Annotated in this window: 98 protein-coding genes (1 of these 98 running past the window's edge); 37 read left to right on the forward strand and 61 right to left on the reverse strand. The window is 71.8% G+C overall.

Annotated elements, in window-relative coordinates; translation table 11 throughout:
• The first annotated feature begins 272 nt into the window (after positions 1–272).
• Complete coding sequence (locus F0L68_RS16395; protein ID WP_149850454.1) at positions 273–1,136, forward strand: NAD(P)H-binding protein; 864 nt, start codon at positions 273–275, stop codon at positions 1,134–1,136.
• Positions 1,137–1,188: 52 nt separating this feature from the next.
• Here the strand turns inward: F0L68_RS16395 and F0L68_RS16400 are convergent, their stop codons facing one another.
• On the reverse strand, positions 1,189–1,431 hold the full coding sequence (locus F0L68_RS16400; RefSeq protein ID WP_149850455.1) for an antitoxin: 243 nt from the start codon (positions 1,429–1,431) through the stop codon (positions 1,189–1,191).
• A gap of 128 nt (positions 1,432–1,559) precedes the next feature.
• On the opposite strand from F0L68_RS16400, the gene F0L68_RS16405 reads away from it, so the two are divergent.
• Entirely contained in the window at positions 1,560–2,519 is a 960-nt protein-coding gene (locus tag F0L68_RS16405) for a CE1 family esterase (RefSeq protein ID WP_149850456.1), read from the forward strand.
• 37 nt (positions 2,520–2,556) lie between these two features.
• On the opposite strand, the gene F0L68_RS16410 is transcribed toward F0L68_RS16405, so the two are convergent.
• Positions 2,557–3,552 carry a 3-oxoacyl-ACP synthase III family protein gene (locus F0L68_RS16410; RefSeq protein WP_188316609.1) on the reverse strand — a complete coding sequence of 332 codons (996 nt, stop codon included), beginning with the start codon at positions 3,550–3,552 and terminating at the stop codon, positions 2,557–2,559.
• A 115-nt stretch (positions 3,553–3,667) separates the two neighbouring features.
• Positions 3,668–5,362, reverse strand: a complete 1,695-nt coding sequence (locus F0L68_RS16415; protein WP_149850458.1) for an FAD-dependent oxidoreductase — start codon at positions 5,360–5,362, stop codon at positions 3,668–3,670.
• 141 nt (positions 5,363–5,503) lie between these two features.
• Between F0L68_RS16415 and F0L68_RS16420 the strand changes: the two genes are divergently transcribed.
• On the forward strand, positions 5,504–6,373 hold the full coding sequence (locus F0L68_RS16420) for a thioesterase family protein (protein ID WP_149850459.1): 870 nt from the start codon (positions 5,504–5,506) through the stop codon (positions 6,371–6,373).
• Between the two features lie 193 nt (positions 6,374–6,566).
• Positions 6,567–7,805: a cytochrome P450 gene (locus F0L68_RS16425; RefSeq protein WP_223198840.1), complete on the forward strand. Its 1,239-nt coding sequence runs from the start codon at positions 6,567–6,569 to the stop codon at positions 7,803–7,805.
• A gap of 1 nt (position 7,806) precedes the next feature.
• On the opposite strand, the gene F0L68_RS16430 is transcribed toward F0L68_RS16425, so the two are convergent.
• Together F0L68_RS16430 and F0L68_RS16435 are read right to left on the reverse strand one after the other, a co-directional pair.
• Positions 7,807–10,602 carry an AfsR/SARP family transcriptional regulator gene (locus tag F0L68_RS16430; protein WP_149850460.1) on the reverse strand — a complete coding sequence of 932 codons (2,796 nt, stop codon included), beginning with the start codon at positions 10,600–10,602 and terminating at the stop codon, positions 7,807–7,809.
• 241 nt (positions 10,603–10,843) lie between these two features.
• Positions 10,844–11,287: a DUF6292 family protein gene (locus F0L68_RS16435; protein ID WP_149850461.1), complete on the reverse strand. Its 444-nt coding sequence runs from the start codon at positions 11,285–11,287 to the stop codon at positions 10,844–10,846.
• A 543-nt stretch (positions 11,288–11,830) separates the two neighbouring features.
• On the opposite strand from F0L68_RS16435, the gene F0L68_RS16440 reads away from it, so the two are divergent.
• Positions 11,831–12,676: an NsdA family TPR-like regulatory protein gene (locus F0L68_RS16440; protein ID WP_149850462.1), complete on the forward strand. Its 846-nt coding sequence runs from the start codon at positions 11,831–11,833 to the stop codon at positions 12,674–12,676.
• A gap of 255 nt (positions 12,677–12,931) precedes the next feature.
• On the opposite strand, the gene F0L68_RS16445 is transcribed toward F0L68_RS16440, so the two are convergent.
• The 3 genes from F0L68_RS16445 to F0L68_RS16455 form a co-directional block, all read right to left on the reverse strand.
• Positions 12,932–13,678: a GAF and ANTAR domain-containing protein gene (locus F0L68_RS16445; protein ID WP_149850463.1), complete on the reverse strand. Its 747-nt coding sequence runs from the start codon at positions 13,676–13,678 to the stop codon at positions 12,932–12,934.
• A 54-nt stretch (positions 13,679–13,732) separates the two neighbouring features.
• The gene (locus tag F0L68_RS16450) at positions 13,733–14,467 is read right to left on the reverse strand and encodes an ANTAR domain-containing protein (RefSeq protein WP_149850464.1); all 735 of its coding nucleotides are present in this window, start codon (positions 14,465–14,467) and stop codon (positions 13,733–13,735) included.
• 310 nt (positions 14,468–14,777) lie between these two features.
• Positions 14,778–15,563 carry a hypothetical protein gene (locus F0L68_RS16455; protein ID WP_149850465.1) on the reverse strand — a complete coding sequence of 262 codons (786 nt, stop codon included), beginning with the start codon at positions 15,561–15,563 and terminating at the stop codon, positions 14,778–14,780.
• A gap of 132 nt (positions 15,564–15,695) precedes the next feature.
• On the opposite strand from F0L68_RS16455, the gene F0L68_RS16460 reads away from it, so the two are divergent.
• The 3 genes from F0L68_RS16460 to F0L68_RS16470 are packed head-to-tail and all read left to right on the forward strand — an operon-like array spanning position 15,696 to position 18,495.
• Positions 15,696–15,917, forward strand: coding sequence for a hypothetical protein (locus F0L68_RS16460; protein ID WP_149850466.1), 222 nt, complete (start codon positions 15,696–15,698; stop codon positions 15,915–15,917).
• Entirely contained in the window at positions 15,914–16,603 is a 690-nt protein-coding gene (locus tag F0L68_RS16465) for an RNA polymerase sigma factor (RefSeq protein WP_149850467.1), read from the forward strand. Before F0L68_RS16460 ends, F0L68_RS16465 begins: the two co-directional genes overlap by 4 nt.
• Positions 16,600–18,495, forward strand: coding sequence for a M48 family metalloprotease (locus F0L68_RS16470; RefSeq protein WP_188316610.1), 1,896 nt, complete (start codon positions 16,600–16,602; stop codon positions 18,493–18,495). The genes F0L68_RS16465 and F0L68_RS16470 overlap by 4 nt, the downstream gene beginning before the upstream one ends.
• Before the next feature lie 22 nt (positions 18,496–18,517).
• On the opposite strand, the gene F0L68_RS16475 is transcribed toward F0L68_RS16470, so the two are convergent.
• The 6 genes from F0L68_RS16475 to proB are packed head-to-tail and all read right to left on the reverse strand — an operon-like array spanning position 18,518 to position 24,441.
• A complete protein-coding gene (locus tag F0L68_RS16475; protein ID WP_149850469.1) occupies positions 18,518–19,495 on the reverse strand; it encodes a 5-oxoprolinase subunit C family protein in 978 nt (325 codons plus the stop codon).
• The gene (locus F0L68_RS16480) at positions 19,488–20,111 is read right to left on the reverse strand and encodes a 5-oxoprolinase subunit B family protein (protein ID WP_149850470.1); all 624 of its coding nucleotides are present in this window, start codon (positions 20,109–20,111) and stop codon (positions 19,488–19,490) included. Before F0L68_RS16480 ends, F0L68_RS16475 begins: the two co-directional genes overlap by 8 nt.
• Entirely contained in the window at positions 20,108–20,881 is a 774-nt protein-coding gene (locus F0L68_RS16485; protein ID WP_149850471.1) for a LamB/YcsF family protein, read from the reverse strand. The genes F0L68_RS16480 and F0L68_RS16485 overlap by 4 nt, the downstream gene beginning before the upstream one ends.
• Positions 20,878–22,077 carry a pyridoxal phosphate-dependent aminotransferase gene (locus F0L68_RS16490; protein WP_149850472.1) on the reverse strand — a complete coding sequence of 400 codons (1,200 nt, stop codon included), beginning with the start codon at positions 22,075–22,077 and terminating at the stop codon, positions 20,878–20,880. The genes F0L68_RS16485 and F0L68_RS16490 overlap by 4 nt, the downstream gene beginning before the upstream one ends.
• Before the next feature lie 10 nt (positions 22,078–22,087).
• Positions 22,088–23,338 carry a glutamate-5-semialdehyde dehydrogenase gene (locus F0L68_RS16495; protein WP_149850473.1) on the reverse strand — a complete coding sequence of 417 codons (1,251 nt, stop codon included), beginning with the start codon at positions 23,336–23,338 and terminating at the stop codon, positions 22,088–22,090.
• Entirely contained in the window at positions 23,329–24,441 is a 1,113-nt protein-coding gene (proB, locus tag F0L68_RS16500; protein WP_149850474.1) for a glutamate 5-kinase, read from the reverse strand. Before proB ends, F0L68_RS16495 begins: the two co-directional genes overlap by 10 nt.
• Before the next feature lie 313 nt (positions 24,442–24,754).
• Here proB and F0L68_RS16505 point away from each other — a divergent pair, with 313 nt between their 5' ends.
• The 8 genes from F0L68_RS16505 (at position 24,755) to F0L68_RS16540 (ending at position 36,750) form a co-directional block, all read left to right on the forward strand.
• The gene (locus tag F0L68_RS16505; protein WP_149850475.1) at positions 24,755–26,776 is read left to right on the forward strand and encodes an AfsR/SARP family transcriptional regulator; all 2,022 of its coding nucleotides are present in this window, start codon (positions 24,755–24,757) and stop codon (positions 26,774–26,776) included.
• Positions 26,777–26,911: 135 nt separating this feature from the next.
• A complete protein-coding gene (locus F0L68_RS16510; RefSeq protein WP_149850476.1) occupies positions 26,912–27,148 on the forward strand; it encodes a phosphopantetheine-binding protein in 237 nt (78 codons plus the stop codon).
• Positions 27,145–30,285: a non-ribosomal peptide synthetase gene (locus tag F0L68_RS16515; RefSeq protein ID WP_149850477.1), complete on the forward strand. Its 3,141-nt coding sequence runs from the start codon at positions 27,145–27,147 to the stop codon at positions 30,283–30,285. The genes F0L68_RS16510 and F0L68_RS16515 overlap by 4 nt, the downstream gene beginning before the upstream one ends.
• Positions 30,282–31,010, forward strand: coding sequence for an alpha/beta fold hydrolase (locus F0L68_RS16520; RefSeq protein ID WP_223198841.1), 729 nt, complete (start codon positions 30,282–30,284; stop codon positions 31,008–31,010). The genes F0L68_RS16515 and F0L68_RS16520 overlap by 4 nt, the downstream gene beginning before the upstream one ends.
• 106 nt (positions 31,011–31,116) lie before the next feature.
• Entirely contained in the window at positions 31,117–32,253 is a 1,137-nt protein-coding gene (locus F0L68_RS16525; protein WP_149850478.1) for an acyl carrier protein, read from the forward strand.
• A complete protein-coding gene (locus F0L68_RS16530; protein ID WP_188316611.1) occupies positions 32,250–32,798 on the forward strand; it encodes a 4'-phosphopantetheinyl transferase family protein in 549 nt (182 codons plus the stop codon). The genes F0L68_RS16525 and F0L68_RS16530 overlap by 4 nt, the downstream gene beginning before the upstream one ends.
• Positions 32,795–34,372 (forward strand): amino acid adenylation domain-containing protein, encoded by a 1,578-nt coding sequence (locus F0L68_RS16535; RefSeq protein ID WP_149850480.1) that lies wholly within the window; start codon positions 32,795–32,797, stop codon positions 34,370–34,372. The genes F0L68_RS16530 and F0L68_RS16535 overlap by 4 nt, the downstream gene beginning before the upstream one ends.
• On the forward strand, positions 34,369–36,750 hold the full coding sequence (locus tag F0L68_RS16540; RefSeq protein WP_149850481.1) for a condensation domain-containing protein: 2,382 nt from the start codon (positions 34,369–34,371) through the stop codon (positions 36,748–36,750). The genes F0L68_RS16535 and F0L68_RS16540 overlap by 4 nt, the downstream gene beginning before the upstream one ends.
• A 98-nt stretch (positions 36,751–36,848) precedes the next feature.
• Here F0L68_RS16540 and F0L68_RS16545 read toward each other — a convergent pair whose 3' ends face one another.
• On the reverse strand, positions 36,849–38,402 hold the full coding sequence (locus F0L68_RS16545; RefSeq protein ID WP_223198842.1) for an amino acid adenylation domain-containing protein: 1,554 nt from the start codon (positions 38,400–38,402) through the stop codon (positions 36,849–36,851).
• 17 nt (positions 38,403–38,419) lie between these two features.
• Complete coding sequence (locus F0L68_RS16550; RefSeq protein WP_223198843.1) at positions 38,420–39,763, reverse strand: MFS transporter; 1,344 nt, start codon at positions 39,761–39,763, stop codon at positions 38,420–38,422.
• Between the two features lie 426 nt (positions 39,764–40,189).
• Between F0L68_RS16550 and F0L68_RS16555 the strand changes: the two genes are divergently transcribed.
• The 6 genes from F0L68_RS16555 (at position 40,190) to F0L68_RS16580 (ending at position 48,586) form a co-directional block, all read left to right on the forward strand.
• Positions 40,190–41,536: an iron-containing redox enzyme family protein gene (locus tag F0L68_RS16555; protein WP_149850483.1), complete on the forward strand. Its 1,347-nt coding sequence runs from the start codon at positions 40,190–40,192 to the stop codon at positions 41,534–41,536.
• On the forward strand, positions 41,533–41,862 hold the full coding sequence (locus F0L68_RS16560) for a Rieske 2Fe-2S domain-containing protein (protein WP_149850484.1): 330 nt from the start codon (positions 41,533–41,535) through the stop codon (positions 41,860–41,862). Before F0L68_RS16555 ends, F0L68_RS16560 begins: the two co-directional genes overlap by 4 nt.
• Before the next feature lie 29 nt (positions 41,863–41,891).
• Positions 41,892–42,959, forward strand: a complete 1,068-nt coding sequence (locus F0L68_RS16565; protein WP_149850485.1) for a 50S ribosomal protein L11 methyltransferase — start codon at positions 41,892–41,894, stop codon at positions 42,957–42,959.
• Between the two features lie 251 nt (positions 42,960–43,210).
• Positions 43,211–45,295 carry a pectate lyase-like domain-containing protein gene (locus F0L68_RS16570; protein WP_223198844.1) on the forward strand — a complete coding sequence of 695 codons (2,085 nt, stop codon included), beginning with the start codon at positions 43,211–43,213 and terminating at the stop codon, positions 45,293–45,295.
• Positions 45,296–45,512: 217 nt separating this feature from the next.
• Entirely contained in the window at positions 45,513–46,730 is a 1,218-nt protein-coding gene (locus tag F0L68_RS16575) for a ricin-type beta-trefoil lectin domain protein (RefSeq protein ID WP_438672290.1), read from the forward strand.
• A complete protein-coding gene (locus tag F0L68_RS16580; protein WP_149850486.1) occupies positions 46,727–48,586 on the forward strand; it encodes a lectin in 1,860 nt (619 codons plus the stop codon). The genes F0L68_RS16575 and F0L68_RS16580 overlap by 4 nt, the downstream gene beginning before the upstream one ends.
• Before the next feature lie 286 nt (positions 48,587–48,872).
• On the opposite strand, the gene F0L68_RS16585 is transcribed toward F0L68_RS16580, so the two are convergent.
• The 3 genes from F0L68_RS16585 to F0L68_RS16595 form a co-directional block, all read right to left on the reverse strand.
• Positions 48,873–49,826: a ricin-type beta-trefoil lectin domain protein gene (locus tag F0L68_RS16585; protein WP_223198845.1), complete on the reverse strand. Its 954-nt coding sequence runs from the start codon at positions 49,824–49,826 to the stop codon at positions 48,873–48,875.
• Between the two features lie 200 nt (positions 49,827–50,026).
• On the reverse strand, positions 50,027–50,959 hold the full coding sequence (locus F0L68_RS16590) for a hypothetical protein (RefSeq protein WP_149850487.1): 933 nt from the start codon (positions 50,957–50,959) through the stop codon (positions 50,027–50,029).
• 432 nt (positions 50,960–51,391) lie between these two features.
• A complete protein-coding gene (locus tag F0L68_RS16595; protein ID WP_223198846.1) occupies positions 51,392–52,510 on the reverse strand; it encodes a M20 family metallopeptidase in 1,119 nt (372 codons plus the stop codon).
• 71 nt (positions 52,511–52,581) lie between these two features.
• On the opposite strand from F0L68_RS16595, the gene F0L68_RS16600 reads away from it, so the two are divergent.
• Positions 52,582–53,478 carry a LysR family transcriptional regulator gene (locus F0L68_RS16600; protein WP_223198847.1) on the forward strand — a complete coding sequence of 299 codons (897 nt, stop codon included), beginning with the start codon at positions 52,582–52,584 and terminating at the stop codon, positions 53,476–53,478.
• A 68-nt stretch (positions 53,479–53,546) separates the two neighbouring features.
• Here the strand turns inward: F0L68_RS16600 and F0L68_RS16605 are convergent, their stop codons facing one another.
• The 5 genes from F0L68_RS16605 to hppD all read right to left on the reverse strand — a co-directional run bounded on the left by F0L68_RS16605 (position 53,547) and on the right by hppD (position 58,168).
• Complete coding sequence (locus tag F0L68_RS16605) at positions 53,547–54,092, reverse strand: snapalysin family zinc-dependent metalloprotease (protein ID WP_149850488.1); 546 nt, start codon at positions 54,090–54,092, stop codon at positions 53,547–53,549.
• Positions 54,093–54,160: 68 nt separating this feature from the next.
• Positions 54,161–54,865, reverse strand: a complete 705-nt coding sequence (locus tag F0L68_RS16610) for a S1 family peptidase (RefSeq protein WP_149850489.1) — start codon at positions 54,863–54,865, stop codon at positions 54,161–54,163.
• A 519-nt stretch (positions 54,866–55,384) separates the two neighbouring features.
• Positions 55,385–55,807 (reverse strand): PPOX class F420-dependent oxidoreductase, encoded by a 423-nt coding sequence (locus F0L68_RS16615; protein WP_149850490.1) that lies wholly within the window; start codon positions 55,805–55,807, stop codon positions 55,385–55,387.
• A gap of 38 nt (positions 55,808–55,845) precedes the next feature.
• Complete coding sequence (locus F0L68_RS16620; RefSeq protein ID WP_149850491.1) at positions 55,846–56,820, reverse strand: zinc-binding dehydrogenase; 975 nt, start codon at positions 56,818–56,820, stop codon at positions 55,846–55,848.
• 145 nt (positions 56,821–56,965) lie between these two features.
• Positions 56,966–58,168 carry a 4-hydroxyphenylpyruvate dioxygenase gene (gene hppD / locus F0L68_RS16625; RefSeq protein ID WP_149850492.1) on the reverse strand — a complete coding sequence of 401 codons (1,203 nt, stop codon included), beginning with the start codon at positions 58,166–58,168 and terminating at the stop codon, positions 56,966–56,968.
• A gap of 147 nt (positions 58,169–58,315) precedes the next feature.
• On the opposite strand from hppD, the gene F0L68_RS16630 reads away from it, so the two are divergent.
• The 4 genes from F0L68_RS16630 to F0L68_RS16645 all read left to right on the forward strand — a co-directional run bounded on the left by F0L68_RS16630 (position 58,316) and on the right by F0L68_RS16645 (position 61,821).
• Positions 58,316–58,798, forward strand: coding sequence for an Lrp/AsnC family transcriptional regulator (locus F0L68_RS16630; protein WP_149850493.1), 483 nt, complete (start codon positions 58,316–58,318; stop codon positions 58,796–58,798).
• A 103-nt stretch (positions 58,799–58,901) separates the two neighbouring features.
• Positions 58,902–59,171: a hypothetical protein gene (locus F0L68_RS16635; protein WP_149850494.1), complete on the forward strand. Its 270-nt coding sequence runs from the start codon at positions 58,902–58,904 to the stop codon at positions 59,169–59,171.
• Positions 59,172–59,187: 16 nt separating this feature from the next.
• Complete coding sequence (gene glmS / locus F0L68_RS16640) at positions 59,188–61,005, forward strand: glutamine--fructose-6-phosphate transaminase (isomerizing) (RefSeq protein WP_149850495.1); 1,818 nt, start codon at positions 59,188–59,190, stop codon at positions 61,003–61,005.
• Between the two features lie 51 nt (positions 61,006–61,056).
• A complete protein-coding gene (locus tag F0L68_RS16645) occupies positions 61,057–61,821 on the forward strand; it encodes a phosphotransferase (RefSeq protein WP_149850496.1) in 765 nt (254 codons plus the stop codon).
• A gap of 72 nt (positions 61,822–61,893) precedes the next feature.
• On the opposite strand, the gene F0L68_RS16650 is transcribed toward F0L68_RS16645, so the two are convergent.
• Complete coding sequence (locus F0L68_RS16650) at positions 61,894–62,553, reverse strand: response regulator (RefSeq protein WP_149850497.1); 660 nt, start codon at positions 62,551–62,553, stop codon at positions 61,894–61,896.
• Positions 62,550–63,752 (reverse strand): sensor histidine kinase, encoded by a 1,203-nt coding sequence (locus F0L68_RS16655; protein ID WP_223198848.1) that lies wholly within the window; start codon positions 63,750–63,752, stop codon positions 62,550–62,552. Before F0L68_RS16655 ends, F0L68_RS16650 begins: the two co-directional genes overlap by 4 nt.
• A 170-nt stretch (positions 63,753–63,922) precedes the next feature.
• Here F0L68_RS16655 and F0L68_RS16660 point away from each other — a divergent pair, with 170 nt between their 5' ends.
• The 3 genes from F0L68_RS16660 (at position 63,923) to F0L68_RS16670 (ending at position 65,582) form a co-directional block, all read left to right on the forward strand.
• A complete protein-coding gene (locus tag F0L68_RS16660; protein WP_223198849.1) occupies positions 63,923–64,336 on the forward strand; it encodes a hypothetical protein in 414 nt (137 codons plus the stop codon).
• A 194-nt stretch (positions 64,337–64,530) separates the two neighbouring features.
• Positions 64,531–65,103 carry a chloramphenicol phosphotransferase CPT gene (gene cpt / locus F0L68_RS16665; RefSeq protein ID WP_149850499.1) on the forward strand — a complete coding sequence of 191 codons (573 nt, stop codon included), beginning with the start codon at positions 64,531–64,533 and terminating at the stop codon, positions 65,101–65,103.
• A gap of 74 nt (positions 65,104–65,177) precedes the next feature.
• Positions 65,178–65,582 (forward strand): TerB family tellurite resistance protein, encoded by a 405-nt coding sequence (locus tag F0L68_RS16670; protein WP_149850500.1) that lies wholly within the window; start codon positions 65,178–65,180, stop codon positions 65,580–65,582.
• A gap of 61 nt (positions 65,583–65,643) precedes the next feature.
• On the opposite strand, the gene F0L68_RS16675 is transcribed toward F0L68_RS16670, so the two are convergent.
• The 3 genes from F0L68_RS16675 to F0L68_RS16685 are packed head-to-tail and all read right to left on the reverse strand — an operon-like array spanning position 65,644 to position 68,232.
• Positions 65,644–66,666, reverse strand: a complete 1,023-nt coding sequence (locus tag F0L68_RS16675; protein ID WP_149850501.1) for an NAD(P)/FAD-dependent oxidoreductase — start codon at positions 66,664–66,666, stop codon at positions 65,644–65,646.
• Entirely contained in the window at positions 66,659–67,180 is a 522-nt protein-coding gene (locus F0L68_RS16680) for an isoprenylcysteine carboxyl methyltransferase family protein (protein ID WP_149850502.1), read from the reverse strand. The genes F0L68_RS16675 and F0L68_RS16680 overlap by 8 nt, the downstream gene beginning before the upstream one ends.
• Complete coding sequence (locus F0L68_RS16685) at positions 67,174–68,232, reverse strand: type III polyketide synthase (RefSeq protein WP_149850503.1); 1,059 nt, start codon at positions 68,230–68,232, stop codon at positions 67,174–67,176. Before F0L68_RS16685 ends, F0L68_RS16680 begins: the two co-directional genes overlap by 7 nt.
• Before the next feature lie 36 nt (positions 68,233–68,268).
• On the opposite strand from F0L68_RS16685, the gene F0L68_RS16690 reads away from it, so the two are divergent.
• From F0L68_RS16690 to F0L68_RS16715, 6 genes are all read left to right on the forward strand, one after another.
• Entirely contained in the window at positions 68,269–69,123 is an 855-nt protein-coding gene (locus F0L68_RS16690; protein WP_149850504.1) for a UbiA family prenyltransferase, read from the forward strand.
• A gap of 200 nt (positions 69,124–69,323) precedes the next feature.
• Complete coding sequence (locus tag F0L68_RS16695) at positions 69,324–70,451, forward strand: ABC transporter ATP-binding protein (protein ID WP_149850505.1); 1,128 nt, start codon at positions 69,324–69,326, stop codon at positions 70,449–70,451.
• 46 nt (positions 70,452–70,497) lie between these two features.
• Complete coding sequence (locus F0L68_RS16700; RefSeq protein ID WP_149850506.1) at positions 70,498–71,880, forward strand: ABC transporter substrate-binding protein; 1,383 nt, start codon at positions 70,498–70,500, stop codon at positions 71,878–71,880.
• Positions 71,877–72,728: a metallophosphoesterase gene (locus F0L68_RS16705; RefSeq protein WP_149850507.1), complete on the forward strand. Its 852-nt coding sequence runs from the start codon at positions 71,877–71,879 to the stop codon at positions 72,726–72,728. The genes F0L68_RS16700 and F0L68_RS16705 overlap by 4 nt, the downstream gene beginning before the upstream one ends.
• A gap of 6 nt (positions 72,729–72,734) precedes the next feature.
• Positions 72,735–73,676 carry a carbohydrate ABC transporter permease gene (locus tag F0L68_RS16710; RefSeq protein ID WP_149850508.1) on the forward strand — a complete coding sequence of 314 codons (942 nt, stop codon included), beginning with the start codon at positions 72,735–72,737 and terminating at the stop codon, positions 73,674–73,676.
• Positions 73,677–73,685: 9 nt separating this feature from the next.
• On the forward strand, positions 73,686–74,519 hold the full coding sequence (locus F0L68_RS16715) for a carbohydrate ABC transporter permease (RefSeq protein ID WP_149850509.1): 834 nt from the start codon (positions 73,686–73,688) through the stop codon (positions 74,517–74,519).
• On the opposite strand, the gene F0L68_RS16720 is transcribed toward F0L68_RS16715, so the two are convergent.
• The 27 genes from F0L68_RS16720 to F0L68_RS16850 form a co-directional block, all read right to left on the reverse strand.
• On the reverse strand, positions 74,488–75,429 hold the full coding sequence (locus tag F0L68_RS16720; protein WP_149850510.1) for a LysR family transcriptional regulator: 942 nt from the start codon (positions 75,427–75,429) through the stop codon (positions 74,488–74,490). The two genes, F0L68_RS16715 and F0L68_RS16720, sit on opposite strands and share 32 nt — an antisense overlap.
• Positions 75,411–76,055: an HAD family hydrolase gene (locus F0L68_RS16725; protein ID WP_223198850.1), complete on the reverse strand. Its 645-nt coding sequence runs from the start codon at positions 76,053–76,055 to the stop codon at positions 75,411–75,413. The genes F0L68_RS16720 and F0L68_RS16725 overlap by 19 nt, the downstream gene beginning before the upstream one ends.
• A gap of 102 nt (positions 76,056–76,157) precedes the next feature.
• On the reverse strand, positions 76,158–76,730 hold the full coding sequence (locus F0L68_RS16730) for a DUF6891 domain-containing protein (protein ID WP_149850511.1): 573 nt from the start codon (positions 76,728–76,730) through the stop codon (positions 76,158–76,160).
• Between the two features lie 58 nt (positions 76,731–76,788).
• On the reverse strand, positions 76,789–77,592 hold the full coding sequence (locus tag F0L68_RS16735; RefSeq protein WP_149850512.1) for a DUF6585 family protein: 804 nt from the start codon (positions 77,590–77,592) through the stop codon (positions 76,789–76,791).
• Positions 77,593–77,718: 126 nt separating this feature from the next.
• On the reverse strand, positions 77,719–78,282 hold the full coding sequence (locus tag F0L68_RS16740) for a hypothetical protein (RefSeq protein ID WP_149850513.1): 564 nt from the start codon (positions 78,280–78,282) through the stop codon (positions 77,719–77,721).
• Positions 78,283–78,284: 2 nt separating this feature from the next.
• A complete protein-coding gene (locus F0L68_RS16745) occupies positions 78,285–79,460 on the reverse strand; it encodes a hypothetical protein (protein WP_188316612.1) in 1,176 nt (391 codons plus the stop codon).
• A 96-nt stretch (positions 79,461–79,556) separates the two neighbouring features.
• Positions 79,557–79,997 carry a FixH family protein gene (locus tag F0L68_RS16750; protein ID WP_223198851.1) on the reverse strand — a complete coding sequence of 147 codons (441 nt, stop codon included), beginning with the start codon at positions 79,995–79,997 and terminating at the stop codon, positions 79,557–79,559.
• Complete coding sequence (locus F0L68_RS16755) at positions 79,994–81,478, reverse strand: DUF8832 domain-containing protein (RefSeq protein ID WP_306463154.1); 1,485 nt, start codon at positions 81,476–81,478, stop codon at positions 79,994–79,996. The genes F0L68_RS16750 and F0L68_RS16755 overlap by 4 nt, the downstream gene beginning before the upstream one ends.
• Before the next feature lie 87 nt (positions 81,479–81,565).
• A complete protein-coding gene (locus F0L68_RS16760; protein ID WP_223198852.1) occupies positions 81,566–82,660 on the reverse strand; it encodes a hypothetical protein in 1,095 nt (364 codons plus the stop codon).
• A gap of 104 nt (positions 82,661–82,764) precedes the next feature.
• Positions 82,765–83,427, reverse strand: coding sequence for a response regulator (locus F0L68_RS16765; RefSeq protein ID WP_149850514.1), 663 nt, complete (start codon positions 83,425–83,427; stop codon positions 82,765–82,767).
• Complete coding sequence (locus F0L68_RS16770) at positions 83,424–84,632, reverse strand: sensor histidine kinase (protein ID WP_149850515.1); 1,209 nt, start codon at positions 84,630–84,632, stop codon at positions 83,424–83,426. The genes F0L68_RS16765 and F0L68_RS16770 overlap by 4 nt, the downstream gene beginning before the upstream one ends.
• 64 nt (positions 84,633–84,696) lie before the next feature.
• Entirely contained in the window at positions 84,697–87,099 is a 2,403-nt protein-coding gene (locus F0L68_RS16775) for a beta-galactosidase (RefSeq protein WP_149850516.1), read from the reverse strand.
• Between the two features lie 56 nt (positions 87,100–87,155).
• Entirely contained in the window at positions 87,156–89,261 is a 2,106-nt protein-coding gene (locus F0L68_RS16780) for a glycoside hydrolase family 2 protein (protein ID WP_188316613.1), read from the reverse strand.
• Positions 89,262–89,441: 180 nt separating this feature from the next.
• The gene (locus tag F0L68_RS16785) at positions 89,442–92,774 is read right to left on the reverse strand and encodes a serine hydrolase (protein WP_149850517.1); all 3,333 of its coding nucleotides are present in this window, start codon (positions 92,772–92,774) and stop codon (positions 89,442–89,444) included.
• Entirely contained in the window at positions 92,771–93,760 is a 990-nt protein-coding gene (locus F0L68_RS16790; protein WP_149850518.1) for an ABC transporter ATP-binding protein, read from the reverse strand. Before F0L68_RS16790 ends, F0L68_RS16785 begins: the two co-directional genes overlap by 4 nt.
• Positions 93,757–95,685 (reverse strand): dipeptide/oligopeptide/nickel ABC transporter permease/ATP-binding protein, encoded by a 1,929-nt coding sequence (locus F0L68_RS16795; protein ID WP_188316614.1) that lies wholly within the window; start codon positions 95,683–95,685, stop codon positions 93,757–93,759. The genes F0L68_RS16790 and F0L68_RS16795 overlap by 4 nt, the downstream gene beginning before the upstream one ends.
• A 1-nt stretch (position 95,686) precedes the next feature.
• Positions 95,687–96,667, reverse strand: a complete 981-nt coding sequence (locus F0L68_RS16800) for an ABC transporter permease (RefSeq protein WP_149850519.1) — start codon at positions 96,665–96,667, stop codon at positions 95,687–95,689.
• Positions 96,667–98,262, reverse strand: a complete 1,596-nt coding sequence (locus F0L68_RS16805) for an ABC transporter substrate-binding protein (protein WP_149850520.1) — start codon at positions 98,260–98,262, stop codon at positions 96,667–96,669. Before F0L68_RS16805 ends, F0L68_RS16800 begins: the two co-directional genes overlap by 1 nt.
• 9 nt (positions 98,263–98,271) lie before the next feature.
• A complete protein-coding gene (locus tag F0L68_RS16810; protein WP_149850521.1) occupies positions 98,272–99,183 on the reverse strand; it encodes a serine hydrolase in 912 nt (303 codons plus the stop codon).
• Positions 99,180–100,568 (reverse strand): serine hydrolase domain-containing protein, encoded by a 1,389-nt coding sequence (locus F0L68_RS16815; protein WP_149850522.1) that lies wholly within the window; start codon positions 100,566–100,568, stop codon positions 99,180–99,182. Before F0L68_RS16815 ends, F0L68_RS16810 begins: the two co-directional genes overlap by 4 nt.
• Before the next feature lie 120 nt (positions 100,569–100,688).
• Entirely contained in the window at positions 100,689–101,600 is a 912-nt protein-coding gene (locus F0L68_RS16820; protein ID WP_149850523.1) for a serine hydrolase, read from the reverse strand.
• A gap of 22 nt (positions 101,601–101,622) precedes the next feature.
• Positions 101,623–102,882: an MFS transporter gene (locus tag F0L68_RS16825; protein WP_149850524.1), complete on the reverse strand. Its 1,260-nt coding sequence runs from the start codon at positions 102,880–102,882 to the stop codon at positions 101,623–101,625.
• 239 nt (positions 102,883–103,121) lie between these two features.
• A complete protein-coding gene (locus tag F0L68_RS16830; protein WP_223198853.1) occupies positions 103,122–104,798 on the reverse strand; it encodes a PucR family transcriptional regulator in 1,677 nt (558 codons plus the stop codon).
• Between the two features lie 87 nt (positions 104,799–104,885).
• Positions 104,886–105,992: an o-succinylbenzoate synthase gene (gene menC / locus F0L68_RS16835; RefSeq protein ID WP_149850526.1), complete on the reverse strand. Its 1,107-nt coding sequence runs from the start codon at positions 105,990–105,992 to the stop codon at positions 104,886–104,888.
• Positions 105,989–106,882 carry a GNAT family N-acetyltransferase gene (locus F0L68_RS16840; RefSeq protein ID WP_149850527.1) on the reverse strand — a complete coding sequence of 298 codons (894 nt, stop codon included), beginning with the start codon at positions 106,880–106,882 and terminating at the stop codon, positions 105,989–105,991. The genes menC and F0L68_RS16840 overlap by 4 nt, the downstream gene beginning before the upstream one ends.
• A 31-nt stretch (positions 106,883–106,913) precedes the next feature.
• Positions 106,914–108,146, reverse strand: a complete 1,233-nt coding sequence (locus F0L68_RS16845; protein ID WP_188316615.1) for a M20 family metallopeptidase — start codon at positions 108,144–108,146, stop codon at positions 106,914–106,916.
• Positions 108,143–109,933, reverse strand: coding sequence for an amidohydrolase family protein (locus tag F0L68_RS16850; protein ID WP_276313859.1), 1,791 nt, complete (start codon positions 109,931–109,933; stop codon positions 108,143–108,145). Before F0L68_RS16850 ends, F0L68_RS16845 begins: the two co-directional genes overlap by 4 nt.
• A 23-nt stretch (positions 109,934–109,956) precedes the next feature.
• Between F0L68_RS16850 and F0L68_RS16855 the strand changes: the two genes are divergently transcribed.
• Positions 109,957–110,856: a phosphatase PAP2 family protein gene (locus F0L68_RS16855; RefSeq protein WP_149850529.1), complete on the forward strand. Its 900-nt coding sequence runs from the start codon at positions 109,957–109,959 to the stop codon at positions 110,854–110,856.
• Here F0L68_RS16855 and F0L68_RS16860 read toward each other — a convergent pair.
• The 5 genes from F0L68_RS16860 to vanY-N all read right to left on the reverse strand — a co-directional run.
• Positions 110,819–111,847 (reverse strand): D-alanine--D-alanine ligase family protein, encoded by a 1,029-nt coding sequence (locus tag F0L68_RS16860; RefSeq protein WP_149850530.1) that lies wholly within the window; start codon positions 111,845–111,847, stop codon positions 110,819–110,821. The genes F0L68_RS16855 and F0L68_RS16860 overlap by 38 nt on opposite strands.
• The gene (gene alr / locus F0L68_RS16865) at positions 111,840–112,976 is read right to left on the reverse strand and encodes an alanine racemase (RefSeq protein ID WP_149850531.1); all 1,137 of its coding nucleotides are present in this window, start codon (positions 112,974–112,976) and stop codon (positions 111,840–111,842) included. The genes F0L68_RS16860 and alr overlap by 8 nt, the downstream gene beginning before the upstream one ends.
• A 156-nt stretch (positions 112,977–113,132) precedes the next feature.
• Positions 113,133–114,569 carry a sensor histidine kinase gene (locus F0L68_RS16870; RefSeq protein ID WP_149850532.1) on the reverse strand — a complete coding sequence of 479 codons (1,437 nt, stop codon included), beginning with the start codon at positions 114,567–114,569 and terminating at the stop codon, positions 113,133–113,135.
• Positions 114,566–115,255, reverse strand: a complete 690-nt coding sequence (locus tag F0L68_RS16875) for a response regulator (protein WP_149850533.1) — start codon at positions 115,253–115,255, stop codon at positions 114,566–114,568. The genes F0L68_RS16870 and F0L68_RS16875 overlap by 4 nt, the downstream gene beginning before the upstream one ends.
• 53 nt (positions 115,256–115,308) lie before the next feature.
• Positions 115,309–115,343, reverse strand: partial view of a D,D-peptidase/D,D-carboxypeptidase VanY-N gene (gene vanY-N, locus F0L68_RS16880; RefSeq protein WP_149850534.1) — the 3' portion only. It continues 529 nt past the right edge of the window; only the last 35 of its 564 coding nucleotides appear in the window; its start codon lies beyond the right edge, outside the window; it ends in the stop codon at positions 115,309–115,311.

A 115,343-nucleotide genomic window follows, 5' to 3' on the forward strand; every position in this document is an offset into this window, starting at 1 on the left:
GGCGAACTCGCCCGGCCGAGCGGAGCGAGGCCCAATAAACACAGGTAGCTCAGAAACCGGGCAGGGAGCGAAGCGAGTCGCCGGCCAGAGCGCCCCCACCTGGCACACGGCCCGAACCGTCCCACTTATCAAACGGCCAGAGCGCCCCGCCTATCAAAACGGCCAGAGCGTGTCACACATCACAAAACGGGCACTAATCATATGCGAGGACGAATCCCCCTTGGCTAGCTTCGGAATTGCTCAAGTCGTAGAGCAAACCGAAGGAGCAAGTCATGACGATCCTGGTAACCGGCGCGACTGGAACTGTCGGCCGGGGCGTGGTCGGTCAACTCGTGGCCGCCGGTCAGCACGTGCGGGCACTGACCCGCGATCCGGCGGCGGCCAGGCTGCCGGCCGAGGTCGAGGTGATCGCGGGCGACCTGACCCGACCTGACACCATGCTGAAGGCGTTCGACGGCGTGGATCGGGTGCACTACCTGCCGACGTTCGCCGTTCCCGAGCGAACGGCCGAACTCGCGAAGTCCTTTGTCCACCTCGCCGAGGACGCTGGCGTGCGGCGAATCGTGTGTCTGTCCGGCGCTGCGGTCACCATCCGCCGGGCCGGGAGTTACGAACTGCTGCACGAGGTGGAGCAGGTCATCGAGGCCTCCGGTCTGGAGTGGACACACCTGCGACCGGGTGAGTTCGCGGTGAACAAACTGGACACCTGGGGTCAGTCCATTCGCGCCACAAGCGTTGTGCGCAACGCCTTTCCGGACGCACTGGGAGTACCGATCCACGAGGCCGACATCGCCGAGGTGGCCGTTGCCGCGTTGCTGGAGGATGGCCATGCCGGGCGCGCCTACACCCTGACCGGCCCGGAGGCGCTCAGCCATCGGGAGCAGGCAGCCGCGATCGGCGCGGGGCTGGGCCGCCCGATTCGCTTCGAGGCACAGACCTACGGACAGAGCCGGACGGCGTACATCGAGGCCGGGCTGCCGATGGAGGTCGCCGAGTACGTGCTGGGTTACCAGGCCGAGTACGCCGAGGAACCGCCCGAGGTCTCGCCGGCGTTCGAGCGAGTCACCGGCAGGCCGGGACGCACGCTCGCGCAGTGGGCGGCCGATCACGCCGCCGAGCTGGCGCTGACCAAATGACTACAGTGAGGCCCGTTCACTCACGCTGACGCCGACCGCGAACAAACCCCGCTCAGGCACCCGCACCAGAGGCATGCCCAGCCGCGTCACCGTCCGACGGCCGACGACCAGTGGTCTTCCTGACCCCACGAACGGCCGCGTCGACCTGACTGCTGTACTTGCCGTTGGTGCGCCGGTTGATCACATCACTCACCTGGTCGGCGAGCTTGTTGACCTTCTCCGGATTCTTCTTGGCGTACCGGCGCGCGATGCCGGCCGCGCCGGCGAGCACCGCTGCCTTCGCGAACAGACCCATGGTGACACTCCCGTCCGTAGAACCCTTCGCCCGAATGGCTCTTGCACCCAAACCAACGCCCCCAACCAACCGAAGGTTCCCTCTCACCTCACCAGGCGAACCTCACGCGACTCTGGCACGCTGCCGACATGCGCCGGGGCCGATGGGCGAGGACAATGCTGGCCGGCGTGGTCGTGCTGCTCGCGGCCTCCACCCTGTCGGCGTCGACCGCCACGCCCACCGTCCTCGCCGGCGACGAGTCGAACCGGACCGATCCGTGCCGGCGCCCGGTCGTCCCGGCGGGACTGACGACTCGACGCATCGTCTCCGGCGGCGCGGAACGCCTCGCGCTGCTGTACCTGCCGCGCACGGTCACCCCGACCGCGCGAGTGCCCCTGGTGTTGGACCTGCACGGCAGCGGCAGCACCCCGCGCGAGGAACTCGACCGCACCACCATCACGGCCACCGCCGACCGGGCAGGCTTCGCGGTGCTCGCCCCGCAGGCCGGCCTGCCCGTGTCGGCCGGCCGACACCGGGCCGGCTTTCTCTGGCACGTGCCCGGCGTCGGACTGGTCACCGGCAAGGTCCCGCCGCCCAACGCCCCCGACGACCTCCGGTTCCTCCGGGACGCCATCACTGCGATGGGCCACACGGTGTGCCTGGACACCAATCGGGTCTATGTCACGGGATTCTCCGGCGGCGGCCGGATGGCCTCGCAGGTCGGCTGCGAGCTGTCCGACCGGGTCGCGGCCATCGCACCGGTGTCGGGGCTGCGGTTCCCGCAGCGCTGCCAACCGAGCCGACCGATGCCGGTCGTCTCCTTCCACGGCACCGCAGACACCGTCAACCCCTACCTCGGCGGCAAGAACTCCCGGTGGCAGCACAGCATTCCCGAGGTGACCGCACAGTGGGCGACGGCGGACCACTGTTCGCCGACACCGGTCGACGCGCGGATCACCCCGACCGTCGGCACGACGACCTACACCGGCTGCCGCGACGGCAGCGAGGTCCTCCTCTACACAATCGAGGGCGGCACGCACGCGTGGCCGACAAAAACCGTGGACGCCACAGACCTGATCTGGTCATTCTTCCAGCGCCATAACCACTGACCCAACAACCGCTCACCCACCAACCACCGAACCGCAGTCACAGCTCGATAGCCGCCGCCCCACAGGAGAAACCCAGCCCGAACGCGATAAGCAGCAACCTGGTGCCCGCCGGAGTCCGGCCGGCCGCACGCGCGAGGGACAGGTTCACGAACAGGCTAGCCGGACCCATGTTTCCCAACTCCCGCACCGGCATCGGCACGATGTTGGCGTTCAGGCCGAGCGCGCGGACACCCATCTCGAGCATCTTCGCGTTGGGCTGGTGGGCAATGACGAGATCGATGTCCCCGATCGCCCAGCCGGCCTCCTCAAGGACCTTGCCGACCATCGCCGGCATCGCCCTGATCGCGACGCGGGCGAGCCGCTGACCGTCCATCTGGTAGTAGCCGACGTCGAGCGAGACGTGCGCGTCGTGCGGGGTGGCCCGCAGGATGGGCAGCCGCCCTAGTTTCCAGTGCTCCGCATGGGTTTCCCAGCGCAGGCCGCGCACTGTCCCGGCCGGTTCGTCCGCCTGCGCCCGTTCGAGGACGACGGCGCTCGCACCCGCCCCGAAGAGCCCGACCGTCGCCGCGTCCTTCGGGTCGACGTAGGACACGAAGTCGGCCGAGGTGGAGAGCACGACCCGCGCGCACCGGCCGGCCTGCAACATCAGGACGGCGTACTCCAGGCCGGCGATCGGCTCGGCACACACGCCGTCCAGTCCGAGCACGCGCACACGATCCAATCCAAGTCGGCCGGCGAGGAGCACGCCGCCCGGCGGCGTGAACGCCACATGCCCGGACTGGATGTGCAGCAGCATGGTCTCGTCGCCGAGGTCCGACATGGACAGCGACGCGTCGGCGCAGGCCCGCGTCACGGCGTCGACGGCGAGCCCGAGCACGTCCTCGCCGTCGCCGCACACCCGCCGGCACCGGATGCCCGTTCGATCCGTCAGCCAGGTCGGCGGGAGGCCAAGAGCGGAGGCCACGTCCGTGTTGCTGACCGTCTCGGAGCCGACGACATGGCCGACGCCACGCAGCCGAACGCGTGCTATCACGACACCCCTTCCGGCACGCCACGGCGGCGTCGCCGAACAGTCCGATGTGGTTGTCTGCGCCAGCTGACGCGGCAGCATCAGACTCGCAGCCCCGCGACGGCGCCGCCATCGTCCATCAGGGTGCCGGCGGGCCCGCCCGGTCCGCGTCGGCGCGCCGCAGCAGGCGCAGCAAGACGCCCTCCAGGACGCGCTCCGGCGCGTCGACCAGCGTCGGGGCGCGCCAGGCGACGATCCCGTCCGGCCGAACCAGCACGACGCCGGAGGCGGCGATCCCGAAGGCGTGCGGCCACCGTCCGTCCACATCGTCGAGTTCCGTGCCCAGCCCGAGGCGGTGGCAGGCCAAGGGCAGCCCGAGGCGCATGCCGACGCGCCGGCCGGCGTGGTGCCACTCGTCCCCCTCCGCGCCGCTCAGCAGCGCGAACGTGGACCGGCAGAGGTCCACTGTGGAGACGCGGACCCCGTCGCGGATCAGCCAGAGGTGCGGCAGCCGGACCCCTGGCCGGCCGGTCGCCCGTCGAGGGTCCTCCAGCGGCGTGGCCGCGTCGTCGCCGGCGGACTCGGCGAGCACGGCTGTCGACCGATAGCGATGGCCAAAGGTCAACGCCAGATCGTCCGCAAGCGGACTGCCGCCCGCACCTGAGCCCGCGCCCGAACCAGCATCTGAACCAGCATCTGAACCAGCGTCAGGGCCAGCCGCGAACCAGGAGCGCCAGCGGGCCACGGTCTCGTGCACGGTGAGCTCCGCAACCGGCCGCCGCTCGTCCTCGTAGGTGTCGAGCAGCCGATCGTCGGCCTGCCCGGACAGCACGAGGGCGAGCTTCCACGCCAGGTTGTGTCCGTCCTGGATGCCGGTGTTCGCGCCGTACGCGCCGGCGGGCGGCATGGAGTGCGCCGAGTCGCCGACGAGGAACACCGGACCGTGTCGATATCGGCGCGCGACGCCCGCTGTCAGCTCCCATGGCGACACCGTCTCGACCCGCACGGCCAGGCCGGGCTCGCCGACGGCGGCCCGCACCAGCTCCACGCACCGCTCCTCGGTGAAGTCGTCGACCCGTTCGCCGAGGTCAGGCCGATAACTGACGGTCAGCGAGGCCTCGTCGCCCGTGGTGATCCGCATGAACCCCGACACCTGGGTGTTGCGCACCATGCACAGCACGAGCCCGCGCCCCCGCCTGGCCGCGCCGAGGTCGGCGCGGAACCAGATGCTGACCCGGTGGTCGAGCACGCCGAGCCCGTTGAGGCCGATGCCGAGCTGCCCCCTGATCTCGGCCTTCGTCCCCTCGGCGACCACCAGGTACCGCGCGCGCACGGTGCGGCGAGCCCCGGTGTCTCGGTCCTCGAGGAGCGCGGTGACCCCGCCGGCATCGCGCTCCTCCAAGGACACCATCCTGGTGCCGAACCGGAGGTCGCCGCCGAGTCGTTCGGCGTGTGCGCGAAGCACCGGCTCCAACCTGTCCTGCCGGCAGACCGCCCAGGTCGCCGGGCTCACCTGCGCCAACACGCGTTGGTCGGTGTTGAACTCCGGTGGTTCCAGCCAGCCGATCTCCCTGCCGGCCAACGTCTCCACCCACAGCATCCCGGTCCGGTCCACGGGCCAGTCGTCCGCGAGCCGGATGTCCTGCTCGACGCCGGCCGCCCGGAACAACTCCATGGTTCTGGCGTTGTAGCCGGGCGTTCTGGCGTGGATCGCGGTGCCGACGTGCCGTTCCACCAGCAGCGCCGGCACGCGGTGCTGACCGAGGAACAGGGCGGTCGACAGTCCGGCGAGTCCACCGCCGACGATCAGGACGGATGTTGTTTCGTCATGCATCGAGTCTCCAGAGACCGCGCATCCGACGCTTTCCTGACACCAGAAACGAGCACTCGAAGTGTCGCGGCGGTCTCTTTCGTGCCGCTGACATCGGCCGGTGCCCCGCTTGCCGGACCGAGACGACCCCGTTAGGAAGGAGCCATGGGAAACCTGGACGCGGACACCAGCATCGAGCCGGTCGGCGATGACCGGTACCGGGCCACGCTGTCGCAGGACTGGGCGATGTGGGGCCCCAACGGCGGCTACCTGGCCGCCATCGCGCTGCGCGCGGCGGGAGCCGCCACGGCGCTGTCTCGACCGGCGACGCTGACGTGCGGGTTCATCGGCAGCGCCACGTTCGACCCGGTCGAGTTGCAGGTCGCGAGGCTGCGCGCCGGCCGGCGCGCCGAGCTGCTGCGGGTCGAGATGTTCCAGGGCGCCAAGCAGATCCTGTCGGCCAGCGTGTGGACGGTGGCTGACGGACTGCCTGGCCCGGATCGCCAGTGGAGCGACGCGCCCTCGGCTCCTCCGCCACTGGAACTGTCCACAATGGAGGACCTGGTCGTCGCGGCCGGTGGCACACCGCTCACGCTGTGGCGGAACTACGAGGTCCGGCCGATCGGCGAGGTCCGCATCGACCCGGACCGGCCGGCCGCCGAGCCGAAAGGCCAGGCGTGGCTGCGGTTCCGCGAGCAGGCCACCTTCCCCGGCGACCCGTGGCTGGACGCCGGGCGCTGCGCCGTCGCGGCCGACATCACCGGATTCCCCACTGTGGCACGGGGTTTCGCCGCGCGGGAACTCGCCTTCATCGCGCCGACCGTCGACCTGCACCTGACCTTCCACGGCGCCACGCCAGCCGGCGAGTGGCTGCTGGTCGAGAGCGAGGGGCTGGCGGCGGGCGGCGGGCTGGTCGGCGCGCGGGCCAGGATCTGGTCACCCGGCGTCGGGCTGGTGGCCAGCGGCGGCCAGCAGCTGCTGGTCACCGTGCCGAGATCGACGCAGACCGTGCCGCACAGCTCGGCCAGGCCGTAACAGTCGACCTACCCGCGACAACCTACCCGCGACAACCCGGCCGCGACGGCCCGACCGCGACAGACCAGCGCCTCGACAGCAGGGCGGCCCGCGACAGGACGTCGCGTCCCGCCTCTACGACGCTCCTGATCGGACGGTCCGGCAACCCGTTCGGGCGTAGCCGGGCACGCCGGGGACGGTCGATGCTGGGCGCGTGGATTCCCCAGCCGTGCACGCCGACGAGATCGGCGTCCAGGAAGCGATCACCGCGCTGCTGAGCCCGGCGGGCCGGGGCGATCCCTACCGCTACTACGCCGTGCTCCGCGAGCAGACCCCGGTGCTGCCGATCGGCAACTACGTGGTCCTCACCAGGCACGCGGACTGCGACCGGGTGCTCCGCGACCCGGGCTTCGCGGTCGAGCACGCCGGCTACCTCGACGCGAGCGTGCCGAACTGGCGCGAGCACTCCTCGCTGCGCGTGCTCCGCGAGTCGATGTTGTTCGCCGGGGCCCCCGACCACGAGCGCATGCGGCGGCTGGCCGGCACCGCGTTCAGCGCCCGCCGCGTGGCCGCCCTGCGCGATCCGGTACGCGAGCTGGTCGGCGCGGCCGTCGACCGGCTCGCCGAGTTGGGCGCGGACGGCGCGCCGGTGGACTTCGTCGCCGAGTTCGCCGTTCGGCTGCCGGTCGCGGTCAGCGGCGAGCTGCTCGGCATCCCGGCGGCCGACCGAGGCTGGCTTCGTGCGCAGGTCGCCGACCTGTCCGTCGCGCTGGAGACGATGCCCGACCAGGCGCAGCTCGGCGCCGCCGACGCGGCCGCCGACGCGTTGCGCGAGTACATGGCCGGGCAGGTGGCCGAGCGGCGCCGGTCGCCGCGCGAGGACCTGATCGGCGCGCTGGTGCAGGCCTCCCCGCACCTGCGGTTGGCCGCCCACGAGCTGACGGCGAACCTGGTGCTGCTGCTCGCGGCCGGCTTCGAGACCACGAGCCACCTGCTCGGCAACGGCCTCGCGCTGCTGCTGGACCGGCCCGCCGAGTCGGCGCGGCTGCGCACCAATCCGGAACTCGCGCCGAGCTACGTCGAGGAGATGCTGCGGTACGACCCTCCGGTGCACGTCACCTCGCGGTGGGCGGACCGCGACACCGAGATCGCCGGAGTCCCGGTGCCGCAGGGCAGGGAAGCGATCCTGGCGATCGGGTCGGCGTGCCGCGATCCCGCGCGGTTCGAGCGTCCGGACGAGTTCGTGCCGGAGCGGCCGGACAACCAGCCGCTGAGCTTCGGCGCTGGCCCGCACTTCTGCCTCGGCGCCGCACTGGCCAGGATGCAGGCGCAGCTGGCGTTTCCGTTGCTGCTGAACCGATTCCCCGGGCTCGCACTGTCGGGCCCGCCGACCAGGCGGGACCGGTTGACGCTGCACGGGTACGCCACCCTGCCGGTGATGATCGGCGACTAGCTCAGGCCGCGCCGCTGTCGTCGAGGTCCTGCAACTGCGCCCCGACGGTGGCGGCGCGAGGATGCCTGCGCTCGGTGAAGATCGCGAGCGCCCTGCGCCAGCAGTCGCGAGCCTCGGCGACCCGGCCGCAGCGCAGCAGGGCCTGGCCGAGGTTGTCCAGCGTCTCGCCCTCGCCCCACTGGTCCCCGACCGTGTGGCGGATGGCCAGCGCCTGCCGGTAGGTATCGATGGCCTCGCGGAAACGCCCCATGGCCCGGTGGATCTCGCCGATGACGTTCAGGCCGGCGGCCTCGCCGAGGCGGACGCCCGCCTCGCGCCACAGCCGGACCGCCGACCTGGCGTGGTCGAGGGCGTGGTCGAAGCGGCCGAGCAGCCGGGACAGCTCGGCCAGCAGGGTGAGGTCGGCCGCCTCGCCCCACCGGTCGTCGACCTCCCGCCGGATGGACAGCGCCTGCCGGCAGCACTCGACGGCCTCGTCGAACCTGCCGGCCCGGTGGTGGGCCTCGCCAAGGTTGTGCAGGTTCGCGCTCTCGCCCCGTCGGTCGCCGATATCGCGGGAGATCGTCCTGGCCCGCCGGCAGCAGTCGACGGACTCGTCGTACTCGTGCAGCTCGCGGAGCGCGCCGCCGAGGCCGTTGAGCATCCACGCTTCTGCGTACCGGTCGCCTAGTCCGCGCGCGACGGCGAGGCCCGTCTCGTGGGTGTCGCGCCAGTCCCGCACATGCCTGCGGAACAGGAAGAACCACCACAGCGACGCCGCCAGCCGCCACGCGATGGCGCCCTGCCCTACCTCGGCGGCGCAGCGGACCGCGGCGACCAGGTTGGCCCGCTCGGTCTCGCACCAGGCCAACGCCTGTTCGTGCCCGGCGAACTCCAGCGGCGGGAAGGTCGTCGCCGGCGGGGCCAGCTCGAAGATCCTTCGCTGGTGCGGATTGAGCACCCCGGTGGCGCGGTAGGCGGTCTGGAGGTACCAGTCGAGCAGCCGCCCGACCGCGGCGTCGTGTTCGACGCTCGCGTCGGCGGCGACGCGTTCGCGCGCGTAGTGCCGGAGCAGGTCGTGGAACCGGTAGCGGCCCGGCGTCGACACCTCGATCAGGTGCGCGACGGCCAGCCGTTCGAGGCCGCGCACCGCGTCCTGGTGGGACAGCTCGGCCATCGCGGCGACCACCGCCGAGCTGAAGTCGGGTCCCGGCAGGCCGCCGAGCAGACCGAACAGGCGCTGGCTTGCCGGGTCGAGCCTGGTGTAGGAGTGACCGAACGCCGAGCGGACGGCCAGCTCGGGGTCGCCGGGAAGTTCCAGCTGCCGCAACGGGTTTCCGTCGGCCAGCTCGGTGGCGGCGTCGGCCAGCAGCAGGCCGGGGCGGTCGGCGAGGTTCGCCGCGGCGATGCGCAGCGCCAGCGGGAGCCGCCCGCAGAGCCTGGTGACGGCCCGCGCCGCGTCGGGCTCGGCGGCCACCCGGTCCTCGCCGACCATGTTGGCGAGCAGGTCGACGGCCTCGCCGGAGGTGAGCGCGTCGAGCGAGAGCCGCCGCGCGTCGTGCATCGCCGACAGCCCGCGAAGGTCGTTGCGGCTGGTGGTCATGACGACGCAGGTCGGCGTGCCCGGCAGCAGCGGCCGCACCTGGCCGACGTCGGCGACGTTGTCCAGCAGCACCAGCATGTGCTTGCCGGCCAACAGGGACCGGTACAGCGCGGACTGCTCGTCGAGGTCGACGGGCACCTGGGTTGGCGGCACCCCGAGCGCGCGCAGGAACCTGGCCAGCGCCTCGGTCGGCGCCATCGGCGGGTCCGAGGCGTAGCCGTGGAAGTCGACGTAGAGCTGTCCGTCGGGGAACCGTTCGCGGATCTGGTGCGCCCAGTGCACGGCGAGCGCGGTCTTGCCGACCCCGGCGGTGCCGGCGATCACCGTGATCACCATCGTGTGCGGGGTCGGCTGGGTGAGCAGGGCGGCCAGCTCGGCTATCTCGGTCTCGCGGCCGACGAACGTGGCGACGTCGGCCGGCAGCTGCTGCGGCAGCCTCGGCGCCGCCCTCGGTTCGCCGCGCGCGATGACCGGGTCGTTGCTGAGGATCCGCTGGTGCAGCAGTTGGAGCTCGGGGCCCGGCTCGATGCCGAGTTCCTCGATCAGGACCGCGCGGATGTCCCGGAAGGTTTCGAGGGCCTCGGCCTGGCGGCCGGTCCGGTACAGGGCCAGCATCAGCAGGCCGCTCAGGCGTTCCCGCAGCGGGTTGGAGTTGACCAGGTTGCGCGCGTCGGGGATCAGGTCGGCCGCCTGGCCGAGGGCGAGGCGCGCCTCGATCCACCATTCGAGCGCGTCCAGGCGTTCGCCCTCGAGCACGGCGGCGAGTGCGGCGGCAAAAGGGCGCTGCACGGTGGCCAGCGCAGGCCCGCGCCAGACCGCGACGGCGGCCGCGAAGGCGTCGGCCGCCGTTTCGAAGCGCCCCTCGGTCGCGGCGGCGCGCCCGCGCTGCACGTGCCGGCGGAACACCTCGAGGTCGAGTTCGCCTGGATCGATCCTGAGCTGGTAGCCCGTCGCGTGGGTGACCACCCGAAGCCGCTGCTCGGGGTCGCCCTCGGTCAACAGCTTCCGCAGCCGCGACACGCTGACGTGCAGGGCGTTCAGCCCGGTGCCGGTCGGGTCCTCGCCCCACACGGCGTCCATCAGGCGGTCGATGGACACCATTCGGTTCGGCTCGCTGAGAAACGCGCCGAGCAGGGCCGTCATCTTGTCGCCACGAATCCGCAGCCGTCCCCCGGGGCCTTCGACCTCGACCGGACCCAGGATTCGGAACTCCACCGGACCTCCACGCAACGGTCTCGTCCATTGGGTGACGTTGCAGGCGAACTGGCGTGGATTGTCGCACGGAGTGGTCAGCGCGGTTGCCGATTCGGCGCGGTCCTGCCCCGGCGAACCGGCGGCCGAACGCGACGAGGGTGGCGATACCGGACGCCCCGCACGATGCCGAGTCACGATGCCGAGGCACGCCGCCTCGCCGGCCGTCGGGTCGCGGGTGGGCGGCTCAGTCGTGGTGGGCGGCTCAGATGATCCTGGCCAACCTGGGGTGCGGCGGGCGGTGGTAACCGGCCAGCCGGTCGGCCAGCTCGGTGGCCGGGCCCCGCAGGGTTCCCGGCGCCTGGTCGACGTGCTGGCCCGCCAGCACCATGGCGACGAAGCGGGCCACCGTCGACGGGGTCGGCAGCACGTCGCCCGTCAGCCGCGCGAGCACGACGGGCGCCTGCCCCGGCCTGGCGGGCTCGGTGGCCAGCACCCAGCCCGCGGTGTCGGTCCAGGCCAGCATGAGGTCGCGGTCGGGCAGGGCCGAACTCCGTGCGGTCAGGGCGATATAGGCGGTGGCCGTGTCCGCGATCTCCGAACCGATTCCGGCCGGGGACAGGCCGATCGCGCCGGCGACCGCCTCCACGTAACAGCTCAGTCCCGGCGCGGACAGACCATCGAACTCGTTGTTCCGCATCGACGTCATGGCCACCGTCACCATCCTCAGCGCACAGCGACTACCACGGGCGCGGCGATCGCGTCCCGACCCAGCTTGGTGATCACCTCGGCGGAGCCCTCGGCGGTCGACCGTTCTGTGGGGGTGGTCGGACGGTGCGGACCTGCGACCTCGCCGGAAACCGGTGCGGTCACGGTCAACGCGCCCAGGACTCACTGTGTCACACCGGCACCCCGGTGGGAACAGCGCGCGAGCGGCGGCCCCGGGTCCAGCAGGCCGGACCGTTCCGCGCGCCGCCGCCCGACGACCGCAGCCGCGGTGACCCAGTTCGTCGAGCGTCGCAACTACTCGGCCACGCCGGGCAAGGCCAGGATTTGCCAGGAATTGTCGGGAAAACGTCCTCACCCGATCGACAGGAACTGGCCTATCGTATTGGTGCCGCCCGCAGGGTCCGTTGGGCACGACGAGTTCCCCGGCAGGGCGCGTTCGCTTGGCACCCAGGCATTCCGTCGCGCAGACCCCGGACCCGGGCCACGCATCAGCAGCGTCCGAGCAGTCGCCAGGGAGCATGCCATGGCCGCCTCCGATCCCACCCCGTTCGCGCCCACTCCAGGACGGGTCGGCAGGTCCGATCCCGCCCGCGTCGAATCCGTCACCGCGGCCTTGCGCGCCAAGGACTATCGCAACGGCGGCGGCAGTTGCCACGACGACGCGCTCGCCGAACTCAACTCGGTCCGCCCGCTGTTGGCGGCGCGGGCGACGGATCCGGTCGCCCGCAGGCTCACGGTGGCGGTTGCGGACCTGCACGGCCTCGTCGGGTGGGCGTGTTTCGACATCGGCAGGGTCCGTCCCGCCATGGCGCACTTCCGCCAGGCGCTGCGGCTGGCTCGGGACGGCGGCGACGACGCCCTGCTGGCAGGCATCCACTACCGGATCGGGCGGGTGCGCCTGCACCACAACGCGCTTGCCGAGGCCCTCGCCCAGTTCCAGCGCGGCGATGAGGTCGCGAGGCGATCCGGCAGCGACCGGGCGGTCGCCATCATGTGCGCGAACCAGGCATGGGCCTACGCGAAGATGGGTCTCGCGGCGGACTCGACCGCGTCGCTCAGGCGCGCTGGCACCGCGTTCGACGCGGCGGAGGGGACCGAGCCGCCCCGCTGGGCCGCTTTCTTCGACGCGACCGACTTCTCCGCGATCACCGGCGTCATCCACACGGAGCTGGCCGCGCTGGTGGATGTCAGCCACACCCGGCTCGCGCTGCCGGCGTTGACGGCCGCGGTCGACGGCTTCGGCGACGCGATGGCCCGCAGCCGCGCGTTCTGCCTGATCTCCCTTGCGGTGAGCCACCTTCTCGACGGCGACGTCGACCAGGCGGTCGCGGTCGCCGGGCGGGTGTTGGGCGCCGCCCAGGGCCTATAGTCGATTCGGCTCAAGGACTGCCTGCGGCGGGAGGCGGACCGGCACCGGGGCGACGCAGGGGCTGGGGAGCTGTCGCGAGCCATCACCGAGTTCACCGCGATGCCGCAGGGATGTTCGTGGGGCGCCGCACAATTCGTCCCGCTCCCGGGGCTGCCGCTGTGCACTCCCTCGCCCTGCCGGAGCGCGTGGTGCGTGCAGCGATCCGGCACGGCGGCGTGACACGCCAAGCTCCACTGTGGACGGTCGTCGAGGCGGCTACCAGCCGGGATTGCGGGCCGGCCCTGGCGTGCCGATCAGGTCGTTGGCGCTGGTCTGGCCGGTGACGACCGCGTGCGCGACGTCGCCGAGCTTGCGGTGGTGGTCGCGCGCGTAGCCGCGCAGCACGGCGAAGGCACCGGCCTGATCGACGCCGAGGCGCTCGGCGACCAGGCACTTGGCCTGCTCGATGACCACCCGGCTGTGCAGCGCCCTCCGCAGCTGCTCGGCCACGATCTCGTGGTAGCGGATCGAACGCTGTTGGAGCAGGCCGATGGTGGCGACGTCGGCCAGGGCCTGACCGGTCCGCAGGGCGTCGGCGCTCAGCTCGCCCGCCCGGCTGCGGAACAGCTTGAGCGTGCCGATCACCTCGGTGCGCAGCCGCATCGGCAGCGCGTCGACGGCGGCGAACCCCGCCACCAGCGCCGCCGAGGCGAACCGCGGCCACGGCACACCAGCGCCGGCCAGGTCGGCGTTGCTGACCCTCGCGCCGGTCCTGAAGGCCTCGAGGCCGGGCCCCTCGTCGTACTGCGACTGGCACAGCTCGACGAGTCGCGCCTGTTCGTTGGAGGTGGCGATCAGCTGGAGCTCGGCGTGCTGGTCGGCCAGCAGCAACGCGGCCGCGTCCACGTCGAGCAGCTCGACGCACCTGTCGGCCAGCAGGTGCAGGAACTCGATCAGGTCGAAGTCATCGGTCAGTGTGTCCGCCAACTCGACAAACGTCGCCATCAGGCGTTCATCGTCCATCGCCGTCACCTCAGCCACCAGGGTAGGGCCGCGCCACCGAATTCGTGTCACCCCTCACGGCGCATCGTTGGTCGACCCGAACCGCAGTCTGCGGGCGACCACGTCCGCCGCCACCTCGTTCAGCGGCAGCCGATCGGCGAACGCCCGCGCGCGCAGGCGGGCGAACGCGTCCGAGATGCCGATGTCCAGCTGCGCGGAGACCATGCCGGTCGCCTGGTGCACCTGCGCGCTGCGCAGTGGCAGGCCGTCGTCCGCCGGATCGCCGCCTGCCAACGGTATGCCGGCCTGCTGGTCGAGCAACAGCGTCAGGGCGAACCCGGCGAACGCCAGCGCGTCCGCCAGCGTCGCCCCGTCCAGCTGACCGGCCTCGATCCGGTGCAGCGTGAGCGTGCCAAGCCGGATCGCCCCGACGCACAGCGGCAACGTGAACAGGGCGGCGGCGCCCGCCTCGACGGCCAGCGGCGCGAACAGCGGCCACCGGCGCTGGCTGTGCCGCGTGTCGAGGTCGGCGACGAGCACCGGGCCGCCGTCGTGCCGCGCGTCCACCCCTGGGCCCTCCCCCACCGTCACCTGAAGTTCGGCGAGGCGCGCGCCGAGCGGGTCGGTCGCGTGCCTGGTCTCCGACCGGCCGGGCGCGTTGTCCACCGTCACGACGGCCCCGGTCACCCCGAGGCGCGCGACGGTGGTCTCGCAGAGCACCTGGACCGACATCGGCCGCGCGCTCGCGACCGCCGCCTCGACGACCCACAGCCGGACCTGGGCGAGCCGGCTGGCGCGGCGACTGACCACGGCGACCGCCTAGCCTCTCCGACCGCGCAACGCGCGTCGCTCGTGTCCTGTGTGGACCGGTTCGGCCGCTCGGCCCGACGGCGTTGGCACGTCGAACCCGCCCGCAGTGCCTCATGGCCTGACCGGAGGGGAACTCTGCGCCGCCGAGGTCCGAAGCGGCGCCTGACACAGCACGGTCGATCCGTCCGCGTCGACGCGGGGTGATCCCGTGGTGCCGCCTCAGCCTAGCGCCTGTCCGGGCCGCCAGACCGATCCGCGCGGAACATCGCGGCGCACATCACCCTGACGGTACGGGCGAAGCCCGGCGGCCTCAGTCCCTGCGCAGCGCCATGGTGACGCCGACGATCGCCAGCACACCGCCGGCCACCAGTCCCACCACGACGAGGACCGAGCCAACGCCGCTGACGCCGGGCACCGCGACCACCTCGGTGTAGGAGCCGTGGTCGATCGTGCGCTCGGTGTCCTGGTGTGCGCGCAGGTAGTAGATCAGGAAGGCCACCAGGCCGACACCTCCCAGGGCGAGCGCCAGCCACAGTTGGCGCTGCCGGGTGGTGACGAGCGGCGGCGCCGGCCCGCAGTTGGCCATGATCGCCTCGGCGAGTTCGGTGTGCCGGTGGACCAGGCCGTGCACCCGCACCGCCCGGCGCCGGCCCCTGATCGCGACCGACGCGACGTACTGGGTGCCGAAGTACCTGGCGATCGGATTCGCCGCCTGCGCCTTCCTGACGCGAACATGGGCGACCGTTTCCCACGGAAATATCCTCGTCCGCCTGGAATTCGTGTGAGCGAAGCCGTGCTCGCGAAGTTCGAAATACTCGCCGGTGCCGCCGCGCCACGCCTTCCACCAGTTCACGGCGCCGATCACGAACGAGGACGCGGTCAGCGCGATCAACGCGCCGGAGAGCTGGCCCTGGTTGGGCTGGTAGGACGTCGGGTGCTCCGGCTCGGACAGCACGGCCATGGTCGCGATGCCGACGAACACGGCCAGCACCAGCCCGCCGACCGCGATCGTGCGGCGGCGTTCGTTGTCGACCGCGTGCGTGCTGACCACAGCGCCGAGGTCAGCCGACCCATCCGACGTGGGCTGATCGGTCATCCTTGAGTTCCCGTCCGATCCAGGTCGCGGATTTTCCTGGGATTGCGGGGTAACGCCGGGTGCCGTCTCGGCTGTTCCTGGTACAAGTTCGGCACGGGCGTGCTGACTGGCACCAACGGAGGCATCGTGACAATGGGGCAACCTGTCGTCGTGTTCGCCCTCGCCATCGCGGCGAGGATCGCATATCTGGTGGCCGCCTGGCGAACGGTCGCGGTCAGGGAACGGGCTCGCACCAAGGGATTGGCCGCCGTGCTGCGCGCGGCCCGGCCGGGGTCCGTGGTGGTCAGCCGGCACGCCGACGGCGAGACGCTGATCGTCCTCCCACAGGCGGCGACCACGGAGGTGTCGCGATGACGGCGGGCACGGTCGCCCCCGCGGGCTTCCGCGAGTTCTTCGAGTCCTCGTCGCCTGGAATGCTCGCCAGAGCGCTGGCCCTGACCGGCAACCGGCACGACGCGGAGGACGCGGTGCAGGAGGCGTACGCCGAGGCGCTGCGTCGATGGGACACGGTCGGCGGCTACGACGCGCCGGACGCCTGGGTCTACCTCGTCGTCCGCCAGCGGTGCTGGAAGGCGGCGCGGCGCTGGCGGCGGTCGAGCTCGTTGGACTCGCTGGAGTTGGCCGCCTGGCGGACGAACAGCAGCACCGAACGGGCCGCCGAGGCGCTGATCGCCCTCGGCGCCCTGGCCGCGCTGCGCGGCCGGCAGCGCATGGTGATGGGCCTGCATCTCCTGCACGGGATGACCTCGCGCGAGATCGCCGACGAGCTCGGCATGACGGACAACGCGGTGCGCCAGAGCCTGCTGAAGGCACGCGTCAGGCTCAGCAAGGAGTTGGCGGCGACGCGCCTCGGCCATCTATCCCCGACGGAGCGGGCCGTCGAGGAACGCTCGACCGCGCTCGACCGCGCGACGCGAACCATGCAATGGCTGGCCGACACGCTGCACGCGACCGAGGACTGGCTGCGCGCCGGGATCGAGGAGAACGACCGGGGCAGGCGGCGCGTCCTCGGGGAAATCCTCGCCAGGTGGTCGCGATGACGCTCACGCTCAGGGCGTTGCTGGCGGTCGCGCTGCTCGTCGGCGCCTACCTGCTCCTGGCGGTGCTCGTGCTCGTCGGCGTGGCGCTCGTCGCCGGTTCCGTCTGGGTCATCGCCAACGGCGGCTTCCAGATCAACATCCTGCTGCTGCTGGCGGGCGGCGGGCTCGTGCTGATCTCGCTCGTGCGCGCGGTGTTCAGCGTCAGCGGCGGCGACGACACCCCGCCGAACTCGGTGCCGGTCACCCGGGAGCGCGCGCCCGAACTGTGGGACCTGGTGCGGGAACTGGCCGCGCGGGTCGGCACCTCGGTGCCGGCCGAGCTGCGGCTGACCGACGAGGCCAACGCCGCCGTCAGCGAGACCGCCCCGCTGCTCGGCCTGCTGGCCGGCCGGCGCAGGATGTACGTCGGGGCGCCGCTGCTGGTCGGCCTGACCACCGACGAGCTGCGCACCGTGCTGTGTCACGAACTCGGCCACTACACGCACGGGCACACCAGGCTCGGCGCGATCACCTATCGCGGCTCCGTCGCGCTCGGCGCGGCACGACGGAGCATCGCGCGGACCGCGCTGGCCAACCCCGTCGCCAGGTTGTACGCGGGCGTGCCGTTGCGGCTGCTGTCCGGCTACGCGCGGTGCTACGACTGGATCTCCCTCGCGGTCCGCCGGCGGCAGGAGTACGACGCCGACGCCGTCGCCGCGCGGGTCACCGGCAGCCGGGTCACCGAGGACGCGCTGCGGTCCGCGCACTCACTCTCCCTTGCCTGGCAGGACTTCCGCGCCAGGTTCCTCGATCCGCTGAGCCGCGTCGGCCTGGTGCCGGACGACCCGTTCAGGGCCTTCCTGGCGATGATCGAGGACCCGGACTACCGCGAGCGCCTGACGGAGTTCCGCGAGCGGCCACCGACTCCGGTCCGGCAGGGTCCCAACCGCGACTCGCATCCGAGCCTCGAACAGCGGCTGGCCAGGCTCGACGCCGCGGCGGGCGGGCCGCCCGATCTCGCCGCCACCGGGGACGCCGCGCCCGCGCTGCGCCTGCTGCCGGATCCGGCCGAGCTGTTCGGGCGGGTGCGCGGCCGCGCGCGCCCGATGCCGTGGCGGGACTGGGCGGACGCCATCGCCGACCGGCACTGCGCCGAACAGCTCGAGCCGCTGCGGGCGGCGGTCCGCGCGGTGCGGGACGCCCGGTCGGGTCCGCAGGCGACGGGGTTCACCTTCGGCTCGGTCCTCGACCTGCTCGGCACGGACCGACGGACCGACCTGATGACCGCGCTCGCGAACGCCGTGCCCGCGCGACCGTCTCCGTCGTCGTCTCCGTCGTCGTCTCCGTCGTCGTCGGAGCAGGCGCGCGAACTGTTGCGCACGGCGGTGTTCCGCGCGGTCGGGCTCGCGTTGACGCGGGCGGGCGCGGCCAGGTGGACGGTGCCGTGGACCGGGACCAGCCGGCTGATCACCCCGGACGACGGCACCGCGCTTCGCGCGCTCGTCGACGCGACCGTGGCCGATCCGGCGCACAACCTCCCCCGGCTGCGCCGCCGCCTGTCGGCACTCGGCGTGCGCACGGGCGACTCGCTTGACCCGCCCGACGACGACGCGGCCGACGCGCCCGCTCTCCAGGACGACCTTGCCTCGGTCGACGAGCAACGCACCGGCCTCGCGCTGGTCTCCGGGCTGGTCGCGGTCGTCGTCCTCATCGCCCTGCTTGAGTCCCTCTCGAACCAGCACTCCCCCACCCCGGCGTACCACCCGCCGACGTACCAGCGACCGGCCTACCCTTCGGTGTTTCCCACGGGCCTGCCCGCCTATCCGATCCCGTCCGAACTCCTGCCGCATCTCCCCGTGTTTCCGAGCGTGCCGACCGGCATCCTGATCCCGGTGTACACCAGCACAGGGTGACCGCGCGCGGGCCGATGCTGGCTCAGTGGCAGGGAATTCCGACGCACCCGAAGGCGGTGCGGACCCTGGCGGTCAGCGCGTCCATGGCGCGGCGGCGGGCGCGGTAGGCGGCCACGGCGTCGGGCAGCGCCTGTCGGCGGAAGCGAAGCACGTGGCCGGGGGCGGCCTGGCCGAGCGCCGACTGGGCCACACGGGTGGCGACGGCGACCACGGGATACCCCGCCGTGACGGGTCGGCCGCGCAGCAGCACCAGCAGTTCCCGCGACGGGGTGACCTCGACCGCTCCGACCGGCACGCCACGGGACAGCAGCTCGCGGGTGTCGAGGCGGGTCGGGGCGGGGCCGCTCAGGCGCAGGCCGATGTGGTTGCTGGTTGGCGTGATCCGGTACGGCTCGGACAGCAGGGTGCGGTCCAGGTCGACGAAGTCCGCGCCGGCCGGGCCGTCGGTGACGTCGATGGTCCACGGGCTGCCGAAGCGGGGCGTCGGCGCGGCGAGGCGGAACACGGGATGGCGGAACACCGGGTGGTCCACGGGGACGTAGTCGGTGTCGACGGCCAGCTCGGCACCGGCCCTCAGCCAGGTGCCGACCTCCAGCAGCGAGTCCGGCGCGCAACTGCCAAGCACGAAGGGAACCTGGAACTCGCCATGCACCGCAACATAAGTCCGGAGTCCATTGTGGACGTTGTGCACGGCGACCCGCGCGCCGGCCGGCACGCAGACGGGCTCCCACATCCGGTGCGGACGACCGCCACAGGTCAGCGTCGCCGGCGCTCCGGTGACCGAGATCAGCGCGGCGCGGGTCGTGGTGAAGGCGAACGCCGACGCGGTGACCTCGATGAGCGGGCTGTTCTCCCGGTTGCCGACCAGGATGTTCGCCACGGCCGCCGAGAACTGGTCGGCCGCGCCGTTGGGGGGGATGCCGTCGCGGGAGTGGCCCTGGCGGCCCAGATCGGTCACGGCGACCATGCCGGCCTGGTGCACGGCCAGCACGTCAGCCATGGGACTCGAACCGGAAGACGTCGCCCGGCCGGTAGCCGAGGTCCAGCAGCCGCAACGGTGTCCGCCCGATCAGACGCCAGCCGCCGGGCGACCGCACCGGATAGATCACCGCCTGCCGCCCGGACACGGCGACCGAGCCGGCCGGGACGTGCGTGCGGGGCCGGGGACAACGGCTGATCGGGGCGGGAAAGCGGGAGCCGTCCATCATCGGCGCGCCGGCCGGAGCGCCGCGAAACCGCACCACCCACGGGGTTTCGGTGTGCAGGCGCACGACGTCCCGCTCGGTCAGGCCGAGCTGCGCCGCGACGTCTGGCAGATCGGGGCCGTGCTCGCCGCCGTAGACGACCGGGATCCGGTACGTCGTCGGCGTCGGGACCGCCGCCGTGCCCCTGGCGTCCCTGAGCGCGCCGGCCACCTCGTCATGGGTGGTGCGCGCGCAGTCGAACTCCACCAACAGGGCGTCGTAGGTGGCGACCACGTCGAGGACGCCGGGGATGCCGTCGGCCTCGACGGCGTCGGCGAGGCGGCGCACGGCCAGCCAGCGGTCCTCGACGCTGCCGCCAGACACTGTGGCCAGCAGCGCCGAATCGCCGTACGGCGCCACGGTCAGCGTCATGCCCGCGCGGCCAGGACCGAGGCGAGGGGCTCGATGGCGACTCCAGCGGAGCGCAGCGCAGCCCGGACGGTCCTGGCCAGGTCGACGGCCCCCGGGGTGTCGCCGTGCAGCAGCACGGTGTCCGGACGCAGCTCGACGACCCTGCCCGTGATCGCCTCGACCGTGCCGTCGGTGACCATCCGCACCACCCGCTCGGCCACCTGCCCGTGGTCGGTGAGCACGGCCCCCGGCGAGGAGCGGCGGACCAGCGTGCCGTCCTCCTGATAGGCGCGGTCGGCAAGGCCGAGCACCGCGACGGGCAGGCCCGCGGACCGCGCCGCCGCCGTCAGCGCGCCGTCCAACGCCACCACGGCGAGCGTCTGGTCGAAGTCCGTGACGGCCTCGACCACGGCCGCGGCCCAGTCCGGCCGCACCGCCGCGACGTTGCCCAGCTGTCCGTGCGGGGTGACGTGCCGCAGCCGCGTGCCGTGCGCCGTCGCGAACGCGCTGAGCGCGCCCAGTTGGTACAGCACGTCGGTGCGGACCTCGTGCGGGGTCAGCTCCATGGTGCGGCGGCCGAAGCCCACCCGGTCGGGCAGACCGGGATGGGCGCCGACGCCGACACCACGGCGGACGCACTCGGCGACCGTCGCGTGCATGATGCGAGGGTCGCCGGCGTGGAAGCCGCAGGCGATGTTTGCCGACGTCACGATCTCCAACAGGGCCGCGTCGTCGCCCATCCGATAGTCGCCGAACCCCTCACCGAGGTCGGCGGCCAGGTCGACCCTCATCGGGGGCTCGTGGCGGCGATGAGATCCCGGATCGCCTCGATTCCCCTGGCGACCCGCTCCGGTGACTCGGTGCCGACCGAGATGCGGATGTGCCGGTCGCAGGACTCCCCGTAGGCGATGCCGGCGACCACGCTGACCGAGCTCTCCCGCAACAGCCGCGTGGTGAACTCGCTGGAGTTCAGCGTGGACTCGCCGAGCGAGGCGAACAGGTAGAACGACGCCGAACCCGGCAGCGTCTCGATGCCGGCGTCGGCCAGCCACCCGGCGACCTCGTTGCGCAGCGCCACGACGCGGCGGATCTGCGGGCGGGTCACCTCAAGGATGTCGTCGAAGTGCTCGGCCAGATAACAGGACAGGATGGTCGGGGCGCAGGTCACCAGATGCTGGTTGATCTTGAGGACCTGGTCGATCAGGTCGCGGTGCGCGATCACGTAGCCGACCCGCCAGCCGGAGATGCCGTAGTTCTTGGACATCGAGTTGACCGTGACGGTGTGCCGCTTCTCCTGGTCGAACGACCCGCACGCGCGGAACGGCGGCCCCGTCGGCGGCACGAACTCGTTGTACGCCTCGTCCGCGATGACCAGCAGGCCGTACGTTTCCGCGAGTTCGTGCACGAACTCCAGTTCCTCGTCGGTGTACACGCGGCCGGACGGGTTGTTCGGGTTGTTGATCACGAGGGCGCGGGTCCGCGGGGTCACGTACCTGGCCAGGTCGAACACGCTGACGTCGTGCGGGACCAGCACCGGCTCACCGCGACAGAGCCGGACCTGTTCCGGGTAGCTCAGCCAGAACGGCTCCGCGATGATCACTTCGTCGCCGGGGTCGAGCACGGCAAGCAGCACCATGTAGATCGCGGCCTTCGAGCCCGCCGTCACCAGGATCTCCTGGTCGGGGTCGACCGGCACGGCGAACTCGTCCTGGTAGTACTTGGCCAGCCGCGCGCGCAGCTCGGCCAGCCCGCGCGAGTGCGAGTAGTGGTGCAGGCCGGTGCCGGTCAGGCTGCCGAAGTTCAGCTCGGGCAGGTCGAAGAACGCCTCGCCGAGCGACAGCGTGATGATGTCGTGCCCGGCCGCGCGCAACTCGTAGACGAGGTTGTTGTACTTGATGGACAACGCCTGTTCGACCTCGCCCATCAACGCGGAGGTTCGGATGGGCGACGGCGGGATGACAACCGGCGCGGATTCGACAGTGCTCATGGTTGCTCCCTCAGAGGACGCGAGTCTGACCGGAACCCCAGACGACGTTCTTCACCGTCGTCAACGCGGCCAGCCCCATCGGCCCGCGCACGTGCAGTTTCTGCGTGGACACACCGATCTCCACGCCGTAGCCGAACTCGCCGCCGTCGGAGTAGCGGGTCGAGGTGTTGACGAACACGCTGCCGGAGTCCACTTCCCTGGTGAACCTGCGCGCCGCGTCGATGTCCTTCGTGACGATCGCCTCCGCGTTGGCGGTGCCCCAGCGGCCGATGTGCGCGATGCCCTCGGCAAGGTCCGGCACGACGCGCACGGCCAACACCAGGTCCAGGTACTCGGTGCCCCAGTCCTGCTCGGTCGCCTGCGTCGCCTTGGGCCAGACCTCGCACACCACCGGGCAGCCGCGGATCTCGACACCGGCCGCGGCCAGCTCGTCGAGCACGCCCGGCAGCCAGTCGTGCGCCAGATCTTCGTGCACCAGCAGGGTTTCCATCGCGTTGCACACGCTCGGCCGGGAGGTCTTGGCGTTGATCGCGACTGCGGTCGCGATGTCCCGGTCGGCCGCGCCGTCGATGTAGACGTGGCAGTTGCCGGCGCCGTCGATGACGGTCGGCACGGTCGCGTTCTGCTCGACCGAGGCGATCAGCTCAGGGCCGCCGCGCGGCACGAGCAGGTCGATGTATCCCTTGGCGCGCATCAGTTCCAGCGCGGCGTCTCGGGACGGGTCGGTGATCAGTTGGACCGCGGCTGCCGGGATGTTGTCGTGTTGGGCGATCGCCGCGTCCAGGGCGGCCATGATCGCGGAGTTGCTGGCCATGGCCATGGACGAGCCGCGCAGGACGGCGCAGTTGCCCGTCTTCAGGCACAGCGCGGCGACTTCGGCGGTGACGTTGGGCCGCGCCTCGTAGATCACCGCGACCACGCCGAGGGGCTCGCGCACGCGCTCCACCAGCAGGCCGTTGGGCCTGGTCCAGCCCTCCACCACCTGGCCGACCGGGTCCGGCAGGTCGACGATGGTCCGAATGGCCTTGACCAGACCGGCCATTCGGCGATCGGTGAGCGTGAGCCGGTCCACGAGCGTGCTGGAGATGCCGGCCGCCCGCGCCGCGTCGACGTCGGCGGCGTTGGCCTCGATGATCGCCGCGCGGTGGTCCTCGATCGACGCCGCCGCGTCCAGCAGCAGCGCGTTCTTCTCCGCCGTGGTGAGGGTCTTGACCCCCGCCCAGGCCTCGGCCGCGCTCCGGCAGACTTCGGTCACCGACATGGCTGGTCCTCCACGATCCGTACGTAGTCGCCGCTGGCGACGATGGGGTCAGTTGGGTCGATGGCGGCCTGGACCGTGCCTCGGGCGACCGGCCGGCCGTCGGTGTCGCAGATGTCGGCGGTGTCGCCGGGCTCGACCGCGCCCAGCTCTGCCGCGATGTGCTGGCGCCGTAGGGTTTCGCCACGCTCGACGGCGGCGAGCCCATCGGGGGTGCACCGCAGCGAGCCTGCCGGCGGCGTGCGGAAGGCGCGCCACAGCGTGCCGATCGTCGGGGTCGCGCCGGTGACGGCCCTCGGCCGGAACACCGTGCCGATCGGGCGGTTCCGGTGCGCGGCAACCAGCACCTCGGGGTCGGTGGTGTCCGCGATGACCGTGCGCACGCCGCAGAAGGTCGCGATCCAGCAGGCGCCGAGCTTCATCCGCATGCCGCCGGTGCCGCCGTCGCCGACCGACCCGCCGGCGAGCTCCTCCAGCTCGGGGGTCAGCGCGGCGACGTCGCCGATGTGCCGCGCGTCCTCGGCCAGCAACGGGTTGCTGTCGTACAAACCGGGCACATTGGTCAACAACAGCAACAGATCGGCCTGGAGGAACCCGCCGAGCAGCGCGGCGAGCACGTCGTTGTTGCGCACGCCGAGCGCGTCGTTCTCGTTGACCACCGGGATCATGCCCAGCGCGAGCATGGTCGCCAGGGTGTCCCGCACGCCGCCGCTGCGGGCCGCGTCGACCAGGTCGAACGGGGTGAGCAGCAGCTGTCCGGTCTGTAGGCCCCGGTCGGCGAACGCGGCCTGGATCGCGGCGTAGAGCCTGGACTGGCCGAGCGCGGCGGCGACCTGCTGCCCGACCGGCCCCGCCGAGGCGAGGGCGGGGTGGCGGGTGCGGCCGATGGCGATCGCCCCCGAGGTCACCAGCACGGGCGACAACCCGGCGGCGACGCCCCGGTGCACGGTGTCGCAGAGCCGGTCGAGCTTGGCCTGGTCCAGCCGGCCCTCGGTGACCAACGAGGACGTGCCGATCTTGAGCACGACGCGGTCGCCGCGCGCGGTCGGGTCCTCCGCACGCGTCTCGACATTGGGTGAGGTGCCTGGCGATGTGTTGGTCAGCATGGCTTCTCGTGCTCCGCAAGGCTTCGTCGGGTCGGCAGGCAGATGCTCGCCGCCGCCGATGTACCGCCGATGTGCTCGCGATACGCCGCCGGTGTGAGCCTGCTCTGTTTACGGCGCAACGATGTTGGCGAGCTGTCACCAGGCGCTGGGCCACACAGGTGAAGGGTGAGTCCATTCGCCGTAGCAGGTCAGCGGTTTGTCATCCCCAAAGGGAACAGATAGTGAGCCTTTAGGGCAACGTCTCCCACGGAGATCATCCGTCCGGCCGCCGAAGAGCAAGGCTTGCGTTCCACCGCCGCTCAAGCGAGGACCCATGCCGACGAATCCAATGCATCGCTCTGGCCCCAACCGCTTCCGGATCCTTGGCACGCTGGAGTTCTTCGATGGTCAGCACTGGTCTGCCATCGGCGCGCCGAAGCAACGCGCGCTGCTCGCCGCGCTGTTGCTCAGCGCCAACCAGATGGTTCCCGCCGACCGGCTGGTCGCCGAGCTGTGGCCCAACGACGTACCGGACAGCGCCCACGGGCTGCTCGCTGGATACGTTTGGCGATTACGCCGCGCACTACGCAACGGGGACGTTCTGGTCACCCGCGCGCCGGGCTACCGGCTGAACCTCCCGCAGGGCGCGCTGGACGTGCACGAGTACGAACGGCTGGTCGCCGCGGGCCGGGCGAGCCTGGCCGCGCGCGATCCCGCCGCGGCGACCGCGTCGTTCACCGCTGCGCTCGCGCTGTGGCGCGGCGCCCCGCTCGCCGACGTCGCCCGCACCGACGTGGTGATGGCCGAGGCTGCACGGCTGGACGAGTCGCGGCTCGCGGTGCTGGAGGCCCGCATCGGCGCGGAGATCGAACTCGGTCGGCACGAACCGCTGCTGCCGGAACTGAAACTGATGGTCTCCCAGTACCCGCTGCGGGAACGGCTGCACGCCCACCTCATGCTCACGCTGTACCGATGCGGACAGCAGGCCGAGGCGCTCGGCGCCTACCACGATCTGCGCCGCCTGCTGATCAACGAACTCGGCATCGAACCGAGCAAGCCGCTTCGTGAGCTACAGCAACAGATCCTCCGCGAGGATCCGCAGCTGCTCGACGCGACATCAGGGCCGAGACCGGATGAAAGACCCAGAGTCGTCATCTCGCCTCGGCTGCTGCCGCCCGATCCCGACGCCGGTTTCGTCGTCGGCGGCGAGGCCGAGCTGTCCGCGACGGCGGCCCGACTCGTCGGCGGCGGGGTGTGCGCCGTGTACGGCGCCGCCGGCACCGGCAAGAGCACGCTCGCGCGGCGCGCGGCACACGCGGTCGCCGAACGGTTCCCGGACGGCTGGCTGTGGCTGGACCTGCGCGCGTCGACCACGCAACCGCTGTCCGCCCGCGAGGTGAGCGCCGAGGTGTTGCGCGCCTTCGGTGTCTCCGGTGACCGCGCCATGGTCACCGCGGGCGGCACGGTGCGCTGGCCGGACCTGACCTCCGGCCGACGGGCGCTCGCCGTGCTCGACGACGTGGCTGACACGGACCAGGTGCGTCCGCTGCTGTCCCCGCCGCCGGGCTGCGCGGTCCTGCTGACCGGGCGCGGCGCCATCGGCGCGCTCGGCTCGCACCGGCACGTGCGGCTCGGCCGGCTGTCCGCGGCCGGATCGGTGCTGCTGCTGCGGCGGCTGCTCGGCGACGAGCAGGTCGACCGGGATCCCGCCGCGACGAGCGCGGTGGCGCGGTTGTGCGAATATCTGCCGCTGGCCCTCCAGGTCGCCGCGACGCGGCTGGTCATGCGTCCGGAGTGGACGGTGACCGAGTTCGCGACACGGCTGGCCGACCCGCGCCGCAGGCTCGACCTGCTTGCCTCCGGTGAGCAGAGCGTGCGCGAGAGCCTGCTGGCCAGCGTCCGGCTGATCGAGCGGGACCACGACACCCAGGCGCGCGTCGCCGTGCACCTGCTCGGGGCGCTCGACCTGCCGGTGGTGGACGTGCACACGGTGGCCGCCCTGCTCGGTCTGTCCGAACACACCGCGCAGCCGATCGCCGAACGCCTTGTCGACGTCGGGCTGATCGAGACGATCAGCATCGACCGCTACCGGGTGCCCGATCTGGTGCGACTGTTCGCGCGGGAGCGGCACGACGCCGAGGTCGACGCGGCCGCGGCCGTGCGCAGGGTGATCGACCACCACGTGAACCTCGTGCACCGCCAGCTCGCCGAGCCCGTCGCCGCGAGTCTCGGCTGGTACCGGCAGGAGCTGGGGACGCTGCGCGCGCTGGTCGACCGCGACGACACCGACGTGTTGCACAAGGCCGTCGACCAGCTGCGCTGGACGCTGTCCGGCACCCGCGCGCGCGTCGCATAGGCGACACACAGCCGTCACATAGGCGACGCATAGACCTAGCCACAGCCGAACTGCATCGCCGAAACATCGGCGGTACATCGGCGATGGGGATTCTCCCGTGCAGAGCACACCACAACAACAGGCGGAGAGCCGGCGATGACCGCACAACTAGACCTGGACTCGACGATCGCCAAGTACGCGACGGTCTCCTTCGACGACAGCACTGAGCTGCTGGACGCCGGGCTGGAGTCGTTGTCGCTGCTGCGACTCGCGGTTGAGGTCGCCGCGGACGACGACGCGGAGATCGACGCGACCAGGCTGGTCGAGCTGCACACCATCGGTGAGCTGAAGACCTGGCTGAGCGAGCTGGCCACGGCGGAGGTCGCCCGATGACCGCCGAGCTCGTCGCGCCGCCGGAGACGCTGCCGATCACCGAGTCCCAGAAGGGACTGCTGGTGGTCGACAGCCTGGTGCCGACCAGGCAGATCTACAACCAGATCATGCAGTTCGACCTCGACCCGGCGCGCTGCGACGCACCGCTGGTCGACGTCGTCCGGCGCGCGCTGGCCGTCCTGGTGACCGTGCAGCCCGCGCTGCGCCAGGTGTTCGGCCGCAACCCCGACCTGCACGCCACGCTGCTGGCGCCGCCGGACGCGGACGACCTGCCGCTGGAGACGATCGCCGTCGCGCCGGGCGAGTACGCGGCCACGTTGGCCGAGGTGGGCCGCACCATCGGCCGCACGCCGTTCGACCTCGGCGTCGGGCCGGTCTACCGGTTCGCCTTCGTGCACGCCACCGACGGCAGCGCCGCGTCGATCCTGTTGTGCGCGCACCACACCGTCGGCGACGGCGTGTCGATGGCGCCGATCGTCCGCGACCTCGACCGGATGCTCACCGGCACCATGACCGAGGACGTCGAGACGCTGCGGATCGCGCGGGAAACTGCGTTCCGCAAGGAACTCGCCGCGCAGAACCGGGTCGCGTCCTCGGAGAAGACCGCCGAGAAGGCCGCCGCCTGGGCGGAGCGGCTGCGCGCGGTGCCACCGCTGGTGCTCTACCCGCGCCCGAATCGTCCTACCCAGACCGATTTCGCCGGCACCCGCATCTCCTGGACCACCGACGAGGCCGAGGCCGAGCGCATGCAGGCGACCTGCAAGCGGCTTGGTGTCAGCCCGTTCGTGCTGCTCGCCGGCGTGTACGGCGCGGTGGTCGCGCGGCACGGCGGGGTGTCCAGCGTGCTGGTCGGCAGCCCGTTCGCCGCGCGCCGCACGATCGGCGCGTTCGACCTGTGCGGGTTCTTCGTCAACACGCTGCCGGTCACCGTGGACGTGGACTGGACGCGCACGGTCGACGAACACCTGAGCGGGCCCGTCCGCGCCGAGATCGACTTCTGCCGGTCCGCCGTGGACGTCCCGTTCAACCGGCTCGTCGCGCAGGTGCAGCCGGACCGACCGCGCGACCGCAACCCGTTGTTCTCCTGCATGCTGGCCATGCAGGACACCTTCGACGCGAGCACCGCGACCGGACCGGTCATCGGCATCCGCGAACCGAGCAACGGCACCGCGAAGTTCGACCTCTGGATCGGCGCGACCCCGGTCAACGGGCGCTGGCAGCTCGACCTGGACTACGACCGCGCGCTGATCACGCCCGCGGTGGCCGACGGCATCCTCGACTCGATGCGGACCGCGCTGCGCCGGGCAATCACCGACGGCAGCCGCACGCTGGCCGAGTTGTTCGACGACGCCTCGACCACGCAGAGCCGGCGCACCGACGGTTACGCCGCCGACGTGCCGGCGCCGACGCTGAGCGAGTGGTTCGACGAGACCGCGCGCAGCACGCCGGACGCGATCGCGATCGAGGAGTCCGAGCGACGGCTGACCTTCGCCGAGCTGGCCGGCCGGGCCAACCGCGTCGCCGCAGGCCTCGCCGGGCACGGCGTCGGGCCGGGTGACGTGGTCGGGCTGCGGCTGGACGCGTTGGGGGACAACGCGGTGGCGATCCTGGCGACGCTGCGCCGCGGTGCCGCCTACCTGCCGCTCGATGCGAGCCTGCCGGCCGATCGGTTGGCCTACATGGTCAACCAGGCCGGCTGCCGGGTCATCATCGGCTCGGGGCTCGACGTCGACGGCGCCAGCACGGTGGCCATCGCCGCGCTGGAGTCCGACGAGGACGTCCCGTCCGCCGCCGACCGACGTTCCGGCGTGTACGTGATGTTCACGTCCGGCTCAACCGGCCGCCCCAAGGGCGTGCTGATGGGCCACCCGCCGCTGCTGAACCTCGCGGCCTGGTCGGCCTCCGCGCTCAACGTCAACGCGGACACCAGGTTCCTCCAGTACGCGCCGGCCGGGTTCGACGTGTCGTTCCAGGAGATCGTGCCGACGCTGCTGCTCGGCGGGACCGTGGTCGCCAGGGAACCCGCTGACCGGCGGGACTTCCCCGCCATGGTCCGGCGCGTCGCCGAGACCGCGGTCACGCACCTCTACCTCCCGGTGGCCGCGCTGCGCCCGTTCGTGCTGTGCGCGCAGGCCCAGCGGACCAGGCTGCCCGCGCTGCGCACGTTCTGCGTGTCCGGCGAGCAGTTGCTGGTGGACGACGAGATCCGCGCGTTCTTCGACGACCACCCGCACTGCGCCCTGGTCAACCACTACGGGCCGACCGAGACGCAGGCGGTCACTACGCAGCGGCTCGCGGCAGGCGATCCGCCGTGGGCCCGGCACGTGCCGATCGGGCTGCCGATGCCGAACGTGACCGCGTACGTGGTCGACGGCACCGGCCACCTCGCGCCGGCCGGCGTCGCCGGCGAGCTGTTCCTCGGCGGCTGCTCGCCAGCGCACGGCTACATCAACGACCCAGAACGCACCGCAGACCGGTTCGCGCCGGGGCGGTTCGAGCCGGACGGCATCCTGTACCGCACCGGCGACCAGGTCGTCAGGGACGAGCACGACACGCTGATCTTCCTCGGCCGCGGCGACACCCAGGTGAAGATCCGCGGCCACCGGGTCGAGCTTGGCGAGCTGGAGACCGTCGCCACCGAGGTCCCCGGGATTCGGCAGGCCGTCGCGGCCGTGCGCGGTGACGGCGCGGACCGGGAGTTGTTGCTGTTCCTGGTCTCCGAGGCCGGTGTCGACCACGACACCGTGCGGGAGCACCTCGGCGCGCGGCTGCCGGCGCACATGATGCCGGCGCTGGTCGTGGACATCGAGTCCGTGCCGACCTCGGGCACCGGCAAGACCAACCGGGCCGCGCTGGTGGAGCTCGCCTCGAAGGTGCGCGCCGAGGAGCCGGTCACGGTCGCCGAGTACGCCGACGACCTCGAGCGGGACCTCGCCGAGATCTGGGCTGGTGTGCTCACCGTGCCGACCGTCGAGCGGGACGTGCCCGTGCTCCAGTACGGCGCGCACTCACTGAACATCTTCACCGCGCTCGGCCTTGTCCAGCAACGGTTCGGGGTGGCGGTGTCGGTGGTCGACTTCTTCCGCGCGCCGACCATCGCCACCCTGGCCAACCTGGTCCGCGAGGGCCTCAAGTGACTGGGGTCGCGCTGCCCGGTCGGCTGGTCACGTTGGTGCGGCGGAAGGACCGTCCGGTCTGCGTGATGCTGCCTGGGGCGGGCGGTGGCCTCAATCCCTATCTGCGGCTGGCCTCCTACCTCGGCAGGCACTACAGCGTGTACGCCGTGCGGGCGGCCGGTCTGCTGCCCGACGAGGAGCCGGAGGACAGCGTCGCGGCGATGGCGGACTCCGCCGTCGCCGCGCTCGGCGGGCTCGTGCCGGACCTGGTGTTCGGCTGGTCGCTCGGCGGCACCATCGGCTGGGAGGTGTGCGTGCGGCTGGCCGACCGGGGCGTCCGGCCGGACCTGGTTATCGTCGACAGCTCGCCGTTGGCGCGACCGTCCACTGTGGAGGCCGACGAGCACATCAGGAAGGTGATCCTCGGCGGGCTCGGGCCGAGGGCGGACGAGCAGACCGTCGGCAGGGTCGACCGGACCTTCCGCGCCCAGGTCGCCGCGCTCGCCGACTACGCGGCCGTGCGCGAGTACGCGGGCAGAGTGCTGTTGCTGATGTGCCCGGACAACGACAACGACTTCGACGGCAGGGCCGAGTCGGTTCGGCGGTGGCGGGAGCTCGCGCCGGACCTGCGCGACGGGACGCTCGACGCGGACCACTTCGCGGTGTTCGAGCCGGAGCACCTCGACCAGCTGACCGACGAGATCGGCGGCTTCCTCGGCCACGACAGGGCGGAGGTCGCCACGTGACCGAGCCGCCGGAGTGCCCGGTCGGCCGAGGCGGCTCGACCCGGCCGGCAGGCCATCGTGGCAGGCGGGCAGTTCACCTGGTGACCTACGACAACCGGATGCGATCATGCTGAGTGCCCCTACCGAAACCTACGACCGGCTGTGGTCGCCGGTGCTGGAGACGCTGCGCGCCGACGCGCTGGACTGCGTGCAGGCCAACCTCGCCGCCGTCGCCGACCGCCACAACGGCTCCGGCGCGCATCTCGCGCTCGGCTCCGCGCTGCGGTTCGAGACCGAACCGGGCCAGGACGGGGCGCCGCAGGTCGCGTCGTCGGTGCCGTACCGCCTCGCCGCCGCGCACGACCTGCTCGGGCTCCGGGTGGCCAAGCGCTTCGACGACGTGGACGGCGCCGCGCTGCGCGAGCTGGTCGGCGAACACGGCCCCCTGTATGTGATCGCCGACGCGCACACCCTCGCGTGGACGCCGTACGCCGGCCAGCAGCACACCGAGCACACCTTCCTGCTGTCCGCCTCGGACACCGTCGTGGACGCCTACCACGACGAGACGCCGTGGGGGTCCTGCCGTCCCAGCGTGTGGCGCCTGTCCCCCACCGACTTCGACGCGATGGTGCCGTCGGCCACCGTGCTGCTGTTGGCGACCGAGCCGGTGACCGCGCGGCCCGGCGCGCTGGCCGACAACGCGCGGGCGCTCGCCGACGCCGTGCCGGACATCGACGCGTACCTGGCGGCCAACCGGGGCAGCGACCAGTTGGTGCTGGACGTCTGGCTGCTCGGCCGGTCCCGGCTGCTGCACGCCGCGTGGCTCGGCGGCAACGCCGAGGCCGACGCGCACGCCGGGGCGTGGCTGGCCCTGGCGTCGCAGACGTACGTGGCCTGGCGCAGGGCGAAGCGCACCGGCGCGCTGCCGGCGACCGTGCTGGACGAGCTGGCCAGGCTGCTGCACGAGGATGTGGCCATGGCCGGCAGGCTCGCCGCGGCGGAACCCGTCGCGGCGGCCGACGACGACCTCGTGCGGGCCACCGTGCTGGCGGCGATCGAGGACGTGCTGCGCCTGGACGAGTCGATCGTGCTCGCCGCGCGGACGCTGCGCGACCTGCCCAACTTCAACTCCTTCCGGCTGGTCGACATCATCGAGCGGGTCGAGAGCCAGCTGAACGTGGAGCTGGACGCGGACGACCTGACCCCGCAGGCGCTGCGCGACACCGACTCGCTGTGCGCCGCGTTCGCCAGGAGGTCCGCGTGACCGCGTGCGGCAGGGTGCGCGTCGCCGTGCGCCGTCGGTCCGCCTCGCGCGCCGACGCCCGCGCCGTGCTGCGCGACCTGCTCGCCGACGCGACCGAGGTGGCCGGCGACGCGGAGATCGCGACAAGGCCGAGCGGGCAACCACACCTGCCGGCGCACCCGGAGATCTCGGTGAGCCTGTCCGACGACGGCGACTGGCTGGCCGCCGCAGTCGGCGTCGGCGGACGCGTCGGCGTGGACGTGCAGCGGCCGGAACCCGTCACGGCGGGCCGATTGCGGCGCTGCGGATCGCCGACCGCGCGCGTCGCGCTCGCCGCGTTGCCCGACCCCGAACGCGAGCGCGAGTACAGCCGGATCTGGACCGTGCAGGAGGCCTGCGTCAAGGCGACCGGCACGGGTCTCGCCGGACGGCCGTGGACGATCCCGGTCGAGGTCGGCCAGCACGACGGCACCTGGCACTCCCTCTGTTGGCACAGCGTCCCCTTGCCCGATATCGCGGTGAGCGTCGCCCACGAACTTCGTTACCCGGAAAGGGAAGCACGATGACGAACCAGACCCTCTACCAGTGGTTCCTCGCCTCGGCGGACGCGCACCCCGACCACATGGCGCTCGAGGTCACCACGACCTCGCTGACCTACGCCGAGCTGCGCGCGACCGTGGAGCGGATGTCCGCGCTGATGCACGACACGCTCGGCGGGCCGCCGCGACGGGTCGGGCTGCTCACCTCGCGCAGCCTGGTCGGCTACGTCTCCTACCTTGCCGCGCAACGGCTCGGCGCCACCTGCGTGCCGCTGAACCCGGCCGCCGCGGCGTCGCGCAACCTGGCCATCACCGAGGACGCTGGCCTCGACCTGACCGTCGTCGACGACACCAGCGGCGACGGCGCGGCCGAGTACCGGGTGGCCACGGACGTGCCGATCCTGGACATGACCGGCGGCCGCCCGCGCGACCTGCTCGACGCGGACCGGTCCGCGACCATCCCGCCGGGAGTCGACCGCACGACGGACGACATCGCCTACATCATCTACACCAGCGGCACCACCGGGAAGCCCAAGGGCGTGCCAACCACGCACGCCAACGTCTCCGCGTTCCTGGACGACGTGATCCCCCGCTACTTCCTGACGCCCGGCTCGCGGGTCTCGCAGACCTTCGAGATGTCCTTCGACGGGTCGATCGTGGAGATCTTCGGCAGCTGGGGCTCCGGCGCGACCCTGTGCGTCGCGCAGCACACCGACGTGTTCACGCCGGTGAAGTTCGTCAATGCCAAGCGGTTGACGCACTGGATGTCCGTGCCGTCGCTGATCTCCTTCGCCAAGCGCCTGCGCGCGCTGGCTCCTGGCAGCATGCCGAACCTGCTCGGCGGGTTCTTCGGCGGCGAGGCGCTGACCATGGAGCACGTGCAGGCCTGGTCGAGTGCCGCGCCCAAGGCCCGCATCTTCAACTGCTACGGCCCAACCGAGACCACCGTGACGGTGACCGGCTACCAGGTGCCGCTGGCGCAGGACGAGTGGGTGGAGACCTCCAACCGGTCCATCCCGATCGGCGAGCTGTACCCGCACATGGAGTACGTACTGCTCGACAGCGACCTGCTGCCCGGCGAGGACGGCGAGCTGTGCATCCGTGGGCCGCAACGGTTCCCCGGCTACCTCGACCCGAGCGAGAACGCGAACCGCTTCGTGTCCTTCGACGGTCGGACCGCACAGATCTACGACAGCACCGAGCCGCTGACCGAGGACCACTGGTACCGCACCGGCGACCGAGTCCGCAGGGAGCGCGGCGAACTGGTGCACCTCGGCCGAATCGACGACCAGATCAAGATCCGGGGCAACCGGGTCGAGCTCGGCGAGATCGAGTCGGCGCTGCGCAAGCACCCGGACATCGCCGAGGTCGTGGTGATCACCGTGACCGCGCAGGACGGCGAGATGGACCTGCACGCGCTGTACACCGGCGGCGAGGTGTCCGACGCGGAGTTCGCCGGCCTGGTCGACCAGCTGCCCCAGTACATGCACCCGCGCGGATTCCACCACCGCCAGGAGATCCCGCTGACCACGGTCGGCAAGGTGGACCGCAAGCGACTGTCGGAGGAGTTCGGCAGGATCCCGACGGTGAGCGCCCGATGACGACCGTCGACGCTCGGGTCGACACCTTCACCGTGCCGGCCACCCCGATGCAGGAAGCCCTGTGGTGGGTGCACCAGCGGGCCAGGAACCAGTCGGTCTACAACCTCACGCTGCGGCTGGCCTGCGATCGCGCCCCGGACACCGACGCGCTCGCGGCGGCGTGGCAGACCGTGATCGACCGGCACGAGGCGATGCGCACCTCGGTCGTCCAGCAGGACGGCACGATCACGCTGGTCGTGCTGCCGAAGGTGACCGCGACCATGCAACGGGTCGAGGTGGACGATCCCGGCACGGCGCCGGTGGACACGCTGTTGCGGCTGCTGGCCGAGGAGATCCACGAGCAGACGATCGACCTGAGCCGGGCGCCCCTCGCCCGGCTGACCACGGTCCGAGTCGGCACCGAGCACGAACTCGTGCTGACCGTGCACCACGTCGTGCTGGACGGCTGGGCGCTCCAACTGCTCCTCACGGACCTTTCGACCGCCTACCAGGCGATCGTGCGCGGCGACCGGCCAGAGTTCGAGGCCGAGGCGGTGCCGTTCTCCGTCTACGCGCGGGAGTCCGTCGCCGCGAGGGACGCCGGCGAGTGGCAGCCGAGCCTGGACCACTGGCGGTCCACATTGGACGGCGCGGTGTCGACCACGGTGGCGGCCGACCACGACAGGTTCGCCGGCACCGGGGCCGCCGGTGTGACGCTGCGCTACGCGTTCAGCCGCGAGGCCAACGAGGGTGTCGCGGCGCTCGGCAAGGTCACGTTCGGCACGCCGTTCGCGGTCATGCTGGCCGCGATGCAGGTCGTGCTCGCGCGCGGCGGCGCAGGCGAGGAGGTGTCGGTCGGGGCCGTGATTGCCAACCGGATGACGCCACGGGACCAGGCGCTGGTCGGCTACACGGCCAACCTGTGCATCGCCAGGGCGACGATCGGCGACGAGGACACTCTCGCGGACGTCGTCGGCCGGTCGCGCGACGCGATGTGGACGATGTTGGCGCACCAGAACGTGCCGTACTCGGCGGTGTTCGGCTCGCTGACCGAGTCGACCCAGGCGATGCTGAACGACTACGCGCCGCTGCTGCTGAACTACCTCGGCCCGATCGGCATCGGGGCGATGCTTGGCGACATCACCCTGACGCAGCACCTCACCCCCAACCGGGCGGCCAGGTCGGACATCGCGATCGCGTTCTGGGAGATCGACGGCGGCGGGTATCTCGCGGAGATCGAGTACAACACCGGCCGCTACGAGAGGCAGACGGTGCAGCGGCTGCTGCACGACCTGGACTCGGTCCTCGCGGCCGACCCGCAGGCCACGGTGTCCGGCCTCGAGGTCAGGTCCCGCGCGGTCGCCGGCTTCGTCGACCACCGGCCGGCCGAGGCGCCCCCGGCCGCGCGCCTGCCCAATTCGCCGCTGTGGCAGCAGGTTGGCCACATCTGGCGGGAGGTGCTCGGCGACGACCCGCACGACCAGGACGAGGACTTCTTCGCTATGGGCGGCCGGTCGCTGAAGGTGTTGCAGCTGGCCGCGGCGATCGAGTCGGAGACCGGGCACTCGCTCGACCTGATCCGGTGGCTGGCCGAGCCGACCCCGCGTCGGCTGGTCGACCAGCTCACCGAGGACCGGCCGACCACGGTCAGCACGCTGGTCGTGCTGCGCGAGGGCGACGGGCCGCACCTGCACCTGGTGCACGGGGCCGGTGGCGCGGCGCACGACTACCGCGCCCTGCTGGTCGCGCTGCCCTCGGGCTGGCGGGTCACGCTGTCGCAGGAGCGCGAGCCCCTGCCCGGCGTGCCGGAGATGGCGGCCAGCTACCGCGCCGACCTCGACGCGGCCGGGCTGCGGCCGGATCTGTTGTGCGGCTGGTCGATGGGCGGCCAGATCTGCTTCGAGCTGGCCGCGGGCTACCCGGAGCCGCCGCGCCTCGCCGTGCTCGACGCGGCCCCGCCGGTCGGCTACGAGAACGACGCGGACCGCGAGGCGGAACGTCTCGACTCGTTCGTCGCGACGGTCTGCGGCTCGCTCGACGTCGACCTGGCCGGTTCGCTTCCGGTGACCAGCGGCGACAATCCCGAGCTGGCGATGCGGGCGCTGGCCGCCTGTCTCGGCGCCGCCGGGGAGACCGTGCCGGCCGCCACGCTGATCGAGCGCTGGGGCACCTACCGCAGGCACACCCTCGCGGTGTCCGCCTACGTGACCGACCGGGTGCTGGCGGCGCCCGTCCTGCTCGTCGGCGCGCAGCTGCTGGACGTGCAGCTCGACCAGTGGGCGCAGCGCTTCGCCACGCCACCGCACCGGATCCGGATCGACACGACCCACTACGGCCTGCTCGGGCCTGAGTTCGCCGACCAGCTCGCGGCCGAGATCCAGTCCCTCATGGAACGCTGACCCGCCACAACCGATGGGGGGCACCGCACACGCGGTGCCCCCCATCGGGCGTTCTGCTGGCTGTTCGGCGCGGCGCGCGTCAGGCGTCCTGGTGCGCGTCAGGCGTCCTGGCGGTCGTCCAGCTCGGCGGCCAGCCTGCGGCGGTCGACCTTGCCGCTCGCGTTGACCGGGAACGTGTCCACGTGATGCACGGAGCTCGGCACCATGTACGCGGGCAGCCTGCCGCCCACCACGGCGGTCAGCTCGTCCTCGGCCACGGCCTCGCCGGTGTACAGCGCGTGCAGCAGGAGCTCGCCGCCCTGTTCTGGCGCGGCCAGCACGACGACGTCCAGCACGGCCGGATGCGACCGCAGCGCCGACTCGATCTCGCCGAGCTCGATGCGGTAGCCGTGGACCTTGACCTGATCGTCCAACCGTCCTATGTGGACGATCTCGCCGTGCTCGATCCTGACCCGGTCGCCCGTGCGGTACCAGTCGGACGGGAGCACCGGGCCTTCGACCACGGTGAACCGCTCCTCGCCGCGCAGGAACCGGCCGCGGTCGTGCGCGGGATCGAGGTATCCGTCGAACCGCTGGGCGCCGCGCATGCACAGCTCTCCGTCGGTGCCGACCGTGCCGTCCTCGGTCACCAACACCGCGTCGAGCCGGTCGTAGGCCGGCCCGATCGGCAGGGTGCCGTTCGAGGTCTCCGGCCAGTCGGCGGGGTCGGCCGGCAGCCGATACGCCGTGCAGGTGACGGTCAGTTCGGTTGGGCCGTAACCGTTGTCCAGCACGCTGGCCGGCGCGGCGGCCGCCCAGGCGCGCGCCTGCGCCACCGTCAGCGTCTCGCCGGCGAAGACGCTCCAACGCAGCCCTGGCATGCTGCCGGGGCGCAGCCCGCGCAGCCGCCTGGCCAGCGAGATCACCGAGGGCACGGAGAACCAGTGCGTGATCCCCCTGCCGGCGACGAACCGCGCCGGGGTCAGCACCTCGGCCTGCTGCGGCACCACGAGCGTGGCGCCGGTGCTCCAGGCCGCGAACAGGTCGAACACGGACGGGTCGAAGGTCAGCTCGAAGACCTGCGACAGCCGGCAGCCCGGCCGCACCTCGTACCGCTCGACGCAGAACGCGAGGTAGCTCGTCACGTTGCTGTGCCGGATCGGCACGCCCTTCGGGGTGCCCGTGGATCCCGACGTGAACAGGACGTAGGCGACGTCCTCTGGCTTGCCGTCGTAGGCGGCCTCCCACGCGGCGGGCAACCCCTCGCGCCACGCGCCGTGCAGCGGCAGCGCGACGATGTCACCGCCGTCGAGGACCTCCTCCGCCTGCGCCGCACCGGACTCGTCGACCACCACGACGTCCACGCCCACCGCCGCGCACATCCCGCGATTGCGGCCGGCGGGGAAGGCCGGGTTGAGCGGCACGACGATCGCGCCGAGCCGCAGCGCGGCCAGGTATCCCGCGTAGGCCGCGAGGCTGCGGGTCGCGAGCAGGCCGACCGCGTGCGGGCGTCGTCCCGCGGTGTCCACGAGCGCCGCGGCGAGCCGGTCGACCAGCTCGACGAACTCGCGGTAGGTCGGGGCGTCCTCGCCGACCTCGATCGCCGTGGCGTCCGGGGACCGCCGCGCGGCCTCGCGGAACAGGCCGTACAACGTTGCGTGCTGATCGATCACTGCGTGCCGCTCCCTGTTCATGCCTTCTTGTCGGTCGCTTCGACCGCTTCGACTGTCTCGGCCTCGCCGGCGTCGTCGGGCACGGGCGCGTCGACCTCCGCGACGGCCTCCCGCGTGATCACTCGCAGGAACGGGTAGATCAGCGCGACGCAGATGACCGCGAAGAACCCGAACGCCACGCGGAAGCCCAGCCACTGCGCGAGCCCGCCAGCGACGGCGGCGGCCACCGGGGTCATGCCCCAGGAGACCAGCCTGCTCGCCGCGTTGAACCGGCCGAGCAACTCATTGGGCACCAACGACTGCGAGATCACCCTGGAGTTGACCGTCCACATCGTGCCGCCGATCCCCGCGAAGAACGCGGCGACCCCGACCAGCCAGGCGCTGGACGGCGTGGCGGGCAGCAGCGCGGGCACGCCGACCATCAGCACCGTGCAGATGATGTTGACGAACATCACCCACCGCCTGCCGAGCAGCCGGTTCATCGGCCCGACCAGCGAGGTGCCGACCACGCCGCCCGCGCCGAGGCTGGTCAGCAGGAAGCCGAACTGCTTCGAGGTCAGGTCCAGCGGGCCGCCGACGGCGTACGCGGGAATGATGGCGTACCAGGCGGCCCAGCAGCCGGACATGAACGTGATGAGCACGGCCATCGTGCGCAACAGCTTGTGTCGCAGCAGGAACTGGAGACCCTCGCGGATCTCGACGCGCGCCGGCCGCCGCTCCTTCGTCTTCTGCACGGTGAAGTTGCCGACCAGCATGGTCAGCAGCAGCGCGCCGATCAGGTAGACCGCCCCGGTGACCCCGAAGGCGATGGCGAAGCCCGCGGCGACCAGGAACCCGCCGATGGGCGCGCCGACGAAGCTGAAGCTGACGTACTCCGTTGCGGTCATCCGCGTGTTGAGCGACTGCCAGCGGCTCTTGGGCGCTACGGACGGGATGATCGACATCGCGGCCAGCTGCGCGACCACCTCGGCGACCCCGAGCACGAGCGCCACGGCGTAGATCAACGGCAGGGTGGTCGCGTTCAGGGCCACCGCGATCAGCATGACCACGATGGACGCCATCCGCGCGAACTCCGCGCCGACCATCAGGGAGCGCCGGTTCATCCGATCGACGAACACGCCGATGTGCAGCGCGGTGACCAACCACGGCAGCGTCAGCATGATCGCCACCGCGGCGATCAGCGCCGGCGAGCTGGTCAGCCGCGTGGCGAGCAGCGGAAGGGCCACCCGCATCACGGCGTCCGCGGTGTTCGTCGTGCCGGTGAAGGCGACCAACAGCCATTCGTTACGCCGGGCGGGCACCGGGTCCGGTGTCGACCCGACCCCCGATGTGGCCGAGACGGTCGAGGAATTCCCGGACACGACACCTCCGCGTGTTCGCCGGATCTGGCTGAGGCAGCCGCCGTCATCCTCGACACCGCGCGACCCGGATGTCAAGAACCGTTACGGGACAACAACATTCGATTCGCATCAGGAAGGCCGGCGTACATCCACAGTCCACCCAGCGGCGCGCTGAGCACCTGAAATCGCCGAAAGGGTAGCCATTGGTGTCCGAACGGGCAATCGCCGACCGACCATCACGCCGGACCGTTCCATCGCCATTCCATCCGGGCGGTCCGGACATGCGAAGACGCGCTGAGCAGCGGCGATGTGCGGCAAACGGGCTACTGACAACGACTTCTGGGTCCACATCGCTCGATCACGTACGGTCGGCGACGGGGGATCAACCGGCCTCGGATCGGCCGCCGAATCGCGCCCCCGTTTCGCAGTCTTGGAGGACCACGAGGCATGGGCACGTCAGCTTTGCAGTCCAGTGAATCCATCGCGGGCGCCGTCGCGGAGTTCGCCGACTCCGAGCCGTACCGCGCCAACCAGGGGCCGTTCGTGCGGGCGAACCCGTACCACCGCCCGCTGGACACGCAGCGGCTCGCGGCGATCGACTGGTCGAGGCGACTCACCGAAGACCAGTTCGTCTCCGACGACAGCCTGATGGCCAACCGGCTGCTGATGAACGTCTACGAGAGCGACGCGCTGTTCCTGCCGCGCGACGGCCTGCACGGCAAGGAGCGCGCCTTCGACGCCTTCTACAGCAGCAGGAACCGCCTGCTGGCCGACCAGGTGCGCACCACGGCCGAGGACTTCGCGCTCGGCTTCCTTGAGGACAGCGTCAAGGTCACCGGGTCGTGGGAGGCCGACGCGACGCTGGCGCACCTCGAGCGCACCATCGACGAGGCGGTGAACGCCGACCGGCCCGTGCTGCGGTCCGTCGAGACGGCTCCGGAGAACAAGCGGGCCGCCGAGATGCTCATCGCGCAGATGGCGCTGGACGGGCTGACCGAGGCCACCGCGATGTCGCAGAACCTCGGCGGCGCGTTCGGGCCGGAGCAGAGCGAGCTGTTCAAGATCTTCATCGACGAGTTCGGCTACGGCGTCTACGCGGCCAAGCACAGCACGCTGTTCACCGACCTGTGCGCCAGCACCGACATGTCCGCCGACGCGCACCACTACTGGTTCTTCTACCTGCCGACGTCCATCGCGGTGAACAACTACTTCTACACGGTGACGCACAACCGCACCGGGTTCTTCCGCTACATCGGCGCGATGGCCCTGCTGGAGGCCACCTTCGCGCCGTGGTTCGGGGCGCTCGGCAAGACGCTGCGCGCGGTGTACGGCGACAGCGTCGACCTCAAGTACTGCGACGAGCACGCGCACATCGACCAGCACCACGGCCGGATGGCCGTGCACGACCTGCTGATGCCGCTGGCCCGCAAGCACGGCCCGATGGCCGCGCGCGGCCTGATCCGGGGTGTCGAGGAGATCCGGCTGCTCGGCGCGCTGGCCGACGAGGACCTGATGGCGCAGCTCAAGTGGCGGCCCACCGCGGAGAAGTCCGACCTTTCCACCGTGGATACCAAGGACGTCGTCGACCTCACCGCCGCGACGCCCTTCGAGACCAGGGTGGCGGAGCGGGACTGCGCGGTGAACGTGCTCAGCGGCCGAGTGGACCTGCACTGGCGGGCGACCGGCGAGCCGCTGACGCTGACCGAGGGCGAGGCCGTCCGGGTGCCGGGCGGTCGGCTGTACGGGGTGCGGTCCGAGGTGGACACGACCATCGCCGTGAGCGACATCCGATGACGCGGATGCTGCGCGTCGAGCTGTCGTGGCCGGAGCAGAACACCGTGCACGTCGGCGACGACCTGTACTTCGTGCTGGCCCGCGAGGGCACCGTGCACCTGATCGCCAGCACCTGCGCGCACCGGGGCGGCCCGCTGCACCTCGGCGAGGTGCAGGAGGGCCGGCTGCGGTGTCCGTGGCACGGCAACAGCTTCAAGGTGGATCGCCTGTGCGTGCGCGGCGCCTCGGTCGTGCAGCGCGGTAGTCAGGTGATCGCCTACGTGCCCGCCAAGGAGTCCGCGCAGGACGAACCGGTTGTCGCACATGCCTTGGTCCTTGCTCGCTGAGTGAACTCGTTGAGTGAATGAGGTAGTCCGTGACAGTGCAGGAGTCAGTCGAGGCCGTGCCGCAACCGGGCGCGGGGGTCGACCTGTCCAACTCGGTCGAGGTCCTACAGGATCGCGGTCTGGTCGCCATGGCCCGCAACGACTACGCGGCGGCGGCGGATTGTTTCGCGCTCGCCGACCAGCTGGCCCCCGAGGACAACGACGCCCCGCGCCGGCTGCTCAACCGGGCGATCCGGCAGTTGGTGCCTCGGTGGCACTTCGCCATGCTCAACGACGAGGAGCGCAACCAGGCGTACGAGAAGGCCATCTCCGCCGCGGTCCGGCCGGGCGACATCGTGCTGGACATCGGCACCGGCACCGGCCTGCTCGCGCTGCTCGCCGCAAGGGCGGGCGCGGCGCAGGTGATCAGCTGCGAGGCCGAGCCGCTGATCGCGGGGGCCGCGCGGCAGATCATCGCGGCCAACGGGTACGAGGACCGCATCACCGTGGTCAACTGCCTGTCCACCGACCTGCGCGTCGGCGTCGACCTGCCGGCGCGGGCGGACGTGCTGGTGACCGAGATCTTCGACTGCGCGCTGCTCGGCGAGCACGCGCTGCCCTCGCTGGACCACGCGCGCGCGGAGTTGTTGACCGACAACGCGAGGATCCTGCCGGCCAAGGGCAGGCTGTGGGGTCAGCTGGTCGCGTCCGACCGGCTGCGCGGGCACAACCACGTGTCCACCGCGTGCGGGTTCGACGTGAGCACGTTCAACCAGTTCCGCTCGCTGGAGTACTTCGACGTCTACCTGGAGAACTACTCGCACACCCCGCTGAGCGAGCCGTTCCCCCTGCTGGATCTCGACTTCACCGCGCCGTGCCCGCCCGGCCGCGACGTGATCAAGGTGCTGCCGACCGCGCAGGGCCGCAGCCACGCCATCGCGATCTGGTTCGAGCTGGACCTCGGATCCGGCGTGACCCTGTCCAACGGGCCCGCCCACCACGACACCCACTGGCGGCAGGCCGTGCAGACCTTCGACGAACCGTTGGTCTGCGAGGTCGGCCAGCCCATCGCGCTGGAGGTTCGGCACGACCGCGAGCGGGTTCTCATCGTGCCGTGAGCGGGTCGACCACACCGCGCCTGATGGACAGCTGACGCAGCGCAGAGCCGCGGTCGGCGAGGATTCCCCTCGCCGACCGCGGCTCTCTGCTTTGTCACCGCGGGGTTGCCAGCCGGTTACGTCCGAGTTGTCGGGTGCGGACGTTGTTTCTGCGCGCCATCCCTTCCGTCGCAGGTCGGATCGGTTTACCGTCTCGCGGGAGCGCTCTCACGCCTGCTCACCCGTGGAATCCCTGCCCCGGAGGTGGCCACGTGAACCGCAGCCCCCACCATCCCGCCCATCGCCGGTCGCGCTGGCGCGCCGGCCTGGCCGCGCTCGCCGCGGCCGCGACCCTGCTCGCCGTCGGCGTCAACGCCTCGGCCGCGACCGACTACACCCAGACCGCCACGCAGCTGACCGCGACGCAGGCTCAGCTCTCCTTCACGCCAACGACTCCCGCGCGCTACGTCGACGTGCACTACCTCGTCAACGGCGCGGGCCAGCAGAACTTCCGGATGACTGACAACGCCGGGACCTGGCAGCAGACCGTTAGCTCGCTGACCAGTGGCACCGTGCTCGAGTACTGGTTCACCTACGAGAAGAACGGCCCGCAGTACGACACGCCGCACTTCACCTACACCCAGGGCGGCAACGGCGGCAGCGGCGGCGGGACCTGCCCGACCCAGTCCGACACGCCGGACCTCGGCCCGAACACGCGGGTCTTCGACCCCGGCATGTCCGCCGCGACGATCCAGGCGCAGCTCGACACGGACTTCGCCGCGCAGAAGGACACCCTCACCGCGCAGTTCGCCGAGCGCAGGGTGGCGCACCTGTTCAAGCCGGGCACCTACGCCGTGCACGACAACGTCGGCTTCTACACCTCGGTCGCGGGCCTCGGCCAGAACCCGGACGACGTGACCATCAACGGCGACGTGACGGTCGACGCGTTCAACGCATCCGACCAGGGTCAGGCGCTCCAGAACTTCTGGCGGTCCGCGGAGAACCTGGCCATCAACCCGAGCAGCGGGTCCGATCGCTGGGCTGTGGCGCAGGCCGCGCCGTTCCGGCGGATCGACGTGCACGGCGGCCTCCAGCTCTACCCGGCCAGCTACGGCTACGCCAGCGGCGGCTACGTCGCCGACACGAAGGTGGCCGGCCAGGCGTCCTCGATCTCGCAACAACAGTGGTACACCAGGGACAGCGCGCTGGGCAGCTGGTCGGGCGGCGTGTGGAACATGGTGTTCTCCGGCACCACCGGCGCCCCAGCAAACACCTTCCCCAGCCCGCCGGAGACCACGCTGGCCACCACCCCGGTCTCCCGCGACGTGCCGTACCTGTACGTCGACGGCGCCGGCAGGTACCGGGTGTTCGAGCCCTCCCTGCGCACCAACGCATCCGGGCCGAGCTGGGCGGCCGGCAGCACACCGGGCACCTCGCTGCCGATGAGCCAGTTCCGCGTCGTGAAGCCCGGCGACACCGCCGGCACGATCAACGCGGCGCTGTCCTCGGGCTGCAACCTGTTGTTCACTCCCGGCGTCTACCACCTCGACCAGACGCTGAACGTCACCAGGGCGAACACGGTCGTGCTCGGCATCGGTTACCCGACCCTGGTGCCGGACAACGGGATCAACGCGATGCAGGTCGCCGACGTCGACGGCGTCCGGCTCAAGGGCCTGCTGTTCGACGCGGGCACTACCAACTCGGCAGCGCTGCTGACGGTCGGCCCGGCCGGCTCGTCCGCGAGCCACGCAGCCAACCCGACAACGGTCCAGGACGTGTTCTTCCGCGTGGGCGGCGAGATCGCCGGCAGGGCGACCGCCAGCCTGGTGGTCAACAGCAACGACGCGATCATCGACCACACCTGGGCCTGGCGCGCCGACCACGGCAACGCGGGCACGGTCGGCTGGACCGTCAACACCGCGGACAACGGCCTGATCGTCAACGGCGACAACGTGGAGGCGACCGGCCTGTTCGTCGAGCACTACCAGAAGTACGAGGTCACCTGGAACGGCCAGCACGGCAGGACGATCTTCTTCCAGAACGAGATGCCCTACGACGTGCCGAACCAGGCCGCCTGGCAGAGCCCGACCGGCGTGAACGGGTACGCCGCGTACAAGGTCGGCGACAACGTCGGCACGCACGAGGCGTGGGGGCTCGGCAGCTACTGCTACTTCAACGTCAACAACTCCGTGACGAGCTACCACGCGTTCGAGGTGCCCAACCCGGCAGGCGTGCGGCTGCACGACCTGCTGACGGTCTCGCTGAACTACCAGGGCACCATCACTCACGTCGTCGACGACGCGGGTGCGACAACGCCGTCCGGGACCGTGCCGAGCAATCTGGTGAGCTTCCCGTAACCCGCGATCCCTGACCGGCAGTCCGGCGCGCGCGACCCCGTGGCCAGTGTTCCGGCGTCGCGCGTGCCGGCCTGCCCTACTTAATTCGAGCCTAAAAATTAGGTCTTGCCTAGGTGGTATAGACCATGGATACTCGCTTTGTTGCTAGGCGCAACAAACGAGAGGTGACACAATGATGTCGAACCGACTCGCCAGACGCGCACGGCTCGGCCTGGTCATGGCCGCCGCGCTCCTCCTCCCCATCGCTCTGGGCGCCGCAGTCGCCAGCCAAGCGGCAGCCGGCCAGGCGACGGCCGGTGTCACGCCGGCGGCGGCCTCCTTCACCGACGACTTCGACGGCCCGGCCGGCGCCGGGATCGACGGTTCGAAGTGGCACTTCGAGACCGGCGACAACGTCAACAACCACGAACGCGAGTGGTACACCTCCGGCACCAACAACGCCGCGCTGGACGGTCAGGGGCACCTGGTCATCACCGCGAAGCGGGAGAACCCGGGCAACTACAACTGCTGGTACGGCCGCTGCGAGTACACCTCGGCGCGGCTCGCCACGGCCGGCCAGTTCACCCAGGCCTACGGCCACTTCGAAACGCGCATGAAGCTGCCGCGCGGCCAGGGCATGTGGCCGGCGTTCTGGATGCTTGGCAACGACATCGGCAGCGTCGGCTGGCCCAACAGCGGCGAGATCGACATCATGGAGAACGTCGGTTTCGAGCCGAACACCGTGCACGGCACCATCCACGGCCCCGGCTACTCCGGCTCCGGCGGCATCGGCGCGCCCTACAGCGGCCCCAACTTCTCCGACGACTTCCACACCTACGCCGTGGACTGGGCGCCGAACCGGATCACCTGGCTCGTGGACGGAAACGCCTACCAGACCAGGACTCCCGCCGATCTCAACGGCAACCGCTGGGTTTTCGACCACCCGTTCTACCTCCTGCTCAACCTGGCCGTCGGCGGCTACTGGCCCGGCGACCCCGACGGCAGCACCCAGTTCCCGCAGCAGCTCGTCGTCGACTACGTGCACGTCACCACCGACAGCGGCGGCCCACCGCCCACCGGCGGCCAGATCACCGGGTACGGCGGCAAGTGCGTCGACGTCGCGGCGGCCAACACCGCCAACGGCACCGCGGTGCAGCTCTACGACTGCAACGGCACGAACGCCCAGCAGTGGAGCAGGCCGGGCGACGGGAGCATCCGCGCGCTCGGCAAGTGCCTCGACGTGACCAGCGCCGGCACCGCCGACGGCACGAAGGTCCAGCTGTGGGACTGCAACGGCACTGGCGCGCAACAGTGGGTCGTCACCTCGGCGAACGACATCGTCAACACCAACTCCGGCAAGTGCCTCGACGCCACCGGCGTCTCCTCGGCCAACGGCACCCGCCTCCAGATCTGGACCTGCACCGGCGGAGCCAACCAGAAGTGGACGGTGACATGAGGAGCCGGGCCCTGCCGAGCCTCGTCGCCGTCCTCGGCGCGACGCTGCTCGCCTCGGCCGGGGTGGCCGGCCCGGCGCGGGCCGCCGGTGAGACCGTCAACGTCTGGCTGACCACGACCGACGACAGCCGCGGTGTGCATGTGACGCAGGGGTTGGCGCAGCAGGCCCCGGTGGCCTTCGCGGCGGGCACCGGCACTGGTGACCAGACCATCACCGTCGACGAGAACACCAGCTACCAACAGTTCGAGGGCGGCGGCGCGTCGTTCACCGACACCGCGGCCTGGCTGCTGAACTCCAGCGGCGCGCTCAGCCAGGCCACCCGCGACGACACCATGCGCAGGCTGTTCGACCCGAACTCGGGCATCGGGCTGAGCTTCCTGCGCAACCCGATGGGCGCGTCGGACCTGGCGCGCTACAGCTACTCCTACGACGACCTGCCAGCCGGGCAGACCGACCCGGGCCTTGACCAGTTCTCCATCGCGCACGACCTCGCCGACGTCGTGCCGTTGACCAGGCAGGCCAAGCAGCTCAACCCGGCGATCAAGGTGATGGCCACGCCGTGGAGCGCGCCGCCGTGGATGAAGGACAACGGCGACTACCGGCTCGGCTGGCTGCGGTCGGAGTTCTACCCCGCCTACGCGCAGTACTTCGTGCGCTACGTCCAAGCCTATGCGGCGCAGGGCATCCCGGTGGACTACGTGTCCGCGCAGAACGAGCCGACCTGTTGCGGCGGCTACCCGTCGATGAACTGGAACGGCGCGGGGCTGGCCTACTTCACCAAGAACGACCTGCTGCCGGCCCTGCACGGCGCCGGGCTGTCCAGCAAGGTCCTCGCGCTGGACTGGAACTGGGACCAGTACGCCGCCTTCGCCGCCCCGACCGTGGACGACGCGGCCATCCGCACCGATCCGAACTTCGGCGGAATGGCCTGGCACGGCTACGGCGGGGACGTCGGCGAGCAGACCGCGGTGCACGACCAGTACCCGTCGATGAACGCCTACGGCACCGAGCACTCCGGCGGCACCTGGGTCAGCGACCAACAGGGCGAGGACATGGCCAACATCGTCGACTACACGCGGAACTGGAGCCGCAGCGTCGTCAAGTGGAGCCTCGCCGTCGACCAGAACCTTGGGCCGCACAACGGGGGCTGCGGCACCTGCACCGGATTCGTCACCGTGCACAACGGGGACGGCCGCACCGGGCAGGTCGACTACACCGTCGAGTACTACACCATGGGCCACCTCACCAAGTTCGTGCGGCCCGGCGCGTATCGGATCGCCTCCAACGACAGCTCGGCCGTGCGCAACGTCGCCTGGCGGAATCCGGACGGCTCCAAGGCGCTGATCGCGTACAACGCGAGCGGCGGCACCCAGTCCGTGCGGGTGAACTGGGGCGACCAATCCTTCAGCTACTCGCTGCCGGCGCGGACCTCGGCGACGTTCACCTGGAACGGCAACCAAGGCGGCGGTTCGAGGACCGGGCCCGTCACCGGCTTCGGCGGCAAGTGCGTCGACGTGGCCGGGGCCAACAGCGCCAACGGCACGGCCGTCCAGCTCTACGACTGCAACGGAACCGCGGCCCAGCAGTGGACGGTCGGCCAGGACGGCACGGTCCGCGCGCTCGGCAAGTGCCTCGACGTCACCAATCAGTCCACTTCGGACGGTGCGCCGGTTCAGCTGTGGGACTGCGCCGGCACGGCGAACCAGCGCTGGACCGCAACGGGATCGGGACAGCTCGTCGGGGTCGGCTCCGGCAAGTGTCTCGACGCAACCGGCAACAGTTCGGCCAACGGCACCCGCCTCCAGATCTGGACCTGCACCGCCGGAGCCAACCAACGGTGGACCCTCCCGGCCTGAGCACTCAGGAGACAGCCATGCGTGACACGACAGCCCCGATGTCCGGCACTCTCAGCGCGCTGGCACTCGTCGCGCAACAGGACTGGGACTTCACCCGCGTGCGCGCTCAGCACGCGGGCTGATCTCCCACCGGCTGCCGGGCACGGGGCGCCGCCGCAGTCCCCCGTGCCCGGCAGACGGATTCCGGCCGCAGTGGCCGGGTGGTGCGGTTGTCCCGGGACGCCAGCCGGGTCGTTCCGGCGACATCCCAGGACACCGCACCTGAAACCCTGCCGAGTGGCGGGTTTCAGCTGGTGGGCACGGTCCACTTGGCCGCGGCGCCGGAGCAGCTGCCCGCCGTCACGCTCGTGCCCGATGCCCGGAAGCACTTCTTGCCGGTCTGGATGTCGGAGATGGTCAGGTTCGGGTTGGCCGACCACTGCTGGGTCGGGCCGCCGGTGCAGGTCTTGAACATGATCGGGCCGCTCTTGGCATCCGCGCAGATGGCGCCGGACTGGTTGGCCGCCGAGTGGACGCTCAGGAAGGTGCCGTCGAAGGTGAACCGCTGTTCGGCCGATCCGTTGCAGGCAGCCATCTTCGCGGTCCAACCCGGGGTGGTCCGGTCGCCGGGATCGTCGAGGCACTGACCGGTGGCGTTGTTCTTGTACGGACCGACGGTGATGGTCGGCTTGGCGCCGCCGTAGCACGCGCCCGTCTTGGTGTTGTAGATCGGCTCGGTCGTGACGGGCTCGTTGGCGGGCGGGTTGACGACGACCGACTCCAGGATCGGCGTGGTGTCGGGGTTGTAGTGGGTCAGGGCGTTCTCGCACTCGATGGCGGTGATGGGGTTGCCGCCCTTGCCGCCCTCCCACAGGTCGAAGTGCCACAGGTTCGGGCCGCCGTTGGGGCCCTTGCCGTTCCAGTCGGCGTCGCACTCCTCGCAGCCGTCTTCCATGATGAAGTACTTGCCGACGCGGGGAACGTAGATCCGGCCGCCCGACTTGACCTCGGCGGTGGCCGTCGCGAACGTGATCGGGTCGGCGTAGGTGCCGGTGCCGCCCGCGGACTGGTGCAGGCCGGGGTAGGAGATGGCGCCGCCGGGCGGCGTGTTGTCCCACCAGCCGTAGAGGGTGATGAAGGCCTGCTGGGTCGAGGATTTCGGCGCCGCCGCCGACGCCGTGCCGATGCCGGTCAGCATGGCCATGACCGACAGCAGGGCGATGCACGCCGTTGCCATGTACTTGACGATCACACGTCTCATGTCGCCTCCGTCGCAGCTGTCCTTGGCAGCGGGTACGGGTCCAGCGTATGAAAAGATCACGAAATTTGTAAGGAAAATTTATTAACAAACGTTCGAGGCCGCGGCCCTACCCTCCGGACCCTCCCGAGGAGGCCGCCGACCAGGAGCTGCTCCGCGCCCGATTCCGGCCGGCTCCGGCCACGTCCACGCCGGCCGAACGGCTAGCCGTTCGGCCGCAGGTGCTTGGGCCCGTACTGCCACAACGGGGAGTCCGCCGGCAGGTTGGCCCACGTGTTGCCCTGCTGGGTCTTCGTCGGCGGCCCACCGATCGAGTTCGGGTTCCCGTCAGGGGCGTGATGCCACTGGACGTCCTGCCAGGACGGGTACTGGTTGGGCAGGCGGTTCGGCACCATCCCGCCCGCCAGCTCCAGCCGGATGGGCACCCCGGCCTGCATCGCGGCCACATATCTGTGGTGACCGTCGCCGAAGAGCGCGACCCGTCCCGGCGGCAGGTTGGGGTTCGGCGGCTGCACGTCCGGCGGACGGTGCACCGTGATCGTCACCGGATTCTGTTCGGTCGGCGGATTCGTCTTCCACTTGTCCAGGTACGACTGCACCGGGTGTGGGCTCACCGAGTTCTGGCCGGGACGGACATCGTGATAGCCCGACCCCGGCAGGCTCTGCGGCGGCGGGGTGAACGTGTGCGTCCCGATGATCTTGACAGTGCGCCCGTCCACGATCTTCGACATCGGCGGGTCGAGCGGGGTGAAGTGCTCGGCCCGCAGAGGTCCCTGCTGACCGGGCGGCTGGTGCGGGGGCGGCGACTGGGCGGGAGCCGGCGGGCGAGAGGCCGGTGACGACGGAGGCTGGACGGGCGGGCGTTGCGACGACGATCCGGCTTGTTGGGTGGACGACGACGTCACCGGCGGACGCGTCGACCCGCCTGCCCCGGTCAGGTGCGGCGGCTTGGGCCGGATCTCGGGCGGACCCACAGGGGCCGGCGCTGTCGGGGTCGGAGCCGACGGCCGCGAGCTGCTCGTGCTGCCGTGGTGCGGAAAGGACTGACCGAGCTGGTTGGTCGCGCTGGTGGCGGAGCTGGCGTGGGTGCCGAGCGTCTGGCTGCTCTGCTCGAACATCTTGGCGATGTCCGACACCCTCGACCTGCCCGGCGCGCCCGAACCGCCCGGCCCGACGCTTCCCTGCCCCGCACCAGGTCCGGCGCTCGGCTGCGGCCGCCCGCCCATCGGCGGCCGGTGCGACGGCGGCCCACCAAACGGATGCGGTTGCGGTGGGCCGCCGAACGGGCGCTGTTGTGGTGGCGCACCGAGCGGATGGTGCTGCGGTGGAGGTCCACCGGCCGGGTGCTGCTGCGGCGACGGGCCGTGGCCCGGCGGCGGTGGCGGCGGGCGACGCCCAGGCGGCGGCCGATGTCCGGATGGGTGCATCCTCGGCTCCAGCTCCTCGTGACGACATACCGCACACCGACAGTCGAGCCCTCGAACCTAAAGGATCATCCGCGCCATCGACATAGGGAAATCCCTCGTCTTGCGCGGCCGCGACCGGCCGGGATCGCCCCGGTGGGCGCGTCAGCGCCGGGTCCGCTCGATCAACCGCGCGAGCAACTCACTGCGCGGGATCAGCTGCGCGACGAGCACGTGCTCGGAGTCGGCGTGCGCACCGCTGCCGACTCCGCCGATGCCGTCCAGGGTCGGGCAGCCGACGCCCGCGGTGTAGTTGCCGTCGGACGCCCCGCCGACGGCCAGCCCGCGCAGCGGCTCCTGGCCGAGCTCCTCGGCGATCGCGGCGGCGAGGGCGAACAGCGCGGCGGAGGACGCCGGCTCCATGGGCGGCCTTCGCTTGCCGCCCAACACTTCCAGCCGCGCGCCGACCGTCCGCACCGGCAGTTCCCTGATGAGATCATCGATGCGGTCCTGGGTCTGTTTGGTCGGCACGCGCACGTCCACCGACACCGTTGCCCGCGCCGGCACGGTGTTGAGCGTGCTGCCGGCCGAGAGCAGGGTCGGCGTGACCGTCGGGGCGCCCAGTGCGGAGTCGACGCCGGCCATCGACGCCGCCAGGCCCGCGATGGCCAGGACCTGGTGCGCCGCCTCGACCGCCGCGTTGACGCCCTTCTCCGGTTCCAGGCCGGCGTGGGCGGCCTTGCCGTGCACCACCACCTCGTACCGAGAGGTGCCCTTGCGGGCGACCTTGAGCGCGCCGGACTCGTTCGCGGACGCCTCCAGCACGAAGGCGGCCGCGCAGCCGCGCGCGGACTCCTCGATCAACTCCCGCGAGGTCGGCGAGCCGACCTCCTCGTCCCCGTTGACCAGCACGCACACGCCGTCCCTTGACGGCAGCGACGCCAGCGCGTGGAACAGCTGCACCAGGCCGGACTTCATGTCCAGCACCCCAGGGCCCCTGGCGATCCCGTCGACCACCGACCACGGGTGGGTCCGCAGCGAGCCCATCGGCCACACCGTGTCGTGGTGTCCCATCAGCAGCACCCTCGGCGAGCCGAAGACCCAGCGCAGGTGGGGCACGCCGTCGACGACGATCATTTCCGGTGCGGTGCCGAGGATCCGCTCGCCCATGGCACCGACGACCTCGGCGCTGCGGGCCAGCGCCTCGTGGTCGGCCGAGAATGACTCGCAGCGCACCAGTTCTTCCAGATCGGCCAGCATCGCGGCCAAGGAGAATGAAGTCATGCGGCGACGCTAAGGGCGGCGCACGGCATGCCACCAGCGACTAGATTGCATGCGAGCCATGCTCCGGACTCATGGCAGGACGGAGGACCGTGTTCGAGGTCTACGCGCTGCGCCTGCTGGTGACCGTGGCCGACACCGGGTCGTTCACCAGGGCGGCCGCCCAGCTCAACTACACGCAGTCCGCGGTGTCGCGGCGGATCGCCTGGCTGGAGCAGCAGGCAGGCGGGCCGCTGTTCGAGCGGCTCCCCCGTGGCGTGCGGCTGAACCCCGCAGGGCACGCGCTGCACCGGCACGCGGTGGACGTCCTCGACCGGCTGGCCAGGGCGGAACAGGAGTTGGCCGCGATCAGGGCCGGACGCGGCGGGGTGCTGCGCGTCGGCGCGTTCTCCACCGCGAACGTGTCGTTGCTGCCAACGGCTTTGCGGGCGTTGAAGCTGGCGCGGCCGGACGTCGACATCGTCCCGATCGAGGGCAGGAGCGGCGCGCTGATGCGGCAACTCGCCGACGGGGCGCTCGACCTCGCCGTGGTCAGTGACTACCCGTCCGGCCTGCCGCCGGTCGACGGGGTCACGACGACGGTTCTGTTGCGGGACGAGCTGTTCGTCGTCCTCCGGCGCGACCATCCGCTGGCGGGCGCCGGCACGATCGACCTGCGCGGGCTGCGGGACGAGGCGTGGATCCAGGACTCGCCGGCCGGAGGTCCCACGATGCTCACGGACGCCTGCGCCAAGGCCGGCTTCGCGCCGAGAAAACTGATCCGAATCGCGGAGTGGACGGGCAAGTTCGGCTATGTGGCCGCGGGCCTCGGCGTCGCGCTGGTTCCCTCGCTGGCCGCCTCGGCGGTGCCGGCCGAGTTAGTGCTGTGCGGGCTCGGCGACCTCGCCCCGCGACGGACCGTCCATCTCGCGGTGCCCACTACCCCACTGCCCGCCGCGCTGGCGCTGGCGGACCTGCTGCGCGAGGCCTGATCCGGCGACCGGGACGGCCCCGGGACGACGTGTCGACGTCCCGGAACCGTCCCGCACAACACCTCAGGTCAGCGGTAGACGCGCGCCAGGGCCGGAGCGTTCGCCGCGAACCCGTTGGCGAAGTTCTGGTCCACCTGCGCGGCCTCGTTGGCGTCGGGCATCGCGTTCTTGCAGGACGGGCCAGGGCCGTGGCCGGACATGATCTCCGAACAGGGACCGCTGTAGTGATCGGGCAGCCCGAGGTTGTGACCCATCTCGTGGGCCAGGATCCGCGTGGGGTCGTTGCCCTCGGCGACCTGCTGCACGTCGATGTAGATGTCGCCGCTGCCGTGCCCGTCGGTCTGCGTGTACGAACCGCCGCCGGACGTCTCGTGGATCAGGATCGTTGCACCACCACAGGAATCCAGGTGCACGTTCTGCACCACGCTGTTCCAGTTGGCCGCGGCCTGGGTCGACTCGGCCTGGTAGTCGGGCGCGTCGCTCGCGTCGTAGCACAGGTTCACCGCGTTCGGCGCGGCCTGGGCGCTGGTCGCCAGCGCGACCTGGGCGCCGCCGAGCGGCAGCAGGACCGCGGCGAGACCGGCGACGAGCCGGCCAACGTGTCGTCGTGTCATTTTCGGTTGCCTCCCATGGGGCGAAACTCAGCAAGGTTGTCGTCTCGAACAGGGGAAGGGCGCACTACCTAGCTGCGGATCTGCTGGTTGATCCAGGTCAGGTACTGGGCGATGCCGGTGTAGAGGGTGCTCGTGGCGCACTCGCCACCGTTGTCGCCGGGGCCGTGCGTCTCGCCGACCAGCGTCCAGTTGCCTGGCGAGCCGACGATGGCGGGACCGCCGGAGTCGCCGTGGCAGGCGGAGTGCGCGTAGTCGCCGGAGACGCAGACGTCACCCGAGCCACCGCCACCAGCGGCGCAGTCGCTGCTGGGCAGGATCGTCAGGTCGATCTCCTGGAGCGTCGAGCTGGTCTGGCAGTCGGGCCAGCTCTGGCAGCCCCAGCCGATGAGGCGGACGCCGGAGCCCGCGGCGGGGTTGCTCTGCGCCATCGGGACGGGCGTGGACTGGGCGGGCTGGCTCAGGTGCATCAGCGTGAGGTCGGTGCCCGGCTTGGTGATGACCTGGTCGATCTGGCCGACCTCGCCGCCGAAGCTGTTGTCCGTCGACCCGATCCGGCCCGAGTAGGCGTCCCCGCAGTGGTGCGCCGTGACGATCCACTGCGCCGCGACCAGGCTGCCACCGCAGCCGTTGTCGAGCGACACCATGAACGAGTACGTCTCGGTCGCATCGCCGCCGCCGATGATGTGCGGTTGCGCGACGTTGGCCGAGGCCGGCATCGCGAGCGCCAGGACCGCGGCGCACGCGGCGAGCGCGGCCAGCAGAACTCTTCTCATGCGAACTCTCTCAATCGGCGGCCGAAGCCGCCAGTGCAGGGATAGGCAGGGATAGGCAGGGATAGGCAGGGATAGGCAGGGATAGGCAGGGATAGGCAGGGATAGGCAGGGATAGGCAGGGATAGGCAGGGATAGGCAGGGATAGGCAGGGATAGGCAGGGAATGCAAGATTCCCAGCGATCGCACGGTTTGACCACATACGAAGGGAGGGAGATTTTCACCGTTAAGAGTAAAGCGATACACCGTGCAACCCGATCCCCCGCGAGCACCGTCCTTACCCATTACCCCTGCTCACGCAGCCATATCCTGACGCACTGACCCATTCTTATGCCGAAGATCGCTCACCGGTCGAGCGCGAACCACTATCCACTCTTATCATGGCGAACACGGGCGGCACGGCGAGTGGTGTCGAACGGTTATTCGGCGTGCCTTCCGAAAGAAAAGACGAACCCACCGCGCTCGCCGGGCCTGTCCCGGCTGGCGCGGTGGGCAGTCACATCGACGGTGGCGGGACGGCGGTCAGCGCCCGGCGACGTCGCGCTTGTTCGGCACGAGTTCGTGCGGCTCGGTGTCCGGATCGCCGATGCCGAAGCTGATGATGCGGCTGGGCCGGATTCGGATGATGGCCCCGCCGACCCTCGACGCGGAATCGGTCGGTGCCTCGATCGCCTCGGCGGTGCCACGGATGTCCACGCACCGCACCCGCCACGGCTGCACCGAGGCGATGTCGTCGACCACGAAGGCGACCTGGCCGTTGTCGACCACGTTCCGGAACTTCCTACTGGCCGCCATGTTGTGGCCGCCGATGTCGATGGTTCCGGTGTCGCTGTTGTAGCTGAACCCGACCGGACTCACCTGGAGCGTCCCGTTCGGCTGGCGGGTCGCCAATCGACCGAGTCGCTGTGTCGCCAGGTAACCGAGTTCGGCATCCGTGAATGACATTGGCTGGTCCTTTCCTCGTCGGGACGGGCAGTCGCGGGTCAGATGACGAGCAGTGTCTTGCCGAGCGCCGCGCGGGCCTCGATCGCGGCGTGCGCCTCGGCGGCCCGGTCCAGCGGGAAGGTCTGGCCGATGGTCGGCCTGACGCGGCCCTGCGCCGCCTCGGTCAGCATGCGCTCGGCCCGCGACCGCGCGCCGACGCCGAACGTGAAGAGTTGCTCGATCCCGAGGACGGTGACCCCGCGCCGGTCCGCCTCGCCCGGGTCGATCACCGTGGCGGTCCCGCTGGCCGCGCCGTGCACGGAGAACCGGCCGCCGGGCGCGGTCACCCCGAACGCGTCCCGGCCGATCTGCCCGCCGACGCCGTCGAACACCACGTCGGCGCCGCGACCGCCGGTCGCCTCGCGCACCCGCTCCGGCCAACCCGGCACGGTGTAGTCGACGACCGCCTCGGCGCCCAACTCGGTGACCAGCGCCAACTTCCGCTCGCCGCCCGCCGCGCCGACCACCCGCGCGCCGGCCGCGCGGGCCAACTGCACCAGCAGACTGCCGACGCCGCCCGCCGCCGCCTCGACCAGCACCCAGTCGCCTGGCTGGATCTTTGCTCCCTCGACGAGACCGAGCGCGGTGCCGCCGTCGTCCAGCAGCGCCGCGGCCTCCGCCAGGCCAAGCCCCTCGGGCACGGGGATCACCGAGTCGACCGCGGCGACGGCCCGCTCGGCGTTTCCGCCGTAGCCGCTCGCCGTGTGGGCGACCACGCGTCGGCCGATCCAACCGGGATCCACCCCGGGCCCGACGGAACCCACCCGGCCGGCGACCGACGCGCCGGGCACGTACGGCGGCTCCGGCAGCGGCGGCCCCGGCGTGAACCCGCGCCGGAGCTGCGTCTGGACGAAGTCGATCGCCGCGACCGACACCTCGACGACGACCTCGCCGTGCCGCGCCACCGGATCTGGCGCCCGGCCGAGCACCAGCACCTCGGGATCCCCGAACCTTGTCGCCCGCACGACCTGCATGTCCCACCGCTTTCCGCGTTCGCCTGACTCGGCTTCCGCGTCCAGCGTGCAGTCTCCAGTTAACTTGAGGTCAAGCGACGCTCGGCAAACGACGACGCCACGCCAGGATCGTCCTGGCGTGGCGTCGTCGGTGCTGCGGTCGGTGCTACAGGTTGCCCCTGCGGTGCTGCTCCGCCTCGATGGCCTCGAACAGCGCCTTGAAGTTGCCCTTGCCGAAACCGAGCGAACCGTGCCGCTCGATCAGCTCGTAGAACACCGTCGGCCGGTCGCCGAGCGGCTTGAAGAAAATCTGGAGCAGGTAACCGTCCTCGTCCCGGTCGACCAGCACGTGCCGCTTCTGAAGCTCCTCGATCGGCACGCGGACGTCACCGATCCTGGCGCGCAGCTCGGCGTCCTCGTAGTAGGAGGCCGGGGCGTCGAGGAACTCGACACCGGCGGTGCGCAGCGCGTCGACCGTCGCCAGGATGTCGTTGGTGGCCAACGCGATGTGCTGCACACCGGGGCCGTCGTAGAACTCGAGGTACTCGTCGATCTGCGACTTCTTCTTCGCCAGCGCGGGCTCGTTCAGCGGGAACTTCACCCGGTGGTTGCCGTTGGCGACCACCTTGCTCATCAGCGCCGAGTAGTCGGTGGCGATGTCGTCGCCGACGAACTCCGCCATGTTGACGAAGCCCATCACGCGGTTGTACCAGCTGACCCAGTCGTCCATCTTGCCGAGCTCGACGTTGCTGACGACGTGGTCGACGGCCTGGAAGATGCGCTTCGGGGCGCCCTCGGGCTTGCGGTACGAGCCCTTCTGCGGGAGGTAGCCCGGCAGGTAGGGGCCCTCGTAGCGGGACCGGTCCACGAGGCTGTGGATCGTCTCGCCGTAGGCCGCGATGGCTGCGGTGCGGATCGTGCCGAAGTCGTCGGACACGTCGTGCGGCTCGACCAGGACGGTCGCGCCCTGGCTGCGGGCGTGCTCGACGCACTTGTCGACGTCGGTCACCTCGAGCGAGATGTCGACGACGCCGTCACCGTGCCTGCGGTGGTGGTCGAGCAGCGGGCTGTCCTTGGTGACGCCACCCTTGATGACGAAGCGCGCCGAACCGGACTTCAGCACGAAGGCCTTGTGGTCCCTGGTGCCGTTCTCCGGGCCGGAGTACGCGATGACCTCCATGCCGAACGCCACCTGGTAGTGCAGGGCGGTCTGCGTCGCGTTGCCCACGACGAACGTGAGCGCGTCCAACGACTTGACCGGGAACGGGTCCTTCGACTCGTCGTACTCGACCAGGCCGCAGAGCCTCTTCATCTGGTCGAAGCTCACGTCGTCGAGCTGAGCCTCGAGCGGCGTTTCCGTCGCTGTCATTTGCGTCCTCCTGGGCAAATCTGCACGTTATGACCTAGGTTCGAGGACATGGACTAGTCGCGCAACAGCTTCGTTTTTCACTGGTCAATCTGTACAGTCGAAGCGGCAACACAGGCTCAGTGTTGTACAACTTGCCCAGGAGAACCCATGTCCGGCGACGACACCCGCGAAACACTGGACGCCCTCGACGCCCGCCTGCTCCTGCTGCTGGTGGACGAGGACCGGATCAGCGTCCTGGAGTGCGCCCGCCGCCTCGGCGTGGCGAGGGGAACCATCCAGGCGCGCCTGGACAAGCTGTTCGCCAGAGGGGTGATCGCCGGCTTCCCGCCCGCCGTGCACCTGGCCGCGATCGGCTACGAGCTGACGGCCTTCGCGTGGGTGGAGATCAGCCAGGGCAACCGGGGGCCGGTGATCGAGGCCCTTGAGGCGATCAACGAGGTCTGCGAGGCGCACGCGACCACCGGCACCGCCGACCTGTTCATCCGCGTCGCGGCCCGGTCGCACACCGACCTCCAGCGCGTCATCGACGAGGTGGTCGCGGTCCCCGGCGTCGAGCGGGTGTCCTCCTCGATCGCTCTGTCCACCCCCATTCCGCCCCGGTTCCGGCCGCTGCTCGAACGCCTGCTCTGACCTGCGCTGACTTCCTCGGACGTTGGAGGTCCTCCCCCGGTGCCGTGCCCGAAATCGGGCACGAGATTTGTGCGCGGGGCCGCCGGTCAGCAGACTCGCCGAGGTGGGGGACGAGGTTCCGGACGAGCTGGTCGGGCACGTGGTCAGGACCAGCGGACTTCCGCCGGCCATCGCCCGTCGCGTCGTCTCCGACGTCATGGGTTACTTCGTCGAGACGGCCGAGGAGTACGTCCGTCGCCGACACGCCGAGCTGCGCGACCAGCAGGTGCCCAACGCGCGCATCTGGTCGCTGCTGCACGAGGAGCTGGCGATGCGGCCGGTCGTCGCTCCCCCGCTGTCCGAGCGCCAACTGCGGCGCATCGTCTACGGCTGAACACCAGGAGTAGTCAATGTGCGGAATCGTGGGTTACGTCGGCGCGCGGGACTCGGTGCCGCTGCTCGTCGAAGGCCTGCACCGGCTGGAATACCGCGGCTACGACTCGGCCGGCATCGCGGTCCTCGACGACGCGGGCCTCCAGGTGGTCAAGACCGCCGGTCGGGTCGCGGACCTCAGGCGAATCATGCCGGCCGGGCTCGCGGCCACGTCCGGCATCGCGCACACCCGCTGGGCGACGCACGGGGAACCGAGCGACCGCAACGCGCACCCGCACCTCGACGAGAAGCGGCGGATCGCCGTCGTGCACAACGGGGTGCTGGAGAACTTCGACCAGCTGCGCGCCCAGCTCACCGACGACGGCGTGCGGCTGTCCTCGGACACCGACAGCGAGGTGCTCGCCCACCTGATCGCCCGCGCCGAGGCCCCGACGCTGGAGGACGCGGTGCGCGCCGCCCTCCGGCAGGTCGAGGGCACCTACGGGATCATCGTGCTCGACGCGGACCGGCCAGGCGAACTCGTGGCGGCCCGGCGCGGCAGCCCGATCGTGCTCGGCGTCGGCGACCGGGAGATGCTGGTCGCCTCCGACATCGCCGCGCTGGTGCGGTTCACGCAGCAGGTGATCTACCTCGACGACGACGAGTTGGCGACCGTGACGGCCGATGGCTACCGGACCAGCACGCTGGACGCCCAGACCACGACCAAGTCTCCAACCGCAATCGACGTTCCCTCTGCCGAGTACGAGCTCGGCGAGCACCCCGACTTCATGTACAAGGAGATGCTGGACCAGCGCGACGCCGTCGACCGCTGCCTGCGCGGACGCCTCGACCGGAGGTTCATGTCGGCCAGGCTCGACGGCATCGGCCTTTCCCCGCGCGAGTACCAGCAGATCCGCAGGGTGAAACTGCTCGGCTGCGGGTCCGCCTACTACGCGGCGCAGGTCGGTGCCGGCATGATCGAGGAGCTGGCCAGGATCCCCGCCGACGCGGAGCCCGCGTCGGAGTTCCGTTACCGCAACCCGGTCGTCGACCCCGACACGCTGTACGTGGCGATCAGCCAGTCCGGCGAGACGCTGGACACGCTCGGCGCGGTGCACGAGCTCAAGCGCAAGGGCGGCCGCGTCATCGGCCTGGTCAACGTCGTGAGCAGCTCCATCGCGCGGGAGTGCGGCAGCGGCATCTTCCTGCACGCCGGCTCCGAGGTGTCGGTCGCGGCGACCAAGTCGTTCACGAACATGGGCGTCACGCTCGCGCTGTTGGCCCTGGAACTGGGCCGGGTTCGGGATCTCTCCATCACCCAGGGCCGCAGGCTCGTCGAGGGGCTCGACGCGTTGCCGGCGCTCGTCGGCGAGATTCTCGGTGCGGAGCAACGGATCGCGGCCGTCGCGGCCCGCTATGCCAACGTGGCGAACATGTTCTTCATCGGCAGGGTGCGCGGCTGGCCGGTGGCGCGCGAGGGGGCGCAGAAGCTCAAGGAGATCTCGTACGTGCACGCCGAGGCGTACCAGGCCTCGGAGCTCAAGCACGGGCCGCTCGCGCTGATCAACCCGCAGATGCCGACCGTCGCGATCGTGCCGGACGACGAGTTGCTGGCCAAGAACATCTCCACCATCGAGGAGATCAAGGCGAGGGGCGGCCCGGTGATCGCGGTGACCGACGCGGACCTCCCGGCCGGCCTGGCGACGGACGTGATCCAGGTGCCAAGGGCCCATCCCGACCTCGCGCCGATCACGCTGTCCCTGCCGCTCCAGCTGTTCGCCTACCACCTGGCCAAGTCGCTCGGCCGGGACATCGACCGACCGCGCAACCTCGCGAAGAGCGTCACGGTCGAATAGGTCGGATAGACGGGCCAATGGGTTGCCGCCGCTGGGAGTTACGATCACCGGGTGACCGGTGAACGCCTGGACGGCGGCAATCTCGGTGGGGCGGTCCGCGTCGGCGACACGGTCCGGCGAGCCACCGGCCCCTGGACACCCGCAGTGCACGCGCTGCTGGAACACCTGGCGGCCAAGGGATTCGCGGGCGCGCCCCGCGTGCGCGGCATCGACGACGAGGGCCGGGAGATACTGACCTATCTCGACGGAGACACCGTCGGCAGCCGCAAACCCTGGCCGGCCTGGGTGCACGCCGACGACTCGCTGGATCGCGTCGCCCACTGGCTGCGCGCCTATCACGAGGCCGTCGCGGACTTCGTGCCGCCGCCGGGCTCCGTGTGGCGCGGCGGCGCGGCGTGGTCGCCGGGCCTGATCGTCGGGCACAACGACGCCGCCCCCTACAACGCGGCCTGGCGCGACGGGCGCCTGGTCGGCTTCTTCGACTGGGACTTCGCCGGCCCGGTCACTCCGGAGTGGGACCTGGCGCACAGCGCGTTCAGCTGGGTGGGCCTGCACGCGCGCCATGTCGTGCTGGAGGAGGGTTTCACCGACTTCGCCGGCCGGCCCCGCCGCCTCCGCCGGTTCCTCGACGCCTACGGCTGGTCCGGCGACCTCGGCGAGTTCGTCGACGTCATCCGGGCCCGCGTCCGGGCGCACGCCGACGTCATCCGCGACATCGCCGCCACGGGCGACCCGTTGTTCGGGCGGCTCCTCGAGCGGGGTGCCGCCGACGACCTGGACCAGGCCATCGTCGGACTTGGCCGACTGGAGCTCTGACCGAGGACAACCGTTGCCGGGTCGGGAAAGCCCGTCGCCAACTCGTACCTGCTGCGCCGCCCTGCGGCCGCCTCAGACGAGGCCGTGTCGGTACGCGTAGGCGACGGCCTGGGCGCGGTCGCGGGCGTCGATCTTGGCGAGCAGGCGGTTGATGTGGCTCTTCACCGTGCCCTCGCTGATCACGAGCCGTTCGGCGATCTCGGCGTTGGACAGGCCGGTGGCGATGAGGGACAGCACCTCAGCCTCCCGTGGGGTGAGCCCGTCGGGCGACCGAGCCGGCTGACTCTGCGGCGCCTGCGCCGGCGTGGTGGCGATGGCGTCGATGAGGTGATGCTGCACGGCTGGGTCGATCACGGCGTGGTCGTCAAGGACCCGTTGCAGGGCCTGGCGAATCTCCGCCCCGCCGGCGTCCTTCGTCAGGTAGCCGCGCGCGCCGGCGCGGAGCGCGTCGAGCACCGACCGGTCGTCCGAGTAGGTGGTGAGGACGACGACCTTGACGCCGGGCTCGCGCTCGCGCAGCAGGCGGGTCGCCTCGACGCCGTCGCACCGGGGCATCCGCAGGTCCATCAGCACGATGTCGGGGCGCAGCTCCTCGGCGAGGGCGACGGCCTCGGCGCCGTCCGAGGCCGCGCCGACGACGTCGACGTCCGGCAGCAGCCCGAGCACCATCGTCAGGCCCTCCCGGACGACTCGTTGGTCGTCGGCGATCAGCACGCGGATCGGTCGGCTCATGTCGGCACATCCAATTCCACGCGGAACCCGCCGTCCGTCGGCCCGGCGACGAGCGTGCCGCCGAGCAGCTCCGCCCGCTCGCGCATGCCGGTGAGGCCGTATCCCCCGCTGTCGCCGGGGGCGGGCCGCCGGGCGCCGCGGTTGTTCGCGAAGTCCTCGACGGTGAGGCGGGTGCGCGTCGGCTCGTAGGCGAGGCACAGTTCGACCCTGGCCGGGTCGGCGTGCTTGGCGATGTTGGTCAGGGCCTCCTGGGCGACCCGGTACAGCGCGAGGCGAGCCTCGGAGTCGAGCTGGTGCGCCGCGCCGGAGATGGTGAGCCGGCAGGGCACGCCCCTGTCCTGCTGGAACTGCGCGGCCAACCCGGCGAGGCTCTCCGGCCCGGGGAGTTCGTCGTCGCGGAGCATGCCGATCGCCCTGCGAGCCTCCTCGAGACCGGACTTGCCGAGGTGGTGGGCGCGGTCGACGACCTCGGGAAGCCTTGGGTCGTCAGGATTCTCGGCCAGCAGCATCCTAGCGCCCTCGAGTTGCAGCATGAGCCCGGACAGCGAGTGCGCGAGCACGTCGTGCATCTCCCTGGCGAGGCGCTGACGCTCGGCGAGCCCCGCCGCCCGGGCCTCGGCCGCCCTGCTCTGTTCCAGTTCGCTCACCAGCCGCTGGGCCAGCCGGTTGGCGTCGCCGAGTCGCATGGAGAGGAAGAACATCCCGTAGTAGGCGCTGAGCATCACGGCGTTGAGCAGCGCGGTGGTGAACGAGCCGCCGAGGCTGGCCGCGACCATCACGCAGAGGAACACGAGGACGACGACGGTCACGTGCGTGGAGGGCCGCCCGCGCAGCAGCGGCGCGAGCAGGGACACGCCGACGAAGACTCCCGCGACGCCGACCCCGTCCGGTTGCAGCCACATCAGCGCGGCGGAGGCGAGGAGCAGGACGACGATGAGGGCGACGTGCACCATCCCGGGACGCCCGTACATGGCCAGCACGCCGCCGATCCCGCCGAGCACGAACGCGCCGAGCGCGACCGAGACGGCCAGTTCACGACCGCTGAGCCCGGGGCCGGGATGGGCGTGCCACGCGGCCCAGACCACCACGATCATGACGAGCGGCGCCAGCGGGCGCAGCCAGCGCACCGCGGGCTCCCGCCGCACGGGCGCGGCACCCAGGGTGGCGGTTGTCGAGGTCGTGCCGGGGTCGGTGCGCACCCGCCGAACACTACGGCGACCGCGCGCGAGCCGACACGGTCCCGGGGTTGATCCGCGATCTCCACCCTGGGGTGCAGAGCCCTCGACCCGTGGTTGTAGGCCTCGGCCGCCCCGAAATTCCACCCCGGCGGCGATGCCGCCAACCACCCCGCAACCGCATGCTTTTCGCCATGACAACCGAGAGCGTGAACCTCCCCAACAGCCAGTCCGCGTTGCGCACCGTGAAGCTGCTCGTCGGCAGCTACCTCGGCCTCAGCGCGCTCACCCTGGTGGCGATAGTCCTGCTACGCAACAACACCGAGGCGGTGAACACGGCCGTCTGGATCCGAGGCACCATCGTCGTCCTCAGCGCCGCGTTGATGACGACCTTCGTCGCGGGCACGGCGCGCGGCGCGCGGCGCGCGTTCCTCCGGTTACGGATCGTCTCGGCCGTCATGGTGGTGGCCATCGTCGCCATCATCTCGATCCCTGGCACCTTCCCGGTGTGGATGAAGATCGAGCAGGCCGTCTGCGGCCTGCTCCTGATCGGCGTCGTGCTGATCGTCAACGGCAGGCACCTGCGGTCACAGTTCGCGGCCAGGTAAGCCATCGCTCGTGGAACCCCGTCGACCCGAACGGGCCGCTGCGCCGCCCCTGCCAGCCGTGGCTTCTGGAACGGCCCCGGCACAGGGCGGCGCACGGCCCGTTCGCGACGAGGTGACGGGGCACGGCGGAGCGCCGGGTAACAGCGGCGGGTAACTCCGTGTCGTGGCGTGGCACCGGGACCTACAGTGGCCCGGTGTCAATCGACGTGATCGTGCTCAACGGCGCCTCCAGCTCGGGGAAGACCGGCATCGCCCGCTGCCTCCAGTCGGTGTTGCCCGGCCGGTGGCTGACGTTCGGGGTCGACACGCTGGTGCGGGCCATGCCCGTCGAGCCGCACGCGGCGGGCGAGGGCATCTCCATCGGCTCGGACGGTCGGGTCGCGGTCGGCGACGACTTCTACGAGGTGGAGGCCGCGTGGGGCGCCGGGCTCGCCGCGATGGTGCGCGCGGGCGCGAACCTGATCATCGACGAGGTGTTCCTCGGCGGCGCGCGGTCGCAGGCGCGGTGGCGGGCCGCGTTGGCCGGGCTCGACGTGCTGTGGGTCGGTGTCCACTGCGCTCAGGACGCGGCCGCCGGCCGAGAGATCGCGCGCGGCGACCGGGTGCCCGGCATGGCGGCCTCGCAGGCCTCGGTCGTGCACGTCGGCGTCGACTACGACCTGGAGATCGACACCACGAGAACCGAGTCGATCGACTGCGCGCGCCACATCGCCGACCACGTCCTGGCGGCTCTACGCCAGGACACGTCCAGCGCACCGACGACCTGAGGCCACCCTGCGTTTTTCCGCGTCCGCCCCGCGCCGTGGCCAGCACCGCCTGGTGGGAGTTCTACAGTGATCACATGACTGCGTTCACCGACGAGGAGGGCCGCACGCTGCGGACCGCCGTGTTCGGCGCGATGGTGCTGGTGTCGACCGCCGATCCCGGCGCCGTCGACGAGGAGAGTCGCGCCGGGATCCGGGCCATGACCGCCCTGTCCCCCGCGCTGCGTGCCGTGCTCGCCGCCGCGCACCCCGAACTGCCCGACGGCTCCGTCGCCGACGTCGAGGCCGGGGTGCTCGACGCGCTGCGCGAGTCCGTGGCGATCCTCGCCGCGAAGGCCCCAGCCGAGGCGTCCGCGTTCGCCGACGCCGTCGTCGCCGTGTGCCGGGAGGTCGCCGCGGCCGACGGGCAGGTCGCGGAGGCGGAACAGGCCATGGTCGCCAAGGTGGCGGACGCGCTGGCCGCCGCGCACTCCGCCAGCTGACCTGGGCCGTGTCCTGCGGATCTCTTTTCTGCTGCGCGGGGCCTAGCCGCCGCGCCGGGTGTCAGCGCGCGAGCTGATCCACGGCGAGGGAGAACAGCCACGGGGCGCCGGCCGCCAACGGCACGACCCGCCGCGCCAGCGCGGGGCGGCCGCGCGCCCACAGCAGGCCCGAGGTCAGCCAGCGCGAGCGCCGGGACACCCTGGACCACGCCCGGTCGTAGTCCTGCGGTCGGCCGCTCCGGACGCACCGGACCAGTTCGCTCGCCGCCGCCAGCGTCACCGCGAGCCCCTCGCCGGTCAGCGCGTCGACGTAGCCCGCGGCGTCCCCGACGAGCAGCACGCGGCCCGCGACGCGGCCGGAGGTCCGCTGCCGCAACGGCCCCGCGCCCCGGACGTCAGAGACCGGCCGCGCGTCGGCCAGCCGCGCGGCCAGCTCGGGGAACTCGGCGAGCTGGTCGGCGAAACCGCCTCGCGCGCTGGACAGGATGGCGACGCCGATGGTGTCCTCGGCGACCGGCGTCACGTACGCCTCGGACCGCGCGGTCCAGGTCACCTCGACCGAGTCGCTGAATGGCGGCACCGCGTAGTGCCGCCGCAGGCCCCACCGCGCCGCCGTCGCGCCCGCGGGCGCGGACAGCCCGGCCATCGCGCGGATCGAGGAGTGCAGGCCGTCGGCGGCGACGAGGTACCGCGCGCGCAACCCGCCGGCCAGCACGTGGTCGGCGTGCTGCCGAACCTCGGTGATCCGGTGCGGCAGCACCGGCACGCCGAGCCCGTCGGCGGCGGCGCGCAGCGCGTCGTGCAGCGCGGTGCGGCGCACGCCGCGCCCGGGACCGTCGCGGAAGGCGGCATGCGCGACGGACGCGCCCTGCCGGTAGGTGATGCCGTCGAGATCGTGTCCCGGCGGGTCGACGCCGAGGGCGAGCAGGGCCCGCAGGGCGCCGGGCATCAGCCCCTCGCCGCAGGCCTTGTCGACGACGCCGCTCCGCTGCTCGCAGACCACCACGTCCAACCCCGCTCGCGCGCAGCCGATCGCGACCGCCAGCCCGGCCGGCCCGCCGCCGGCGACCAGCACGTCACGCACCGGCGGACCGCAGCGCGTCGTTCTCGGCCCTGATTCGGACGGTCAGGAGTCCGGCGTTGACGACGGTGAACAGCACCGCGGTGAGCCAGGCGGTGTGCACCAACGGCAGCGCGAAACCCTCGACGACGACCGCGACGTAGTTCGGGTGCGCGAACCACCGGTAGGGGCCGCCGGTGACGCGCGGCAGGCCGGGCACGACCACGATGCGCGTGTTCCACCGGTGCCCCAGCGTGCGGATGCACCACCACCGCAGCGCCTGCGAGGCCACCACGAGCGCGAGCATCGGCCAGCCGAGCGCCGGCAGGAAGGGCCGGTCGCCGAGCCACACCTCCAGCAGGCAGCCGGCCAGCAGCCCGGTGTGCAGGACGACCATGAACGGGTAGTGGGAGAACCCGCTCTCGCGTCCGCCGCGCGCCAGGCTCCAGGCGAGATTTCGCTTGGCCACCACCAGTTCCGCCAGCCGCTCGACCGCGACGAGCCCGACCAGCACCGAATACCACAGCGCGCTCACCATCGCAGCAGCACCAGCTCGCAACAGAATCCCGGCCCCATCGCCAGCAACACTCCCCACTCTCCTTCGGCGGCCGGCCGCTCGGCGAGCGTGTCGGCGAACACGTGCAGCACCGACGCCGAGGACAGGTTGCCGATCCGGTTCAGCGAGCGCCACGTCATCGCCAGGTCGTCGTCGTCGAGACCGAGCACCGACTGGATGGCCTCGATGACCTTGGGGCCGCCGGGATGGGAGATCCACCGCGCGATGTCGCCGACGGCGAGCCCGTGCCGGGACAGCAGTTGCTTGACGTCGTCGGCCAGGTACGTCCGCACCAGATCGGGCACCTCGGCGCCGAGCACGATCTTCAGGCCGGTGTCGCCGACGTCCCAACCCATTGCGCGCTCGGAGTTCTCATACAGGTGGCTCAGCGTGTCCACCACCATGGGGCCGCCGCCGGCGCGCGGGTGCTGCGCGCCGACCGCGACCACGGCGGCCGCGCCGTCGCCGAAAAGCCCTGAGGCGACCATGTTGGCGACGCTGGGATCCCCGCGCTGCACGGTGAGCGAGCACAGCTCGACCGACACGAGCACCGCGACCGCATTCGGCCAGCCGCGCAGGAAGTCGTGCAGCCGGGCCACTCCCGCGACGCCGGCCAGGCAGCCAAGGCCCCACAGCGGCACCCGCTTGACGTCCGGCCGCATCCCGATCCTGGCCGCGATCCTGGCTTCGAGCGAGGGTGCGGCGACGCCGGTCACGGTCGTGGACATCACCAGGTCCACATCGGCCGCGTCGAGCCCGGCGTCGGCGAGCGCGCCGAGCACCGCCGCGCAGCCCAGCTCCACCCCGACCGACAGGAACGCGTCGTTGGCCTCGGTGAAGCCGTCGAGGTCGGCGTACCGCTCGATGGGCAGCGCCAGGTGCCTGGTGGCGACGCGGGCGCTGGTGTGCAGCCTCGCCAGGACCGCACGAGACCCGTTGGCCGGCAGGCACAACTCGGCGAACAGTTCGGTCAGTCGTTGTTGGGGGTAACGATGCGGCGGAAGCACGCCGCGCACCGCGGCCACGGTCGTCACCCTGTTCACGGTACGGCTTCGACCTACACTCGGCATATGACGGGATCATCGGCCGCGGCCGCGAGACGGCCGCGTCGGCTGGTCCTCGGCCTCGCCGGGGCCTGCCATCCGGCGCCCGCCCTCGTCGTGACCACGGTGTCGGTGCTGCTCGCCGCCGGTGTCGGGCTGAGCACGGGACGCGTCGCGCTGCTCGGCCTCGCCGTCCTGACCGGACAGCTGTCGATCGGCTGGTCCAACGACCGGATCGACGCCGCGCGCGACCGGGCCACCGGGCAGGCCGACAAGCCCGCCGCGACGGGCCGGGTGCCGGTCGAGGCGGTCGCCGCCGCGGCCGGGCTGGCCCTGGTCTCGACCGTCGTGCTCTCGCTGCTGCTCGGCCCGCTGGCCGGGGCGGTCGCGTTGGCAGGAGTGGCGATGGGCTGGGCCTACAACCTCGGGCTGAAGGCCACGGTCTGGTCGGGCGCGACCTACCTGCTCGCGTTCGCGACCGTGCCGACCGTGCCGTACCTGGCGCTGCCGGGGCATCCCTGGCCGCCGTGGTGGGCCCCGGTGGCCGGCGCGCTGCTCGGCTTCGGCGCGCACTTCGCCAACGTGCTGCCCGACCTGCGCGACGACGCGGCGACCGGGGTTCGGGGGCTGCCGCAGCGGCTCGGCCCTCGGGCGGGTGTGGTGGTCATGGCCTGCGCGCTGGCCGCGGCCTCGGTGGTGCTCGGTTTCGGGCCGGCGGCCGCGTCGCTGGCGTTCGCGTTGACCGCGTCGGCCGTGGGAATCGCGGGGGCCGCCGCGGCGACCGTTGCGGCCGTGGTGGCTCCGGAGAGCCCCGTGGCGTTCCGGATCACGATGGCGATGGCCGTCGTGGACGTCGGCATGCTGATCGCCGCCATCGCCTGACCGTCGCGCGATAGGCGTTTCCCGGTGCCGTCGCATTCGATTCGCCAATCGTTCTCATCGCACTTCCTATCGCGCCTGCACACGGCCTGATCTGCGCGTTCCCGAACGCGATTCGTCTCCGCTCGTTCATCCCCGATACACGACGGGATGTTCGTATCTGCCCGACACGACGAGTCGGCGGCAGGCGGGAGGCACTTGCGGTGAGCCGGATCCAGATCGAGTCCGCGAGCAAGCGGTTCGGCGAGGTGACCGCGGTCGACCGAATCTGCCTCGACATCGAGCACGGCGAGTTCCTCGTGCTGCTCGGCCCGAGCGGGTGCGGCAAGTCGACGCTGCTGCGCGCCATCGCCGGGCTGACGCCGTTGACCGAGGGCCGCATCAGGCTCGCCGACCGGGACATCACCAACATCCCGCCGCGCGACCGCGATCTCGCGATGGTGTTCCAGAGCTACGCGCTCTATCCGCACCTGTCCGTCGAACGCAACATCGGTTTCCCGCTGCGCGCCCGTCGGCGGTCCCGCGCCGAGATCCAGCAGCAGGTTCGGGACGTGGCCGAGATCCTCGACCTCACCGAGCTGCTCGCCAGGCGGCCGCGCGAGCTCTCCGGCGGTCAGCGCCAGCGGGTCGCGCTCGGCCGCGCGCTGGTCCGCGACCCCGGCGCGTTCCTGATGGACGAGCCACTGTCCAATCTGGACGCCAGGCTGCGCACCGCGACCCGCTCGGAACTCACCGAACTGCACCGCAGGCTGCGGTCGACCTTCGTGTACGTGACGCACGACCAGGTCGAGGCGATGACGATGGCCACCCGCATCGCGCTGCTCGACCACGGTCGACTGGAGCAGGTCGGCAGCCCGACGGAGGTGTACGACCAACCCGCCTCCACGTTCGTCGCGGGCTTCCTCGGCGCGCCGCCGATGAACCTCCTCGACGCGCAACTGGTCAGCAGGGCAGGCCGGCTGCACGCCGTCGCACCCGGCGTGGACATGCCGCTGGACATCGCCGCCGACCTGCCGACGCGCGAGGTCGTGCTCGGCGTCCGGCCGGAACACCTGAGCCTGACCGGCGCGAATCCCGTGCTGCACGGCGTGGTGCGGCTGGTGGAGAACCTCGGCAGCGAGGAGGTGGCCCACCTGGTCGTCGGGGATACGAGGGTGTGCCTGCGCGGCCAACGCCCGCTGTCCCTCGCCGTCGGCGACGCGGTCGGCCTGCACAGCGCGCCGCGCCACGCGCACCTGTTCGACCGCGCCAGCGGGCGGCGCCTGGTCTGGCGGGACGACCACGCACAAGTCCCAACCGCACCGGCCGAACTCGATCTGCCCGCCAGCTAGTTCCAGACACCGCACCACGCCACCGTTTCCACTAGGAGCACTCGCCATGACCAGACCACGCACGAGAGCGGGGATCGCGCTCGCGCTCGGCCTCGCGCTCGCCACCAGCGGCTGCGGCCTCGGCAGCACCGAGGCCAGGCAAACGCCTGCGGCGGCCCGGGTTCCGGAGTTGGGGCCGGACCAGAAGGTGTCGATCGTCTTCGAGAGCTACAACTTCGGCCAGGCCGGCGCCTGGACCGACACCTTCAACGAGCTGATCGGCAAGTTCCGCCAGGCGCACCCCAACATCACGGTGACCGCGCAGAAACCGCAGGGCAACAGCGCGAACCCCGCGACGGACACGATCCCGAGCGTGCAGAGCCAGCTGGCCGCCGGCAACCCGCCGGACGTCGCGCAGCTCGGCTTCAGCGACCTGGACTTCACCGTGCACCAGCTCGGCGCCAAGCCGCTGGACGATCTCGTCGGCCGGGACGCGGTGCAGGCGAACTTCGCCGGCGCGAAGCACCCCTACGCGGCGAGCGCCAGGACGCTCGGCGACTGGGACGGCAGGACGTACGGCGTGCCGTTCGTGTTCTCCACACCGGTGCTGTACTTCAACGCAAGCCTGTTCCAGCAGTCCGGCCTCGACCCGGCCAACCCGCCGAAGACCTGGGCTGAGGTCGGGGCCGCCGCCGCGAAGATCAAGGCGGCCACCGGCAAGGACGGCGCGTACCTTGACTGCCTCACCAAGGAGGCCAAGGACTGGTGCTTCCAGAGCCTGGTCCGCTCCAACGGGGGCAGGGTGCTGTCGGCCGACCGGAAGTCGCTGACGTTCGCCGATGAGCCGGCCGTCGAGGTGGTGCGGCTGGCGCAGGACCTGGTGAAGTCCGGTGTCAGCCCGAAGCTCGCGCAGAAGCAGGGCTACGAGGCGTTCGCCAGGGGCGACATCGGCATGATCCTGGAGACCAGCGCCGTCCAGGCGACCTTCGTCAAGGGCGCGCAGGGCAAGTGGGACCTCCGTTCGACGACGATGCCGAGCTTCGCGGGAAAGCCCGTGGTGCCGACCAACTCCGGCGCCTCGCTGTTCGTGTTCGCCGGCGACCCGGCCAAGCAGCGGGCCGCCTGGGAGCTGATCAGGTTCCTCACCAGCGAGACCGCCTACGTCACGATCTCCAGCAAGATCGGCTACCTGCCGCTGCGCACCGGCCTGGTCGACGACCCCGACGGGCTGAAGGAGTGGGCCGCGAAGAATCCTTTGGTGCGACCGAATCTCGACCAGCTCGCGCACATGGAACCGTGGGTCTCCTTTCCAGGAGCCAACTACCTACAGATCCGCGACGGCATGATGGACGCCGTCGAGAACGCCGTGTACCAGGGCGCCGACCCGCAGGCGACGCTCAGCGCCGCGCGGGACCGTGCCGCGTCGCTGGTTCCCGGCGGTGTCAGGTGACCGCGCCCGACCTGACCCTGATCCAGCTCAGCGACTCGCACATCGTCGGCGACGACACGCTGATGCACGGCGCCGTCGACACGCTGGCGAACCTGACCGCCGCGCTCGACGCCGTGCACGCCTCCGGCGTCGCCGTGCACGGTCTGCTGCTCAGCGGCGACCTCACCGACAACGGCTCGCCAGCGGCCTACCGCCGGCTTCGCGCGGTCGTCGAGCCCGCGGCGGCGCGGCTGCGCTGCCCGGCGATCTACGCGATGGGCAACCACGATGAGCGGTCCGCCTTCCGGGCCGCGCTGCTGCCCGACGACCCCGGCGACGGCCCCTGCGACACCGTGCACCGGATCGCGGGGCTGCGGATCATCGTGCTGGACACCACCGTGCCGGGGCGGCACGACGGCCACCTCGACGCCGAGCAGCTGGACTGGTTGCGCGCGCAGCTCGCACAGTCGGCGCCGCTGGGCACGGTGCTCGTGCTGCACCATCCGCCGCTGCCCTCCCCGGTGCCGACCGTGCACCTGTTGCGGCTCAAGGACGCCGACCGGCTCGCCGCCGTCGTCGCCGGCAGCGACGTGCGCCTGGTGCTGAGCGGACACGCGCACCACACCGGCTGCGGCACGCTCGCCGGGATCCCCGTCTGGGTGTCCCCCGCGCTGGCCTACCGGGTGGACACGTTGCCGCCACGGGAACGGCTGCGCGGCGTGGTCGGCAGCGGGCTGACCAGGATCGACCTGATCGACGGCGCGTTCGTGGCCACCGCGGTCGATCTCGTCGGCGCGCCACCGGTCTACGACCGGGACCGGGACGACCTGGTCCGCTACGTCAGCGACCGCACGCGAGAGCTCGGGTGAGCGACGATGTTCGTCGAGGTTGTCGCGCCCGCGCCGGGATCGCCGCCGCCGCGCGCGGCGCGGCCCCCGCTCGGCCGCCGCGTCGTCGCGGGCGCGCAGCCCTACCTGTATCTCGCGCCCGCCCTCGCCCTGCTCGGCGTCTGGACCTACCGCCCGCTCGCGCAGACCGTGCAGCTGTCGTTCTACTCGTGGAACCTGTTGCCCAGCACGCCGATGACGCCCGTCGGCCTGCGCAACTACCAGCGGCTGATCGACCTGCCGGACCTCGGCCAGGCCGCGGTGCGCACGGTCGTGGTGATCGTCGGGCTGCTGCCGTTCTCGGTCGTGATCCCCGTGCTGGTCGGGCTGGTCACACGGCAGGTGCGGGACCGGGCGCGGGTCGTCTACCAGGCCATGGTGTTCGCGCCGACGCTGGTCGCGCCGGTGGCCAGCGCGGCGGTGTGGCAGTGGCTGCTCGATCCCGGCGCCGGGGTGGTGAACAAGGTCCTCGGCACGCGGCTGAACTGGCTGCACGAGACGGGTTCCGCGCAGTTCGCGATCATCGTCATCACTGGCTGGAGCGTGCTGGGCTTCGCGACGCTGGTGGTCTCCGCGGGCCTGGCCGGCATCAACGGCGACTACGGCGAGGCCGCCCAGCTCGACGGGGCCTCGCGGGGGCAGATCACCCGGTGGATCACGCTGCCGCTGCTGTCCCCGACGCTGGTCTTCCTGGTGCTGATGACGGTGCTGCTGTCCGCGCAGTGGACGTTCCCGCTCATCGACACGCTGACCCAGGGCGGTCCGGCGCGCGCCACCACCAACGTCTACTACCTGTTGTGGGACTACAGCTTCCACAGCTACGACGCCGGCCTCGGCGCGGCGGCCGGGGTCCTGCTCTTCGCCGCCTTCGGGCTCGTCGCGGCGGGCCTGGTCCGGCTGTCCGAACGACTCAGCTTCCACGACGACTAGGGGTGCGCGGTGACCGATAGCTGGCAGGACCCGCGTTCCCGACGCTGGCGGGCCGTGCGCGGGCACGCCGTGCTCGCCGTCCTCGGGCTGCTGTGCGTCTTCCCGATCTACTGGCTGTACGCGACCTCGCTGCGGCGGCCGGGCGACGTCTACTCGCTGTCGCCGCTGCCGTGGCCGCTGTCCTGGCAGAGCTACGCGGACGCCGCGAGCAAGGTGGACGTGCTCGGCCTGCTGGGCAACACCACGCTGGTCGCCGCGCTGACCTCGGTCGGCCAGCTGCTCACCGGGCTGCTCGCCGCCTACGCGTTCGCGGCGTGGGAGTTCCGGCTCAAACGGGTGCTGTACCTGGCTTTCGTCGGCACCTGGCTGGTGCCGTTCCAGGTCACCATGCTGCCGAACTACGTGCTGCTGTTCCAGCTCGGGTTGCTCAACACCCTTGCCGGCGTGGTGATCCCGACGCTGTGCTCGGCGCTTGGCGTGCTCCTGCTGCGCCAACACCTGGCCGGTTTCCCCAAGGAACTGTTGGAGGCGGCCAGGATGGACGGCCGCTCGTCTTGGACGACGCTGTGGACGGTCGTGGTGCCCAACCTGCGGCCGGCGCTCGCCGCCCTGGCGATCCTGCTGTTCGTCAACGCGTGGAACGAGTACTTCTGGCCAGCCATGGTGTTGCGGCGCAGCAACGCGATGCTCCAGCTCGGCCTGCGCAGCTTCATGGGCACCGAGGGCGACGACTGGGGTCCGCTGATGGCGCTGGCCGGCCTGGCCTGCCTGCCGGTCTTCCTGCTCTACCTCGTGCTCCAGCGGCACATCGTCAACGCGTTCGTCCGTTCCGGTCTGCGGTAGCGGCCGGTTCTCCCTCGGGGTCGACGGCTTCGAGGCAGCTGAGGAAGGCGTCGCCGAGCGGGCTGGCACCGGAGCCGCGCCACACCGCGTACAGGTCGACGGTGGGCACCGGGTTGTGCAGCGGGACGGCGACGGGTCGCACGCCGCCGGCCGCCGAGCCGCCGAGCATGCCCCGCGACGCGGACGCGAAGCCGACCAGTGGCTGGATCGACACGAGGATCGACGTCGCGCCGGGGTCGTCGAGCGTGTGGGCCACGTCGAGCCGGATGCCGGTGCGCTCGGCGGAGGACAGGATCGCGTCGTACATCGCCGGGGACTGCGCGCGGTCGAACAGGATGCACGGCTGCCCGGCGAGCTCGGCGAACGGGACGCTCGCCCGGCCGGCCCACTCGTGATCCTGCCCGACGACGGCGACGATCGGCAGTCGCAGCAGGTGTCGGTGCCGGAAGTCGGCGGTCCTCGGACGACCGTAGACCAGCGCGATGTCCAGCGTGCCGTCGGCGAGGGCGGCGAGCTGCGGCCCGGTCCGCTTCTCCTCGAGGGCGACGGTCACGCCGGGGAACTCGGCGTGCATCCTGGTCAGCGTCGCCGGCAGGACATGTTGCCCCGCAGGGAAGTTGTAGCCGACGGCGAGCGTCCCGGTGCGGCCGGCCGCGACCTCCCGCGCCAGGCTGGCCGCCCGCTCCAGCCTGGTCACGATGGCGCGGGCCTCGACCTCGAAGGCCCGCCCTGCCGAGGTGAGGCGGACCTCGTGCGAGGTCCTGGCCACGAGGGTGACGCCGAGCGTTCGTTCCAGGCGCTGCAACTGTTGGCTGAGCGAGGGTTGGGTCAGGTGCAGGCGGGCCGCGGCGCGCCCGAAGTGCAGCTCGTCCGCGATCGCGAGGAACGACACTAGCTGCCGGAACTCCATCCCGACCTCCATTCCTCGACTTCGGCCAGCGTCGTGGCGGTGTCCCGGTGCAGGATGGCCCGCCAGCCGCGTTCCTGCGCGGCCGCGCAGTTCGCCGCGAGGTCGTCGATGAGCAGGCACCGCGCCGGTTTGACGCCGAAGGACCGCTCCGCGAGCCGGTAGATCTCCGGATCCGGTTTGCGCAGCCCGACCTCGTGGGACCTGATCACGAGGTCGAACTCGCCGTGGTCGGAGATCATCGCGCGGCGGTGCGGTTCCCACTCCAGCACGCTGTTGGTCAGCAGGCCGAGGCCGAAGCCGGCCCGCTTCGCCGCGAGCAGCCCGTCGAACAGTGCGGTGTTGAACGGGCGGTCGGCGTACCAGTGGTCGCCGAAGCGGCCGAGGTCGATCCTGGGCACCCAGTCGGGCGCCAGCTCGCGGGTCAGCTCGCGGCCCCAGGCGGCCTGGCTGACCTGCCCAAGCTCCAGCTGTTCCAGGACGTCGTGCCCCGGCGGCGCGATCCGCAGCATGGCGCCGTACAGCTCGGCGGCCGGAATCCCCGCCGCGTCCGCGACCCGGTCGAGCGCGTCGTCGATAGGCGGCGTGAGCACTCCGCCGAAATCGGTCCAGATCACCGTGTCGACCACGTGGCCCCCTGTGGCGTCCGAACGCCAACCGTTCGATGGGGTCACTATCCGGCAAGAAGGTGAACTCGGCGCCAATGCCGGTCGACGAGCCGGCCCCAGTGTCTAGTCCTGTGGCAGGCGCAGCCGCCATTCGATGGGCGTGACGCAGATGCGCCTGTCCTCGGAACCGTTCCACTCCACCGGCAGGCCCGCGGCGGTGAGCGCGGCGGCCACCTCCTGCCCGACGGCACGCGTGTCCAGCGGCGACCCCGGCAGCGACCCGTAGGCCAGGCGCAGGCCGTGACCCGCGACCGCGCTGGCGGTGTCCTGCTGGTGGAAGAACACGAAGCCGCGCGCCCCCTCGCCGGCCTCGTCGCCGATCTCGGCCATCCCGCAGGTGTTGCAGCAGGCGAAGTCCGCCCTCGGCACGATCCCGTTGGCGTCCAGCGCTTCGAACGCCTCGAACAGGCGGTCCGGCTCGGTGGTCGCCGGCCAGCCGGCCTGCTCGGCGAGCCGTTCCTGCCACAGCCGGTCCACCATCGCCGCCGCCTGCTCCGCCGACAGGGACAGCTCGTCGGGATCGCAGTGCTCGACCACGTCCTCCGCGATCTCCTCGCGGGTGCTGAAGCCGCCGTGCACGAGTTCCCGCGCGAACTGTTCGACTTCCAGCAGGGCTTCGTTCACCGGTTCCGCCATGCCGCCCATCCTGCCAGCCGGCACCGACAGTCCCCGGCGGATCGCGGCGCGTGACCGGTCACTGACGCGGCGCGCCGCCCCACGACTCCCGCAGCCGCTCGGCGAGCGTGAGAAAGACGAAGAAGTTCGGGATCTGCCGCACCATGGTGGTGGTCAGCCCGCGCCACTTCCCGGCGATCTTGATCGTGACGTACCCGTTGTGCACCTTGACCTCCTGGATCTCGGGCCAGCGGACGGACTTGACGCCCGAGCCGACCTCCTCCCGCGACATCCAGAGGTCGCCGAAGGTGACCCGCTGCCCCGCGTTGAGCGCGGCCAGCGCCGTCGGCAGCTGCGCCCGCGTGACGCTCTCCTGGATCGCCGGGCCCCATTCGGTCGGCCTGGCGTACCCCTCCCGCAGCACGGTCGACTCGCCGGTGGTGTCGGTGAGCGTGTACGCGTAGGTGGTGTGGGTGTGCACGCCGTTGCGGGTGTGCCGGACGATGTGTTGCAGGACCGTCGTGCTGTCGTAGCGGAAGGCCCGCAGCCGCCCCTGGAACGCCGAGGTGAGGCCGTGCTCGAACAGGTCGAGCCTGGCCCCCTCGTTCTTCGCCGACACGCTGCGGCCCTTGAGGAAGCCGAACAGGACGATCAGCAGCGGCACGACCGCGATCAACGACACAGCGGGATACCCGCCCGCGGCGAAGCCGACCATCGCGACGCCAAGGGCCACCATCACGGCCACCATGCAGCCCGGCTTGGCCTGGTTCGACGCCGCCGGGTAGGCCGCCCGGTGGGCGCCGAGGCCAGCCTGGTTCGCCGCCTGGGAGATCCTGGCGAGGAGTTGCGGGTCATCGTGGGCATGCTGGGCTTGCTCGGACAACGCTCATCCTCCGGACGGATCCACACCACCAGGCAGTTGTTCGCCAGGAATCCTAGGCGACTGCCGGGCCCCCTCCCTCAGCGCGAGCGGTGGTTGACAGGTTCCGGCCAACTTCGCTGTACGCCGTCATTCGAGGTGGTGGCCGACCAACGCGCCCGGCCGGACCCGGCGCCACGCGATCACGACGAACAGCACGAGCAGCGCCACCGGGATGACGGTGATCGACCAGCTCAGCGCCAGCGGCGGCCCCGGCTGCGGCAGCACCGCGACGGGCGCGGCGAGCGCGCCCTCGCCATGGCCGAGCGGTCCGTCGATGGCGAAGCCGAAGTTCCAGTCCCCCTGGATCGGCAGCGCCCGCACGTCCAGTCCCCAGACGTCCCGCTTGCGCGGATGCCGGGCCAGGGGCTGCGCCTTCTCGTGGGGAGGCATGTCGGGGCCCTCGAGGAACAGGCCGCCGGACTTGTCGGCGATGCCGCCGTCCGGGACGAACGTGAAGTCGAGCGACTGCATGGCGTGCAGCGGCCACACGCTGAATCCGATCGTGACGACGTACGGGCCCGCCGTGACCCGCTCGGTGTGCACGATATTGACCGGCGCGTACGCCGAGGCAGGTGCGGCACCCGCGACGGCGAACACGAGCGCGGCGGCCAGGGCCAGCGCGAGGCCGGGCAGGCGGGTGACGGCACGCATCCTCACGCCACCCCCGCCTCGGTCGCCTGCCGCGTCCCGGCGGCCGGCCTGCCGACGGCGCGCGTCATGATGCCGAACCGCCAGCCGAGGAAACCGGCCAGCGCGCCGAACGCGCCGCCGGCCACCGTCGTCGCGACGAACACACGTAGGGCGGTGCCGGAGAAACCGACCATCAGCTGCGCCTGCACCGGGGTCAGGCCCGCCAACAGAACCCCGGCCGCACCGCCGGCCACCGGCAGCACCCAGCGCGGCGACCACCCCCTCCGCCGCGCCAGCCACAGCACCAGTTCCACCGCGACCGCCCCGACCAACAGGAACAGCGGGATCCGCGAAGGGAACGCCGGCAGCGACCGCACGTTGTCCCGCAGCGGGAGCCCGACCGCGACCGCGTAGGCGCTCGCCGCCCACGGCGAGAACAGCCACAGTATCCCTTGCAGCGCACCGAGAACGGCACCGATGACCAGCGTGGCGCCCGGCCGGCGCAGGCAGCTCGCAGCCAGCACGAGCAGCAGCACCTCGAGGAAGGCGCTGCCGACGGTCATCGGGTTCACCCCGATGCTCGGTAGCGCGCTGAGCCCCTCGACGGTCACCGTGCTGAACGCCATCAGCACCGGCATGCTCAGCAGGAAACCGATCCGTCCCCACCGCAGGTCCCGTGCGGCGGCGAAGGTCAGCACCGGGCCGATCATGGTGATCGAGATGCTCAGGAACAGGGCGACGTGCGGCGGCGAGTCGAGCACGGCGTCGAACCCGTAGAGCGTGTGCCACCACTGGTCCCACAGCCCGACGAGCAGGAACATCGCCGCGCCGCAGCCGGACACCAGGTAGCCGAGCGGCGCCGCGAACACGCCGCCGAACACCCGGACGGCCTGACCGCCGACGCGGGGGTCCACCGCGCGGCCGGCCCGTTGGGCCGCCGTGGTGCGCAGCACGACCACGAGGCTCGCGACGCCGGCGATGGCGCTGCCCGAGTAGAGGGCCAGGTGCGAGAGCGTGAAGAAGGTGTCGGGGCCGACCTCGACGTGCCACTGCACGTCCCAGCTCAGGCCGAACAACGACAGCAGCGTGCCGAGCAGGACGATCGCGGCGGGCGGCCAGCCCCGCGCGCCCGTCCGCGTCCCTGGCGCGGCGAGGGCGGTTCTCCCCCGGAACCGCCTGTGCGACAGCGGAATGTCCACGGTCCCCTCCTGTTTCTCACTGTGTGCCAATTCGCACGGTGTGCCAACTCTCATTGGGTACCAATTCTCATTGGGTGCCAACGAGTTCCTGCGGTGTCAGCCGCGCACGGTGAGCGGCAGGACGACCTGTTGCCGGCCGGCGGGCCCGGCCACCGCCACGGTCAGCTCCCACTGGCCGGCCATCAGCAGCGACACGTCCGCGCGGTGCCGGCCGGGCTCGGCCGGGGTCAACGCGACCGGGGTGAAGGCGTGGCCCATGGCCGGCATGACGGGTGCGACGGTGACCGTGGCCGGCGCCGCAGGCCGCCCGGCCCGGTCGGTCACGGTGACCTCGACCCTGGTCGTGCCCACCCTCGGCACCGCGACCGACACCTCGACCCGGTAGTCCGCGCTGGCCGCGCTCAGCACCTCGGGGCCGGCAGGTCCCGACGGCCAGGCCAGCCAGGCGACCAGGGCCGCGACCGCGGCGGCGGCACAGGAGATCAGCGCAACGGCCCTGCGGCGGGTCGGCGCGGCAGGCGGGTCGAGGCCGGTCACGGCCGGCCTCCGTCGGCGGGCGGCACGTCCAGCACGACCGGCACGGTGAGCGTCGAGTAGTCCCGCTCCGCCTGGATCCACACGCGGTAGGTCCCGGCGACGGGAAAGGTGTAGGTGAACGGCACGTCGGGCCCGAACGCGGCGACCGTCTCGTCCGGCTGGCCGCCGGGGGTGGCGGCGGCGGCCATCGTGGTCGCGGTCATCGAGTGCACGTGCGCCCACACCTGCGCGGTCTGCGCCGCCGCGCCGACCGCCGGATCGCCGTCGAGCGGGCCGACCGCGATCAGGTGGCCGACCATGCCAAGCCACGGTTGCAGGGTCGCGGTGTCGCCGATTCTCGCGGTGATCGTGACGGGTCGACCGGCCGCCAGGGCGGTCGCGTCGACCGTGACGGGGACGCCGTCGACCCGCCGGGCGCCGAGGCCGCCGACCGGGTCGGCCTGGCCGGTGGAACCGTTGCCAGGCAGCACGGTCAGCCCGGTCGGCGAGCGAAGCAGCTGGTTGCCGCCGCCGCGCCTGCCCAGCTCGGCGGACACCGCGTAGTGGCCGGCCGCCGGCAGCGTCAGGCGCGCCTGGAACTCGCCGGGCGCGACCTGGACGGGATGTTCGTGCCACAGCCGACCGGACGGGCCGATCACGAGCAGGTGCAGCAGGGCGCTGTCGTGCACGAGCAGGTCGTCGACCGGCTGGCCGGTGGCGCCGTCGGTCAGCGACAGGGTCACGTCGCTGGGCTGCCCGGCGGTGAGCGGCGCCGTCGGCAGCGCCAGCACGACAGGGGCGCGGGAGTAGTCGGACACCAGAGGTTGGCTGAGCGCATAGGGATCGGCGACGTTGCGGGCCGTCGGGTCCAGCTGCGGGCCGGGTTGCGGGGGCAGCGGCAGGCTCGCCGAGAGCACCGCGCCGGTGACCGCGACGGCGAGCGCGGCCAGCACGCCGCCTGCCGGGACCAGCGTCAACCAGCCTCGCCTCGCCCGCACGGCGGCGACCAGCGCGAGGAACAGCAGCGCGCCCGCCGAGGCGAACCCGGCGTAGGTGGCCCGTTCGGCCGGCGACAGCGCCGTTCCCGGCACCAGGAACGAGATCAGCGCCACGCGCGTCCCGTCGTCCAGCGCGACCTGCCACGGCCCGACCCGGTCCACCCGCAGCGTCGCCGAGTACCCGCCGGGGGCCGCGCCCAGCCGCAGCTCGGCCTGCCGGTCGGTCGGCGCGCCGGCCGCGTCGGTCGGCGCGACCCGCAGCCGCAGGGTGCCCGGCGCGGCGCCGGCGTGGGTGACCACGTCGACCCGCAGCGGGCCGGGCACGCTGGTCACGCGCCGCAGCACCACGGTCAGCTCCCGGTCGCCCAGCGTCTGCGCGACGTGCAGGTCGCCGACGGTGGACGCGCTGTCCGCCGCCGCCTGGCCGCCGCCCACCACGCCGAACACCAGGGCGAGGCACGCTGCGAACGACACAACGCGGGCGGCACGCCTCCTGATCGTCACGGCGACGAGCCTAGGAACGCGGCGTGGTCACGTCGTCACAGCGACGAGGGACCACGGGTCCCCCGAGCGAGTGACTCTCCCCCTACGTCAACCCTGGCCGGTGATCCGGCGGATCGCCTCAAGGGGATACGGCGCCTGCCTGCTCTCCCGCTGGAACTCGCGGTAGAAGTCCGTCATCACCTCGGCGAGCGGCGCGTGGCGGGTGAGGATCGCCGCGACCTCCTGCGGTATTCCCGTGGGAAGTTCTCCTCTGGCGCACGCGCGCACGAACGCGGCGCGGTCGTCTCCCCGGTACCCGTACAGGGCGGTGACGAGCCAGATCACCAGGTGCGTGACGGTGTAGCAGCGGTCATAGGTCTGGTGCTCGGCGACGAAGTCGGCCTCGTCCTTCGACAGGTCGAACCTGGAGGAGATCGAGAGGCCGTAGTCCGCGAAGAACAGGCGCTCGCCGTCGGTCAGGATGTTCTGGAAGTGGCCGTCGAAATGCAGGAGCCCTCTGGCGTTCATGAACGAGGTCCCTGCCTCGAGTTCCCTCGCCACCATGGCACACGCCTGCTCGGCCGCCTCGTCGCCCGCCTTGATCTGAACGTCCAGCCAGTCGTGCAGGTTCTGCGGGATGTACTCCAGGAACAGCGCGATGCTCGCCGAGGAGTCCCGCACGGCCTCGATCCGGCGGCGCGCCTCCGGTCTGCCTTCCCAGTAGGCGACGACCCGCTCCACGTCGGCCAGCTCCTCGGGCAGCGGCTGCCCGGGATGCGGCAGCACCCGCCAGTGGTACATCAGGGGAAAGCCCTCGTACTCCTGCGCGAGCACCCAGTTCGTCGTCATGGTGTGCACGGCCAACTCCCGCCAGGCCCCGAAGCCCGCGCCCCCGATGAGCCCGACGCCGTAGTGGCAGAAGTCGGGTAGCCCGAAGAGGTTCGCCGTGGACCGGACGTTCTCCGGCTGCCGTTCCAGGTCGGTCAGCGGCACCCGCTTGACGAAGACCGGGGTCCCGCCGACCTCCAGCAACGCCGAGGTCCCGCCGATCCCGGACCCCATCGGCACGGCCGTGTCGACGAGGTCGCGCAGTTCGCGATCGCTGTACAGGGCCAGCGAGGTGGAGACGGCGCTGTGCGCGGCCAGACGCGCACCGCGCGACAGGTCAGGGCTCTCGACGACCGACTCCACCGGGGCATCCACCTCTCCGAAACACCTGGGTGCTCGAACACCCCGTTGATCGCACTATAGGTGAGGATCGACGACAAGCGCGGCGACCGCGACGCCCCGGCGAAGGCGTCGCCGCCCTACGGGCCGCAGCCGGACACCAGGCCGTTCACGTGGGCGTAGGCCACCACCTGGACCCGGTCGCGCAGGCCAAGTTTGGCCAACACCCGCGACACGTGCGTCTTCACGGTCTCCTCGCCGACCCGCAGCGCGGCCGCGATCTCGGCGTTGCTGCGGGCCTTCGCCAGCAGCAGCAACACCTCCCGCTCGCGGAAGGTCAGCCGGTCGAGCTCGGGCGGGCGCACCGACGGCGCGATGCTGTCGGCGAAGCGCTCGGCCAGCCGCCGCGTCACCGCGGGGTCGATGATCGTGTCCCCGCGCGCGGCCACCCTGATCGCACCGATCATCTCCTCCGGCGGCAGGCTCTTGAGCAGGAATCCGCTGGCGCCCAACTGAAGAGCGCGGTGCACGTACTCGTCGCTGTCGTAGGTGGTGAGCAGCAGCACCCTGGTCACGTTGCCCGGCGTCGCGAGGATCGCCTCGGTTGCGGCCAGCCCGTCCAGCCTCGGCATCCGCACGTCGAGCACGGCGACCTCCGGCCGGACCCGCGCCGCCTCGACGACCGCGGCCGCGCCGTCGGCGACCTCGGCGGCGCAGCACAGGTCGGCCTGGGTGTCCAGCACGGCACGCAGCCCGGACCGGAACATCGCGTGATCGTCGGCGAGCAACACCCGGATGGTCACGGCGTTCCCTCGGTTCCGGTCGGCCGATCGTCGTTGCCCGGCAACGGGAACGCGGCCTCGACCACCCAGCGCGACCCGTCGGGGTCCGGTCCGTAGCTCAGGTCGCCGCCGAACAGCCCGACCCGCTTGCGCATCCCGGCCATGCCCCGGCGCGGCCCGCGCTCGCGCGCCACGCCGCGCGGCGCCGGCGTCGGCAGCGTGTTCGCCACGGTCAGCCGCAGGCGGTCCGGTTGGTAGGTCAGCGACACCTCGGCCGCTCCCCCGCCGTGCCGCAGCGCGTTGGTCAACGCCTCCTGCACGATCCGGTACAGCGCCACGTCGAGCGACGGCGGCAGTTCGCGCCTCGGTCCGGCGATGCTCATGGTCACGGCGAGTCCCGCGGCTCGCACGCCGTCCAGCAGGTCGTCGACGTTGTCGAGGCCGGGCTGCCGCCGCACGCCCTCCTCCGCGTCGCCGTGCAGCACGCCGAGCAGCCGCCGCAGGTCGGTCATCGCCGACCGGCTGCTCGTCTCGACGGCGGTCAGCGAGGCGTGCGGCGGCCCCGCCGGGACGGTGGCCAGGCTGAGCCGAGCCGCGCCGGCGTGCACGCCGATCGCGCTGACGTGGTGGGAGATCACGTCGTGCAGGTCGCGGGCGATGGCGCCGCGCTCCTCCGCGACCGCGCGCCGCACGGCCGCCTGCTCGTCCCTGCGCTGCCGCTCGGCCCGCTGCTCCAGCTCCGCGATGTGCGCGCCCCTGGCCGTGGTGTGCCGGCCGACCAGCCACGGCAGCAACCCGTTGACCAGCCCCGAAATGGCCAGCAGCCGCCAGTCGGACTCCCTGCCCTTGTCGTCGAGGAGGTCGTTGCCGAGCACGCCGACGAGCAGCGCGACCAGGGCCACCACCGCGGGCGCGGTCCGCAGCCACGCGCCCGCCCGGTACGCGGAGATCAGCAGGCCGGCCATCCCGATCTCCCCGACCGTGCAGACCGACGCGAGCAGCAGCGGGCCGGCAACCCGCAGGACGGCGTGCGCGACCGCGACCACCCCGGACAGGCTGGTCCGCGCGGCGAGGCCGACGTCGGTCAGCGCGAGGGCGGCCGCCACGACCCAGGTCTGCCAGTGCCACATCGGCACCCGCAGGAACAGCATCCCCAGGTCGGCCACCAGGCAGACCGCGGCGACCAACAGCGCCTGGCGTGCCAACGAACCCGAAATGTCCAGCACAACCGCCAGGATGCCCGAAACCGCGCCGGAGGTGGTGCGGGTCCCCGATCTCCACAGCGGTCGTTCAGGTCGCGGCTCTGGTGCCGGTCGCCGAGATCTCGGCCGCGCTGGTCCACGGTCCCCGGCCGCCGGCCTCGCTCAGCGCCCGCAGCCGCAGGTAGCGGCCGGTGGCGGAGCCGAGGTACACCGACTTGCGGGCGGCGGTGTCGGCGAACGTGCCGGTGGCGACCTCGGTCCCCCAGTTCGTGGTCGAGTCGGACACGAACACCTCGTACGCGCCGATGCGGCCGTTGGCGTTGCCGTCCTGACGCGGCAGGTAGCCGACGCCGTCCAGGTTGTACCGCGCGCCGAGGTCGAGCTGGAGCTCGTGCGGCAGCGAGGCTCCGGTCGGGGACCACCTGGTGTGCCAGATCGTCGCAGGGTCGCCGTCGATCGCGTTCGCCGCCGCGCCGTGCTCCGCGACCAGTTCCTCGCTGTCCGCGCGCACCACCCGCCAGCCCGAGGTCGGGATCGCCGCGCTGGTGAGCATGGCGTGCAGGGTGATCGGCTGCGGGGTCACCTGGTGCAGGTCGAACACGAGGATCTGGTTGTCGCCCTCGACGAGCCAGGACGACGGGCAGTACAGCCGCTGCTGTGGGCCGATCTCCCAGTAGCGGCCGAGGTTGTGGCCGTTGACCCAGACGACGCCCTTGGTCCAGTTCGACAGGTCGAGGTAGGTGTCGCCGACGGTGCTCAGCGAAACGGTGGCGCGGAAGAAGATTCCCGGCCGGCGCGGGTCGGTCACCGTCGGCGCGAGCGAGGCGACGTAGGCGTCGTCCATCGGCAGCGAGTAGACCTGCCAGTTGGTCAGGGTGCCGGTGAGCGGGCCTGCGTCTTGCAGGGCCACCGACTCCAGGATGCCCTTCCTGTCGACCAGCGCGTGCCCGAAGTTGGTGCGGCCCATGCCCTCCACGAGCACGTCGAGGCGGGGATCGGTGCCGACGGCGCTCGACGGCGGGAGCGTGAGCGGCGCGTTGGCGGTGGCGATGTTGAGCGCGCTCGCGACCGGCTGCGGGAGGTTCTGCCGGTACAGGCCGCCCGCGTAGACCTGGTCGAGGCACACCGTGGCGTAGTCGTGCACCCACCTGATCTCCAGCTGCCCACCGGAGTAGCCGTGGAGTTGCCTGCGGTACAGGATGAATCCCGAGTTCTGGTTGTAGGTCTCCATCGGCCTCGGGTCGACGGTCTGGCTGGCCGGCAGCGGGGCCGGCAGGTTGTCCCAGACGGAGGCATACGGCGTCGGGGTGTACTGCGCGCCGCCGGAGGCGATGGTCGGGACGGGGGCCGGCACGGCGGGCAGCGGGGTGGGCAGGTAGCCGGCGATCAGGTTGCGGTACGCGGTGTACCTGGGGGTCGGCGCGCCCTGTTCGGTGATCGGGGCCGAGTAGTCGTAGCTGGTGATGTCGGGCTGGTAGTTGCCGGACAGGTCGTCCGCGTTGGCTCCCGCGGAGAAGCCGAAGTTGGTGCCGCCGTGGATCACGTAGATGTTGAACGACAGCCCGCGATCCATGCAGCCCCTGATCGTCGACGAGATGTCGTTGCCCTGTCCCTGGAAGGTGCTGTCGCCCCAGTGCGTCAGCCAGCCCGGGTACACCTCGCCGGCCATCGCGGGCACCGTGGGGAACGCCCGCCTCGCGGCGGCGATCGCCGAGGCGTCGCCGCCGCTGAGCGCGATCGCGCCGCCGCTGACCACGGTGTGGTTGCCGGTCACCTGGGACAGCCCGTCCTCGGTGTAGAACGGGCCCGTGACGCCGTTGTCCAGCCACAGCTGCCGGAGCTCCGCCAGGTAGCCCGCGTCGCTGCCGTAGCTGCCGTACTCGTTCTCCACCTGGATCATCAGGATGGGGCCGCCGTTGCCGATCATCAGCGGCCGCACGCGCGCGGCCAGCTCGGTGACGTACCTGGTGACGGCCGCCATATAGTGCGGGTCGGCCGCGGAGTTGACCCGCAGTGCGATGCCCCGGTTCGCCAGCAGGTAGGGCGGGATCCCGCCGAGGTCCCATTCGCCGCAGACGTACGGGCCGGGACGCAGCAGCACCCACATGCCCTCCTGTTGGCACAGCTGGATGAAGCTGACCACGTCGCGCCGGTCGGTGGTGAAGTCGAAGACGCCTGGCGACTCCTCGACGTGGTTCCACATCACGTAGAGCGCCACGGTGTTCATCCCCATGGCCTTGGCCAGCTGGATGCGGTGCCGCCAGTGCTGGACCGGGATGCGCGCCGGGTGCATCTCGCCGCTGCGGATCTGGAACGGCTTGCCGTCCAACAGGAACGCGCTGCCGTCGGCCGCGAACGCGAACCGCTGCGTCGCGGCCGTCGGGTCCGGCGAGGCCGGCGCGGCCGTCGAGGCGAAGGCGGGATCGGCGGTGACGGCCATCGCGCCGACCGCGCTGAGCAGGCTGAGCGACAGGAAGCCGCGCCGGTCCATGGTCGTCTCCTCGTGGCGGGACTGGGTGGGGGTCAGCTCCTGAGGAACCGCTCCGGTCAACTGGGGGTGTAGGTCCACGTCGCGGTGTCGGTGTACGTCGCGCCGCCGCGCGTGCCGGTCACGGTGATCGTGTTGGGCCCCTTGGCCAGCGTGACGTTCGCCCAGCGGTAGCGGTGGTCGGTGGAGGTCACGGCGCCGCCGACGGCCGCGCCGTTGACGGTGAGCCGCGCGCTGTCGACGGTGCCGTACACCTTCACGGTCGTGGTCGCGTCGGCGCGGTCGGTGAACCGGCGGCTGGTGAGGTAGACGAACGGGGTCGCGGTCCAGTTCGCCTTGTACCAGTAGAAGGCGTCCTTGCGGGTAGCCCGGTCGTAGGTGACGAGCCCTTTGTCGTTGCGGCCAGGGGTGTCGCCCTCGTTGCGGCCGTCCGAGGCGAAGTCGAACATGTTCCACACGAAGGTGCCCCACAGGTACTGCCTCGACTGGATCTGCGTCCAGTAGGACTCGTGGAACAGCGCCTGGTACTCCTCGGGGTGCCAGCCCGAGTTCCACACCGGCGTCGGCGGGTTGTCCTGGTGCTGGTAGATGCTCGCGCCCGCGCCGTACTCGCTGACGGCGATGGCGCGCGAGGGCTGGTTCGCGTGCAGCGTGTCCGCCCAGGAACCGAAGTCCGGCAGGGCGCCGCCGTACCAGCCGTAGTACTTGTTGAATCCGGCGGTCGCGGTGTGCGTGATGAGGTTGCTGCCGTCGCCGCCCGCGTGCGCGTAGGTCGAGATCCGGTCGGGGTCCTCGGCGGTGACGGTGTCGGCCAGGGTCTTCAGCAGCGCGTTCGTCGCCGCGTTGTCCTGGCCCTGCTCGTTTCCGATGCCCCAGAACGCCACCGACGGGTGGTTGTAGTCCTGCCGGATCAGCTCGCGCAGCTGCTGCACGGCGTTCGCGGTGAAGGCGGCCGAGTCCGTGACGGAGTTGATCACCGGGATCTCGCTCCACACCAGGTAGCCGCGCCGGTCGGCGAGGCCGTAGACCTGTTGGCTCTGTTGGTAGTGGGCGGTGCGGATCGCGTTGACGCCCATCTCGTCCATCAGGTCGAAGTCCTGGGTGTGCTCGGCGGCGCTGACCGCCCAGCCCTGGTCGAGCCGGTCCTGGTGCAGGTTGACGCCGTGCAGCGCGAGGTGCGAGCCGTTGAGCGCGAACCCGGAGTCCGGGGCGAGGCCGAACGACCGCAGCCCGAGCGGCTCGGTGACCTCGTCGGTGACGGCGCCGCTGTCGACGTCCCGGAGCTCCACGTTCGCCTGGTACAGATAGGGATCCGCGCGCCCGTTCCACCGGTGCGGGTTGGTCAGCGACACCGTCTGGGTCACCTGGTCGCCGGTGTGCGCGGCGACGGCGCGGGTCGCGGTGCTGGTGTCGGCGACGACGGCGCCGGTCGCGTCGGTGACGACCGTGCGGACCCGCGTGTGCCGGGTGGTGCCGCTGTTGTTCCACACCTTGGTCGTCACGTCCACGGTGGCGCTTGCCGAGGACACCGACCGCTGCCGCAGGTACACGCCGGGGCCCGCGTAGTCGAGCATCCGGATGGAGAGCGGGTCGGTGACCTCGAGGCTGACATCGCGGTAGAGGCCGCCGAACATGGTGAAGTCACCGGACAGCGGCGCGATGCCGGCGTCCCGCGCGTTGGACACCCGCACGGCGATCACGGCGTCCCCGCCCGGCACGAGCGCGTCCGTCGCGTCGAAGCGGAAGCGCGCGAAGCCGCCCTGGTGCTGGCCGAGGTGCGTGCCGTTGACCCACACGTCGGTGACGGTGTCGGCGCCGTCGAACTGGAGCCACAGCTTCTGGCCCGCCACGGTCGGCGGCGGCGTGTAGTGCCTGCGGTACCAGCCGATCCCCCGGTAGTAGTTGTTGCCGCCGTCCTCGCCGTCCTTGGCGTTCCAGGTGTGCGGGACGGTGACGGCGGCCCACGCCGAGTCGTCGAACGTTGGCGACTCCGCGCCAGCGGCGTCGGCGCGGACGAAGCGCCAGCCGCCGTCGAGGTCGACGTGCTGGCGCGGCGACGGCGCCGTGTAACCGGCCGAGCCCTCGGCCTGCGACGAGGCCGACGCGACGAGGCCGGCGAGGCCGACGGCGACCGAGGTCAGACAGGTGAGCAGCCTGCGCCCCACGGGACCTCCCGCTGAGTGTTCGCGTGACTCGTGCCGGGAGCCTAGCGCGCAGAACTGCACACAAGAGAAAGATTTCACTCATAAGTACGCACGGAAATTCATGCTTGTGAACAACGACTGTGCGGCGGCGGCCGTGTCAACACCGTTCACCGCAAGGATGTCGGCACGGCCGCCGTCCCGTCAGGACACCTTCGGCGTCGCACGCGCCCCGAGGTGCACGTACGGCTCCCCGGTCGGCAACGTGTAGAAGGTGACCGGCGTCCAGGTTCGGATTCCCGCCGCCAGGAACACGAACTGCGTGTCGGTGATCGGCACCAGGTCGTACTCCTGCGTCGGTTCCGGGAAGAGCGCGGCGAGCGGCCCGGTGACGGTCTGCCGAAGCCGCAGTCCGTCGTCGGTGGCGAGCACCTCGAGGCGCGCGCCGGCCCGTTCGTAGACACCGAGATGACGCCGCGCGTCGACGGTGGGCGGGACGGCGGCCGGCTCAAGCGGGCGCGGCATCCGCACGCCGGCCAGTTCGGCGAAGATCTCGCCGAACAGCTCGATGTACAGATCGCGGGCGTTGCCGCCGTTGGTGAGCAGCGTGACCGCGAGCCCCTGCTCCGGCAGCACGCGCAGGTACGCCGACTGGCCGATCGTGTTGCCGTCGTGGCCGATGAGCCGCCTGCCGTTCCAGTCGAAGCGGATCCAGCCAAGGCCCCAGGAGTCGCCGAGGACGTGCTTGTCCGGCAGGTCGGCCTGCTTGTGGGTCATCGCCGCCGAGGACTCCTCGCTGAGCACCCGCGCACCGTTCGCGGCGAGGCCACCGGCCAGGTGCATCCGCGCGAAGGCGAGCACGTCCCCGGTCGTCGAGGTGACTAGGCCCGCCGGGCCGGCCGAGCGGGGCAGGCCCCAGGTCGACACGGGCGCTGGCTCGTCGTCGCCCTTCGCCACGTGGCCGACCGCGGCGCGGAACAGCAGCGCCTCCTCGGGGAGCGTGACGGTGTGCGCCAGGCCGAGCGGAGTGAACAGCCGCTCCCGGAGGGCGGCGTCCCAGGTCAGGCCGGTCAGCTTCTCGATCACCCTGCCAAGCAGGTTGAATCCCGAGTTGCAGTAGGAAAAAGTCGCGCCGAGCGGATGGTTCTGGCCCGCCTGGTCGAGCAGGTCGACGTACCGTTCGAGGCAGTCGTCGCCTCGGCCGGTGTCGGTGAACACGTCGCCGTCGATGCCGCTGGTGTGGGTCAGCAGGTGCCGCAGGGTCACCTGCTTGGCCACGTCCGGATCGGCCAGCCGCAGCTCCGGCAGCACGTCGACGATCGGCGCGTCCAGGTCGATCAGGCCCTCGTCGGCCAGCTGCATCGCCACGGTCGCCGTCCACACCTTGGTGATGGAGCCGATCTGGAACAGCGAGTCGTCGGTGACCTCGACGCCGGTGGCCTTGTTCAGCACGCCGCAGCTGACCCGCGTCTCCTCGGCCGAGTCGACGCGCGCAATGCCAAGCGCCGCACCGGGAACGCGGTGCTTGCTGGCCAGCTCGGTGAGGCGTCGCCGCCAGTGCGCCGCCTCGATCGGCACCCGCGCCGCGCCGCCGGGCGCACCCGCGTGGCGCTCCACCCAGTCGACGACGCGCCGGTTGAGGTCCACTCGGTGCGACGGCGGCCCGTCGAGGATGAACAGGTGCGAACTGCCGGGATAGAGCACCATCCTGGTCGGCACGCCCCGCTCGCGCAGCGCGGTGAACCACTGCTCGGCCTGGCCGACCGGGCAACGCACGTCCTCCCCACCCTGCACGATCAGCGTCGGCGTGCGCACCTGCTCGACTCGGGCCAGCGGCGACAGCGTCGCGTAGTTCGCCTCGGCCGCCCACGGCGTGCCGCCCAACTCGCCGACGCCGAGGTAGTGCCCCGCGTCGGAGGTCCCGGCCATGCTGGTCAGGTCGCTGACCACGCCGCCGGCGACCGCCGCGGCGAACCGGTCATCGCGGCTGGTCAGGTAGCAGGTCATGAACCCGCCGTAGCTGTAGCCGGCCACGGCAAGCCGACGCGCGTCCGCGACGCCCTCGGCGACGAGCTGGTCGAGCGGTTCGAGGAAGTCGCGCGCGTCGGCCAGCCCCCAGGCGCCCAGCGCCGCGGTGAAGAACTCCGTGCCGTAGCCGTCGCTGCCGCGCGGATTGAGCAGCAGCACCGCCCATCCGCGCGCGGCCAGCACCTGGTGGTATGGGTGGATTCGGTCGGCCGAGCCGTTCCACGCGTTGTGCGGGCCGCCGTGGATGTCCAGCAGCAGCGGCAGGGCGCCGGTGCGGGCGGGGTCGCGCAACAGCCAGCCTTGCACGACCGTGCCGTCGGCGATGGTGAACTCGCGCTCCTCGTGCGCGAACAACTCGACGTCGCCGGTGGCCGCGCCGTGCTTGGTGCGCACGTGCGTCGTCCCGTCGGCCAGGTCGACGGTCGCGATCTCGCCGAACGAGGTCGCGGTGGCGAGGACGACCGCCGCCGCGTCGCCCGCGACGGTCAGCCCGGACACGACGTTTCCCGCGCCGCCGACGACGAGCCTCGGCACGCCGCCCGCGACGTCGACCGCGTAGAGGTGGGTGCATCCCCTGTCGCGCACGCAGAACAGCACGCCGAGGCCGCCCTCGGTGAGCTGCGGCAGCCCGCCGGGGTAGCCGGACCCGCCCGGCATCACGTTGCGGTCCAAGGACACCGCGAGGTCGACCGGGTCGCCGCCGGCCAGCGGTACCCGCAGCAGACCGACGTGCCCGACCGCGGTGTCGCGCCTGCCGACGACCAGCAGCGCCCTGCCGTCCTCGGTCCAGGCCACCGGGCCCGCCATGCCGTCGCCGGAGCCCACCAGCCTCGGCTCGGCGGCGCGCGCGGCCGGGTCGAGCACGTAGGCCCCTGAGCGGAACGTGAGGTCGCTGTCGGCGTCCCTGGCCGCCGAGAACGCCAGCAGGGCGCCGTCCGGCGACCAGGCGGGATCGCCCGCGTGCCAGTCGCCCGAGGTGACCTGCCGGACCTCGCCAGTGCCGACGTCGAGGACGTGCAGGTGCCTGCGCACGGTCCGCAGCAGCCCGGCGCCGTCCGCCTTGAAGTCCAGCCGGTCCGCCACGATCGGCGCGTTCGGCCCCGGCGCGTCGTCGCCCGCGGCGAGATCGACCGGTGCCGCGAAGGCGATGCTGCCGCCGTCCGGGCTCCACACCGGCGCGCCCGCGCCGAGCGGGAGCGTGCCGGCCTGCTCGGCCTCGCCGCCGGCCGAGGGCAGCAGCCACAGTTGCGGCGGGCCGTCCTTGGCGCGCAGGAACGCGATCCTGGTGCCGTCCGGAGACCAGGTCGGCGCCAGGTCGGTGGGGCCGTTGGTCAGCCTGCGGGCGTCCCCGCCCTCGGCGGGGACCTGCCAGAGAGCGCGGGTGTCCCGGTCCGCTTCCCGGTCGGTCGTGCGCAGCACGTACACGATCCGGCTGCCGTCCGGTGACAGCGACGGCTGCTCGGGGATGGCGAAGTCGTACAGGTCGTCGATGCCAAGGCGTCGGGTCATGACGCGCTGCCTCCTCGTGGGATTGCGGTCGGTGCGAGGTCGCTCGCGGTGAAGTGGCAGGCCGCCCGATGGCGTCGGCGCGCCGCGCCCTCGGCCGGGTCCTCGCTGACGCAGACGGTGCGGTCGACGTGCACGAGCGGGCCGATCGGGCAGCGGGGGTGGTAGCGGCAGCCGCTCGGCGGGTGGTGCGGGTCGGCGGGTTCGGTGTCGGCGAGGTCGCCGAGGTCGCCGTCGAACAGGGACGAGTGCGCGGATGGCGCCGCGGCGAGCAGCTCCCGGGTGTAGCGGTGCTGCGGGTCGGTGAGCACCTGCTCGGCCGGCCCGACCTCGACGATGCGCCCGAGGTACATCACCGCGATCTGGTCGCTGAGGTAGCGCACCACGGCGAGGTTGTGCGAGATGAACAGCATCGACAGGTTCAGCCGTCGTTGCAGGGAGCGGACCAGGTTGAGCACGGCGCCCTGCACCGACACGTCGAGCGCCGAGGTGATCTCGTCGGCGATCAGCACGTCCGGCCGGCCGGCCAGCGCGCGGGCCAGCGCCACGCGCTGCCGCTGCCCGCCGGACAGGTGCCCCGGCAGCGTCGCGGCGCGGTCCGGGTCGAGGTTGACCAGTTCGAGCAGCCGGGCCACCTCGGCGCGGCGGCCGGCCGAGCCCCGGTGCGCGCCCCTCGGCATCGCCTCGGTGATCGACTCGCCGATGCTCATCCTCGGGTCGAGCGAGGAGTACGGGTCCTGGAACACCAGCTGCAACGGCCGCCGCCGGGGCAGGCCGCGCACGTCCGCGCCGCCGAGCAGCACCCGTCCCGCGCTGACCGGGGCCAGCCCGACGGCGGCCCGCGCCAGCGTCGACTTGCCCGATCCCGACTCCCCGACCAGCCCGACCACCTGTCCGGCCGGGACGGTGAGGCTGACCTGGTCGACCGCGGTCAGGCCGCGCCTGCCGCCGTAGCGGACGCTCACCGCGTCGAACATGAGCTCGCTCATTCGGCACCTCCTGCGGTCACGGCTTCCCTGGCACGCTCCGGGGCGGCGTCCTCCTGCGGATGCCAGCAGGCGACGCGGTGCGCGGCTGTCACGGACTCCAGCACCGGATCCTCGACCAGGCACTGGTCGGTGGCGGCCGGGCACCTGGCGGCGAACGCGCAGCCTGCCGGCACCCGGTCCGGCTCCGGCGGCCGCCCCGGGATCACCGTCAGCGGTTCCGCGCGGTCGGTGTCCAGCTCCAGCGTCGCGGCCAGCAGCGCCCTGGTGTACGGGTGCCGGGGGCCGGCCGCCAGGTCGCCGGTCAGCAGGTCCTCCACGACGCGGCCCGCGTACATGACCAGCATCCGGTCGCAGGTCTGGGACACGACGGCGATGTCGTGGCTGATCAACAGAATCGCCGTGTCCCCTTCGGTCCGCGTCCGCGCCAGCAGGCGCAGCAGCTGCCGCTGCACGGTGACGTCCAGCGCGGTCGTCGGTTCGTCGGCGATGATCAGCCTCGGTTCGCCCATCAGGCCCATGCCGATCATCGCGCGTTGCCGCATGCCGCCGGAGAACTCGTGCGGATACTGCCGCGCGCGCCGCTCCGCCGCCGGTATCCGCACCGAGCGCAGCCGGCCGACGGCCCGCTCGAACGCCTTGCGCCTCGGCAGGCCCTGGTGCTGCTCGGACACCTCCGCGAGCTGCCGCCCGATCCGCCTCGTCGGGTTGAAGGAGGTCATCGGGTCCTGGAAGACCATCGCCAGCGACGTGCCGAGCAGCCCGCGCAGCTCCCGCTCCGGGGTGGTCAGCAGCGGCGTTCCCGCGAACTCCAGCCGGTCGGCGGTCACCACGCCTGGCGTCTCGACCAGCCGGGACACCGCGAGCCCGGTCAGGCTCTTCCCCGACCCGGACTCGCCGACCACGCCGACCGCCTCGCCCGCACGCACGGTGAAGCTGACGCCCCGCACCGGCACGGTCCAGCCGGACGGGCGCGGGAAGGCCACCTGGAGGTTCTCCACCACCAACAGGGCGTCGTCGCCGTGTTCCTCGGCGGCGGCGGTGCCGGCCGCCGGCACGGACCGGCGACCGATCCTGGCCGACCTGGTGCGCACACCGACCACCCCGGCGACGGCCTCGCCGACCAGGTTGAAGGCCAGGCCCGCGAGCACCACCGCCACGCCCGGCGCCAGCGCGGCCGCCGGGTTCAGGTAGATCCCGTCAAGGCCCTCGTTGAGCAGCCTGCCCCAGTCGAAGTCGGGCGCCTGCACGCCGATGCCGAGGAACGACAGGCCGGCGAACGCGAGCAGGGCGGCGCCCGCTCCGATGGTCGCGTTCACCACCAACGGCTCGCCGATGTTGGGCAGCACATGCCGGACCAGCAACCGGATCCGGCCGACGCCAGCGACCTTCGCGGCCGACACGAAGTCGCGGCCGACCACCGACGCGGCCAGCGTCTGGGCCAGCCTGGCGAAGCTGGGCGCCATGGCGAACGCGATCGCCAGCACCGCGCCGTGCGTGCCGACCCCGAAGATCACCGCGAAGAACAACGCCAGCAACAGCCCGGGAAACGCGACCGCGATGGTCACCACCGAGATCACCAGCCGACCAGCCGCGCGCGGCAGCACCGAGGGCAGGGCGCCGAGGACGAGGCCGACCGTCACCCCGATCACCGTGGCCAGCACCGCGAGAGTGACCGAGAGCCTGGTCGCCACCAGCACGCGGAACAGGATGTCGCGGCCGAGGGAGTCGGTGCCGAGCAGGTGCGTGCCGGACGGACCCTGGCCGATCGCGTCCGTGTCGACCGCGAAAGCCCTGTCCTGCCACAGGATCGGCGCCAGCACCGCGAGCGCGACCACCAGCGTCAACAGGACGATCGAGCACGCGCCGAGCGGCGTGCGCGCCGCGGCGAGCCACTTCGAGCCGCGCCGTCCCACTCCTGTCGCCATCTCAGCTCTCCCGGATCGTCGAACGCGGATCGAGCAGCGCCAGCAGCACGTCGATCACCAGGTTCACCAGCAGCACCCCGACGCCGTAGACGAGCACGATGCCCTGCACCAGCGGGTAGTCCTTCTGCAGGATCGACTGCACGATCGTCGAGCCGAGGCCGGGCCAGGCGAAGACGTTCTCCACCAGCACCGTGCCGGCGACCATGCCGGTCAGCATCAGCCCGCCGAGCGTGAGCGTCGCGGTCAGCGCGTTGGGCAGCGCGTGCCGCACGTACACCAGCCGCGCCGGCAACCGTTTCGCGCGCGCCGTGCGGATGAAGTCGTTGCCCAGCACGGACAGCATCTCCACCCGCACGACCCGCGACAGCACCGCGGCCGGGCCGATCGCCAGCGCGGCGACGGGCAGCACGAACGCGCTCGCGTCACCGCGCCCGGCCACCGGGAACCAGCCGAGCGCGACGGCGAACAGCGCGACCAACCCCACCGCCACCAGGAACTCCGGGACGGCGGCCAGCAACACCGTCGTCGAGGTGAACCCCAGCTCGACGCCGCGCCGCCGGCCTCCCCTGGTCAGCACCGCGAAGACGACACCAACTGGGACGGCGACCACGACGACCACCGCGAACGCCAGCACCGCCAGCTTCAGCGTGCCGGGCAGCCGGTCGCCGATCACCTGCGCCACCGGCAGACCGCTCGACATCGACGTGCCGAAGTCGCCGGTGAACAGGCCGCGGAGGTAGTGGCCGTACTGCACCCACAGCGGGTCGTCCAGCCCGAGCGCCTGCCGCCGGGCGTTCACCAGCTCGACGGGCGCGGTCATGCCGAGCGCCGCGCGGACCGGATCGCCGGGGACCAGCTGGATCATCAGGAACGCCGTGCTCGCCAGCACCCACAGGGAGACGACGAACCGGCCAAGGCGGCGTCCGGCGAAGGACAGCCAGGGGTTGTCCCGGATGCCGGCCGACGCGACCGCCGCGGTCATCAGCCGTACATCCGGATCGACGACGGGTCGACACTGCCCGCGTTGACCTCGAACTTGGTGCCGCTGCCGAAGTACGGGACGACCGAGTCGACGTAGGACACCGTGTCGACGCGCTTGACCAACGCCGCCTCGGCCGCGAGCCAGGTCGGGCAACTGGCGTCGCCCGCCATCATCGCGGCCTGCCGCACCTTGCCGTCGTACTCCGCGTTCTCGATGTGCGCGAAGTTCGTGCCGTTCGGCGGCTGCGCCCCGGAGAAGAACGGCACGGCCTGGCTCGGCAGCACCAGGCCGAGCGGCGCCATCGAGACCTCCCACTCGCCCGTGCCGAACAGCACCTGGCTGAGCCCGGGGCTGTCGACGCCCTTGAGCGTGACCTCGGCGCCGACGGCCTTCCAGGACTGCTGGACCAGTTCGGCGGTCGGCGCGACGGTCGGCCCGCTCTGGGTGCCGTAGATGACGGTGAGCGCGAGCCGCTTGCCGTCCTTGGCCCGCACGCCGTCGGGGCCGGGGGTCCAGCCGGCCGCGTCGAGCGTGGATTTGGCCGAGGCGAGGTCGTGGGCGGGCACGTTGCCGGTGATCGTGTCTCCGTCGCACGCCTTGGGTTCGGCGGTGACCAGCCCCTTGGCCGGCTCGCCGGTGCCGTTGGTGAGCACCTTGCCGACCTGCCCGAGATCCAGCGCCTGCACCAGGGCGCGGCGCACGGCCTCGTCCCGGCCGGGACGCCCGGCTCCCTGGTTGAAGAAGAACTCGCCGACCGGCGCGAGGAAGTCGGCGTGGAACAGCTTCTGCGCGGTCAGCCGTTGCCGGTCGGGGCCGATCACCGCGGCGGCGTTGAGCCCGCCCGACAGCAACAGGTTCGACACCGTCGTGGCGTTCGGGACCACCCGCAGGACCACCTTCTCCGGCAGGCCCGGCTGGTCGGACTTCCACTCCCCCGGCCCCCACGCGTAGTCCTTGCGCCGGGTGAGCGTGTAGTGGTCGTTCGGCACGGCTTCGGTCATGGTGAACATGCCGGTGCCGCCGGAACCCTTGGCCGGCAACGCCCTGTCCCGCAGGGCGTTGCCGCAGAGGATCGCCAGGCTGCCCGCGTTGCGGAGCAGGAACGCGTCCGGCTTCCCGCTGGTGAGGCTGACGGTGCGGGCCGCGTCGTCCGCGGTCGCCTTCGTGCCGGACGCGATCGCCAGGCCGCTGATCGGCGACTTGTTCGCCGGGTCGCCCACGAAGTTGATGTTCGCCGCGACGTCGCTCGCGGTCAGCGGCGAACCGTCCGAGCAGGTGATCCCCTTTCGCAGGGTGAAGGTCGCGGCCGTCGTGGTGGCGTCCCATTTCTCCGCGAGGCCCGCGATCGGCTTGCCGTCCTTGGCGAGGCCGATCATCGAGTCGTAGAGGAAGCGGCCGACCTGGCCGGCTACCGAGAGCACCGTCAGGTGCGGGTCGAGGGTCCCAGGGTCGGACCCGATCGCCATGGTGAACGTCGTGCCGTCCACCAGTTTCTGGTTCGCCGTCCGGTCGCCGGACTGTGCGACTCCCCCGCACGCGCTGACCGTCACGGCCAGCAGGCCGACGATCGCGACGGTGCTCCGAGCAGTTCTCATCGCTTCTCCCTAGGGGTTTCTGGCTTCGAGAGCCTGCGCACGCAGGTGGTCGACGGCGAGGCGGGCCGCCCTGCCGATGGCGGAGTCGATGGCGGGCTGCCGGTCCGCGAGGGAGTGGGCGCGGGTGAACACCGCGACGGCGTAGCGACGGCCGTCGGGATAGGTCACGACGCCCGCCTCGTTGCGGACGGCCGGGAGCGTGCCGGTCTTCGCCGCGATCCGCACACCCGGTTCGAAGCCGGAGGTGATGCGGTGCGGCCAGATCTGCTCGGCCATGATCGACCGCACCCGCTCGCACGCCGACGGGTCGCCCGCGCGATCGGTCCAGATCGCGTCGAGCAGCTCGGTGATCTCGCGCGGCGTCGACGCGGTGCTGCGGTCCGGGTCGAGCACCGTGAGCTTCCACAGCTGCTCCGGGGTGGCCGAGGCGAGCCCGGCCGCCAGGTCGCCGTCCGCGTCGAGGCCGAGGTCGGCGACGACGGAGGCGAACAGATCCTCGCAGCAGCCGACCAGCCGCGTCCTGGTCAGGCCGAGGTCGGTGAGCACCCGGTCGACGGCCGCCTGCCCGATCCGGTGGAACACGACGTCGGTGGCCGCGTTGTCGCTCATGGTCAGCATGAACCGCGCGAGGTCGCGCCAGCTCAGCTCGACGTCGTCGGCGCAGCCCGCCGTGCCGATCCCGCCGGTCCGGTACCGCGCGCCGACCCTGGTGCGTTCGGTCTCGTCCAACCGCCCTGCGGCGACCTCGCGGGCGTAGGCCACCGCGACCGGGATCTTGAACACCGACGCCAGCACCACCGGGTCGTCCGCGCCGACGGCCATCTCGGGTCCGCCCGCCACGCCGACCTCTCGGGCGTGCAGGAACCCCCGCGCCCCGGCGTCGGCGAAGACCGCCGCGATCTCCTCGGCGACGGCGCTCACCTGGTCACCCGCCGGTCGGCGCGGCCGGTGTGCAGGAACAGAGCCCGCCCGTGCCCGTCGTCGCCGACGAACGCGTGGTGCAGGTGCAGGCCCTGCACCGGTTTCGCGGCGATCAGCGTGTCGCCGTCCAGGGCGAGCAGCTCAGTCCGGTCCGCCGGCGCGCCGGCGGCGAGCAGGACGCCCTTCGGCGTGCGGTCCAGCCACAGCCTGCCGTCGTCGTCCTGGCTGACCACGATGTCCGCCACCGACGACGAGTACTCGCCGACGTAGCGCGGCGCGTCGGCCGGTCGCGCGTCGGGATCGATCACCGGTGTCGCGGGCATTTCGACCCCGGCCAGTTCGCGCAGCACGTGCGCGAAGATCGTCTGGTACACCCTGGCCGAGCTGCCGCCGTTGGTCAGCAGCGCCACCGCGACGTTCTGGCCCGGCACCACCCGCAGGAACGAGGACTGGCCGAACGTGCCGCCGTCGTGGCCGACCACCGGGCCGCCGGGCCAGTCGTAGATCGTCCAGCCGAGTCCCCAGGCGTTGCCCATGTAGCCGAGGTTGGGCAGCTCCACCTGCCGTTGCCGCATGGCCAGCGCGCTGTCCTCGCTGAGCACCCTGGTGCCGTCGGCGGCCAGCCCGTCCCGCAGGTGCATCCCGACGAAGGCCAGCAGGTCGCGCGGCCGCATGGCCAGCATCGCGCCGGCCGGGGCGTTCGACCGGGTCAGCGCCCAGATCGGCGCCGGTCGCGGCTCCTCGTCCGGCGAGGGCTGGAGGTGGCCGGTGGCGGCGCGGTACAGGATCGCCTCGTACGCGCTGGTCGCCGCGTGGGTCAGGCCGAGCGGCGTGAACAGGTGGTCGCGCAGGCACTCGTCGTAGGACTTGCCTCGCACCACCTCGACGAGGCGGCCGAGCAGGCAGTAGGCGGCGTTGCTGTAGGAGAACATCTCACCGGGCGCGAACAGCTGGGCTACCTCGCCGAAGGTGTCGACGACCTTCGCCACGCAGTCGTCGCCCCGGCCGGTGTCGGTGAAGATGTCGCCCTCGAACCCGGAGGTGTGGCACATCAGCTGCCGGACCGTGATCCGCCCGGCGGCCGCCTCGTCCGCGAGAGCGAACTCGGGCAGGTAGGTCCGGACCGGCGCGTCGAGGTCCAGCGCGCCCTCGTCGACGAGCTGCATGGCCAGCGTGGTCGTCCAGACCTTGGTGATGGAGCCGATCTGGAACAGTGAGTCCACTGTGGACTCGACGCCGGTGTCCTTGTTCAGCACGCCGGCCGAGAAGTCGATCACCTCGTCGTTCGCGAGGACGGCGACCGACGCGGCGGGCACCCGGTGTTCGGCCAGCAGGGCGGGCAGGTGCTGCTCGAACCATGCAGCGACCTCGGTCAGTTTCGACATGCGCACCTCGTGTCAGTGGAAGGTGTGGACCGGCGATTCCGGCATGCTATGACCCCGGTCACCCTCGGCGATTCGTGCGAGACGACGAGAGCGGCCGCAACATTCATCGCGGCGGACGAATCATTTCCGCGGCTGCGTGGTCTTCCGCAGCCAGCCGACCGCGCGGGCGGCGGCGAAGCCGATGAACGCGTCCCGCTCGGGAACCCGCGATCGCGAGTCGACCGCGCGCGTGAAGACGCCGACCGCGTACCGGCCGCCGTCCGGGTACTCGACGACGCCGACCTCGTTGCGCAGCAAGGGCAACGTGCCGGTCTTGCCGCTGACCCTGATCTCGTCGTCGGGGAAGCCGGACCGCAGACGGTGCGGCCAGACCTGGAGTTCCAGCCACCGTCGCACGTCGGCGCACGCCGCAGGAGGCGCGGCCTCGTCCCGCCAGATCAGGCCGAGCAGCCGGGTGATCTCCTCGGCGGTGGTGCGGCAGGTGTGTTCCGGATGCAGCGCGCGCAGCTCGCCGAGGCGGGCGGGCGACAGCCCCGCCAGCAGCCGCTCGTCGTCCTCGTAGCCGACGCCGAGGTCCTCCCCGATGGTGCGCAACAGCTCCCCGCAGTCCTGCGGCACCGCGGTGCCAGGGAGGCCCAGCCGCCGCAGCGACTCGGCGACCGCGTCCTTGCCCACCCTGGCGAGGATCAGGTCGGTGGCGACGTTGTCGCTGATGCCGATCATCAGGACGGCCAGGTCGTGCCAGGACATCGTGACGTCGTGCCGAAAAGTCGCCAACCCGTAGGGGCTCGCGGTGGGATGGCCCGGCGCCACGGTGACCCGCTCGGCGAGATCAAGCTCGCCGTCGGCCGCCTGCCTGGCCAGTTCCAGCGCGACGGGAACCTTGAACACCGACGCCGTGACGACCGGCTCCGTCGCGTCGATGCCCACCCGCCCAGGACCGTCCAGCTCGGTCGCGTGCAACCAGACCCGCACACCGACCTCGTCGGCGCGGCCGACGATCGTCTCGATCAGCTCGGACTCGGTTTCCATACCGATGTTCGCTCCTTGTCGTCTACTTCGGACCTGCCGGCGCGAAGGTGAACTCCGTGGCGTTCTGCGGAACCCAGAACGCGACCACGGCGGTGATCAGGGTGGTGACGATGAGGAAACCGAACGCCGCGGTGTAGGAGAAGCTGTCCGCCAGCCACCCCATCGCCAGCGGGGCGACCGCGCCGGCGATCTGGCCGCCGAAGTTCATGATTCCCGCGCCGAGCCCGATCACCGAGGGCGGCAGCACCCGCAGCGGGAGGCCGAACACGGACATCGTCGCCATGCTGAACAGCCCGACGGCCAGCGTCTCGTAGACGGTGAACTCCGTCGTGGTGCTGGCCGATACCATCAGGATCAGCAGGACCACGGTCAGCAGCGCGATGGAACCCAGGTACCAGCGGCCCTTGTCGTGGAAGTAGCGGTCGAACAGCCAGCCGCCGAGGATGGTCGTGCCGAGACTGACCAGCATCGGGATCGCGGCCAGCACGCCGGTCTGGCTCAACGTCAGGTGTCGCGCCTCGAGCAGGTAGCTTGGCACCCAGGTGACCAGGCCGTAGCTGAGCATGTTGGTCACGCAGAACAGCAGGGTGAACTTCCACACCAGCGGCGACCTCAGCACCTGCGCGCGGGAGACCTGCGGCGCGGCCGTCGCCGCGTCCGAGAGGCTGCTCAGCCTGGCCGGCAACGCCTTGGGCAGCATCGCCCACACCGCGATGCCGATGGCCGCGCCACAGCCCGCCATCCAGAAGAAGGTGTGCCGCCAGCCGATGGCCATCAGCAGCGGGCCGACGATCAGCGGCGCAAGGCCGGCGCCGATCCCGCTGGCGGACAGCATGACCCCGGTGGCCGTCGCCCGGTTGGCCGGCGTCGTCCGCTCCGCGACCGCCTTGAAGGACGCGGCGGGAAACAGTCCCTGGCAGACTCCGAACAGGCCGCGGACCACCAGCAGCGTCCCGAAGGTGCCGGCGATTCCGGTCATCGCGGTGAACACGGACCAGAGCACCAGCGTGCACAGCATCGGCTTGCGGGAGCCGTACCGGTCGGCCAGGAAGCCAGCCGGAATCTGGCAGGCCATGTACACCAACGCGAAAACCGTGACCAGCCAACCCTGGGAGGTCTTGCTGAGCCCGAACTCGTGCCCGATCGACGGCAGCGCCATGCTGATCGAGAACCGGTCGATGTAGTCGATCGACCACGCGAACAGCATGACCACCATGGTGATCAACGCCGTGCGGTTGACGAGCCGGGGCGTCCAGGTGTCCTCTGTGACCGCTGCCGTCATGGCGACCTCCGTGCTGAAACGGTGAGGCGAAAGGGATCGGCGCGCACACGGCGGTCGGACGGTCGCCGGTTCTCGTCGCGTTGACGACCAAGTCTGAACAACCGGCCGACAGGCGAGTTCGTGGAGTCACACGAACCTTCGCCCGTTTTTCAGGCCGTGGACACCAATCCGTCGCAGGTCAGCGGATCAGCGGGCGGCGCTTGCGCGCGCGGCGCGGCGGCGCGGCGGCGCGGCGGCGGTCAGCCGTCGGTCGCGGCCGTCGGTCCTGTTCCGCCGAGATCGGTGCGGGGCAGCAACCTGAGTTGCAGCATCGCCGCGAACCGCTCGCCGGGATCGTCCAGGTTGAGCTCGCCGACCTCGGCCACCCGCCGCAGCCGGTACCGGAACGTGTTCGGGTGGACGTAGGCCGCCGAGGACGCGGCGACCACGTCACCGAAGGCGTCCAGCCAGCACCGCAACGTGTGCACCAACTGGGCCTGGTGCTGCGAGTCGTAGTCGAGCAGGCGCGCGACGGGACCGACCGCGACGTCCCCGCGCGCCGCAGCGAGGTCGGCCAGCTCCAGCATGAGCGCGTCGACGTGCACATCCTCCACTGTGGCCACCCGCCTCGCCCCGCCGTTGGCGAGCAGCACCCGCAGCGTCCGGTCCGCGCCGTCGCGCGACCCTCGCAGGCCGGAGCCGTCGATGGCGAGCGGGCCGATGCCGATCGCCGCCGCCACCCGCCTGCCGGTGCGTTCGAGGAACGTCGACGCGACGCGGATCGACCGTTCCTGGCAGTCCGCCTGGCTTCCCGGCATCGGCACGATGCCGTACGCGACATCGCCGACGAGCGCGACCGCCGACCGCGGCTGGACCGCGCTCAGGTGCATGGCCAGCGCGTCCGCGATGCGCTGGCGGTCCGTGGCGAGGCGAAGGTCGTCCTCGGGCGCCGACGCCTGGCCGGGGTCGCCGAGCAACCCCATGGCGAGCACGATCGCCGGCTGGCCGAGCAGGCCGAGTCGCGCGATGGCCTCCGGCGCGCCCGCCCCGCCCTCCAGCGCGGTGCTGACGAGGTCGGCCCGCAGCCGACGCTCGACGTCGGCCCCGGCGCGCAACCGGAGCATGTGCAGCGCCACCAGCTTGGCCGCGTCGACCAGCGCCTGCGTCCGCTCCTCGCTCAGCTGTCCCGGCACGGCGGCCCAGATCGAGCCGAGCACCTCGTCGCCAGCGCGCACGGCGAGCGCCACGCGCGGCACGGTCATCGACGCGTCGTAGCGGCCCGGGTAGATGTACACCGGCCCGCTGTCCCGGTACAGGCGCTCGAACACGCCGTCGCGCTCCATGCTGCGGGTGAACCGTTCCGGCACCTGACGACCAAGGATGGTCTCGACGCGGGACTGGTCCGCCTCGTCCTGCCGCCCGGAGAACGCGAGGACCCGCGAGCTGCGGTCCTCGATGGTGACGGGCGCGTCCAGCAGCGCGGCCACGGCGTTGGCGAGCGCGAACAGGTCACCGGACGGCATGCCGCCGAGCGTCTGGGGCGACACGTCGCCAACGTCCTCCTCGGCCAGCAGGGTGCGCAGCAGCGCGGCGAGCTGGGCCCAGGACGCGCCCCTGGTGAGGCCGAGCAGGGCGACCCCGGACCGGTCCGCGGCGTGCCGGACCTCGGGGGTCGCGGCGACCGGCGAGCGGACGACGAGCGCCGCTGCGCCCTGCCGGCCGAGGTCGTGCAGGAGCCGGACGACCTCGTCCGGCTCCCGCACGCCAACCCCCAGCACCACAGCCTGTGCTGGGAACTCCGACTCGTCGAGTGGGTCGTGGATGACCACCCCGCCGAGGTGTCTCCGTGCGCTGCGCCCGCCCGCGATCGACTCGAGCAGCACGTCCCCGAGGTCCTCGAGCACGCGCGCCAGGCTGGTGTGTGGCTTGCTTGGCACCGGAGTCAGCACCACCCGACGTTAAGTTCGGCCGCGTCGAACCTGTTGGTTCGATCCGACCAAATCTAACGCCGAATTCGTCGTTTGCTACGAACTGAGCCACACTCGGGAGGTGGTGACCGCGTCCAGCAGGTCGGGAATCGGGGCCACGCCGAGCCCCGGCCCGGTCGGCACGGGCAGGTGGCCGGCCTCCAGGACGAACGGCTCGGTGATGTCCGTCCGGTAGAAGCGGTCGGACGCCGAGGTGTCGCCGGGGAGGGTGAACCCGGGCAGCGAGGCGAGGGCGACGTTGGCCGCGCGCCCGAGCCCGGTCTCGATCATGCCGCCGCACCACACCGGGATCCCGTGCGCCGCGCAGACGTCGTGCACCCTGCGCGCCTCCAGGTAGCCGCCGACCCTGCCCGGCTTGATGTTCACGATCTGGCACGCGCCGAGCGTGATCGCGTCGGCCGCCGAGCGGGCGGACACGATCGACTCGTCGAGACAGATCGGGGTGCGGATGCGCCTGGCCAGCTCGGCGTGGCCGAGCACGTCCTCCTCTTCGAGCGGTTGCTCGATGAGCAGCAGGCCGAACGGGTCGAGGCGGGCCAGCAGCGGCGCGTCGGACAGCGTGTACGCGGTGTTCGCGTCGACCTGGAGCAGCACGTCGTCGCCGAAGCGCTCGCGGACCGCGCGCACCGGCGCGACGTCCCAACCGGGTTCGATCTTCAGCTTGATGCGCACGTAGCCCGCGTCGAGGTAGCCGTCGACGGCGTCGAGGAGTTCTGGGATCGAGTCCATGATGCCGACCGACACCCCGCAGGGCACCGATGCGCGGGTGGAGCCAAGCTCGGCGGCGAAGGACCGGTCGTGCGCGCGGAGTTCGGCGTCGAGGACCGCCATCTCCAGCGCGCCCTTCGCCATCCGGTGCCCCTTGAACCTCGCCAGGCTCGGCGTGACCAGGTTCGCGGTGACCTCGCCGAGCTGAAACAGCGTCGGGACAAGGAAGTTCCGCAACACGTGCTCCGCGCCGTCGGTGTACTCCGAGGAGTAGACCGGGTCGGCCATCGTGACGCACTCGCCCCAGCCCTCCCCCGTCGGCGTCACGACGCGGACGAGCAGGACCTCCCGCTCCGCCTGCGTGCCGAACGACGTCCGGAACGGCGACACCAACGGCATCCGGACCCGACGGAGTTCCACGCCACTGAGTTTCACGACTGCTCCCTTGCGATCACATACCAACCGGCGCGGTCGAACCCGACGACCCTGGCGTCCTGCGCCATCAGGCCGCCGAGCGCCTCCCGCAGGGCGACGCGCCACGCGCCGCCCAGGGCGGAGTCGTTGCGGCGCAACGACTCGATGTCGGGCGGGACGGCGACGAGAACCGTCGGCGCGTCGGCCGACCCGGTCAGCGGCCCGCCGTCCGGCCCGACCGACAGGGCGATCGCCGCGCCCCCGTCCCGCAGTTCGGCCGCGTCGAGGCGGCCAGGCTCGCCGAGCGCGGCGGCGCGGACGACGGGGCTGGCCAGGTCCCAGCCGACCAGCAGCCGGTCCGTGTCGCCCGACCCGTTGATGTCGTCGACCATCGGCCCGTAGAAGTCGGGCAGGTACCGCAGCGGATGGGTGCCCAGCTTCGACAGGTTGAAATGGGCGTTGCGGCGCACGAGCGGGTCGAAGGTCCAGGTGATCAGCGAGACGTCCTGGAGCAGGGCCCAGCCGCGCTGGTGCAGCTTGAGCGCGTAGCCGATGCCCCGGCCGAGCCCCGGCGCGGCCACGCCGGCGATGTGGCTGTGCAGGCTCCCCTTCCTCGGATGCCCGAAGAAGCCGAAGCAGGCGCCCAGAAGCTCGCCGTGGTCGAACGCGCCCGCGACGTAGTTGCCGGCCGCGACCATCGCCCTGAGCAGTTCCGTCGGCACCGGCCGGGTGTCCGAACCCGGCCGCCAGATCGACCCGAACAGGCGGGAGACCGCGGTCAGCTGGGAAACCTCGGTGAGCAGCCGGACTTCCACACCCGAGGCCACCGCGGCGGCCTCCGCGGCGACGACCGCCTCGTCCCGCACTGCCTGGGAGACCAGGTCCGGCGCATTGGTCACAAGATTCGTCACGGCACGATCCTTTCCGGACTCACCCGACGTGTCACCGTTGCGTCGCACCAGAATCGCCCACGGTATTCGTCGGTCCGTACGGACCTCGCCGCGCCAACGCATGTGCCGCACCAGAATCGCCCACAGCATTCGTCGCACCGTGCGGACCCCGCCGCGCCAACACGTTCTCGACCAACGCGGCGAGCAGTGCCGCGCGCCGAGGCAGTTCCGCGACGACGACGTGCTCGTGGTCGGCGTGCGCGCCGCCGCCGACGGCGCCGAGCCCGTCGAGGGTGGGAATTCCCATGCCCGCGGTGAAGTTCCCGTCGGAAGCGCCGCCGACGGACGCGGCGGTGAGATCGCCGAGACCGAGTTCGGTAGCCAGCGTCCGCGCCAGGTCGAACAGCGCGGACGACGCGCCAGCCTCGAGCGGCGGACGGTTGACGCCGCCGGTGACCCGAACGGTCGCGTTCGCCAGCACCGGGCGGAGGTCCCGCATGGCCAGGTCGACCCGGCGTTGCTCGGCCTCGTCCCACGCCCGCACGTCGACCGCCACGGTGGCGGCGGCTGGCACGGTGTTGGCCGTCGTGCCGGCCGACACGACGGTCGGCACCACGCTCGTGCCCCGCTCCTGGTTCGCGAGCGCGGCGGCCGCGAGGAGCTGGTGCGCGATCTCCACCCCGGCGTTCACGCCCTTCTCCGGTTCGAGCCCCGCGTGCGCGGCCCGCCCCGTCACCTCGATCCGATAGCTCGACACGCCCTTGCGGCGGCACTTCAGCGCGCCGCCGTCCGCCGAGGCCTCCAGCACGAACACCGCGTCGCAGCCGCGCGCCTCCTCCTCGATCAGCCCGCGCGAGGACGGCGAGCCGATCTCCTCGTCCCCGGTGATCAGGATCGACAGGCCGGCCGGGTCGGCGAGGGCGGCCGCGGCGTGCAGCGCCAGCACGACGCCGGCCTTCATGTCGAAGCATCCCGGGCCGCGCAACACGCCGTCCCGCACGGAGAACGGGTGGGTCAGCAGCGATCCCGTCGGCCACACCGTGTCGTGGTGCCCGAGCAGCAGCACGCGCGGCGGCCCTTCGCCGAACCGCCAGCGCAGGTGCGTGCACCCGTCGGTGACGACGCGTTCGGGCTCCGCCCCGAGAAGTCCACGGCCCATGGCCGCCACCACCTCGGCGCTGCGGGCCACCGCGTCGTGGTCGGCGGACGGCGACTCGCACCGCACCAGGGTCTCGATGTCCGCGAGGATGGTCCGCACGGCGGGCTCCGGTCGTGTCGCGGTCATCGCGGCTCACCCCGCAGCGGCTTGCCGGGCAGCGCGTCCGCGCGGATGTCGCCAGCGCTGACCACGGGGACACCGCCGACGAACAGGTGCCGGACGCCGACCGATGGCCTGGTCGGCTCGAAGTAGGTCGCGGTGTCGGTGACCGCGTCGGGGTCGATGACGACGATGTCGGCGTCCGCGCCGACACCCAGATGTCCCTTCGCCCGGGCGCGCGGGGCCACCTCGTCGAGCACCCGCGCCGGCAGGTAGGAGCATCGCCGGAACGCCTCGGGCCAGGTCCAGGCCTCGGTCTCGCGCACCATGCGGCGCAGCGTCCTGCTGAACGTCCCCGCGGTGCGCGGATGCGTCATGCCGCCGGGCGGCAGCGGCCACTCCGTGCTGTCGTTGCTGCCGTCCGGCCAGAAGACCGGCATCGCGTCGCTGGCCACGATGGCGTCGGGGAACACGAGAGCCTGGTGCAGCATCGCGAGGTCGCACGGGTTCTCCTCGTCGAGGAACTCCAGGATGCAGGGCGCGCCGGGGTCGGCTGCCCGCAGGTACCGCAGGCGCGCCGCGTCGCCGACGCGCTCCCCCGTCTCGAGCATCACGACGCTGGACGGGGAGAGCCCCTTCATCCGCAGCCGGTCCGGGTCGAGGAAGGAGGCGCCGACCGCGGTGCTGCCGGCCCCGTAAGGGTAGGCCTCCACGGTCACCCGCGACCCCGACCTGCGCGCGCGGTCCAGCGCGCCGAGCACCCGGTCGACGTGGTGGCCCGAGGTGCTGTTGACGTGGCAGTGGTGCATCGCCGCGCCGGTCTCGGCCGCGGCGATCGCGATCTCCTCGGAGCCGTCGGCCGGGGTGGCCGGGTCAACCTCGACCAGCTCGCGGACGTGTGTGAAGGTGGGCACGCCCGCCTCGGCGGCGAGCCGAGCCACGGCGAGGAACTCGCCGGGGTCGGTGGCCGGCGCGTAGCCGAGCAGGACACCGATGCCGAGCGCGCCTCCGGCGAGTTCACCGTCCACAAGGGACAGCCAGTCGGCGAGTTCGCGGGCCGAGGACGATCGTTGCCAGGCGGGGTTTCCCAACACCGCTAGCCCGCTCGCGATGCTGGCGTCGGGCTCGATGCCGGCCAGCACCTGGGCGCGGGCGGCGGCCCACGAAGCGGAGAACCCGTAGTGCAGCGGGCGTCCGGCCGCGGCGGCGTCGGCGTAGGCCTGCGCGATCGGCATCAACCCGGCCTCCAGGTCGAGCGCGGTCGTCACGCCGTCCATCGCCTGAAGCCGCTGCCCCGCGATCGAGTGCACGTGGCTGTGCAGGTCGACGAACCCCGGTCCGACGACGAGGCCAGCGGCGTCGACCACGGTGCAGTCGGGCGGCGCGGCGAGCCCCGAGGCGACGGCGGTGACCACGCCGTCGGATACGAGCACGTCGGCAATGCCGTCGAACCCGGTGCCCGGGTCGATGACACGGCCGCCACGCAAGAGTGTCCGCATGCTTCGCCTCCTCCTGGAACGCGGCGGAGCGCGCTCGGCACTTCGCCGACCGGTCGCCGAGCCCCCGCTCAAGGCGACCCTAGGAGGTCGCGCCTGACCGCCGTTCGTGCCGGCCGACGAATCCGCGCCCCGGTGTCCATTCGACCGAACGAAACCGCCGGCCCCGGCCAGGTCGGGCGGCCGAACGGCGACGGCGCGCCACGACGGGCGCCGGCAACGCCCGCCTGTCCACCTTTCCGCTCGCCGGGCTCGACCCGGTGCCCCCGGGGCGCGCGTTGTCGCAGGTTCGTCACATTCCTCGCATCCCGCGCGCACACAGGATCGGCAGTGTCGAGGAGGTGATCCACCACCAGACCGCCAGCACCGTCGAGCACCGACCTGCGCCCACGGGACCGGTGGCGCGGCTGGCCGTGAGCGCGTCGCTGTGCGCGCTGCTGCTCGTCGCCACCTACCTGCTGTTCGTCGGCAACGACGCCGGTCAGCAGCTGGAGGACGCCGCCCTGACCGACGCGCAGCTGTCGCCCAGATCCGCGCTGCCCGCCGCGCTGAGCGGCCTCCGCGTCTTCAGTGGCTCGACCATGTTGCTGCTGGCGCTCGTGGTGGTGTTCACGATCGGCTGCGCGCGCCGGCGAGTCCGGCTCGGTCTGGTGGCCGCCGGTGTGATCGTGGCCTCGGTCGGCGGCGCCACAGTGCTCAAGAGCGCCGTGTTCGACCGTCCGCACCTGAACCCGGCGAGTGTCACCCTCGGCAACAGCTTCCCGAGCGGACACGTCGCGTTCGCGGTGTCGGCGGTGCTCGCGCTCATCCTGGTGTCGCCCTACCGCGTGCGGCCCTACCTGGTCGGGTTCGGCGGGGTGTGGGTGGGCGCGGTCGCCGCCACGACGGTCACCGTCGCGTGGCACCGGCTCAGCGACGTCATCGGCTCCGCCCTGCTCGCCCTGGGGATCTGCTGCGTCGCGGTCATGGCGCTCGCGTTCGGCCGGGACGTGTCCGTCCCGCCGAGGAGGCGCACCGCGCCAGCGACGTGCCTGCTGCCCGCCGCCCTGCCCGCCTCGTTCCTGCTCGTGAGCTGGTCGTTCACCGAGTCCACAATGGACAGTTCAGACTCGGCATACACCGCGCCGGTGGCGGCGACCCTCGCGGGCGCGGCCGCCGTCGCCGTCCTGTTCGCGGCGCTGCTGCTGCTCCGCTCGGTCGACCTCAGCCCAGCCGGGCGGCGCGACGAGTTTGCGGCCTGACGGCGGGACGGGCGAGGGCGGTCTCGATCAGGGTGTCGAGCAGCTGCCCGTAGCCGAGGCCCGCCGCCTGCCACATCCTCGGGTACTGGGAGGCGTCGGTGAATCCCGGGGCCGTGTTGACCTCGTTGACCACGGGCTCGTCCCCCGACCCGAGCAGAAAGTCGACCCGGAGCAGGCCGCGACAGTCCAGCACGCGGAAGGCGTGCGCGGCGAGCGCGCGCAGTCGGGCCTCCAGCCGCGGCGACAGCGCAGCGGGCACGGTGAACACGGTGCCGCGGTCATGGTACTTCGCGGTGAAGTCGAAGAAGCCGCGATCACCCTCGACGCTGATCTCCAGCGGTGGGCTCAGCCTGAGGCGGCCGTCCGGCAGTTCGAGGACCCCGACGTCGATCTCGCGGCCGGGCACCGCCCGCTCGACCAGCACCTTGGGGTCGGCGGCGTTCGCGGCCCGCACGGCATCGTCGAGCCGATCCCATGAGTCCACTTTGGACACGCCGATGCTCGAACCGGCGCGCGCCGGCTTGACGAACACCGGCAGCCCGAGGCCGTCCCGGTTCTCCTGGGACAGCGAGCGGTTTCCCCTGCGCAGCACGACCGAGTCCGCCACCCGGACGCCCTCCGCCGCCAACAGCTTCTTGGTGAACTCCTTGTCCATGCCGACGGCGCTGGCCAGCACGCCGTTGCCGACATAGGGAACGCCCGTGGACTGTAGGGCGGCCTGCACCGTCCCGTCCTCGCCGAACGGGCCGTGCAGCAGGGGGAACACCACGTCGACGGCGCGCAGCGTCGCCAGCGCCCGAAAGACGTCCAGCTCCGGGCCGCCATCCGTGCCGACCCGCCAGCGGCCCTCGCGGGTAATCCTGACGGGCACCACCTCGTAGCGCTCGCGGTCGAGCGCGGCCAACACGCTGTCCGCCGAGTGGCAGGAGACCTCGTGCTCGCTGCTGCGGCCGCCGAACAACACCGCGACCGTCGTCCTGCGCTCACCCACGGTCCCGGCCTCCCACGGTGGTCGCGGCCGTCCTGAGGTAGCTGCGCGGCACCCGGTCACCGATCCCGGTCAGGATCTCGTGCGGGATCGTGCCCGACCACCGGGCCCAGTCGAGCACGGTCGGCTCGCCGAGGTCCCCGGGGCCGAACACCACGACCTCGTCGCCGATCTCCACGTGCGCGTGCCCCGCGTCCACCACGAACTGGTCCATGGCGATCGACCCGGCGATCGGACGTCGCTCGCCGTTGAGCCACACCGCGCCGAGGGTGCTCGCCGACCTCGGCACGCCGTCGGCGTAACCGAGCGGCACCAACGCGAGCGTGGCCTGGTCGGTGGTGGTGTACCGATGGCCGTAGGAGACCCCGGTGTCGGCGGCCACCCGCTTCGCCAGGACCACCCTGGCGCGCAGCGTCATCGCCGGCCGCAGCCCGAACGTCCTGCCGAGCACCGGTTCCACGCCGTAGATCGCGATGCCGGCCCGAACCAGGCCGTAGTGGGTCTCGGGGTGGGCCAGCGCCGCGGCGGAGTTGGCCAAGTGCACCAGGTCCGGGTCAAGGCCGGCGGACCTGGCCTGGCCGACCAGGCGCTCGAACCGGCGGACCTGGTCGCCGACGCCGGGGTGCGCTGGCTGGTCCGCGTGCGCCAGGTGCGACCAGACTCCCCTGACCCGCAGCGTTCCCGCGCGTTCGCGGCGGCGCGCGGCGGCGACCAGTTCGGGCCAGTCCTCGGGTGTCGCGCCGTTGCGGGACAACCCGGTGTCCGCCTTGAGGTGCACCATGGCGCGGGTGCCCAGCCGGTCGGCCTCGGCGGCGACCGCGCGCAGGTGCGGGACCGAGGACACGGCGAGGTCCACGCCTGCGGCGATGACCTCGCCGAAGTCCTGACCTGGGGCGGTCAGCCAGCAGAGCACCGGCACGGTCAGGCCGGCCCGGCGCAGCGCCAACGCCTCGGCGCAGGACGTGACGCCGAGCCAGGTCGCGCCGTGGGCCACCGCGGCGCGGGCCGTCTGGACGCTGCCGTGTGCGAAGCCGTTCGCCTTGACCACGGCCATGATCTCGGCGTCCGTGTGCCGCGCGATCAGCTCGACGTTGCCGCCGATGGCGTCCAGCTCGACGCATGCCTCCGACATGGCAGCCATCCCCGGCAATGGGGCCTCCCTCGTGCGCGGGCGATCCGGTGATCACCGCACCCGAGACTGCCGGCCGAGTGTGCGCGGTTGCCGCGTGCCCGGTGACAGCGCTGCCACAGCACTGTGACGAAACCGCGACAGCTGCCTGGCAGGCGCTTACTCCGCGCGGATCGGCTCGCCGCGCGGCACGGTCAGGGTGAACACGGCCCCATCGGAGTTGGCGACCGACAGCCTGCCGCCGTGCAGCAGGGCGTTCTCGTGGGCGATGGCGAGGCCGAGGCCGCTGCCCTCCGTCTGGCCGCGGGCGCGGTCGCCCCGCACAAACCGGTCGAACACGACCGGCGCCAGGTCGGGCGCCAGGCCGGGGCCGGAGTCGGCGACCACGACGGCGACCTCGCCCGCCGCGCTGCCGTCGATCGTCACGGTGACCGGCGGGGCGCCGTGCCGGACGGCGTTGGTGACCAGGTTCCGCACGATCGTGTGCAGCCGCCGGGGATCCGCGAGCACGGTGCCGTCGCCGACGAGCCGGACCGCGATCCCCGTGTCCGGCGCGGCCAGCCGGACGGCGTCGTCGACAAGTGCCGCCAGGTCAACGGTTTCGAGCCGAAGCTCGGCCGCGCCCGCGTCGAACCGCGACATCTCCAGCAGGTCCTCGACCAGGGCGCTCAGCCGCCTCGCCTGACCGCCGACCAGCTCAGCCGAACGAGCCCGGACGGCGGTGTCGGGGCTGTGCAGTCCCTGCGTGGCGGCGATCATCGCGGCCAGCGGCGTGCGCAGGTCGTGCGCGACGTCCGCGACGAACCGCCGCTGCTGCTGGTCCTTGCGGCGCAACTGGTCGATCGACTCGCCGAGCCGCTGCGCCATCGCGTTGAACGAGCCGGCGAGGTCCGCGAGTTCGTCGCGGCCGCGCACCGGGAGCCGGGTATCCAGCGCGCCGCCGCCGAGCCGCCGAGCCGCCGTGGCCGCGAGGCGCACCCGGCGCTGGATGCGCCTGGCGGCGAGGATGCCGACCGCGGCGCCGAGCAGGGTCACCGCCGCGGCCGCCGCGGCGAGCCGGTTACGCAGGGCGGCCAGTTCGCCGTCGATGCGGGCCGTGCTGTAGAACTCCGCGAGCAGCACGTCCGGCTCGACCAGCCCGACGATCACCAGTTGCGCGCCGTCGTGGGTGTCCACGGTGTAGCTCACCGACCCCAACGGCACGCCGCGCCTGGCCACGTCCAGCTCGGCCACCGGGAGCTGACCGCGCTCCGCTCCGCCGGTGCCGGCGGCCGCCGTGTACATGCCGTCCACGACCGTGGCAGGCTTGTCCGACCACCCGGCGAAGTCGATGACGGCCCAGGTGAGGCCGAGCCTGCCGTGCATGTAGGAGGCCACGCCCTGCACCACCGACCCGCGCGAGCTCGACTGGACGAGGAACTGGTGTGCCTGCTGCTTGTCCGAGTCGAACGACGCCTGGGCGGAGGCGGTGAACCGGCTCCTGGCGGCGCCCGCCTGAAGGTTGTACGCGATGACCACCATCGCCGCGGTCGTCACGGTCGTGACGAGCACGATGGTCAGGACGATGCTGGCCCGGAGGCCGAGCTGGGGTCTCACGGTTTGACCAGGCGGTAGCCGAGTCCCCGAACGGTGCGCAACAGGGTGGGATTGGCCGGTTCCGGCTCGATCTTCGCGCGCAGCCTGGCCACCGCTGCGTCCACCAGCCTGGAGTCGCCCGCGTATCCGTAGTCCCACACCCGCTTGAGCAGGACCTGCCGGCTGAGCACCTGGCCGGCGTGCTCGGCGAACTCGACCAGCAGGCGCAGTTCCGTCGAGGTGAGGTTCAGCTCGTCCCCTGCCCTGGTCACCACCATCGCGTCCGCGTCGAGCTCAAGGTCGCCGATGGTGTGCACGCGCTGCCTCGGCGGCTGGGCCGGCACGGCCCTGCGCAGGATCGTCTTCACCCGCGCGTCCAGCACCCTTGGCTCGGCCGGTTTCACCACGTAGTCGTCCGCGCCGCACTCCAGGCCGACCACCACGTCCACCGCGTCGCCCCTGGCGGTCAGCAGGATCACCGGGACGGTGTCGCGCGCCCGGATGCGCCGACACACCTCGAACCCGTCGATGCCGGGCAGCATCACGTCCAGCAGCACCAGGTCGGTCGGGGTGCGCCGGTCGAACAGCGCCTCGAGGGCCTGCTCACCGGATCCGGCCACGTCGACCTCGTGACCGAGTCCGCGCAGCGCGAGCGACAGTGCCTCGGCCAGCGTCGAATCGTCCTCGACGAGTAGCAACCGCGGCACGGTGGGGCTCCTTGTCAACGTCACGGACAGTACGGCGAACGGTACACAGGTCACTAGGCCGAACGCCGTACCGACCCGAATCCCGGGT

The organism is Solihabitans fulvus, from assembly GCF_008386585.1.
Taxonomy (GTDB): domain Bacteria; phylum Actinomycetota; class Actinomycetes; order Mycobacteriales; family Pseudonocardiaceae; genus Solihabitans; species Solihabitans fulvus.

Bases quoted from the DNA above. Each gene is read 5' to 3' on its own strand.
- F0L68_RS16395 (WP_149850454.1), top strand. From the start codon at position 273: ATGACGATCCTGGTAACCGGCGCGACTGGAACTGTCGGCCGGGGCGTG.
- F0L68_RS16400 (WP_149850455.1), bottom strand. From the start codon at position 1,431: ATGGGTCTGTTCGCGAAGGCAGCGGTGCTCGCCGGCGCGGCCGGCATC.
- F0L68_RS16405 (WP_149850456.1), top strand. From the start codon at position 1,560: ATGCGCCGGGGCCGATGGGCGAGGACAATGCTGGCCGGCGTGGTCGTG.
- F0L68_RS16415 (WP_149850458.1), bottom strand. From the start codon at position 5,362: ATGCATGACGAAACAACATCCGTCCTGATCGTCGGCGGTGGACTCGCC.
- F0L68_RS16420 (WP_149850459.1), top strand. From the start codon at position 5,504: ATGGGAAACCTGGACGCGGACACCAGCATCGAGCCGGTCGGCGATGAC.
- F0L68_RS16435 (WP_149850461.1), bottom strand. From the start codon at position 11,287: ATGACGTCGATGCGGAACAACGAGTTCGATGGTCTGTCCGCGCCGGGA.
- F0L68_RS16440 (WP_149850462.1), top strand. From the start codon at position 11,831: ATGGCCGCCTCCGATCCCACCCCGTTCGCGCCCACTCCAGGACGGGTC.
- F0L68_RS16445 (WP_149850463.1), bottom strand. From the start codon at position 13,678: ATGGACGATGAACGCCTGATGGCGACGTTTGTCGAGTTGGCGGACACA.
- F0L68_RS16455 (WP_149850465.1), bottom strand. From the start codon at position 15,563: ATGACCGATCAGCCCACGTCGGATGGGTCGGCTGACCTCGGCGCTGTG.
- F0L68_RS16460 (WP_149850466.1), top strand. From the start codon at position 15,696: ATGGGGCAACCTGTCGTCGTGTTCGCCCTCGCCATCGCGGCGAGGATC.
- F0L68_RS16465 (WP_149850467.1), top strand. From the start codon at position 15,914: ATGACGGCGGGCACGGTCGCCCCCGCGGGCTTCCGCGAGTTCTTCGAG.
- F0L68_RS16470 (WP_188316610.1), top strand. From the start codon at position 16,600: ATGACGCTCACGCTCAGGGCGTTGCTGGCGGTCGCGCTGCTCGTCGGC.
- F0L68_RS16475 (WP_149850469.1), bottom strand. From the start codon at position 19,495: ATGGCTGACGTGCTGGCCGTGCACCAGGCCGGCATGGTCGCCGTGACC.
- F0L68_RS16480 (WP_149850470.1), bottom strand. From the start codon at position 20,111: ATGACGCTGACCGTGGCGCCGTACGGCGATTCGGCGCTGCTGGCCACA.
- F0L68_RS16485 (WP_149850471.1), bottom strand. From the start codon at position 20,881: ATGAGGGTCGACCTGGCCGCCGACCTCGGTGAGGGGTTCGGCGACTAT.
- F0L68_RS16490 (WP_149850472.1), bottom strand. From the start codon at position 22,077: ATGAGCACTGTCGAATCCGCGCCGGTTGTCATCCCGCCGTCGCCCATC.
- F0L68_RS16495 (WP_149850473.1), bottom strand. From the start codon at position 23,338: ATGTCGGTGACCGAAGTCTGCCGGAGCGCGGCCGAGGCCTGGGCGGGG.
- proB (WP_149850474.1), bottom strand. From the start codon at position 24,441: ATGCTGACCAACACATCGCCAGGCACCTCACCCAATGTCGAGACGCGT.
- F0L68_RS16505 (WP_149850475.1), top strand. From the start codon at position 24,755: ATGCCGACGAATCCAATGCATCGCTCTGGCCCCAACCGCTTCCGGATC.
- F0L68_RS16510 (WP_149850476.1), top strand. From the start codon at position 26,912: ATGACCGCACAACTAGACCTGGACTCGACGATCGCCAAGTACGCGACG.
- F0L68_RS16515 (WP_149850477.1), top strand. From the start codon at position 27,145: ATGACCGCCGAGCTCGTCGCGCCGCCGGAGACGCTGCCGATCACCGAG.
- F0L68_RS16525 (WP_149850478.1), top strand. From the start codon at position 31,117: ATGCTGAGTGCCCCTACCGAAACCTACGACCGGCTGTGGTCGCCGGTG.
- F0L68_RS16535 (WP_149850480.1), top strand. From the start codon at position 32,795: ATGACGAACCAGACCCTCTACCAGTGGTTCCTCGCCTCGGCGGACGCG.
- F0L68_RS16540 (WP_149850481.1), top strand. From the start codon at position 34,369: ATGACGACCGTCGACGCTCGGGTCGACACCTTCACCGTGCCGGCCACC.
- F0L68_RS16555 (WP_149850483.1), top strand. From the start codon at position 40,190: ATGGGCACGTCAGCTTTGCAGTCCAGTGAATCCATCGCGGGCGCCGTC.
- F0L68_RS16560 (WP_149850484.1), top strand. From the start codon at position 41,533: ATGACGCGGATGCTGCGCGTCGAGCTGTCGTGGCCGGAGCAGAACACC.
- F0L68_RS16575 (WP_438672290.1), top strand. From the start codon at position 45,513: ATGGCCGCCGCGCTCCTCCTCCCCATCGCTCTGGGCGCCGCAGTCGCC.
- F0L68_RS16580 (WP_149850486.1), top strand. From the start codon at position 46,727: ATGAGGAGCCGGGCCCTGCCGAGCCTCGTCGCCGTCCTCGGCGCGACG.
- F0L68_RS16585 (WP_223198845.1), bottom strand. From the start codon at position 49,826: ATGAGACGTGTGATCGTCAAGTACATGGCAACGGCGTGCATCGCCCTG.
- F0L68_RS16595 (WP_223198846.1), bottom strand. From the start codon at position 52,510: ATGACTTCATTCTCCTTGGCCGCGATGCTGGCCGATCTGGAAGAACTG.
- F0L68_RS16600 (WP_223198847.1), top strand. From the start codon at position 52,582: ATGGCAGGACGGAGGACCGTGTTCGAGGTCTACGCGCTGCGCCTGCTG.
- F0L68_RS16605 (WP_149850488.1), bottom strand. From the start codon at position 54,092: ATGACACGACGACACGTTGGCCGGCTCGTCGCCGGTCTCGCCGCGGTC.
- F0L68_RS16610 (WP_149850489.1), bottom strand. From the start codon at position 54,865: ATGAGAAGAGTTCTGCTGGCCGCGCTCGCCGCGTGCGCCGCGGTCCTG.
- F0L68_RS16615 (WP_149850490.1), bottom strand. From the start codon at position 55,807: ATGTCATTCACGGATGCCGAACTCGGTTACCTGGCGACACAGCGACTC.
- F0L68_RS16620 (WP_149850491.1), bottom strand. From the start codon at position 56,820: ATGCAGGTCGTGCGGGCGACAAGGTTCGGGGATCCCGAGGTGCTGGTG.
- hppD (WP_149850492.1), bottom strand. From the start codon at position 58,168: ATGACAGCGACGGAAACGCCGCTCGAGGCTCAGCTCGACGACGTGAGC.
- F0L68_RS16630 (WP_149850493.1), top strand. From the start codon at position 58,316: ATGTCCGGCGACGACACCCGCGAAACACTGGACGCCCTCGACGCCCGC.
- glmS (WP_149850495.1), top strand. From the start codon at position 59,188: ATGTGCGGAATCGTGGGTTACGTCGGCGCGCGGGACTCGGTGCCGCTG.
- F0L68_RS16650 (WP_149850497.1), bottom strand. From the start codon at position 62,553: ATGAGCCGACCGATCCGCGTGCTGATCGCCGACGACCAACGAGTCGTC.
- F0L68_RS16660 (WP_223198849.1), top strand. From the start codon at position 63,923: ATGACAACCGAGAGCGTGAACCTCCCCAACAGCCAGTCCGCGTTGCGC.
- F0L68_RS16670 (WP_149850500.1), top strand. From the start codon at position 65,178: ATGACTGCGTTCACCGACGAGGAGGGCCGCACGCTGCGGACCGCCGTG.
- F0L68_RS16680 (WP_149850502.1), bottom strand. From the start codon at position 67,180: ATGGTGAGCGCGCTGTGGTATTCGGTGCTGGTCGGGCTCGTCGCGGTC.
- F0L68_RS16690 (WP_149850504.1), top strand. From the start codon at position 68,269: ATGACGGGATCATCGGCCGCGGCCGCGAGACGGCCGCGTCGGCTGGTC.
- F0L68_RS16700 (WP_149850506.1), top strand. From the start codon at position 70,498: ATGACCAGACCACGCACGAGAGCGGGGATCGCGCTCGCGCTCGGCCTC.
- F0L68_RS16710 (WP_149850508.1), top strand. From the start codon at position 72,735: ATGTTCGTCGAGGTTGTCGCGCCCGCGCCGGGATCGCCGCCGCCGCGC.
- F0L68_RS16720 (WP_149850510.1), bottom strand. From the start codon at position 75,429: ATGGAGTTCCGGCAGCTAGTGTCGTTCCTCGCGATCGCGGACGAGCTG.
- F0L68_RS16730 (WP_149850511.1), bottom strand. From the start codon at position 76,730: ATGGCGGAACCGGTGAACGAAGCCCTGCTGGAAGTCGAACAGTTCGCG.
- F0L68_RS16740 (WP_149850513.1), bottom strand. From the start codon at position 78,282: ATGCGTGCCGTCACCCGCCTGCCCGGCCTCGCGCTGGCCCTGGCCGCC.
- F0L68_RS16775 (WP_149850516.1), bottom strand. From the start codon at position 87,099: ATGGACCGGCGCGGCTTCCTGTCGCTCAGCCTGCTCAGCGCGGTCGGC.
- F0L68_RS16785 (WP_149850517.1), bottom strand. From the start codon at position 92,774: ATGACCCGACGCCTTGGCATCGACGACCTGTACGACTTCGCCATCCCC.
- F0L68_RS16790 (WP_149850518.1), bottom strand. From the start codon at position 93,760: ATGAGCGAGCTCATGTTCGACGCGGTGAGCGTCCGCTACGGCGGCAGG.
- F0L68_RS16795 (WP_188316614.1), bottom strand. From the start codon at position 95,685: ATGGCGACAGGAGTGGGACGGCGCGGCTCGAAGTGGCTCGCCGCGGCG.
- F0L68_RS16800 (WP_149850519.1), bottom strand. From the start codon at position 96,667: ATGACCGCGGCGGTCGCGTCGGCCGGCATCCGGGACAACCCCTGGCTG.
- F0L68_RS16805 (WP_149850520.1), bottom strand. From the start codon at position 98,262: ATGAGAACTGCTCGGAGCACCGTCGCGATCGTCGGCCTGCTGGCCGTG.
- F0L68_RS16815 (WP_149850522.1), bottom strand. From the start codon at position 100,568: ATGTCGAAACTGACCGAGGTCGCTGCATGGTTCGAGCAGCACCTGCCC.
- F0L68_RS16820 (WP_149850523.1), bottom strand. From the start codon at position 101,600: ATGGAAACCGAGTCCGAGCTGATCGAGACGATCGTCGGCCGCGCCGAC.
- F0L68_RS16825 (WP_149850524.1), bottom strand. From the start codon at position 102,882: ATGACGGCAGCGGTCACAGAGGACACCTGGACGCCCCGGCTCGTCAAC.
- F0L68_RS16845 (WP_188316615.1), bottom strand. From the start codon at position 108,146: ATGACCGCGACACGACCGGAGCCCGCCGTGCGGACCATCCTCGCGGAC.
- alr (WP_149850531.1), bottom strand. From the start codon at position 112,976: ATGTCGGAGGCATGCGTCGAGCTGGACGCCATCGGCGGCAACGTCGAG.